The following is a 111,630-nucleotide window of genomic DNA, read 5'->3' as shown; positions in this document are numbered from 1 at the left end:
GAACCGGCCGCCGCAAGTCTTCGGTGGCACGCGTCTTCATCAAGAAGGGCACCGGCCAGATTCTCGTGAACGGCAAGACCGTCGACGAGTATTTCGGTCGCCAGACCTCCATCATGGTCGTGCGCCAGCCGCTGGTGCTGACCTCCAACGACGCCGCCTTCGATGTGAAGGTGAACGTGCGTGGTGGTGGTGAGTCGGGTCAAGCAGGTGCCGTTCGTCACGGCATCACGCGCGCCCTGATCGACTACGACGCGGCCCTGAAGTCGGTGCTCAAGCACGCCGGCTACGTGACCCGCGACGCTCGTGAAGTCGAGCGCAAGAAGGTCGGTCTGCACGGCGCTCGTCGCCGCAAGCAGTTCAGCAAGCGCTGATCGACCTCGGCACCCTGCGCCCGCCGCAGGGGCCACGCCACAAAGGCCGCCTTCGGGCGGCCTTTGTGCTTCTGGTCTCCATGTTCGGTCCTCTCCCACGGACGCCGTCACATCCGCAAGGTTTGGACACAGTGACCACGGCGTGCGCTCCTACAATCGCGCCCTTGCCCTGGGTTCCCTACCGTCAATGCGCTGGAAGTTGCTACGCCGCCGTCTCTCGATCAGCGCTCCGCGCATGATCGTGCGCAGCCACCTGCCGTGGCCGCTGCGGTGGGTGGTCCTGGCGCTCATGCTGGGCTTCTCGGCCGCCATCGGCCTCTGGGCGTTCGAGTTCGGGAAGAACATTGCGGGCCTTGACCGCAACGCCAAGGCAGAACTGGTCCGGCTGCGCGACGAGGTGGCGCAGTTGCGCTCGGAGCGCGAGGGTGCGCAGTCGATCGCCAACACCGCCCAGAGCCTGTTGCGCGCCGAACAGGTGGCGCAGGAGCGCCTCGTGCAGCAGTTCAAGCAGGTGGAGGCCGAGAACCTTCGCCTGAAGGCGGACCTCGGCTTCTTCGAGCGGCTGCTGCCGTCCACCGGCAGCCAGGGGCTCAACGTGCGCGCGTTGAAGGCGCAGACACAGTCACCCACCGAGACCCGGTACCAGGCGCTGCTGATGCAGATCGGCCGCAACGTGCCCGAATTCAGCGGCCGCTACGAGATCATCCTCGGCGGAACACTCGACGGCAAACCGTGGTCTCATCCTCAGCCAGGGGGTGCCAAGGCGTTCCAGGTACGCCAGTCGGTGCGCATCGAGGGCCACATCGAGCACCCGGAGGCCGCGGTGGTCAAGAGCCTCACGATCAAGGTCACGGACAACCAGGGCACTGTCCGCGCCAGCCAGACCACCAAGCTGTAACAACGCCCGCGCCCTCGCACAACGACCGACCGACCCACCAACCGACCGACGAACGGAGAACGAGATGTTCACAAAGAAGAAGCAACCGCCGATCCGCACCCTCATCGGCGAGGGAACGGTGATCGTCGGGGAACTCCGGTTCACCGAAGGCCTGCGCATCGATGGCGAGGTGCAGGGCGACGTGGTCGCACCCGAGGGCGGTCACAGCATCCTCGTCATCAGCGAGAAGGCGAAGGTCATCGGCCGCGTGCAGGCCGGGCACGTCATCATCAACGGCACGGTCGAGGGGCCGGTTCACTCCGACGAACTCCTCGAACTGCAGCCGAAGGCGAGCATCGTGGGCGACGTTCGCTACCAGGCGCTCGAGATGCACCAGGGCGCCACAATCAACGGCGAGCTCCGTCCGCTGAAAGCTGACGAAAAACCCCTGCTGATCAAGTTGGCGTCGTCGAACGCGTCGGCGAATCCGACGGCGGCGGTGGGATAATCTCGCATCCGACGACTGTTTGACCGAGATTTACCAGGAGACGCCATGAGCGCCGTTGCAGAGAACACTTCCCACCCCGCTGACGATGCGCCGCCGGTGCCGCTGGTCTTCACCGACAGTGCCGCCAGCAAGGTGAAGGAGTTGGTCGACGAAGAAGGCAACCCCGACCTGAAGCTGCGCGTGTTCGTGCAAGGCGGTGGGTGCTCCGGCTTCCAGTACGGCTTCACGTTCGACGAGATCGTCAACGAGGACGACACCCAGATGAGCAAGAACGGTGTCACGCTGCTCATCGACGCCATGAGCCTGCAGTACCTGGCCGGCGCCGAGATCGACTACAAGGACGACCTGCAAGGCGCCCAGTTCGTGATCAAGAACCCGAACGCCACGACCACCTGCGGCTGCGGCTCCAGCTTCTCGGCCTGACGAGCGCGTTCTGCCTCGACAAAGCCGCCCTCGGGCGGCTTTGTTGCTTCTGCGCGTCGGTGTCCGCACGCAGCGCTCGCCTCTTGTGGATGCGCGAGCAGGCTCCAGGATTTCTTCTCCGCCAATCGCTCGGCAGGCGTCGGACCAGGGTCTCCGGGAGACCGGCTCCTGGAGCTCGGCCCGGCCGAAGCCCAGCCTCTCGGTTCAGGCGGGGTAGAGCGCGCCGAGAACACGCGGCCCCGCCGCGCCGGTGACCGCCGGCAGGTTGCCGGGCAGGTTGTGCACACGGCTCCAGGCGAGCCAGGCGAAGGCCGTGGCCTCGACCTGCATTGCCGGCAGCCCTCGGGTGTCGGTGGGCTGAACCGCGACCCGCGGGAGGTGCTGCGCCAGCCGCTGCATCAAATGGCGGTTGAGGGCGCCGCCGCCGCAGACCAACAGCTTGTGCGCGGTCGGGGCGTGCGTGGTCACGGCGTTGGCACACGTCAGCGCGGTGAGCTCGCACAGCGTGGCCTGCACGTTGTCGGCTCTCAGCGCCCCTGGCATGCGGCGCAGGCGTGCGGCCAGCCAATCCGCATGGAACAGGTCGCGGCCCGTGCTCTTGGGTGGCGGCAGGGTGAAATACGGCTCGTCGAGGAGTGCCTCCAGCAGCGGCGTGATGACCTGGCCGCTCGCAGCCCACTGGCCGCCGGCATCATACGGTTGGCCGGTGTTCTGCTCACACCAGAGGTCCATCAGCACGTTGGCCGGGCCGCAGTCGAAGCCGCGCGTCTGGCCGTCGACGGAGAGGATGGTCAGGTTGCTGATGCCGCCCAGGTTGAGCACCGCCGCCGCTTCGCCGGGACGGCCGAACAGCGCGCGGTGAAAGGCGGGGACGAGCGGGGCGCCCTGACCGCCTGCGGCGACGTCGCGGCTCCGGAAGTCGGCGACGACCGCGATGCCGCTGAGCTCGGCCAGCAGGGCCGGGTTGTTGATCTGGAGCGTGTAGCCCGGCTCGCTGCCGATGCGGGGCAGGTGACGCACGGTCTGTCCGTGCGCGCCGATGGCGATGACCTGCTCGGCCGTCCAGGGGCCCGTGGCGCGCAGCTCGGCGACGACCTTGGCGTACAGCCGGGCGAGGGCGTTGCCCGCCAGCTGCCCGCGGTGGAGTTCATCGGCGCCCGGCGTGTTCAGCGCCATCAATTCGGCTCGCAGCGCTTCTGGAAACGGGTGGTGGGCATGCGCCAGCACCTTCATCGAGCCCAGTCCGGAGGGCGCGGTCGGCGCACCCGGCTGCTCTGCCGCGAAGTCGACCAGCACGCCGTCGACGCCGTCGAGCGAGGTGCCCGACATCAAACCCACGAACAATTCAGTCATCGCGGGATTGTGCCGGAGCTGCCGCTGGCAGGCCCCGGCTCGGCGGCATCACTCGGCGAGGGCGAGGTTCTGGCCGCCGACAGACACGGCCGCCTGCAACTGCTGACGGAAGTCGCGGGCGACCTCGGTGAAGCGGGCCTTGGAGGCCGGCGACAGGGTCACGGCTTCGGAGGTCTTGGCGACCAGCAGCGGATCCTGGTGCTGACCCTTGACCTTGACCTCGAAGTGCAGGTGAGGGCCCGTGGCCCAGCCGGTGGCGCCGACCGCACCGATGACGGTGCCCTGGTCCACGCGCTGGCCGCGACGCACGTTGATGCGGCTCAGGTGGGCGTAGAGGGTGGTGCGGTCGTTGGAGTGCTGGACCTGCACCACGTTGCCGTAGCCGTTCTGCCAGCCGGCGAAATCGACGACGCCCTCTCCGACGGTGCGCACCGGCGTGCCGGTGGGCGCGCCGTAGTCGACACCCAGGTGAGCCCGGCGGGTCTGCAGGATGGGGTGGATGCGCATCGCGAAACCGGAGGTGACCCGCGAGAACTCCATCGGGCTCGCCAGGAACGCCCGGCGCTTGCTCTGCCCGTCGAACCCGAAGTACCCGCCCTTCTGGGCGCCGTCCTGGAACCACACGGCGGCATGGGGGCGGCCGTTGTTCACGAATTCGGCTGCCAGCACGCGGCCGGAGGACTGGTTCCAGGTGACCGGTTCGCCGTCCGCGGTGAGCGCCTCGTAGACGACGCTGAAGGTGTCGCCACGGCGCAGTTCCCGGTGGAAGTCGATGTCGGTCGCGAACATCTCGGCCAGCTGGACCGCGACGGGGTCGGGAATGCCGGCCTCGTCGGTGGAGGCGAAGAGCGTGCTGCGGATGGTGCCGCTGCCCAGGCGAACCTGTGCGGACAGGGGCGCCGTCTCCACCATGGACACGAACCCGTCGTTGAAGCGGGTGATGCGCAGGCGGGAGAAGTGAGTGGTGGCCTGGTCGGGGTTCTCGGCCGGGTAGCGGACGGTCAGCTCCTCGAGGAGGCCGGTCTCGCCGGTGCGTGCGCGAACCATCTTGCCGGTGCGGCCCTCGAGCATCTTGCGCGCTGTCTTGTCGGTGCGAAGAAAACTGGCGGCGGCCGCATCAGCCACGCCCAGGCGGCTCAGCACGCTGTCGACGGTGTCCGCGCCGCGGGTGACGTCGCTGCGGAACAGCTCGAGTGAATGGTTGGCGAGGGCTTCCAGCTGCGCGCTGGTGTCCTCGGGAGTGACCATTTCGGTCACCAGGCGCCGGGGAAGGTCGGATGCGTCAGGAGCCATCGGCGCAATACCGAAGGCCGTGACGCCAAAACCCATCAACGCGACGACCACCGCCGACGCCAGGGCGCGCGGATGGTTGTGAACGAATTGGCGGGTGCGAGAACCGGTGAGGGCGACCGCGCGATCAAGATTTTCCAACGAGCTCAATTTGATGCGGGGCCTAGGCCCTGTCTGCAAGCGCCGGCCTGGGCAGGGCGCTCTGGTTTATCTGGCTGCGCCGGGTGTCCACTAGAATCGCGGACGCCGGGCAGATCCCGCTTGATGCTGCGGGGAACCGACGGGTGCCGCAGTATAACGACCACCCTGTTCCCCTTGCCCCGGATATCCCCTCGATTTCCTGCCCACTTCCCCAGCCCACTTCATGTCAGTGCCAGAAACTCCCGCGACCGCAGTCACAGACACGGCATCGGCCGACAAGTTCCCGGTCACTGACCGCGTTCGACACGCGCTCGAGGTCACACGGCGGGGCGTTGACGAACTGTTACCGGAATCCGAATGGCTCACCAAGCTGGCCCGATCGGAAGCAACGGGCGTGCCACTGCGCATCAAGCTGGGCCTGGACCCGACCGCGCCCGACATCCACCTCGGCCATACGGTGGTGCTCAACAAGATGCGGCAGCTGCAGGACCTGGGCCACACGGTCATCTTCCTGATCGGCGACTTCACCTCCACGATCGGTGACCCCTCGGGCCGCAACGCCACCCGCCCGCCGCTCAGCCGCGAGCAGATCGAGACCAATGCCAAGACCTATCTGGCGCAGGCGAACCTCGTGCTGGATCCGGAGCGCACGGAAGTCCGCTACAACTCCGAGTGGTGCGATGCCCTGGGCGCCCGCGGCATCATCCAGCTGGCATCCCGCTACACCGTGGCCCGCATGATGGAGCGGGACGACTTCACCAAGCGCTTCAAGGCCGGCACGCCGATCAGCGTGCATGAATTCCTCTACCCGCTGATGCAGGGCTACGACTCCGTCGCCCTGCGGGCAGACCTGGAACTGGGTGGCACCGACCAGAAGTTCAACCTCCTCGTCGGCCGGGCGCTTCAGGCCGAGTACGGGCAGGAGTCGCAGTGCGTGCTCACCATGCCGCTGCTCGAAGGCCTCGATGGCGTCGAGAAGATGTCGAAGAGCAAGAACAACTACATCGGCATCACCGAGCCGGCCAACACCATGTTTGCCAAGCTGCTGTCGATCAGCGACGTGCAGATGTGGCGCTGGTTCACCCTGCTGAGCATGCGCGGCGAGGACGAGATCGCCCAGCTGCGCGCCGAGGTGGAGGGCGGTCGCAATCCCAAGGAAGCGAAGGTCCTGCTCGCCAAGGAAATCACGGCGCGCTTCCACAGCGCCGCCGCGGCCGAGGCGGCGGAGGCCGACTTCAACAACCGCGCCAAGGGCGGCGTGCCCGAGGACATTCCGGCGCTGACGCTGGAAGGGGCGCCGCTGGGCATCGGCGCCTTGCTGCGCCAGGCGAGCCTGGCTGCATCGTCGAGCGAAGGCCTTCGCCTGATCGACGGCGGCGGCGTGCGGGTCGACGGCGTGGTGATCAGCGACAAGGGCCTCAAGCTCGGCGTCGGCACCTACGTCGTGCAGGTCGGCAAGCGCAAGTTCGCTCGCGTCACGCTCGCCTGAAGATGCTGGCGCTGGTGCAGCGCGTGGCGTCGGCCCGCGTCGACATCGCGGGCGAGACAGTCGGGGCCATCGGCCGCGGCCTGCTGGTGTTCGTCTGTGCGGAGCCCGATGACACCGATGCCCTGGCAGACCGCCTGGCCGCCAAGCTCCTGAAGCTGCGCATCTTCGCAGACGCGGCGGGCAAGATGAACCTCGATCTGGCCGGCGTGGCGGGCGGCCTGCTGGTGGTGAGCCAGTTCACCCTGGCGGCCGATACCCGCAGCGGCAACCGCCCGGGCTTTGCCGGTGCGGCCCCGCCGGAGCAGGGACGCAGGCTCTACGAGCGCCTCGTGCAGGCGGCTCAACGGTTGCACGGGTCGGTGGCCACCGGCCGCTTCGGTGCGGACATGCAGGTCCACCTGGTCAACGACGGGCCCGTCACCATCCCGATGACCCTGCGCGGCTGAAGCGCCGCGATCAGTCGCTCTGCGTGTCCGGCCACTCGTTGCCGGGCTGACTGTCTCCGGCCACCAGCGTGTTGCCCATGCCCAGCAGCTCGCGCGCTTCCTGCAGCGCCAGCAGTTGGGTGTGGCTGCGACGCGGGTGGTGACGGTGGCGTTCGATCTCCCACACGAGGCTGATGAACTGGCGCTGCGTCTGCGCGGCGAGCACGCGCGTGAGCGTGAGCGGTGAGAACAGCGCGGCCTCGGCACCCATCGTGGCCACGAGCAGACCGCGCACCTGTTGGCGCAGCGCTTCTTCAGAGGCCTGTGGTCGCGGACGCGCGTGGTCCGCGAGCTCCGTCGGGGCGTCGCGGAGGTTCAATGCATGCGGAAGCGCGGCGGCCGCACGCCGGCCGCCGGGGGGCGTGGCGGGCGCAGGGCTGGCAGCGATGACGCCGAGTGCGGGAGACGGCGCCGCCGCCGCCGCGGCGGCCGCTGCGGCCGCGGCTGCAGCCTTGGCCGCAGCGGCCGCAAAGGCGGGGCGGGCCTGGAACATGCGCGGCGGAGCCGGCGGCACAGCAGGCGGGGGCGGGGTAGCCGCGGTGGACTGGCCGGGGCCCGAGTGGTTGGGCGCTGCCAGCGTTCCGCTGGACGTCGGTACCGCGGCGGCCCGGCCGCCGGTCAGGGTGTGTTCATGCAGCAGCACCACCGGGGCACCCGAATCGGCGGTGCGAGCGGCAAGCTGCGGTTCAGCGGGCGGCAAGGTGATGTCGACCAGTTCGATGTCGATCGGCGCCTCGGTGTCCGGACCCTCGTCCGTCGCCGGCGAGCGTGCCGACCGGTCGTCGTGGCCCTGGAGGGCCTCTTCTTCCGGGACGTCGAGTTCGACGCTCGTGAGCCTCGGCATTTCGAGTGCGCCGGCCACGCTGTCCATCGGCTCGGCGGCCAGGGCATCGACCGGAATCTCCACGAGTCCCAGGCGCACGAGGTCCTCGAGGTGGACCGTGGTGGCGCCCGCCTTGTGGGCCAGGGCGAGCACTTCTCCGAGCGGTCGGCGACCGTCGACCAGAAAGAGGACCGTGCGATGGCGCTGCCCCAGGCCGCGCGTGCGGTGGCGGATCTCGTCAACACCCGATGGGGTCTTGACCGGGGCAGGGGGAAGGGACATCACCCGGGGGCACGGAGGAACAAGGACTCGATTGTCTGCCGGCGCGCGTCAGCGCAAGCGGGCAACAGTGGGCGTCATGCGGGTCTGTTTCATCCTGTCACGCCGCCCGTGGTGTGCCTGCGACGCGCCGTGACACGGGCGGGGCATGAAAAAAGCCGCCCGTGGGCGGCTTCTTCGCGATGCGACCGAGGATCAGTCGGCGTACTGCACGTTGGCGCGGATGACCGGGCCCCACTTGTTGATCTCCGCCTCGACGAACTTCTTGTGTTCGGCAGGGTTGCTGCGGGCATCGGACACCACCACGGCGGCCATGCCTTCCTCGGACTTCACGAAGTCGGCGTCCTTGAGCACCGCCTTGAGCGCGGTGTTCAGCTTCGCCGCCACGTCCTTCGGCGTGCCCTTCGGCGCGTAGAGCCCGTGCCAGATGGTCACGTTGAAGCCCTTGAGGCCGACTTCGTCCAGCGTCGGCAGCTTGGACAGCGCCGGCATGGCGAGGCGCTTGGTCGTGGTCACGGCGTAGGCCTTGACCTTGCCGCCTTCGATCTGGCCCATGGTGTTGGTGGTCTGGTCGCACATGATGTCGACCTGGCCGCCGAGCAGGTCGGTCATGGCCGGGCCGGTGCCCTTGTACGGCACGGCGACCATCTCGACCTTGAGCGTGCTCTGGTAGAGCAGGCCGCACAGGTGCGAGGCGGAGCCCACGCCGGCGTGGGCGAGGTTGATCTTGCCCTTGTTGGCCTGGATCCAGGTGTTCAGGTCGGCGTAGTTGTTGGCCTGCAGGGTCGAGCGGCCGACGAGCGTCATCGGCACTTCGTTGATGAGGCCGAGGTACTCGAAGTCCTCGAGGGTCTTGTACTGCAGGTTGCGGTACAGGGCCGGAGAGGTGGCCATGCCGATGTGCGTCAGCAGGACGGTGTAGCCATCCGGCTGGGCCTTGGCGACCTTGGTCGCGCCCAGCGTGCCGCCCGCGCCGCCGGCGTTCTCGATGATCACCGGCTTGCCCAGCTGCTTGCGAAGGCCCTCGGCGAAGTCGCGTGCGACCTTGTCGGTCGGACCGCCCGCGGCGAACGGCACGACGATCGTGATCGGCTTCTCGGGGTACTGGGCCACGGCAGCGGTGGCGGTGAGAGCGGCCACGGCAGCCAGCAACAGCTTCTTCATGTGGAAATCCTTGGTAACTGCAGAGAGGGATTTGGAAAGTTGATGCTACGAGGGCGGTCGGCATGTCACATGCCGGAAACTACGTAGCGAGCGGTCAGAGTGCCAGTTCTGCGCGAGCGACTTCGATGTGCAGGCGCTCCGTGGCGTCGAGCGGCGTGCATTGTGCCGCCTCCGCGTAAAGCTTCTCTGCGTCGCGCAGGCGCGTCTCGCCCTCCAGCATGACGAGTCCGTTGGCGTACTCGACACGGGTGATGGCCGAGCCGGGGTTGAGGCGCAGGGCCGTCCGGAACATCGAGATGCCGGCGTCCTTGCTGGCGCCTTGCGTGCGGCCGAGCAATGCGCCCAGCGTGTCGATGACCTCTGCATGGAAGGCGCCCAGCGCCGTGTGGGCGTCGGCATGGCGGGGTTCGAGGCGAATGGTCGTCTCGAGTGCGCCCTTGACCCGCTCCCCGAGGCCCTGCTGGAGCGCGCGCGCCACGCTGATGCCCTGCCCGTACCGGCCCAGCGCATAGGCCAGGAGGTAGTGGGCGTTGGCATTGCCGGGCTCCTGCTCGGCCAGCGCCTCGGCTCGCGCCGCGGCGTCCAGGAACAGAGCGAAGCGCTGCGTCTCGCTGCGTTCCAGGTAGTGGGCCTGCATGAGCTGCGCCTTGCTGGCCACCGTCAGGCCCCCTGCAGCGGAGGCGGCATCCGCCGCCAGGCCCAGCGCGACGGCCTGCTGATAGTCGCCTGCGTGATAGGCGCACCACGCGGTCTGCACCGTCTCGTCCTCGGGCCACGGTTCCGCATCGCCCACATGCAGCCGCTCCCACGCGCGACGAAGCGCGGCGGTGTCGTAGCGGTAGTCTTGCGTGTCGTAGGGAAACCGGGTCCACGGGCCCATGTCAGTCTCCTTCGCTCAGGGGGGCGGCGGAGGTGAATGGTAACGGCCGGCGAGCGCCAGCAGGTGCAACCGATCGTCGGGGGCCAGGTACGGCATCACCAGGCTCAGCACATGGAAGGCGCCGCGCAGCAACGCGGCACCGGCGGCTTCCGGCTCCAGCGCGCGCCGCGGGTCGCGCACGTACTCGTAGCTCAGCCAGTACGTGAGCACGATGACCATCGCGGTGGCCACGGGGGCGAGGTCCTGCGCGCGCGGGTGGCCGGGGGCGGTTGCGGTGAGCCCGTCCAGCACCTGGCGCACGGCCCGTGTCTTGTGGTCCAGCAGTTGCTGGAAGCGCAGCTCGATGAGGCGGTTCTTCGAGAGCAGGTCGTTCAGGTCGCGGTACAGGAACCGGTATTCCCAGAGGCGTTCGAACAGCACGTGGAAGAACAGCCAGGCGTCCTCCACGTGATGGACCCCGTCGGCGGCATCGAGCAGACGATCGAGCTCGGCGGCATAGCGCTCGAAGAGCGCATTCACCAGCACTTCCTTGGCCGGGTAGTGGTAGTACAGGTTGCCCGGACTGATGTTCAGTTCCCCGGCCAGGGCGGTGGTCGAGACGTTCGGCTCGCCGAAGCGGTTGAACTGCTCCAGCGCCACCTCGAGGATGCGTTCGGCCGTGCGGCGGGGTTTCTTGGGGGGAGCTGGCATGGCGGCAGGGGCGTTGGAACGAATCTAGCAGCGACCGGGTCGACTCGGCCCTGGCGTAAGCCCGCAGCCGGGCACGCCCACGGCAGACTCCCTACAATCCGGCGCTCCATGCCTGCCATCTCCTTTCAGAACGTCAGCAAGACGTACGCTTCCGCCGGACGCCAGGTCCGGGCCCTCGATGGCGTGACGTTCGACATCGAGCCTGGCGAGTTCTTCGGCCTGCTGGGGCCGAACGGGGCGGGCAAGACCACCCTCATCAGCGTCCTTGCCGGCCTGACCGCCGCGTCCGGTGGCCACGTGGTGGTGCAGGGGCACGATGTCGTCGCCGACTACGCCGCCGCCCGTCGCAGCCTGGGGATCGTGCCGCAGGAGCTGGTCTTCGACCCGTTCTTCACGGTGCGCGAGACGCTGGTGATCCAGAGCGGCTACTTCGGCGTGCGCAACAACGGCGCCTGGATCGACGAACTGCTGGCCGGCCTCGGCCTCGCCGACAAGGCCGATGCCAACATGCGGCAGCTGTCTGGCGGGATGAAGCGTCGGGTGCTGGTCGCGCAAGCGCTGGTGCACCGCCCGCCCGTCATCGTGCTCGACGAGCCGACGGCGGGTGTCGACGTCGAACTGCGCCAGACCTTGTGGCAGTTCGTCGCCCGCCTCAACAAGCAGGGCCACACCGTGCTGCTCACCACCCATTACCTGGAGGAGGCTGAAGCGCTCTGCGGCCGCATCGCCATGCTCAAGCAGGGCAGGGTGGTGGCGCTCGACCGCACCTCGGCCCTGCTGGCCGGTACCGCCAGCACCATGCTGCGTTTCAAGCTCGACGCGCCGCTGCCCGCATCGCTCGCGGACCATGCGCGCGTCACCGGCCGCATCGTGCAGCTCAAGGCCCACGACGCCGCGGAGGTCGAACGGGTGCTGACCATCTTGCGCACGTCGGGCCTGCAGCCCGAAGACCTGGAGATCGGTCGGGCCGACCTGGAAGACGTCTTCCTCGAGATCATGCAATCCGAACCAGGAGCCGCGTCATGAGCACCCCCGGCCTGCTCGCGGGCACCCGCACGCTGCTGTACAAGGAGATGCTGCGCTTCTGGAAGGTGTCCTTCCAGACCGTGGCCGCGCCGGTACTCACCGCCGTGCTGTACCTGCTGATCTTCGGCCATGCCATCGGCGACCACGTCACGGTCTACGACGGCGTGGGCTACACGAGCTTTCTCATCCCGGGTCTCGTGATGATGAGCGTGCTGCAGAACGCCTTTGCCAACAGCAGCAGTTCGCTCATCCAGAGCAAGATCACGGGCAACCTCGTCTTCCTGCTGGTGTCGCCGCTGTCGCACTGGGCCTGGTTTCTCGCCTACGTCGGCGCCTCCGTGGCGCGGGGCGTCGTCGTCGGTTGCGGCGTGTTGCTGGTGACCATGTGGTTCGCGCCGCTGTCCCTGGCGCAGCCGCTGTGGGTGCTGCTCTTTGCCGTGATGGGCGCGGCGATGATGGGTGCGCTCGGCTTGCTCGCCGGGCTGTGGGCGGAGAAGTTCGACCAGATCGCCGCCTTCCAGAACTTCATCATCATGCCCATGACCTTCCTGTCGGGCGTGTTCTATTCGGTCAAGTCGCTCCCGCCGTTCTGGTACGAGGTGAGCCACCTCAACCCGTTCTTCTACATGATCGACGGCTTCCGGCGCGGCTTCTTCGGCGCGAGCGACGTGTCGCCCTGGACCAGCCTGCTCATCGCCGGCACGAGCCTGGTGCTGGTCTGCGGACTGTGCCTGCACCTGCTGCGCATCGGCTACAAGATCCGGCATTGATGTCACCGCGCGCCCGAACGCGTCGGCATCGGCGATAATCTCTCCCATGGCCGATCCCACCCCCGCCGAAGTCGAGCGCTACATCGCGCAAGGGCTTAACTGCGAGCACCTCCAGGTCGAGGGCGATGGCCGCCATTTCTTCGCCACCATCGTGTCGGTCGAGTTCGAGGGCGCGAACCGCGTGGCGCGCCACCAGCGGGTCTTCCAGGCGCTGGGCGATAGAATGCGCGAGCAAATCCACGCCCTGTCCATGAAGACGCTCACCCCCGCCGAATGGGCTGCTTCGGCCCCGTCGGCCTCCAACCACCACCACTGAACACGGCCGCAGGTTCCCCTGCGGCCAGCAGGCCTGCACCTCGGCGGGCTTGATGGTCGTGTGAGCCTGGGCCCCCGAAACCCATGGACAAACTCCTCATCCGCGGCGGCCGCACCCTGTCGGGCGACGTCGCCATCTCGGGGGCCAAGAACGCTGCGTTGCCCGAGCTGTGCGCCGCGCTGCTGACCGCTGACACCGTCACCCTGCAGAACGTGCCCGTGCTCCAGGACGTCGGCACGGCGCTGAAGCTGCTGCGCAACATGGGCGTGAAGGTCGAACGCGACGACGCGACGCCGGACGTCGTCTCGCTCACGGCCGAGCCGGTCACGGCCCGCGAGGCCCCTTACGAGCTGGTCAAGACCATGCGGGCCTCCATCCTGGTGCTGGGCCCGCTGCTGGCTCGCTTCGGCGAGGCACGCGTGTCACTGCCCGGCGGGTGCGCCATCGGCTCGCGTCCGGTGGACCAGCACATCAAGGGCCTGCAGGCGATGGGCGCCGAGATCACCGTCGAGCACGGCTACATCCTCGCCAAGGCCCGGCGCCTGAAGGGCGCCCGCATCACGACCGACATGGTCACTGTCACCGGCACCGAGAACCTGCTGATGGCTGCCACCCTGGCCGAGGGCGAGACGGTGCTCGAGAACGCTGCCCAGGAACCCGAGATCCCCGACCTCGCCGAGATGCTCATCGCCATGGGCGCACGCATCGAAGGCCATGGCACGCGGCAGATCCGCATCCAGGGTGTCGAACGCCTGCACGGCACGACCCACCGCACCGTGCCCGACCGCATCGAGGCCGGCACCTTCCTGTGTGCCGTGGCCGCCACCGGCGGCGACGTGGTGCTGCGCCATGCGCGCGCCGAGCACTTGGGCGCCGTGATCGACAAGCTCCGCGAGGCCGGCGTCACGGTGGAGGCCGTCGAGGGTGGCATCCGCGTGCGCAGCAGCGGGCGCCCGCGCGCGGTCAACTTCTCGACCAGCGAGTACCCCGCCTTCCCGACCGACATGCAGGCGCAGTTCATGGCGCTCAACTGCATCGCCGACGGCCCGTCGGTGGTCACCGAGACCATCTTCGAGAACCGGTTCATGCACGTCAACGAACTCGTGCGCCTGGGCGCCCAGATCGACGTGCACGGGCACACGGCCACGATCCGTGGCGTGCCGAGCCTGTCGGGTGCGACCGTGATGGCCACCGACCTGCGCGCTTCCGCCAGCCTCGTGATCGCCGGCCTGGTGGCCGACGGCGAGACCGTCGTCGACCGCATCTACCACCTCGACCGCGGCTACGACCGGATGGAAGCCAAGCTGCGCGGCATCGGCGCCGACATCGAACGGATCAAATGACGATGATCACTCTCGCCTTGTCCAAGGGACGCATCTTCGACGAGACCCTGCCGCTGCTGAAGGCGGCCGGCATCGAGGTCACCGAAGACCCCGAGAAGTCGCGCAAGCTCATCCTCGCGACCACGCGGCCCGATGTGCGGGTGGTGCTGGTGCGTGCCACCGACGTGCCCACCTACGTGCAGTACGGCGGCGCCGACGCCGGCGTGGCCGGCAAGGACATCCTGCTCGAACACGGCGGCCAGGGCCTGTACCAGCCGCTCGACCTCAACATCGCCAAGTGCCGCCTGAGCGTGGCCGTGCGCGACGACTTCGACTACGCGGCCGCCGTGCGCCAGGGCTCGCGCATCGCCGTCGCCACCAAGTACACGAACTGTGCGCGCGAGCACTTTGCCAACAAGGGCGTGCACGTCGACCTGATCAAGCTCTACGGCTCGATGGAGCTTGCGCCGCTCACGGGGCTGGCCGACGCCATCGTCGACCTCGTCTCCACCGGCAGCACCCTCAAGGCCAACCACCTCGTCGAGGTGGAGGAAATCATGAAGATCTCGTCGCGCCTGGTGGTGAACCAGGCCGCGCTCAAGCTCAAGCGCGAACCCCTTCGCGAACTCATCGACGCGTTTGCGTCAGCCATCGTGTGACACCATGACCGTCCAGATCCGCCAGCTCGCCACTCACGACGCCAACTTCGATGCCGCCTTCCAGCAGGTGCTGCATTGGTCGGAGGCGACGGATCATGCGATCGAGCAGCGGGTGGGCGAGATCATCGCCGACGTGCGCGCGCGCGGTGACGCGGCGGTGCTCGAGTACACCGAGCGCTTCGACGGCCTGAAGGCCAGCGCCGTCTCCGAATTAGAGATTCCCCGCAGCGAACTGCAGGCCGCACTCGAGAGCCTTTCGCCCGTGCGGCGCCGGGCGCTGGAGGCGGCGGCCGAGCGGGTGCGCGACTACCACCAGCGCCAGCTCGACGTGGCCGGTCGTTCCTGGAGCTACCGCGATGCGGACGGCACCCTGCTGGGACAGAAGGTCACGCCGCTCGACCGCGTGGGCATCTACGTGCCCGGCGGCAAGGCGCAGTACCCCTCCAGTGTGCTGATGAGCGCCGTGCCGGCCAAGGTGGCCGGTGTGGGCGAGATCATCATGGTGGTGCCCACGCCGGGCGGCGAGCGCAACGCGATGGTGCTGGCCGCGGCCGCGGTGGCCGGCGTCGACCGTGCGTTCACCCTCGGCGGCGCCCAGGCCGTGGCCGCGCTGGCCTATGGCACGGCCACCGTGCCGGCCGTCGACAAGATCACCGGCCCGGGCAACGCCTACGTGGCCAGCGCCAAGCGCCGGGTGTTCGGCAAGGTCGGCATCGACATGATTGCCGGGCCGAGCGAGATCCTGGTGCTGGCCGACGGCAGCACGCCGCCCGACTGGGTGGCGATGGACCTGTTCAGCCAGGCCGAGCACGACGAACTCGCGCAGAGCATCCTGCTGTGCCCGGATGCCGCCTACATCGCCCGGGTGAAGGAAGCCATCGACCGGCTGCTGCCCGACATGCCACGGCGCGACACCATCCGCGCCTCGCTCGAAGGCCGTGGCGCGCTCATCCTCACTCGCAGCATGGAAGAGGCCTGCGAGATCAGCAACCGCATCGCGCCGGAGCACCTGGAAGTGAGCTCGAACGATCCGCACCGCTGGGAGCCGCTGCTCCGCCACGCCGGGGCCATCTTCCTCGGCGCCTTCACGAGCGAAAGCCTGGGTGACTACTGCGCCGGCCCGAACCACGTGCTGCCCACTTCCGGTACCGCGCGCTTCTCCTCACCGCTCGGTGTCTACGATTTCCAGAAGCGCAGCAGCCTGATCGAGGTCAGCGAGGCCGGCGCCCAGGTGCTGGGCACGATCGCCGCCGAGCTTGCCTACAGCGAAGGCCTGCAGGCCCACGCCCGTGCCGCCGAGATGCGGCTCAAGTCCTGATCGGAGCGACGCATGACCGCATCGACCCTCGACGCCCGCATTGCCCGCTGCATTCGCCAGGATGTGCAGTCCATGCACGGCTACGCCATCCAGCCCAGCACGGGCATGGTCAAGCTCGACGCCATGGAGAACCCCTTCCGGCTGCCCGAGCCGCTGCGCCGCGAACTCGGCGAACGCCTGGCTGAAGTGGCCCTGAACCGCTATCCCGGCTCGCGCGTCGACGACCTGCGCGCTGCCCTCGCGCGGCACGTCAACCTGCCCGACGGCTTCGACCTCGTGCTCGGCAACGGCTCGGACGAGATCATCACCATGCTGAGCATGGCCTGCGACGTGCCGGGCGCCAAGGTGCTCGCGCCGCTGCCTGCCTTCGTCATGTACGACATGTCGGCGAAGCTGCAGGGGCTGCAGTTCGTCGGCGTGCCGCTCACGGCCGACTTCGAGCTGGACGAAGGCGCGATGCTGGCCGCCATCGCGGAGCACCAGCCCGCGCTCATCTACCTCGCCTATCCGAACAATCCCACAGCGAACCTGTTCGACGACGCCGTGATGGAGCGCATCGTGCAGGCGGCGCCGGGCCTGGTGGTGATCGACGAGGCCTACCAGCCCTTCGCTGCACGCGACTGGATGGCGCGCATGGCGCGCCACCCGCACGTGGTGGTCATGCGCACCCTCAGCAAGTTCGGCCTCGCCGGCGTGCGCATCGGCTACTTGGTCGGTCGTGCGGCGCTGATTGCCGAAGTCAACAAGGTGCGCCCGCCCTACAACGTGAGCGTGCTCAATGCCGAGGCGGCGCTGTTCGCCCTCGAGCATGCGGACGAGTTCGCCCGGCAGGCCACGGTCCTGCGAAGCGAGCGCGCGCGCCTGGTGGACGCCCTGACACGGCTGCCCGGCGTCCGGCCGTTCCCGAGCGAGGCCAACATGGTGCTCGCGCGGGTGCCCGACGCCGCGGCGCTGTTCCAGGCCCTCAAGGCACGCCGCGTGCTGGTGAAGAACGTCTCCGGCCTGCACCCGCTGCTGGCCAACTGCCTGCGCCTCACGGTCGGCACGCCGGAAGAGAACACCCTCATGATCGAAGCCCTCGAAGCGAGCTTGAAATGAACGCCCCCCGCATTGCCGACGTCTCCCGCAATACCGCCGAGACCAAGATCCGTGTTCGCGTCAACCTGGACGGCACGGGCGCGGCCAAGCTGTCCACCGGGATCGGCTTCTTCGACCACATGCTCGACCAGATCGCCCGACACGGCCTGATCGACCTCGAGATCGAATGCCAGGGCGACCTGCACATCGACGGCCATCACACGGTGGAAGACGTCGGCATCACCCTCGGCCAGGCGGTGGCGAAGGCCGTGGGCGACAAGAAGGGTCTGCGCCGCTACGGGCACGCCTACGTGCCGCTGGACGAGGCCCTGTCGCGGGTGGTGATCGACTTCTCCGGCCGCCCGGGCCTGCACATGCGCGTGCCGTTCAAGAGCGGCATGGTCGGCGCGTTCGATACGCAGCTTGCCTTCGAGTTCTTCCAGGGCTTCGCCAACCACGCCCTGGTCACCCTGCACATCGACAACCTGCACGGGGACAACGCCCACCACCAGTGCGAGACGGTGTTCAAGGCGTTCGCCCGTGCCATCCGCATGGCGCTCGAGATCGACCCGCGCATGGGCGACATCATTCCTTCGACGAAGGGGTCGCTGTGAGCCGCACCGTCGCCGTCGTCGACTACGGCATGGGCAACCTGCGCTCGGTGTCGCAGGCGGTGATGCACGTCGCCGAGGGCAGCGGCCTGGAGGTGGTGGTGACCTCGCGCCCTGAAGAGGTGCTGGCCGCCGAGCGGGTGGTGCTGCCCGGCCAGGGTGCGATGCCGGATTGCATGCGGGAGCTGCGCGAATCCGGCATGGAGGCCGCCGTGCTTCACGCTGCGGCCCACAAGCCGCTGATGGGCGTGTGCGTGGGCATGCAGATGCTGCTGTCGCGCAGCGAGGAAGGCCCGACCGACGGGCTCGGGCTCATCCCGGGTGACGTGCGCCGCTTTCGCCTGGAGGGCCGGACGCAGGCCGACGGCAGCCGCTACAAGGTGCCCCAGATGGGGTGGAACCGCGTCTTCCAGGCTCGTCCGCACCCGGTCTGGGGCGAGGTGCCGGACGGCGCCTTCTTCTACTTCGTCCACAGCTTCTATGCCCATCCCGACGATCCGGCGCACAGCGTAGGCGAAACCGAGTACGGCGTGCGCTTTACCTGCGCGCTGGCGCGAGATAACATTTTCGCGACCCAGTTCCACCCGGAGAAGAGTGCCGAACATGGCCTGGCCCTGTACCGCAACTTCCTCCGCTGGACCCCCTGACCGCCTGCTTCCGGGCGCCCCTTTCTCTCACCACCCCACTCTTCGGCCATGCTGCTGATCCCCGCGATTGACCTGAAAGACGGCCACTGTGTGCGCCTCAAGCAAGGCGACATGAACGCCTCGACCACCTTCGGCGAGGACCCCGCGAAGATGGCTCGCCGCTGGGTCGATGCCGGCGCCCGGCGCCTGCACCTGGTTGACCTGAACGGCGCGTTTGCGGGCAAACCCGTCAACGAGGCCGCCATCAAGGCCATCCTGGCCGAGGTCGGCGAAGAGATCCCGGTGCAGCTCGGGGGCGGCATACGCGACCTCGACACCATCGAGCGCTACCTCGACGATGGCCTGAGCTACATCATCATCGGCACGGCCGCCGTGAAGAACCCCGGTTTCCTGCGCGACGCCTGCAGCGCCTTCGGCGGCCACATCATCGTGGGCCTGGACGCCAAGGACGGCAAGGTGGCCACCGACGGCTGGAGCAAGCTCACCGGCCACGAAGTGGTCGACCTGGCCAAGAAGTTCGAGGACTACGGCGTCGAAGGCGTGATCTACACCGACATCGGCCGCGACGGCATGTTGTCGGGCATCAACATCGATGCCACCGTCAAGCTGGCCCAGTCGCTGAGCATCCCGGTCATCGCCTCGGGCGGCCTGTCCAACCTCGCCGACATCGACAAGCTGTGCGCCGTCGAGGAGGAAGGCGTCGAGGGCGTGATCTGCGGACGCGCCATCTACAGCGGCGACCTCGACTTCGAACAGGCGCAGCGGCGCGCCGACGAACTCAACGGCGCCTGACACGCTGCTCTCCCTCACGCGTGGTTCGTTCTGGCGGCCGCGTCTTCCCCCCAGCGCCATGCTCACCAAACGCATCATTCCCTGCCTCGACGTGACCGGCGGTCGCGTCGTCAAAGGCGTCAACTTCGTCGAGTTGCGCGATGCCGGTGATCCGGTCGAGATCGCCGCCCGCTACAACGAGCAGGGCGCCGATGAACTGACCTTCCTCGACATCACGGCCACCAGCGACGGCCGCGACCTGATCCTGCCGATCATCGAGGCGGTGGCGTCGCAGGTCTTCATCCCGCTCACGGTCGGGGGCGGCGTGCGGACGGTCGCCGACGTCCGGCGCCTGCTCAATGCCGGTGCCGACAAGGTCAGCTTCAACTCGGCCGCGGTGGCCGATCCTGACGTCATCCGCGAGGCCTCTGCCAAGTACGGCGCGCAGTGCATCGTGGTGGCCATCGACGCCAAGGGCCGGGCCGACGGCTCGGGCTGGGACGTCTACACGCATGGCGGCCGCAAGAACACCGGGCTCGACGCGGTGGCCTGGGCGCGCCAGATGGCCGAGTACGGAGCCGGCGAGATTCTGCTGACCAGCATGGACCGCGACGGCACGCGCATCGGCTTCAACCTGCCGCTCACGCGGGCGGTCAGCGACGCGGTGGATGTCCCGGTCATCGCCTCCGGCGGCGTCGGCACGCTCGAACACCTCGCCGAAGGCATCCAGGAAGGGCATGCCGATGCGGTGCTGGCGGCCAGCATCTTCCACTATGGCGAGCACACCATCGCTGAGGCCAAGGCGCTCATGGCGAGCCGCGGCATCCCGGTTCGGACATGACCGGCGTCGTGCGTGGCGGGCCGCCCCGCGAAGTGAGGGTGATCGGCGGCGCCTGGAAGCGCAGCAAGCTGCCGGTGGCCAACCTGCCCGGCCTTCGGCCGACTCCCGATCGGGTCCGCGAGACCCTCTTCAACTGGCTGGGCAACAACCTGGACGGCTGGCGCTGCGCCGACCTCTTCGCCGGTAGCGGCGCGCTGGGCTTTGAGGCGGCCTCCCGTGGCGCCTCGGCGGTCACGCTCGTCGAGCGCGAGGCCCGCCTGGTGCGCAGCCTGCACGAGGTGCATGGCCGGCTGAAGGCCGGCGACGCCGTGCGGGTGGTCGGCGGCGACGCCATCGCCTGGGCGGGGCGCCAGCCGGCCGACAGTTTCGAACTGGTGTTCGTCGACCCGCCATTCGACGCGGAACTCTTCATTCCGGCCATGCAGGCCGCGAGCCGAATCGCCGTCCCCGGCGGCCTGCTGTACCTGGAGGCGGACCGTGCGTTCGGGCCGGAGGACTTCGCCGGCCCGCCCCTGCGACTGCACCGCCACGGTCGCGCCGGAACGGTGCACTACCATCTGTTTCAGAAGGCGGAGCCCGGCTACACTGCGCCCGCACCGACTGCTGACCCGAAGGAGCCCGCTTGACTTCCGTGACCCGCCTCACAGCCGTCTACCCCGGCACCTTCGACCCCATGACCCTGGGCCATGAGGACCTGATGCGACGCGCCGGCCGGCTGTTCGAGCGGCTCATCCTCGCGGTGGCCGCCGGGCACCACAAGCGCACCATGTTCTCGCTGACCGAGCGCCTGGAGATCGCCCAGGAACTGGCGGTCAAGCATCCCAACGTCGAGGTCATCTCCTTCGACGGCCTGCTCAGCGACTTCGTGAAGGCCCATGGCGGCAAGGTCGTCGTGCGGGGCCTGCGCGCGGTCAGCGACTTCGAGTACGAGTTCCAGATGGCGGGCATGAACCGCCACCTGATGTCGGATGTCGAGACGGTGTTCCTGACCCCGAGCGATCAATACCAGTTCGTCTCCGGCACTTTCGTGCGCGAGATTGCCATCCTTGGCGGTGATGTCTCCAAATTCGTGTCACCCTCGGTCCTGGCTCGCTTGCAGGCGCGCGTGAAGGCAGACAAGACGGCCGACAAGCCGGCTTGAGCGCCTGCCTCCGGGCGCTTTGCTGCGACCGTTTGACCGTGGAACCCGACCCCCGATGGCCCTGAAGATCACTGACGAGTGCATCAACTGCGATGTGTGCGAGCCCGAGTGCCCCAACCAGGCGATCTCGATGGGCGAGTCCATCTACCAGATTGACCCGAACAAGTGCACCGAGTGCGTCGGCCACTTCGATGAGCCGCAGTGCGTGCAGGTGTGCCCGGTGAGCTGCATTCCGGTGGATCCGGCGCACGTCGAGGCCAAGGAATCGCTGTGGGCGAAGTACCGGCGCCTGAAGGGCGAGGGCTGAAGTCCATTCGGCTGAGTCAGCGATCTGCCGGGCCAAGGCCGGCCCTGTGATCGGCGACCGAGGTGCAGGCTCACCGGCACCGCGTCGCTGGCGCCTTGCACTTCAGTCGGGTCAACTGCCTCGCCTGACTTGAGCGCTGTTGGGCAGCGCCGCTTCGAAGGCGTCGCGGTGCGCCTCGATGTGGGCGCGATCCGCCGCATAGAGTGCCGCGTCGCCGCGTTCCACCAATCGCTGCAACCGCTCGTCGCCCCGGGCGGCACCTGTCAGCAGGTGGTCGGCCATGACCTGGACCCGGGCTGCCAGGACATCGACGAACCCCGTGGTGTCGAAAGGCCCGTACGCGCTCACGAAGCCGTGCAGCCGTCGCGCCTGTTCCGCCACCGTGCCGCGATGTTCCGGGTTGCCGGCCGCCATCAAGGGTGCGAAGCGGTAGGCGGCATAGGCGAGGTCCCAGGCACGCGGGCCCGGATGGGCGTGGTCGAAGTCGATCACGCCGCTCAATCGATCACCGTCGAACACGCAGTTGTAGGGTGCGAAGTCGCCGTGGCAGACAACCTCCACCGGTTCGCGCAGCGGCGCCTGCCAGCCCTCGCGCCACGATGACGCCACGCTGGCCGTGGCGTCATGCAAGCGGCGCAACAGCCTTGCGGCCTGTTCGAGCACTGTGTCCTCGCGCAGGTGCTCGGGCAGCGGCGCATGGCCCACGATGCCGGGCAGGTGGCTGAGCACCTCGCGGCCGGCGTCATCCATGCCGATCACCTGGGGCACCTCCGGGATGCCCTGCTGGTGCAGGTGGCCAAGCAGGCGGTGCACCTGTGGCGTCCAGGCGCCCGCCGTGCGACGCACCGTGCTGCCCACCTTGACGACGGTGGACTGGTTGCCGCCGTCGAGGGGCTGCTCTGCCGCTTCAGTGGCGGGTTGGGTATTCATGTCGGGTGGGAAGTGCATGCGCCGATGGATTCACGGCGTCGAGAGGGCGTTGAGCCCGACGGCATGTCACTGCACGGGCGTCGCAGCCGGGGCCGATGCGAGTGTCTGCGCCTGCTTGAATCGTCTCGTGCACGGCGTGCGACGGTCCCTTTGAGCGGGTGGCGTTTTGCTGGCATCGGCCGTCGCCCGGCCGGGGGCCGCGGGCGTGGCGCAGCAAGGTGATTCATCGACAGGCGTCCGTCCGCGGCCGCTTCCGCTTGTCGCAGCGGCCGGGCCGTTCGATCTCAAGCCCCTCGAACGGGACGCGGACTCGTCCGAAGGGCCCGGACAGGCTTCCGGCCCGGGCTGGGACGCTGCCCGGCGTGCTGGCGCCGGGCGGTGTCAGGCGGGCCGCTGCCGCTTGGGCACGCGCTGCAACACCCTGCGCTTCGGCCAGCTGCTCGGCGTCGCGCCCGTCGTCCACCTCGAAGAACTGCGGGTGCTCTCCCTTGCAGGGTGTCTGCGAATACTCGCTGCCCCGTGGGCCGCACCGATAGATGCGCTCGGCGTGCGCAGCGTCGGAAATTCCGGCGCACACCAGGAGCATGGCCAGCACCGCGCCCGGTGGGGCTGCGCCCGAATTCGGGCGAGGCAGCGACGGACGGGCGCAGCGCAGGTGAGCCATCAGGCGTCCGGCGTGGCGGGACCCGCCGGCCTGGCGTTGCCCTCGGCCGCCGGCGTGGCGGCCGGCGGCCGAGGCGGCTTGGGGCGGGGCGGTTTGGCGTTTAGGCGCATCGTCGCGCGCTCCATGTCGGCTGCCAGGAGCAGGTCGAGGGCGGGCAGGGTGCGCTGGATGGCCTCGTGAATGGCCTCCCGGGCTTCCGGCTTCGGCTTGCGCAGCACGTAGTCGACCACCTCGGACTTGACGCCGGGATGCCCGATGCCGAGGCGCAGCCGCCAGTAGTCCGGGGTACCGAGCTGGGCGTGGATGTCGCGCAGGCCGTTGTGGCCGGCATGCCCGCCGCCGAACTTGAGCTTGACCTGGCCGGGGAGAAGATCGAGTTCGTCGTGGGCGACCAGCACCTCGCCGGGCGCGATCTTGAAGAAGCGGGCGAGGGCAGCGACCGACTTGCCCGAGAGGTTCATGTAGGTCTGCGGCTCGAGCAGCCACAGCGGGCCCTCGGGCCGGTTGACCCGCGCGACCAGACCGAAGTAGCTGCGCTCGGGCGTGAGCGACGCCTTGAGCTCGCGCGCCACCGCATCGATCCACCAGAACCCGGCATTGTGGTTCGTGGCTTCGTACTCTGCCCCGGGATTTCCGAGGCCCACCAGCAATCGAATCATTTGGCGATTATCCCTTCAGCGTAGTGCTCACTGCCGGCCGCGCCTGCGGTTTAGGCAGCCGCGCCGTAGTCGCTCGGCCTGCCTGGTGCCGCGCGCGTGGCCTTACCGACGTGTGCCCATGAGCGCCAGCCCGGAGGTGATCCCTTCCGGGCGAAAAAAAACCCCGCCGAGGCGGGGTTCGTCAGACGCCCGAAGGCTCTTCTTATTTCTTGTTCTGCTTTTCGGACTTCTTGGCCTTGCCAGCAGGTGCGGCCGGAGCGGTCACGACCGGCGCGATCTCGGCTTCTTCCACCGGGACCGAGGTCGACACGATCACGGGGTTCGGCTTGCCCTGGGTCACGACCTTGACGCCGGCCGGGAGCTTCAGGTCGCTGACGTGCAGGGCCTGGCCCTTGGTCAGCTCGTTCAGGTCGACCGTCAGGAACTCCGGCAGGGCCTTGGCCAGGCAGGAGATGCGCAGTTCGGTGACGACGTGGTTCACCAGGCACTTGTCGGTCTTGACGGCCGGCGAGTTCTCCTCGTTCACGAAGTGCAGGGGCACCTTCTTCGTGATCATGGTGGTGGCGTCGACGCGCTGGAAGTCGATGTGCAGCACGATCTGGCGGAACGGGTGCAGCTGGTAGTCACGCAGCAGGACCTGCTCGGTCTTGCCACCCAGTTCCATCTCGAGGATGGACGAGTGGAAGGCTTCCTTCTTCAGCGCATGGAACAGCGCGTTGTGATCGAGTTCGATCAGCGAAGGGGTGGCGCTGCCGCCGTAGACGATGCCAGGCACCTTGTCGGCCAAGCGCAGGCGGCGGCTCGCTCCGGTCCCCTGCAGCTTGCGCTCGAAAGCAACAAATTTCATGGTTTTCTCCAAACATGGAAGACGCCCGCGACCAGGCGTCAGGGTGGGCGTTGCGGCGAGGCCGCTCAGCCCGCTTGAAACAGCGCCTGTCGGCGCTGCCGTGCGGATCAGAAGTTGTTGTTCTGCTCCGCGAACAGGGAGGTCACCGACTCGCCGTCGGAGATGCGACGGATGGTTTCGGCAAACAGGAATGCGACCGACAGCTGGCGCACCTTGGCGCAGGCCTTGCCGTCCTCGCTCAACGGGATGGTGTTGGTGATGACCACTTCGTCGAGCTGCGAGCCCTTGATGCGCTCGATGGCCGGGCCCGAGAACACGGCGTGCGTGCAGTAGGCGTAGACGCTCTTGGCGCCGCGCTCCTTGAGCACCTCGGCTGCCTTCACGAGCGTGCCTGCGGTGTCGATCATGTCGTCCATGATCACGCAGTTGCGGTTCTCGATGTCGCCGATGACGTGCATCACCTCGGAGACGTTCGCCTTCGGGCGCCGCTTGTCGATGATGGCCAGGTCGCAGCCGAGCTGCTTGGCCAGCGCACGGGCGCGCACCACGCCGCCCACGTCGGGCGACACCACCACCAGATCGGGGTAGCGCTTGCTCTGCAGGTCGGACAGCAGCACGGGCGACGCGTAGATGTTGTCGACCGGGATGTTGAAGAAGCCCTGGATCTGGTCGGCGTGCAGGTCCATCGTCAACAGGCGCTCGACGCCGACGGCCTCGAGCATGTTGGCCACGACCTTCGCGCTGATGGGCACCCGGGTGGAACGGGGGCGGCGGTCCTGCCGGGCATAGCCGAAGTAGGGGATCACGGCCGTGACGCGGCGAGCGGAAGCCCGCTTCAGTGCGTCGACCATGATGCAGAGTTCCATCAGGTTCTCGTTCGTCGGCGCGCAGGTCGGCTGGACGACGAAGATGTCGCGCGCACGCACGTTCTGCTGGATCTCGATGGCGACTTCACCATCGGAGAAACGGCCGACCGAGGCCTTGCCGAGCTCGATGCCCAGGTGCGAGGCCATTTCCTGGGCGAGCGCCGGATTGGCGTTGCCGGTGAACAAGACTGTATTGAAAAGCACATTCCCTCCGTCGAGACTGGTTTGGGGCGCATCCACGGGCACAGCGCGCCCTTTCATATCAGCTCCGGTGTGCCATGGCGGCACGGGAATCAAAAGACGTTTGGCAGGGGAAGAAGGATTCGAACCTTCGCATGTCGGAATCAAAATCCGATGCCTTAACCAACTTGGCGACTCCCCTACACAGGTCGCCTGCTTGCGCAGGCCACCTCAAACCTGTTCGTCGGAAGCCCAACCCCGATGGGGATGCAGCTCCAGACTGCGGCACATTCGACCAACCCAACCCTCGGAAAGATCCGAAGGCATCGTTGCCAGGGGTTGATCACCTGTGCCCGCCCTTGCAAAGACCGCGCTGCCCGAGCCCGTCATCCGGCTGTTGCCGAACCGCGCCTGCAGCACCTCGGCGGCTTTCGCCACCTGAGGGCATTCCACTTCGGCGGGAGGCTGCATCACGTTGCTGCCGTACCCCTCCACAAGCTTCTGAATGCCTGCCTCATCAAGGAAGCCCTCAACTATATCAGGTACATGATCGCGAGCCAAGAGCGGACTCGCAAAAATTGCGCGAGTTTCGATGCTGGCTGCAGGTTTGACCACGGCGAACCACTGGCGGGGCAGGCTCAGCGGGGTCAAACGCTCACCGATGCCCTCGACGAAAGCGTTGTGCCCACCGATGAAGAAGGGGACGTCCGCGCCCAGCGACAAGCCCAGGGCCATCAGGCGGGACCGCGACCAGTTCAAGTCCCACAGGCGGTTCAGCGCAAGCAGGGTGCTGGCCGCATCCGAGCTGCCGCCGCCCATGCCGGCACCCCACGGCACCTGTTTGTCGATGGAGATGTCGGCGCCGAAGGCCGTTCCCGACGCTTGCTGCAGGGCACGGGCCGCGCGCAGGCACAGGTCGTCCGCGGGGAGTGCGGGGCCGAGGTCGTGGCGCTGAAGCAGGGCATCCGTGCGCCGTTCGAAATGAAGCGTGTCGCACCAGTCCACCAGCACGAACACCGATTGCAGCAGGTGATAGCCGTCCGACCGACGACCGACGATGTGCAGGAACAGGTTGAGCTTGGCCGGCGCCGCGACGTCGGTCAGGGTCGTGAGGCTCATGGTTCCACCTGGGCCCGCACGGTGACCTTCGGTGCCGCGGCCCGCTGTGCCGTCACCCATCCTTCAGACAACCGGCCGAGGCGCACGGCCCATCCAAGCTGGTCGAAGCCCGGTTCGGCGGGCGGCGAGGTGGGGGTGGCCGGCGCGCCAGGCCAGGGGCGTCCGCGCAGCCAGTCGAACAGGGCCGCTACCGGGAGACTTTCGCCCAGCATTTCGTTCGTCAGGCTGTCCAGGTCGGCATACCGGACCGTGCCGTCCGAGGTGGTCAGCCGCGTGTCACCCGGCGCCCAGTCGGCGCGGGCCATGAGCGTGCCGAGCGGAGATGAGAGGTTGAGACGTCCCGCGTCCGGGCTGCCCAGCAGCTCGAAGCCGGCGCTCACGGAGCGGGCCGGCTCCGTGCCATGGGCTTCCACCTTGACCGCCAGCCGTCCGGAGATCACGTCGCCCGCAGGAGCCGGGGGCGTCGTCGTGCATGCGGAGAGCCAGGCGGCAAGGCTCGCCGCCACCATGGCACGGCGCACGTTCACAGGTCGACCTTCAGGCGGGCGAGGGTGTCTCGGAGCACCTGGTTGCTGGCGTCCCGTTCGCGCACCTCGCGCAGCACGCGACGGGCCTCTTCCTGCTGGCCGGTGACCCACAGGAGCTCACCCAGGTGAACGCCGATTTCCACGTCGGGACGCAGGCGGTAGGCCTGCTTCAGCAGGCGCAGGGCCTCCGTCCGGTTGCCCAGCCGGTACTCCACCCAGCCGAGGCTGTCGGTGATGAAGGGCTCCCCCGGGGCGAGCTCGAGCGCCTTGACGATCAGTTCACGTGCTTCGGTGAGCCGCAGGTTGCGTTCGGCCAGCGAATAGCCGAGTGCGTTGTAGGCGTGGTGGTGGTCCGGCCGGATCTCGATCACCCGGCGCAGCAGGCGCTCCATGTCCTCCACCCGGTCCAGCTTCTCGGCCATCATGGCCTGCTGGTAGAGCAGCTCCGCATCGTTCGGGAAGCGCTTGCTGGCCTGGGCGAGCACGGATTCCGCGGCGGCCCACTGCTTGGCGTCGCTGTGCAATTGCGCTTCGAGCACGAGCTTGGTGCGAGCCGACTCGGGCTGCGTCTCCGGCGCCTTGCGCAGCACGTCGATCGCCTGTCGGAGCTTGCCCTGCCGGGCCAGCAGTTCAGCACGACGGGCCGCCACGTCGAGCGCCCGCTCGGGGTCGGTCACCTTGGCAAGCCAGGCCTCTGCGCCGGTGAAGTCGCGCTGCTGCTCAGCCGCTCGCGCGAGAAGGAAATAGGCTTGCGCGACGCCCTGGTCTTCCACGGGTTCGTCGCTCTCGCCGTCGCCGTCGGCATCCGCGGAGATCACGATCTGCTGGCCTGCCACGGCCGTGGGCGTGGTCGGGACGATGCTGCCGTCCTTCAGTCCCGCGAGGTAGCGGTTCACGGTGGCGGTGGCCTCGGCCGGGCGCTTGAGTTCAAGCTGCAGGGCGGCCAGGGTGAGCCACGGGGCAGCGATGCGGGGGTCGGCCTGCGTCACCGCCTCGAGCTGGGTGGCCGCTTCGCCGTAGCGCTGCATCGAGCTCAACACCCGCGCATAGAGGATGCGAATGGCCGACGCGCCCGGCTTGTGCTTGAGGTGGTCGAGCACGATGGCGTCCGCCTCCGGCCCCGAGGCCAGCAGTTCCAGCGCGAGCAGCGCCGGGCCGTCGGCGGCCGGCTCGTGGGCATGCGCCTCCCGGGCGAGCGCGATGGCCCGCTCGTTGTCACCGGCGGCCGACGCAATGCGCCCGAGCGTGACGCTCGCCGCCACGCGCGTGGCAGGCTTGTTGACCCACGGCCGCAGCACCGGCTCCAGCAACTGGAGAGTCTGCTTGCGATCCCGGTTGCGGGCGAACAGCCGGGGCAGGGAGGCGAAGGTGCCCGATTGTTCGGCCTCGGGCGTGAGTTCGAGCATCACGCGCGTGGCCGCTGCCGCGTCCGCATGGCGGTCGAGGGCGAGGAGCAACTGCACCTCGAAGCGCGTCGCCTGGACCGAATTCGGAAGCGCAGTGCGCCAGGCCTGCACGGCGGCGAGCGCTCCGGGGCCGTCGCCCATCTCGGACGCGAGGCCAACCGCGCGGCGGAAGAGGGATTCGTCGGAGGTGCGCCGGGCCGCATCCAGCATGAGCTGGTAGCCCATGCCCTTCTGGCCACCGCGCGCCTCCAGCTCGGCCATGAACAGCTGATAGAACAGCGGCCCGTTGAGTGGCGAGTTGTCGACGGCGGAGGCAGCAGGTTCGGCCGGTGTCGGAGGGGTGGCCGCCGACACGGAAAGGCTGAGGCCGGCGGCCATGGAGCACGCCAATGCGAGCGCTGCACGAGAGAAAAGGAAGTGGGCCCGCATGAGTGCTCCTGTCATCGTGAATGATTCTAGTGTCCTGTCCCGCAACGCCCCGGGCACCGTCTGCAAAGCCACCGGCCGGGCCGGGTGCTCGCCGGCTCGCCATAATCGCGGCCATGCCGGAGCTGCCTGAAGTCGAGACCACCCGCCAGAGCCTGGCGCCCCGGATTGCAGGCGCCGTGGTCACGGCCGTACGCCTGGGCAAGCCGCTGCGCTGGCCCCTGGGCTGCGAACCGGATTCCCTGGTGAACCGGACCGTCGGCGACGCCGTTCGACGTGGCAAGTACATCTGGCTGCCGCTCACCGGGGGTGGTCTGTTGATGCACCTGGGCATGTCGGGTTCCCTCGCGTTCAGCGCATCGGTGTCCGAACCGGCGGCGCACGACCACTTCGACCTCTTCACCACCCAGGGCACCCTGCGCCTGACGGACCCCCGCCGGTTCGGGGCGGTGGTCTGGTCCACCGGGCTGGGGGTGCCTCCGGCCGCCAAGCTGCTGGCCGGCCTGGGGGTGGAACCCTTCGACCCGGCTTTCACCGGCGCGTACCTGCACGCGGCGCTGCAGCGCCGGCGGATCGCGGTGAAGCTTGCCTTGCTGGGGGGCGACATCGTCGTGGGCGCCGGCAACATCTACGCGTGCGAAGCCCTGTTCGCCGCCGGGATCGACCCTCGCTTGCCCGCCCACCGCCTGAGTCGCCCGCGTTCCGAGCGGCTGGCGGAGGCCATCCGGAGCATCCTCGCCCAGGCGCTGGCGCTCGGGGGCAGCACCTTGCGCGACTTCAAGGACGCGCACGGCATGGCCGGTGCCTTCCAGAACCAGGCGCGGGTCTACGGCCGGGAAGGGGAACCCTGCCGCCAGTGCGGAGCGCCCATCCGGCGCATCGTCCAGGGCGGGCGGTCGACCTTCTTCTGTGCGGTCTGCCAACGGCGCTGAACCCGAAAAAAGCCAAAAACACACATCCGCGCGCGAACATGGGTGTCCAAGTGTTTCGGATGCCCTGGCGAGCATCGTGCTTGCGATACCATGACCGACGCTTACCTGTCGGGCTCGTGTTTCCCCATGGCTTCTTCCTTTGCTGGCAGTCTTGATGCTCTTGGCCACTGGCGCGCCGGCCTGGGGCGTCGCCTTGACGAATTCAGCCACTTCCTGGGCGAGCACGACCTGGCCGACCCCGCCGCTGCCGAGGCGCTCGACACCCTTCGCCGGGGCCTGGTCAACGAGAAGCTCATCGTCGCCTTCGTCGCCGAGTTCTCGCGCGGCAAGTCCGAACTGATCAACGCCATCTTCTTCGCCGACACCGGCCGTCGGGTGCTCCCCGCCACGCCGGGGCGCACCACGATGTGCCCGGTCGAGCTCGGCCATGATCCCGAAGAAGCGCCGGCCCTCGCGCTGCTGCCGATCGGCACCCGCCTCGAAGGCCTGTCCCTGTCGGACCTGCGCACCCAACCCCGCGCGTGGACCCACATCCCGCTCGACGTGTCCCAGCCCGAGCGCCTGTCCGAGTCGCTCCAGGAAGTGATGCGCACCCAGTGGGTGAGCGTCGACGAGGCCCGCGCACTCGGCTTCTGGCAAGACGACACCCCTGAGGACAATCCGCCGGTCGACGACGCCGGCCGGGTGGAAGTGCCGGCCTGGCGCCACGCGATGATCAACTACCCCCACGCGCTGCTCAAGCGCGGGCTGGTCGTGATCGACACCCCCGGGCTCAACGCCATCGGCGCCGAACCGGAACTGACGCTCAGCCTGCTGCCCTCGGCGCACGCGATGGTGTTCATCCTGGGCGCCGACACCGGCGTCACCAAGTCCGACCTCACCATCTGGCGCGACCACCTCGGTTCGCCGGCCACGACGAGCTTCGTGGTGTTGAACAAGATCGACGCGCTGCGCGACCCCTTGGCCAGCCCCGAAAAGATCGAGGAGCAGATCGAGGCGCAACGCGCCAGCACGGCCCGCACGCTCGGCATGTCGCCGGAGCGGGTCTTCCCGCTGTCGGCCCGTCAGGCGCTGGCTGCCCGTGTCGACGGCGAGTCGGAAGCCCTGGAAGAGAGTCGCATCCTCGACCTCGAAGCCGCGTTGGGCGCCCAGCTGCTGCCCCAGCGCCGCGAGGTTCTCGAGCAGACTGTCGTCGACACCGTCATGCGCACCGAGGCCCTGGTGACCCGCCGCCTCGGCGACCGCCGTCGTCAGCTGGCCGAGCAGCTCCTCGAGCTGCGTGGCTTGCGCGGCAAGAGTGGCGCCAAGACGCGGCTGATGATCGAGCGCGTCGACGCCGAAACGCGCGAGTTCGAACAGTGCACCGCACGGCTCCAGGCCATGCGCATGGTGCACAGCCGCATGCTCAAGAACGCGCTCGTCGACCTGACGAGCGATCGCCTGCGCGAGGAAGTCGCCGAGATGCAGGCCGCCATGCATGCGTCGCTGCTGAACCTGGGCGCCAAGAAGGCGTTCATGGGTTTGTGCAGCCGCCTGCGCGAACTGCTCGAGGCCACCCAGACGCGCGGCAACGAGATCCACACGATGCTCACCGCGTCGTTTGCCAAGCTGAATGCCGAGTTCGGCTTCTCGCTGTCGGTGAATCCCATGCCCGACATGGGTCGCTTCATCCAGGAGCTGACCCTCATCCAGCGCAACTACGTGCAGTACCTGGGTCTCACCCAGGCGTTGCGCCTGTCGCAGGGCAAGTTCATGGAGCAGTTCCGCCGCATGCTGATGTCCAAGCTGCGCGTGGTATTCGAGAACGCCAGCGGCGAGCTCGAACTCTGGAACAAGATGGCGTCGTCCCAGGTGGACTCGCAACTGCGCGAGCGCCGCCGTGGATTCCGCCGCCGCCGCGAGGCGCTGGAGCGCATCCAGGCTGCCAGCGGCGAGCTGGAGCACCGGCTTGCCGAACTCGAGGCTCAGGACGCCCAGCTGCAGCAGCAGGTGGCCAAGTGCGCTGAACTCATCGAGCGACTGAAGCAGCATGCCCAGACGGACCCCGCCCGCACCGATGGCCCGGGCGGCGCCCTGCTCGACCTCGACCTGGACCTCGACCTCCGCGTTGCCGCCCAGGCCTGACCCGTCCGGCCCTGCTTCTTGTCTGCCGCGTTGGTGGGTTCCCCGTCCGATTCCTCCGGCTTTGCCCAGCCCTTGATCGAGTGGCAGCGCACGCACGGGCGGCACGCGCTGCCTTGGCAGCAGACCACCGACCCGTACCGCGTCTGGCTGTCCGAGATCATGCTGCAGCAGACGCAGGTGGCCACGGTGCTCGGCTACTACGAGCGCTTCCTGACGCGCTTCCCCGACGTGGCGGCTCTGGCGGCCGCGCCCCAGGACGACGTGCTGGCCCTGTGGAGCGGCCTTGGCTACTACTCCAGGGCGCGCAACCTGCACGCCTGCGCGCGTGCCGTGATGAGCGAGTTCGGTGGCGAGTTTCCCCGCACGAGTGCACAGCTTCAAACCTTGCCCGGCATCGGCCGCTCGACGGCGGCAGCCATCGCCGCGTTCTGCTTTGGCGAGCGGGTGGCCATCCTCGACGGCAACGTCAAGCGCGTGCTCACCCGGTTCCTGGCCTTCGAGGCCGACCTGGCCGTGGCGGCCAACGAACGGGTGCTGTGGGCTCGCGCCACGGAGCTGTTGCCCGAGTCGGGCATCGAGTCGTACACGCAAGGCCTGATGGACCTCGGCGCCACGGTGTGCCTGGCCCGTTCGCCACAATGCCTGCTGTGTCCGGTTCAGCCGGGTTGCCAGGGGCGGCGCGAAGGGCGTCCCGAGCGCTTTCCCATCAAGACCCGCAAGCTCAAGCGGGGTGTGCGCGAGAACGCCTGGCTCTGGCTCGTCTGGGATGACATGCTGTGGTTGTGCCAGCGGCCGGAGACCGGCATCTGGGCCGGCCTGTGGAGCTTTCCCGAGTTCGAGTCGATCGAAGCGCTGTGGACCCAGGCCGACCGCTGGCCGGGCGAGGCAACGCAGCTGGAACCGTTCACCCATGTGCTCACCCATCTCGACTGGACGTTGCACCCGGTGGTGTGGCGCCTGCCTGCTCAGGTGACGGCCAAGCGGGTGGAGGCTCTGACCGGCACCTTGCCCCAAGGCCGCTGGGTGACGGTGGACGAGGCGCTGGCCATGGGCGTGCCGGCGGCGCTGCGCAAGCTCGTGTTGCGCTCGCATGCTGCCGTGTTGCCGCCGGCGGCGTGAGCCTTCGGCATGCCGTGCCGGGCTCGGCACGCTTGGCAGCCTTGATTGATTGCGGAGACGCTCGTCTTGGCTCGCCCGGTCAACTCAGGTCGGTGCGCGAAGGCCGTGATGCACCGCACCGCGAAGCGAAAGAGGTCCACTCATGAAGAACAGCGAATGCAGGATCGAGCAGTTCCGTGCCGGCAAGCTGGTGCGCACCTTCACGCCCACAGGCGACGCCGCCCTGCCGTGGCGAATGAGCGTGAACGGCAGGCAGTATGCCCGGACGCACGGCTGGGTCTTGTCGAAGGTGTTGCCGACACTGGTCGACGGCTCGCCGGTGGTGACGAAGGTGGTTCCGCTGGGCGACCGAGCCACTTGAACGGCGCTGGGCGAACGGCAGCAAACCCCGGACCGGCCGCATCGGCCGAGCGCAAAAAGCCGGTGAATTACTTGACCACGCCCTTGCTGCGCAGGAAGTCATCCACCAGTTGCAGCCGGGCCGCCGGGTCCTCTAGGGCCATCAGGCGCTGCTTGGCTGCCACCGAGATCGGCAGGATCTCGCACCACCGGTTGGCCACCCAGCCTGCGTCCTCGAACCTGAAGGGCTTGAGGAAGGGCTCCGACCCCTGCTGCTTGAGCGTGCCGATGGCGTTGGCCAGGCCGCGCACGGTGTCGATCTGTGCATCAGAGGGCGCCACGGCGGCGTCGTCCGGGATGTCCCGGTAGGTGGCCTCCCAGAGGCCTTCGGCACCGAGCGTCTGTCCGGTCAGCTCGAAGCGGTGCAGCCCGCGTGCGCGCACATGGAGGATGCCGGCCTGCGCGGCATCGACTTCGAGCAGTTCGGCGACCACGCCAATCGGCTCGAAGGCGTTGGGGTCCACCGCCTGGCCCGGCTCGGTGGCCTGGCGCAGCGCCACCACGCCGAACGGCGTTCGTTCACGCAGGCTGCTGCTGACGAGGTCGAGGTAGCGCGCCTCGAATACCTTGAGGCTCAGGAGGCCGCCAGGGAAGAGCACCGCCTGCAGGGGCAGGAGCGGCAAGGTGGGGGCGGGGCTGCGCAAGCGCATCAGGAGGCGGGTGATCAATCGCGGGCGTCGAGTTCGCGGTGGCGGATGAGCGACACGCTGCGCTGCGAGAAGCGGCGGGCGAGGTGCTCGGTGAGGTAGACCGACCGGTGCTGCCCACCGGTGCAGCCGATGGCCACGGTGAGGTAGCTCCGCTGGTCGTTCTCGAACGCCGGCAGCCAGCGGGCGATGAAGGTCTCGATCTGCTGCATCATCTCGCCGACCTCGGGCTGGCCTTCCAGGTACTGGATGACGGGCTCGTCGCGGCCCGTCAGGGCCCGAAGCTCACGGATGTAGTACGGGTTCGGCAGGATGCGCACGTCGAACACGAAATCGGCGTCGAGCGGCACACCATGCTTGAAGGCGAACGACTCGAACACCAGCGTGAGCGCCAGGCTGCCCGCCTGCACCAGGTCGCGGATCCACAGGCGCAACTGGGCCGGACGCAGCTGGCTGGTGTCGACGACCGTCGAGATTTCGCGCAGCTCGGCGAGCAGTTCGCGCTCGAGTTCGATGGCGTCGTAGAGGGCGCGGTGGCCTTGTGGGTCGAGGTCTTCCTTGCGCCGGTGCGGCGAGGCGGTGGCGACCTGCTGCGACAGCGGATGCGGACGGCGGGACTCCGAGAAGCGGCGCACCAGGGCGTCGGTGCCGGCATCCAGGAAGACCGATCGGATCACGACGCCTTCGCCGCGCAGTTCATCGATGAGCGGCAGCAGATGCGGCAGTGAGCCGGCGCTGCGGATGTCCACCGCGATCGCGACGCGCCGCCGGGACCGGCCGTGTTCCAGCCGCAGGAAATCGCGCAACAGTTCGGGCGGCAGGTTGTCGACACAGAAGAACCCGGCGTCTTCCAGCGCATGCAGGGCCACCGACTTGCCAGAGCCCGAGATGCCGGTCACCAGGACGACCTCGTTGGGCGGGTTGGGCTCCTCTGGGGCAGCGGCGGGGGCGGCGGTCATGGTCGTTTTCGTGCGCGGGGGTTGGACGGTGGGGAAACAGGGGCGGCGTCGGCGGCCTCGCTCGCCACGGACAGCAGCTCCTGGGCGTGTGCGAGGCTGGTGCTGGACAGCCGTTCACCACCCAGCATACGGGCAATTTCGGCGACGCGGGTTTCGCCCAGCACCGGCGTGATGTCGCTGCGCGTGCGCCCCTCATGGGCCGCCTTGGCCACGACGAAGTGGTGGTCCGCGCAGGCGGCGACCTGCGGCAGGTGCGTCACCGCCATCACCTGGCGGTCGCGGCCGAGTTGCTTCATCAGGCGGCCGACGGTGTCGGCCACCGCGCCGCCCACGCCGGCATCCACCTCGTCGAAGATGAGGGTGCCGGCGGCCTCGCCGGTCGCAGCCAGCTGGCTGGTCGTCACGGCAATGGCGAGGGCGATGCGCGAAAGCTCGCCGCCCGAGGCCACCTTGGCCATCGGGCGGGGCGTGCTGCCGGCGTGGCCCGCCACCAGGAATTCGGCCGACTCGAGGCCGAACGACTGCGGCAGCTCCTGCTTGACCAGTGCCACCTCGAACACGCCGCCCGCCATGCCGAGCTGCTGCATGGCCGCCGACACGGCCTGGCTGAGCTTGGGCGCTGCCGCGCGCCTGGCGGCGGAGACCCGACGCGCCTCGGCGTCGAGTGCCGACTTGGCGTCCTTGAGCGCGGCCTCCAGGCCGGCCAGGTCTGCTGCCGCGTCCAGCGCGCGCAACTCGTCTTTCCACTGCTGCAAGGTGGCCGGCAGGTCGGTCGGCGTGCGCCGGTGCCGCTTGGCAAGACTCATCCACGCGGCCAGCCGCTCATCGAGTTCCTGCAACCGCTCCGGCTCCAGTTCGGCATGGTGCAGGTAACTGCCGAGGGTGTGGGCCGCATCCTGCAGCTGCGTCTGGGCACTCTGGAGCACGCCGACGACCTCGGCCAGCCGGGTGTCATAGTTCGACACCGCCTCCAGCGCATCGACGGCACGACCGGCCAGGCCATCGGCACTGGTGTCAGCCTCGCTGATGGCGTCGAGCGCCAGGCGGGCCGCGTCCATCAGCGCCTGGGCATGCGACAGGCGCTCATGCTCGGCGTTGAGTTCGTTCCACTCGTCGGCGCCCGGTCCGAGCTTGTCCACCTCGTTGATCTGCCAGGCCAGTCGCTCGCGTTCGCGTTCGAGGTCGGCCTGTTGGGTGCGGGCTTTCTCGAGCGCTTCGGTGGCGGCTTTCCAACGGCCCCAGGCCGAGCTCAAGGGGGCGGTGTCCACGCCGGCGTAGGCGTCGAGCAGGCGCCGCACCGACGCCGGGCGGGTCAGGCTCTGCCAGGCATGCTGGCCGTGGATGTCCACCAGGTGATCGGCCGCCTCGCGCAGCTGGGCCACGGTGGCCGGGCTGCCGTTGACCCATGCCCGGCTCTTGCCTTGGGCATCGATCACACGGCGCAGGAGCAACGTGTCGCCGGGTTCGAAACCGGCCTCGTCGAGCCAGGCCTGCAGGCTGGAGGGCGCGTCGAACTCGGCGGTGATCTCGGCCCGCGGCGCGCCCTCGCGCACCACGCCCGCGTCGCCCCGGCTGCCGAGCGCGAGCTGCACCGCGTCGATCAGGATGGACTTGCCCGCCCCTGTTTCGCCGGTGAGGACGGAGAACCCGCCCGAGAGTTCGAGCTCGAGGCTGGTGACGATGACGAAGTCCCGGATGGCCAGGCGGCGGAGCATGCGGTCTAGACCCCTGTGTTCCAGTGAAGCTTGCGGCGCAGGGTGGCGTAGTAGCTCCAGCCCAGCGGATGAAGGAAGCGCACCTGATGCGACGACCGGCTCACCATGATGCGGTCTCGCGGCAGGAGGCTGGCCATGCCCTGCATGTCGAAGTTCACGCTGGCGTCGCGTCCGTGCACGAGTTCGATGCTGATCTGGCCCACGTCGGGCAGCACGATCGGCCGGTTCGACAGGTCGTGCGGAGCGATGGGTGCCATGACCCAGGCGGCGATGCCGGGGTGCAGGATCGGGCCGCCCGCCGACAGGGCATAGGCGGTGGAGCCGGTCGGCGAGGCCACGATCAGGCCGTCTGCCCGAAAGTTGCCGACGAACTCGCCGGCGATGTCCACCTTGAGCTCGATCATCGACGAGGTGGGGCCGCGGCTCACCACCACGTCGTTCACGCCGAAGCCGTCGAAGATCATGCGGCCGTCGCGCCAGACCCCGCCCTCGAGCATGGTGCGGCGCTCCTCTTCGTAGTCGCCGGCGATCATGGGCGCCAGCGCTTCGGCATAGTGACCGATGGGCACGTCGGTGATGAAGCCGAGGCGCCCCTGGTTGATGCCCACGAGCGGCAGGCCGAACTGCGCGAGTTGGCGGGCGCTGCCCAGCATGGTGCCGTCGCCGCCGACCACGATGGCCAGGTCGCATTGCTGGCCCATCTGGGCGTGGGTGAGGGCGTTGTAGTCCGTCATCCCGGTGTTGAGCGCGGTGTCGTGCTCCAGCGAGACTTCCAGGCCCTGGCGCGTCAGGAACTGGGCGACCTCTTCCAGCAGCCCCTGGATGCCGCGGGCCTGGTATTTGCCCACGAGTGCGGCGTGACGGAAGCGTGCAGACATGCACAGAATTACACCACAGCCCCATGACAGGACCACCCCACGAAAACCGGCTTCGCCCGGGCCGTCCTACAATCCCGGCATGCTGGACGAGCGCGCGAAAACCCTGTTGAAAACCCTGGTGGAGCGCTACATCGCCGACGGGCAACCCGTCGGCTCCCGCACGCTGTCGCGCGCCTCCGGGCTCGACCTGTCGCCGGCCACCATCCGCAACGTGATGGCCGACCTGGAAGACCTCGGCCTGATCGCCAGCCCCCACACCAGCGCCGGCCGCATTCCCACCGCCCGGGGGTACCGGCTCTTCGTCGACACCATGCTCACGGCCCAGCCGCTGGACCTCGGCTCGGCCGCCGCCGCCATCGAGCAGCCGCAGCTCCACCCCGACCAACCGCAGCGCGTGATCGCCAACGCGGCGCAACTGCTGTCCAGCCTGTCGAGCTTCGTCGGGGTGGTCACCGCCCCGCGCAAGGTGAGCGTGTTCCACCACATCGAGTTCCTGCGCCTGTCGGAGCGGCGGGTGCTCGTCATCCTGGTGGCGCCCGACGGCGACGTGCAGAACCGCGTCATCGTCACCGCCCAGGACTACACCCAGAGCCAGCTGCAGGAGGCGAGCAACTTCCTCACCGCCCAGTACGCCGGCCTGTCCATCGAGCAGGTGCGCGAGCGCCTGAAGACCGAGGTCGACGCGCTGCGCGGCGAGATCGCCGCCCTCATGCAGGCCGCCGTGCAGGCCGGCAGCGACGCCATGGCCGACAGCCAGGAGCAGGTCGTCATCTCCGGCGAGCGCAACCTCCTCACGGTGCAGGACTTCTCCAGCGACCTCGGCTCCCTGCGCAAGCTCTTCGACCTCTTCGAGCAGAAGACCCAGCTCATGCGCCTGCTCGAGGTCTCCAGCCGCGCCGAAGGCGTGCGCATCTACATCGGCGGCGAAAGCCGCGTCGTTCCCTTCGAGGAACTCTCCGTCGTCTCCGCCCCCTACGAGGTCAACGGCCAGATCGTTGGCACCCTCGGCGTCATCGGCCCCACCCGCATGGCCTACGACCGCATGATCCAGATCGTCGACATCACCTCGCGCCTCGTGACCAACGCGTTGAGCAACAAGTAAGTCGCTCGCCGCGGGGCTGGCCCACGTCCCTGCCTACAATGGCGCCCGTCGGGCCGTTAGCTCAGTTGGTTAGAGCGGAGGACTCATAATCCTTTGGTCGTTGGTTCAAGTCCAACACGGCCTACCAACACTTCTCCTATGAAAAGCGGCATTTGTTGCCGCTTTTTGTGGCATCAGGAAGTCGTTCCATGTGCAAATCTGTGCAGTCCTCGTGCACACGACACACGCACGAAGAGGAACGACCATGCCCATCAAGCTGCCCAACGGCAAATTCCGCGTCCAGATCCGCATCAAGGGTCACCCGCGCATCGACCAGCTCTTCGAGACGAAGAAGGCCGCCACTGACTTCGAGAAGGTTGAGCGCGGGCGCATCGAGAAGAATGCGCCGCTGTATACCTTGGAGATGACCTTCCTCGAGGCGTGGACGGCCTACCGGGGCTCGATGCTGTTTCGGGCCAAGAAGGCCACCACCCGCGCCACCGAGGAGTCACGCATCGAGCGCGCGCTCAAGGAACTCGGTGCGTACTCGCTCGCCCAGCTGGTCGACGGGCAGGTCATTGCGCGGTTCAGAGACGACCTCGGTGCCGAGAAGGTGAAGGTCATGGTGCGCAAGCCCGAGGCAGTGCCAAAGAAGGCGTCCAAGGCCAAGGCCGGCAAGACGCTTGCAGCAAGCAAGCCCAAGCTCGTGCCGGGGCATCGCCGTGACGGGAAGAAGGACGGCACGCTGTCCAACGACGGGCAGCGGCTGGTGCTCGCGGCCGTCTCCTCGGTCATGCTGTGGGCCGTGGAGAACCGCATCATGGTCTACAACCCCGTGCGCGGTCTGAAGAAGCCCAAGCCGGGACTGCGCGAGCGGCGGATGGAACGTGATGAAGAGCTGAACATCTTTCTTCTTGCCAAGAACGCCACAGAGGCACACAAGCAGCGCCACGAAGATGCGCGGTTCGTTGCCATTCAGCGCGAACTCGGTTGCAGGCCCGGAGAGCTCAGCGGGTTGCTGCGACACGACATTGACCTCGCAGCGCGAGCGCTGAGGTTCCGCGACACCAAAAACGGCGACACACGCGTCGTACACGTGATCCGCGAGGCCGAGGTCTTAATCGACCTCCAACTCATCCAGGCGGAGTTGCAGCATCCCGACTCGCCCTTCCTGTTCACGTCCCTTGCGACGAAGGGGGGTTCTCCGGTGCGGTTTCAGTACACCTCCGCCATCAAGCGTCTTCGAGAGGCCGGCGTCGTGGACGACGACTTCTATGCCCACGCAGCCCGCCGGGAGCATTGCTCGGCAGCCTTCGAGGCCGGCCTGCCCATCGAAGACCTGCGGAAGCAGACAGGCCATCGTTCGGTGAAGGCCCTTGAGGCATACAACAAGTCTGATGGCTTGCATCCGGACGCTCGCGCGCGGGTCGACGCCGCTGCAACTCTCAGAACGGCCGAGCGCTTCAGCGACCTCGCAGCTGCGCTGGGTGTGTCGGAGGAGCAACTGCGCGAGTTGCAGCGATTGAATGCCGCCGGCCCGCTGAGGCTGGTCGGCGAGACGCTCCAACAGGCCAGGGTGGCCAAGGCGATGCGCCGCCCGGTCTCTCCGATCGTGCCGAAGTCCACCGTCGCGAAGTCGACCGCACCGAAGTCCACGAGAGGGAGTTGAAGCGGCAGCGTCGGGTGCAGTCGTTTGCGGAGGAGGGGGAATTTCAGGGGCGCCTTCGAGATGTCTACACGTAGTGAGTCTGCAGATGCACGGCTCACTAAGGACATCAACACACAAGGAACTCTATGAACATTCTGGACACCCTCGAGACCGACTTCGAGTGCCCGCTGCTGGTCTACACGACCTCCCTCGAGACGATGCCGGCGATGACAGTCGGCAGCACGGCGGGCGACTTCAGGCTCCTCGAGGCACCTGTGGTCCGCGTCGCAGCCCCAATTGCGATGCTGCGCGGCGGCCGGCGTGAGGGCGGCAGCATCACGCGTCACGCTTGGATGCGCAATGGCCCCGAAATGGTTGGCGTCATGATGGCGTACATCGACCAGCACTTCGCCGCCGCCGTCTTCGACCTTGGCGAACCGATGGCACAGGAGTCGGCACGCGTGGCGCTCATCGAAGGTCGCACGCGCTTCAAGCTCTGCCACGGCAGCGACGAGGTACTCATCACGCCGTCGCTCACGATGGACTGTCAACTGGCGTTCGAAGAGGCACAGGCCACGCAGCCCGCCACCTTCATGAGCTTCATGAATGCCATGGCTTCGCTCACGAGGTCGTTCGCGCGTGCCGAGACCTTCATCGGCATGGGGCTCGACCCCGAGCGGCTGAAGTCGGTGAGCGTCTCGATGTGCACTCCGGCGGCGGCGCCGAGCGACACACGGGTGATGGAGGCCAAGCGTCAGCGAGGAGAGAGCTGCCACTGAGGGCAGGAAGGCAAATTCAGGGGCCGTGCCATGCACGGCTCCCTTTTTCTCGCCTCCGATCGGCATAAACATCTGTGTCTACACGCGGTCTCACCCACTTCATGGAAGGAAGACACGTGGACATGAACATCGACGAAGCCGCAATTCACGCGGATTGGACAGAGGACCTCGCTGAGACGGTCGACGAGCTGGCTGGCCTGCTGGAGTACCTGCTGCCAATCGTCCACCAGCAAGAGCCGGCAGAAATGGCGACGTTGCTGATGGAAGCACTGGCCGATGCCCGCGAACTGATGGGTCGTGTGGCAGACGACACCCGGCTTGAAGGAGTCACGTTCCACTGAATGTCCTGCTTGCAATGACAAAGGGGCCCGCGGAAGTGGGCCCCTTCTGTTTGGGACGTGCGACTACCCCTTGAGCACCACTTCGTAGCCGTCTGCCTGTGCAGACGCCACCGCGGGGCTGGAGCGAAACCCACGCAACAGCCGGTTGACCCGGCCGGGGTGGTGGCCGCTCATCAAGGTCGCCACATGACTCCCGCGGTTGGCCACCAGGCCCTCAAGCGGCCGATGGCGCGCCCAGTCCGGGATATGCCGGCGCGCGACGCTGAGCGTCACGGCCTCGCCTGCAGGAGGTTCCACCCAAAGTCCCGCCGTCGCGCCACGGTAGGGCAGCAGAGTGCGCGGTACGACGTAGCTGACGCCACCATCCTCGGAGAACAGCGACTCGCTGAGCACATCCGGGAAGCGCTCGCGCCACTCGTCCACTGCCACAATGAGTTCACCAAAGCGGCCCGGGTCGCAGAACTCGCCGCGCCGCGTGCCCAAGGGGTCGAACCGGCGGTCGCCGAAGCGCTCGACCAGTGACTGCTCAAGCTCATGACGGACCACGGGCGTCACAGCCAGGATGACCCAGACAAAGGTCGCGGGACGGGTCGGCTTGCGTCGCGGTCCCACGCAAGGAACTGCGACGCGCACGCGCCGCTGCACACCGCGCAGCACGTCGGCCACGTCTTTGGACTGAACCATCGACGCGCCGACCTTCAGCTGGCTGCCCGTCGCGCTGGTGGCGTACGCGATGTAGACCGCGCTCAGCCGAAAAGGTGGGGACGCGTAGTCGTGTGCGTTCATGTTTGCGTTCTTGTCGTGTAGCAGGGCCATAGAGCCTCCTTCGTTGGTGGTGGGGGAATGCGTTCAAGGACGTCGCCGAGTTTTGGTCTTGGTCCAGGCGTTGAACTTGCGGATGGAACTGGCGCGCTCGATGTGGCGGTAGGCCTTGGCCACCGTCTCCACGCGGTCGCCGAGCAAGTCGGCGACGGTCCCGTAGTCCTCGGGGTGTTCCATCAACCAGGCCGTGGCCAGCAGGTGGCGCCAACCGTGGCCACGGAACCCGGCACAGCCCGGGATGTAGCGCTCGGTGAGCAGCTGCAGACGGTCCTCGAGGTTCTCGCAGGGGCGCGTTGGATCCCAGCGCGAACGGCCGACGAAGAAGAACACGGAGGGACGTCCGGCGAGAAGGATGCTTCGGCCTTCACGCACGTAGCGGTCGAATGCAGGTGTGACGACTGCGTCCAGGTCGACTCGCAGGCCTTTGGCCATCGTGGTCTCGCCGTTCTTGTAACGCTCGTCGCTGCACTGAAGGCGCCAGCCGGACGCAACTCGTACGAGGTTCTGGTCCGTGCCCTTCCCGAACTCGAGCGCCGTGAGCTGCCCGATGCGCAGCGGGTTGGCCATCAGCAAGGTCACCAACGCGATGTCGCGCTGGTGGGTGGCCCTCAGGATGGGCTGGGTGGAAGCGGGCATGTCGGCTTCCATGCGGTCGAGCATCTGGAGCAGGGCGGCCACAGGGTTGCCGGAGTCGAGCAACGGGCGGAGCGCCTCCTCCACGTCGCGGGTCGGCTTGGCCGACTGCGCGACGGTCTTGGTGAAATCCTTCAGGCGCTCGAAGGTCCGCGCGCAATGCTCGGCCCACGTGCTGCCTTCGCGGCGCAGGTCCGGTGCCGCGTCCACCAGCCAAGGAGATTGGGTCAGCCAGCCGGCTCGCGGGTGCAGCAGCGAGTTGACGACGTGAAGGAAGGTGAGGGCACCAGTGTTCACGGAGCCGGCGCGCGCGGCGCGCCAGTGGACGAAGGCGATGACGCGCTCGGCATCGGCGAGTCGGGCCAGGGTCTGCGTCTGTGCCGCTGACAACCCGGCTCCGCCGCGGCGAGGGTCGAGTTGGAGCCAGCCCAGGTACTGGCGCAGCTGAACCCACACCGCATGCGCGCTCGGCGACACGTGGCCCTTGGGCAAGGTGCAGCACCACCCCGGCTTCAGCGGCTTGCACATGCGGGCGGGCTTGGAGCGCCACTTCGCCCGTCGCTCGCGGCGCAGGGCCGGGAGGTCGGCGGTCTTGTAGGCCAGCAGTTGTCGCCACTCCTCCTGCAGTGGCTCGCTCGCCGCGTGCAAGGCGAACGGCTGCTCTTCGAGCCGGGCTTTGACGTTGGCGCGGAAGCGGGTGTTCGCCGTGCGACGCGCGACGCCATAGCCCACGGGGATGGACGCGCGGCTCGGGAGTGCGGCGAGCAAGGTCCCGGCTCTCAAGCCAAGACTCGCCTCAAGCTGCGGCAGGTGCTTGCGGAGTCGCCCGGGCGACGCAATGCCACGACGCCATTGCCCGAGCGACAGCGCGCCGATCCCCGAGTGCTCCTCGAGCCAGGCCAGCGAGCGCCCGGACTCCGTGATGGCGCGGTCGAGCAGCGAGACGAAGGACGACGTCGCGCCGGCATGCTTCGCGGCAAGCTGCTGGATGCGCCGCAGATGCGAGCAGCGGGAGCGCACAGTCGACGCCGCTGTGCCTCGCTGCTTCTCCCATGCCTGGTACGCGCTCAGCGCGGCGACAAAGCCATCGGCCAGCTCGTCGCCCACGCGGTCGGTGTCATGCTTGTCGACGGACTGCATGAAGCTGCGCAAGGCAGTTCGCCGGTTGCGCGTGACCGGCGAGTCGACGGGCTGGTCAGAGTCCGCATGCGCGTCGATGTCTCGCAGCACGTCGAGCAGAGCGGCGTAGGTTAGAGGCGGTGGTTCCGCATCGGGCATGACGACGCTGTGCACCTCTTCGGCTGCTTCGGTCATGTCTGGGGTTCGGTCAAGCGACATGGTTTGCTCCCAAAACCACGTCTAGGCAGATTCGCGAGGCGGTTGTTATTTGCGACACCTTGCGTAACAACGCCCGGCGCGCCGGCCCCGGACAACGCCCGTAGGCGCTGTCCGGGTTGAAGATTTCCTTCTCGAAGGCGCACTACCCCGTGTTGTTACGCGCCGCCTGATTTCTCTGGAAGTGGGTGGCGTGAATGACTAGCGTTTGCCTACACGTAGCTCCTCAACTACGGAGCCACCCATGCCCCACTTAAGTATCCGATTGCCATATGGCATCGTTATCAAACGCGACTCACGCGTTTGCACGCATATCACGAGCGAGTTGCGCGCGGAGTTCGTTGACCCTTCGAAGGACTTCGACTCGCACGGGGAACTTGCTGCGCATGCAATGGAGTCGCTGCTCGTCGCGCTCGTCACCGAGGGGATTGACATCGGTACACCCGCTGCAAGCGCCGCGCTTACCGCGGCTGCGGAGGCCATTGCCGAGTACTTGGTTCGCCTCGAAGACTGACGAGCCGCTGCGTGATATCGAAGGCCTGGCATTGCGCCAGGCCTTCGCGCTTTCAAGGCATAGACTTGACCGGAGTCGGCAGAGGTCGGTTGTGGCCTCACCGTGTGTCTCCCGCCAAGTTCGGACAAAAGGGTGCCGAGAGGCGGCTCTGGCAGCGCCAGCCCGCGTTGGTGAGCCTCGCACTTGCCTCAGCCGTCGAGAGGCTCAAGTCTTTCCCTATGGACGTTTCGTAGGCATTGCGGTCCAGAACGGAATCGAAACATTCTCATACTCGGGCGCGAGCACTTTCCCAACATGCTCGGATCTTGTGGGTGCATCCAAGATCACTTCGGAGACGAACGTACCCAGAGCATCCTCAAGAAAGGAGTTCATCGTGCGAAGCAAATCGATCATCTGCGCGACAAGGGGATCAACAGCATCGCGCAAATCTTTCGCTCCGTACTGCTCGAACATCCAAGCCTGGGCAACCGCATCTGCTCCGTCGTAGTACGTGTTGCCCGACTTTTCACCGAGAAAGACGATATCGTCCACCCATGATTCGTCAGGTACTAAATGACTGCTCCAGCGCTCGAATGTCGGGAAGTGAAATCCCATGCCATTCCGAAGTGGCGATAGCCATGGTGCGCTGTTGACCGCGGCATTGAGTTCCTTCAACCTGTTCAGGCCATTTGGCATTAGGGGAAGTACAACCTCGCGGAGGGTCTGTGCAAGCGCCTTTGTCTCGCGGATCGCTTTGCTCGCTTCCCAGATCTTTCCACTTGCTAGCCGAAACAGGAACATGGCTTGGCCAAGTTCGGGTCGGACTCGTGCCGGCCGCCGGTCATCGTGTTTCGGAAGCGAAAAGCCAACGATCTTCTGTAGGCACACTAGTTCGTTGAAGATGTGTCCCAGAAGGTAATACGCAAATCGTTGCTCGTCGGTGAGCTTCTTGATCGCATCAAGCGGCACGTTCAAGGCATACATGTCCACACTACGACTCTTCATTTTCTTGTCTCCTTACCGGTGTGCCCAAGTTTCGTCACCGCCGGCCTACGTGGCGTGATCTTGAGGCGTCCCTGTCGGCGCGCATGCGAACCCTGCTTCCAGTATTTAAACTGCGCGCCAGACTTTCTCGGTCTCAATGACCTCGACAAACTGATTTGCGCTGAACCCCTGCGGATACAAAGTGGATCGACGGCGCGGCGGACCGTCACCAGGAACTTCGTCCATCTCAGTTTGACCCGACAGCAGCAGCTCATCTGGATCACCTAGCAAATCTGCATCGTCGCGCAGGGCGATCAAAAGCTCCTCGACCGAGATCTTTAGGAAACCACTGAAGCGCAGATGATCTCGCTCGATGGAGGTATCGGCGATCCAGCCGTGGCAACCAGCTAGCCGCCCATCAGGTTCTATGCCCAGGCCGGCCCGGAGTGAGACGTCCTGAGCCACCGCCTTGGTGACGACATCGACCTTTCGCGCCAACTGACGTCCAGCCTTGCGTAGCGTCGTCGAGGCATGCAGCCACGCATCGCGCTGCGATCGCCGGAGGAACGTGGACTTGACCTCCAGTACGAAGAGATGCCCATCGCGTGCTGCAATCAGATCGACTTCGCCTGCCTCACGGTGCTCAGCCGGCGGCTGCCAGTTCGGCAGCACCTTGAACCCGCGTTCGCGAAACAACTCGGCCAGATTGCTTTCAATCCTTTGGGTCTCCGCGCGGGCTTCGCCTCTCCGTGCACCCAAACGTCTTAGGTTGTTGATGGCCGCCGTGCTGTTGTTCTGCATGCCGACGATCCAAGGCAGTTGAACCAGGTGGCTGCCGAACTTCAAGACGGGGCGCTCGAACAGATGCGGCTCCAGCGCCGTCGGCTGGCTCTGCAGTCGCCTCACCATCGCGCCGAGGTCATAGGTCCAGAAATCGAGTATGGCCGCCGCCACTCGTGGACTGCCCTGGAGAGATTCCCGCGTGACGGTCCATCCTGTGATGTTGCGGATCTTCTCCTCGCGATCTGACCATGTCAGAGGCAAGCGATTCTGGTATCCGTCGCGAAGCCCATACATGGCCAGGTCGCGCAAGCCAGTGAGCCAATCCCCAGCGGCACGGCGCCGCTCGGCGAAGGCCAAGAGGAAGTCACGCAGGAAATGTGCGGACATGAGGTTCAACGCCAGCAGTGCCTGAAACAGGGGTGCGCTCTCGCCGGACTCCGTCGTCACCACCTCATCTATGCCGTAGACCTCTTGCAGCCGTAGCTTTCCCTGCGTCGCGTGTATCCAGGCAAGTCGGTTGGCATCCTGGTTCTTAGGCCGACCCATCCGCTCGCGTGAAGCATCGGACTTGAGGAAGTCGTCCAGCGCGCGATAGAACCAGTAGCCGTGCAAGCTCGCGAGCTTGCGACCCTCGCGTTGCCACGCCGATCGCCAGCTGACATCGACTTCGACGATCTCCAGCCGTTGGCCGAGGCGTTCAAACCGGATGCCGTCGTCATAGCTGAAGGCGTCTGCGGAACGACTGATGAACTCGTTCAGTTCGATCTGTGCGTCAATCAACTGGCCGACGCTGGACAACGTCTCAAGCGCCTGGCTGTACCTCAAGCCGCTTTCGTTGAACAGGATAGGCCTGAGGTTCTGCACAAGCGAAGCGCCGATGGCATCGTCGCTAAGTGCCTGTGCAGCCTCTGGCGTGGTGCGCAGTTTCCAGGTCAGAAGGTGAGCGATGGCGTCCCAGGCTGTCTGGTGTTCGGTGTCGACAGATGGACTGGCGGGACGGTGGAGATCGGTCGGTACCAGGCGTTCGAAGGCGTACAAGCTGGCATACAGAAGCAGGTCGAACGTCGACAGACCAGCCAGCGATGCCTTCAGCATCTCGACCAGCGCCACACGCTCGCAGTGCGCGCCATCGAAGGTGTCGAGGACCTTGCACAGTTCCGCCAAACCGTCATGCCCTACAGCAGCGTTGCGAAGTTCGGTGCTGCGCGGTGAATGCTGAGTCAACACCAAGCCGGAGTACCGCACGGCACGCGCCAATGTCTCCGGTGCGATGTCGGCAACCTGTGCCAAAAGACCATCGATAGCGACGGGTTCCTGACCAAGATAGCGGGCAAGGGCCAGAACCATGGGCTCGGACTGCCAGATGTTGTCCGGACACCCGTTCACCGTTGTGCTCGTCCAAAACCAACGGTCCCGTTCCTTGCGGGTCGTCTTGTGCTTTCCCACAGCCGCCGGCCGGCCATCCAGGTAGGCTTCGGCCGCTTCAAGCGTTGCGAGGTCGGGCGGCAGCCCGGCTCGGAGCAATCGGTCAAACAGACCGTCGTAGTAGTTCTGCCTGCTCGGGGGCTCCACTGCCTCGCACATGTCGTCAGCCGCGCGCGTAGGCACTCGATCCCGGCCAGCGGCCCACGCGAAGAGGCAACGCATCGTCATGCACATCAAGACAAAGCACAGTCACGACCGGTGCGTGCCCATTCACCTGCGGTAGCCGAAACTCGGCACCTGTTGCTTGGGCCAGCTCGCTTCGCCATGGGTAGATGAGCGCGAGCTCGCGGCATTGAAATGCCGAGGCGTAGGCATGCATTTGGTACATGTCGGCTTCACTCGGCATCAGCCGGCGCTTGTTGTCCCAGCCGATGAGTTTCCACTTTGTGTCCGCGATCGCAACGACCGCGTCTTCACGACGAAACACCAAGTCTGGGCGCAGTTGGAATCCCGGTTCCACACGATCCTGACTGACCATCGTCACCAGCGCCCGAGACGCATCCTGTGTCTCCACGGTCAATCCTGACTCTGCATAGACTCGCCGGCGGGCCACGGTGGCAACCGCCGACTCGAACAGCCGGTTCATGTTGAACAGCAGCGCCGGCGCATCGGTACGGCCGGCGCGTAGAGCGGGCGCCAGCAAGGCCAAGATCCAGCGCGCCCAGTCGATGGCCACGCGGTAGCGTTCGGCCTGGCGGTTGAACGCCAGGCGCTCCACGTCGGGGCCGCTCAACCGGGTGTCGTCCACGTCGTGCATCACACCCATCAGTTCAACCCATTGCCGGTTGAGTTCGACACTGCGAATCCAAGGGCGCGCACAGCGGATCGCCTTCTTGAGGACGCGATTCCATACGTTGTCGATGGTCAGCTCGTCGAACGCGCAAGCCACCAAGTCGGGCCGGTTCGCATGAACCCCGAGCTGGCGCGCAACGGCGATCCGACCGCGCACGACGGTCAGGTCGTCCTCATGCTCCAGGTATTGCTTCAGCAGGCCACCTCGCGTGAGCACACTCACTGCTTCGAAGAACGCAGCGATGAAGGCCTCAAGCAATGGCGCCCGGCGCAGGTGTTGGCCGACAGCTTGGTGCTGGAACTGCGGGAATCGCTCGGTCAGCCGAAGCAGCCGCAAGAGCACGCCGCGGCAATCGTCTGCCGACGACGCGCCATCTTGAGTCTTCGGCAAGATCTCTAGAACGCGCTCGCCCAAGCCGACCACGCCACAGAACTGCGCCAGCTTCACCTGGCGGTGACCCACCTCGCAGAAGCCTGGCCGTTGCTCCCCGATCTGCGCCAGCCGATCGGCTTCTGCCGGCGTAAGGCTCCACCCACTGCCTTCGGCGGTGACCGGTATGGGCTGGTGCTCCAGCGCAGTGAGGAAGCGAGTCGAAGCCACGCTTTGCGGTCCGGAAATCAGCCAGTCACACCCGCATCGCCGGCGCTGTCGTAGATCCCCCGAAAGCTCTCGGACGTCCAGCTGCCGGACGGCGTGATGACAAACCGGGCGCGATCGCTAGGCACGCCGTCGAGCCGCTGGCCGACAAAGAGGCGCCCAAAGTGCAGCGTCTCCTCCTGCAGAAACGGCTGCTCGGCCGTTGTGGACAACACCAGCGACACACGCGAGAAGTCGTCGAAGAAGTACTCTTGCAACAGGGGGATGATCTGCCGGGCAAAGGCCTCCTGCACGTCAGCAAGAGTTCTCGCCCGCATCAGGTATGCATGGCCGATGCGATGGTCGCGATCCAGCAGGTACTCCAGCCGGTCATTGATCCGCCGCAGCAACCGGCCGAGGTCGAGAGCGTCTACATCGGCAGCCAGCATCGTGTAGTCGGGCGCGCGCTCTTCGAAATGGAAGCGTCTCCGCAAGGCTACGTCCAACAGCGCGATTGAACGATCGGCCGTGTTCATCGTGCCGTAGATGTCCAGGTTCTTCGGAACGCCAAACGGCCGCTCGGCCACGTCGCCATCGCCGCCGCCGGGTAGCTGAACGGCCATTCCTTCGACCAAGCGCCCGTGTGCATCGAACATCGCCCGCTTGTCGGGCTCAATCAGCGTGATCAGCTCGCCGAACACCTTCGCGATGTTTGCTCGGTTGATCTCGTCAATGAAGAGGGCGTAGCGCTTGCCCGAGTTGGCATGGGCTTCGTCGCAGATCCGCTTGAATTTGCCGTCCACCAACTGGAACTGTGTCGTCCCGTCTTCGGCGGTGGCCACCGGCCTGATGCCGCGCACGAAGTCTTCGTAGCTGAATGACGGGTGGAACGTGACGACCTTATAGCGGTGCACGGCTTCGGTAGCCGCCTGCGGGCCCGCCTTCAGCAGACGCCACAGCTCTGCCGATTCATCGTCCTGCTCTTGCCAGCCAGACAGCAACTTCCAGTCGCCCGCTTCGCGCTTGTCGAACAAGAATGGCGGACGGCGCACGCTGATATTCACCGTGGTGCTGGTCTGCGGCGTGTGCTCCTGCAGGTAGCCCCACAGCGTGGCCTGAACCCCGGCCGGTGCTCGACCCCGTTGCTGCGCCTTGGCCTGCACCCAGCGATGCGCGCGAATCTCAGGCACACGCGCCGGACGGCCCATGTCCGCCAAGGCAGCAGCGATGACACTGCGCCAACCGTAGTTCGTTAGAGTCTCGTTCAGCCAAGTGGCCGCGTCGACCTGGCTGGGAGCGTCCGTGTATTCGGCAAACTTCTGCCTCAGCCAGTGTGTCTTGCCGGTGCCCGGAGGGCCGTAGAGGATAAGGTTGACTGGTGCGCTCGTGGCATCAGCTAGCGCTAGCGGCGCGGGCTCAGCCACGCTTGCTGCTTTGCTGGCGGGAAAGGGGGCGTTCAAAGTCGGTGTCTCCGCCGACTCCCCTTCGTCAACCTCCGGCTTGCGCCAGCGCGGCCCCAGCGTGCCATCGTAGAAGTCCAGCACTGCGCCTGGGCGCTGGGCCTCTTCGCGCCGGCGAAGCGTGAGCAAAGCATCGTCAAGTTGCCTGTCGCTCCATCGCTTCAACTGGGGTCGGGGCGCGACCTGGAAGCCTTCGAGCACCGAGATGCGATCGCGATTTGAAGACATGCGCTCCACCCGATCTGGGAACGCAAAGTAGCGAAGCATGTGGCGGAACTGGCGGTCGCCGTCGCGAGGCACAGCATCAATCCAGTCCATGAAACGGTCATAGTCGCTCATTAGAGCGCGCCGGGCGTCCATGGCCATCGCCTTGATCGAACGCACTAGGGCGATCAGGTAGGCGAGTTCCTTCCACCGTAGATTGTTGTATGCCGTACCAGCTGAGCCCACACCGCACAGCACTGTGTCGGCGAGCATGGGATGAGTCGAGTTCAGCGACTCTCCAGACCATGACCAGATGACCATGAGGTGACTTCGCTTCACATCCGCGCCGATCCTGGACGGGAACAGCAGCAGCACCCACATCATCTCGGCCATCAGCTGCTGCGCTGGGGCGCCTGTGTCTGAGAGCTGTCGCTCGAGCTTGGTCATGAAGTCGTCGCCACCGCTGTCGGGGCGTTCAACGAAGCCCAACTGAAGCCTGTCCGCGTTCGCCATTGTCCAGAGACCGCGGTTGTCCGCAAGCAGAGACGCATCCTCGACTAGGCAGCGGTCAATCCAAGTGCGTGCGGCCGCAAGGATCGGAGACAGGTCGCGGTCGGTGACTTTGATTGACATGACGGTGTCTGCCTCTGCTGATTGCGTCGTCTGTGCTGCTATGGCTGAGGCTGAGGCGCACCAGTCAGATCTCTGAGGATCGGCAAGAACCTTTGACAACCTCCAGCGCACCGGCGAAGCAGAAACCGAAACACTGCTGCCTTCAAGAAAGCCTTGTCCCTTAGCCCACACCCAGAGAGGTATTGTTCGTAGCGCTGCACCGCGTCTACAACATCGCCATCACCTGCGAACTGAAGTGCGATTGCCAAACAGAAGTTTCTGAAATCCCAAAGCCATTGTTGGAACGTTTGCTCATCCAATTCGTCACGCTTCCAACGTTCTCGAACCTGGAACATTTCATCCCAGGTATCGACGGCCTCGCTCACCGGCAGAAACTCAATTACCCAATCTTGAACAGCAGGGCCCGTTGATTGCTGATCAACAACACTGTTGTCAAACGAGATGCTTACGCCGCCCGTGTTGTAGGGGTCAAATGCAAGCCTTCGCTGACCACTGGCCCGCCGCAGTGGATCCTGAGTTTTTTTGTACGATGAGTTGCAGCGTCCGCCCATCGGCGCCAGGTTCCGCAAGTTTGCCGCCGCAAATGGATATTTGAAACGCGGAATATAGTGGTCGAGGTCCTCCTGAGGGGCTCCTGGCGCTCCAAGGCCCTCGCAGCCACAGAAAGGACAAACTCGAACGGGGATGGCTGCGCACAGCACTTTGTACTGGCGCTGGCGTATCTCAAATGGGGTCAGCAAATCAAAGCCAAATGTGAATAACGCCTTGGCTGGCTCACGAACGCCTTCCGGTAGATCGGCCAGTTCCACGCACTCGCATTGGAGCGCAAGCAACTCCGGGATCCTGTTCTGCGACTCCAGTGCCTCAAGCACAGCTTTTCGCTGAGCAACGCTCAACTCTTTGATGGCCTTTGCGTAGACAGCGAAGCAATCACGTAGGCCTCTCCGGCCGACCAATTTCGCGCGGTGTGCCTCGGGAATGATGGCAGGCCACTTCGGCAATTGTTTGTCCTGATCAACCACCTCGTGCGCAGTCCTCACTGCCGCAACCAAACACTCGTGCATCCAGTTTTCTGCCACAGCCGCAACGGGATAGGAAAACAGCATGCTATTGCTTGCCCTGCCGTTGCAGTTGGCGGACTCGATCGGCAAGCATGATCTTCTCTACGGAGTCGCCCAGCTCGAGCATGCCTTCCTGGATCGTTGCCGGGTCATCGGACGACTTGAGGCTCTCAATCTTTGCCATTGAGACGTCCGAGATCGGAGGTCGTATCTCGAAGCATTCGGCCAAGATGGCATCGAACGTCGTGCCGAAGGTCTCAATATCTGGGTTTCGGATCTCAATCCGACCTGTCTCATCGTTCTTGCTAAAGATGAACACTCGCTCCTTGGGCATGTCCGAAGGTACGAACGGAGAATGTGTTGTGAGGAGGCAATCCTGCATCGCGGCGGGACCATGCTCTTCGCGAACGCCGCATGCGGTGGGCAGGGCGAGGACTTTGGTCAGGAGCTTCACGCGCCATTGCGGGTTGAAGTGAGACTCGGGTTCGTCCAAGAGAAAGAGTGCGTTCGGAAATGAGACCATGCACATGGTCCCCAGAAGTTGCGCCATCTGATGCTCGCCGTCTGAGAGCGACACATAGTCGACGAGACCCTGGGCACCTGAAGCACTGAAGACGACTCGCTCGAAGCGGAAAACCTTGTCCTCGTCCTGGGGCTCAGGTAGCCGCGAGGCGAACTTCCGCTGTTGCGTTTCGCGTCGAAACCGCTCGCGCGTGGTCTTCGGTATGGCCAGGTCGTTCAGCATCGCGAGTTTGTGGAGTGCTGCATAGAGCCCCAGGGAACTGGACCAGAAGCTTGCGAATGCCTTTCGCGTCTCGCCGGTTACCAAGAAGTCGAACGTGTAGCTGTCGGTGTTCGGCTCATGGTGATAGCTCGTGGCGCACCGTCGCAGTTGGTCGAGGTATGACTCGAGCTCATCGGTCAGCTGGATTCCCTTGCGCCTGCGAGCCTCGCCTTTCGCAGCCGGTGCCTTTGGTGCTGCTGAGTGCGCCAGTTGAACCACGCATCGGAACGAATGAAAGTCCTGAACACGAGCGTCATCGAGGAGCGCGAGTCGCTGTTCCGTCGATCCAAGAAGGAGGTTGGCAGCCAGTACTTCAAGGTGAGTGCCATAGTCGATCAGCATCAAACGCGTGTCAGGCACGGCATCTTGCGCCTTGGACTCGTCCAGCGCACGACGACCGACCTCATCTGCATACCCACTGCGTGACACCAGGAAGGGCAGGCTCAGGGTCTCGTTCGCGCCCGACGTGTACCCGATCACTTTCGTGGGAAGAAGGGCAGCTGTCTTGGGGTCACTGAACTTGCAGTCGACCCACTCATCGAGGGCCTTCTTGGCAAGCGTGACAGTCGGCCGCCTGCGCCCTTCTGCAAGCCGCGCGGCCTTGACATGAACCGGATCTTGTTGTCCGTTCACGGTGATCTCATACTCAATCTCGAACTGCAGATCTGGGTTGCCCTCGGCGCGCTCCTCGCTAGGCGCCGCGGCATGCAACAACGATTGGAGCGCCTCCGCGATGACCTGAATGAACTGCGACTTTCCGGCACCGTTACGGCCAATCAGGCAAAGAGGTTCGAAAACGAACTGGTTGGCTCCCGATTCCCGAAGGCAAACTTCAATGCCGTCCAGCAAGCCGCCGCATGACTGCGCCGATACGATGTGAACTCGGAGCAGCTTCACTTGCTGACTCGTCTAAGCTTCATCAGCTTTGCATCTGCATCGAAGAACTGCTCAATACCTGAGCCTTTGTCTGCAAGCATCGCAAAGAGCTCGTCCTTGAGCGATTCGTAGTCACCGGTGACGACTTGTCGGAGGTCATCGAACGTGAAATCCGATTTTGGCATCTGGAGGATGATTGTTGACAGGCGTTGCTTGGGTGCGGGCTTCAAATTCGTGCTCCTTGATGACGGCGCGCGCTTGCGGGCGAGTGCTGCTGTTCGTCTTGCCAAAGCGATGCGCTCAAGCAGCTTTTCTGCCGGCTCGTCGTTCGGGTCCTGCGGCACCAGTTCGCCGCGGAAGGCCTTTACCAGCAGGGCTGAGGTGAGGCGATCGACCTGTGCTCGGGCGGTGGCGAGCCGGCTGTCGAGTACGTCGGCAAGGGCAAACAGAGATTCGATTCGGCGGACTATCTCGTCTTGCTCTGCTCTGGAGGGGACCGGAAGTTGGAAGGCTCGCACGTCCCCGATGTTGATGCCCCGCACGGCAACACCCTTGATCGCGCGGCGCATCCTTGACTGGGCTAGGTCAGAACGCAGATACCAGAGTACAAAAGAGCCATTCATTGCGGGCTGAATAGACAACCTTGCCGAGTCTTGGGTGATATTGGCGGCGTCTAACTCCGGTGGAATCTTGACAAGTCTGCCAACCGTACCTCGAATTGAAAGCAACAAGTCATTGGTGCGCAGTCTTGAACGCTTGAACTCCGCATCCATGCTGGCTGACGTCCGACGGATGCCGCTTAGGTCGAGGCGGTCGTTTGGGAAGTCCGCAACGCGTACGTAAGGAACCCCATCCGATAAGTCGGGACCGGGCATCAGGATGCCGTACGTGATCGGCCTATCTGGTTCTACTGCATCGCGCAGCGTTGTCAGCCCCCAACCGGTAGGAAGGCTTTCAACTGCCAAGTCGTGTACGTCCTCCGTTGGGCTTGCTGCATTGCCTGCCTTGTGGCCGCCGGACAGTTCGTGGCGGCGGGAGAGCATCGCTGTCAACTCAGTGCCGGTTTCGGCGAAGTCCTGTACGGCGCGCCAGTCCGCCGTGAGGGCTCCATTCATGGCCGAATCGAGGACCGCCTGCCGAAAGCGCTTGAGGATAATGGGCACGCAGCCCAGGCGATCTCGGCAGGTACCTGCGCCAACGAGTAGGGCGTCAAGTTTGTCGGCGATGCGCTTCTGCTCCGCGATCGGCGCAAGCACGAACGGCGCCTGTTTGCCCGATTCGGTGCCGAGCCGAGGCATGCTCAGCCCGTGACTCACTTCATTCACGTACCCTGTGAACTCTGGGTGCCGCAGCCAGTGGAATAGGTACCGTGAGTTGACTTCTGGCGGCGGTCGGAGTGGAACGATTTCCGTCGTGCAAAAGCCACCGGCGTCAGCGTGTACGACCTTGTTGAGGTAGGGCCGTAACTTGCCATACAACACGTCGCCCGCTTGGAAGCGGTTCTTGGTACTCTTTGACTGGCGCATCTGAAACGTTGCCCGTTGCAGGAGCCGCGACGTGTCCTTTTCGATGTCCTCAAGCTCCAGGATCCAGTCGCCACTCCCGAGCTCACTTGGCTCGGCCTTGTCAGTGGAACCGTAGTCGACCACATCGCCCAGTTGACACCAGGTCCAACTGGCTGGCAGGGGGAATCTGTCGGTCACACCTGCTCCTCGTCGATCGGCTCGCCAAGCCCTTCAAGAATTCCCTTTAGCTCTTCGAGCGCCGAGTCCAATTCGCTCATTGCCGCACGCGCCAATACATCAGGTTCAGGAAGTGCCTCGCCAGCCCCGCCGCTCTCGTCCTTCAACCACCCAACGTCGAGGTTGTCCCCTCGCGCTGCAATCGCGTCGCGCGTGAACCGCCGCCAGCGACCTTGCTCGCCCTGGTCCCGCCGAGCCTTCAGGCAGGCAGGCCCACCCAACGGGTCGCCGCCAAACTCCTCTTCGAACTCGGCGAAGTGTTCTCGCCCGAGCATCGTCCGCTTGCCGAAGGCTTGCATGTTCGCGCGAAGGTCATACACCCAAACCTCCTTCGTATTGCCCTTGTCTTTATCCCCCCGCGTGAAGAACAGCACGTTTGTTTGCACGCCCTGCGCGTAGAAGATTCCGGTGGGTAGGCGCAGGATGGTGTGCAGATTGCACTTGTCCATCAAGTCGCGCCGGATGTCGGTGCCCACGTTGCTCTCGAAGAGGACGTTGTCCGGCAGTACTACCGCGGCGCGGCCTCCAGGCTTCAACGTTCGATAAATGTGCTGCAGGAAGCAGAACTGCTTGTTGCTGGTCGGGAAGGTGAAGTCGTCGCGCGTTGGCAGGCCGCCACCCTTCTTGGTGCCGAACGGCGGATTGGTGAGAACCAGCGTGGCCCCCAGTTGCCCCAGCGCTTGGCCGTCCGGGCCAAGCGTGTCGCCGTAGCGGATGCCTCCCGCCTCAGGGTCGCTGTCGATGCCGTGCAGCATCAGGTTCATCAGCGCCAAGCGGTGCGTGTCCTGCACATGCTCCATGCCGTAGAAGGTGTTGCGGCGCAGCTTGCGCTGCTGTTTCTCGGTGAGCGCGTCGAAGTCATGGTGCTCGCGCAGGTAGTGGTGCGCGGCGATCAAGAAACCGCCCGTGCCGGCGGCAGGATCCTGGATCACGTCGTTCAACGTAGGCTTCATCACCGACACCATGCAGTCGATCAACGAACGTGGAGTGAAGTATTGGCCCGCGCCGCTCTTCTTCTCGTTGGCGTTCTTCTCGAGCAGGCCTTCGTACAGATCACCCAAGCCTTCCTGTCGGGCGCTGTACCAGTCGAGCTTGTCGATCTCGGTGACCAGCGTGGACAGCGTGGCCGGCTTCTTGATGAAGCTGCTGGCGTTGGCAAAGATCTCCTTAACCAGCAACGAACCATGGCTGCCCAGGTGGATGAGCGTCTTCTTATAGAACTCCAGCCGCTCAGGTGCACTCTGCGCCGTCAGGTCAGCCCAGCGGTAACTGTCGGGCAGTTGATCGTGCTGGCCGGTCTCCTCGGCCATTTTCAGGAACAGCAGGTAGGTCAGCTCGGTGACGTACTGGTGGTACGTGATGCCGTCATCTTTGAGAACGTTGCACAGGTTCCAGAGCTTGCCGACTAGGTCTTGGGTGGTCATAGGTACGGTTCTTGTTGGAGCGCAGTTCCGCCGTCACGCGGCTGGCTTCGCCCAGATTGAGTCATTGAAGGCGTCCAGCGTATGGAGCAACTGGCCGCCGAAGAGCTTGTCGAGCCGCTGAAAGCCGCCGCCTCGGGTCTTGAACATCAGATCCGGGTCGTCAAGAGCGTCGCGGTCGACCAGGGTATTCGCCTTGGTCTGGGCGGCGATCTTCTTCAACCAGTCGCGCTGCGGCGTGGTCCAGGCCTTGCCGGCGGGTGGGTGAGCCAGCAGGTGGTTGAGCGCTCGGTCCACGCGCTCGGCGTACGGTACCAGGGCGTCACCGATCGCTGCTTGGCGGATGTAGCCCACGATGCGTGCTGCGATGTCCTGGTTGGTCATCTCGCGCCAGGCTGTCGCTAGGCCTGTCTCGGTGAAGCCGGCTTTGTCCAACTCCATCACCAGCTCGCGCAGCTGTTTGCGGGTCAGTTCGCGCGGCCTTGTCAGCACCGTCACAAGGGACGGGATGGTGTTGCTGTGGCTCTGGATGAAGGCGGTGAACTCGTGGAGGTAGTCCTCGGGCTTCTTGGCCTTGCCATAGCCGCGGGTCACATCCTTGAGCTGGTCATCATGGTCCGATACGAACACGGGGTCGCGCGGCCCGTTGCCCTTGCGGTCCAGGCTCTCACCGAGGTCTGGGTTCTGAGTAAACCAAGCGGCCACGTCGGAGAGTGTCATCGTGCGCAGCTTCTGGATGAACGCGTCAGGCCGCATGCCGGCACGGGCTTCAAAGTCCTTGGCGGCGTCGTCGCCCAGGTGACGCTTCTTGCGCTGCAGCTTGGCGAGGAACTGGTCGCGAGCCAGCGCCCGAGCGTCGTCGTCACTGACGGTAGCTAGCTCCCTGGCAAGCTGGGCGAAGCTGATGCCGGGATTGACGACCACGGGTTGCATGGCCGTCATGCCCTGCAGCGCTTCGAAGATCTGCACGGCGTCGAAGACACGGAACGCTTCCTTGTCGCCGTCACCATCGATGTTCGGGCACAGGCGGGTGGCGCGGCCCAGCATCTGGTCGAACAGGATGCGGCTGTTCACCCGCCGCAGAAAGACCAGATTGCAGATCTCGGGCACGTCGACACCCGTGGTCAGCAGATCCACGGTTACCGCCACATTGGGTAGCTTCTCGTTCTTGTAGCGACGGATCAGAGACAGCGGTTTGTCGGCGGCGCCGGTAATCTTGATGACGGAGTCGTCTTCGACCGTGCCGTAGGCTTTGGTGAATGCAGCCTTCATCAGGTGCACCACCAGATCGGCATGGGCGTCATTGACGCAGAAGATCAACGTCTTTCGCCGGCTCGCTGGGTCCAACTCGCAGGCAAGGTACTCGCATACAACGCGATTGAAACTCTCGGTGATGACCTTGCGGTTGAAGGCTCCGACCTCCAGCTTGATTTCGTCCGGTGCCTTGAACAACTCGATCTGGTTGCGCTGAACGTCGTAGACCTTGAGCTCTTCGCCGGCCTTCCACTGGATGCCGCTGGCCGACAATTCCGTGATGATCTGGATCGGCGGCTCGTAGTCGACCAGGTAGCCGTCGATGACGGCCTCGCGGTAGCTGTAGGTATAGACCGGTGCGCCGAAGATCTGCGAGGTGTGGAGGGCCGGCGTTGCGGTGAGGCCGATCTTGACGGCGTCGAAGTAGTCGAGCACCCGACGGTACTTGGAGATGTAGTCCTCGTAGCCACGGAAGGTGAGTTCAGTGTCGGACAGCTCTCGGTCAAGCAGGTAGCCGCGGTGGCATTCGTCAACCACGAGGCAGTCATATTGGTCCACGCTCGGTGGGCCAGCGTCGTCCGACGGGTAGAGCACGCGCGCCACCATGCCCTGGATGGTCGCGATGTGCACCGAGGTGTCGCTGTCCGGCGAAATGTCTTCCAGTTCCTTGATGCCGAAGGTGTCGGCAAAGGTCTGGAGGTTCTCCATCCGTGTGTCCTTGAACGCGTTGGTGGCCTGCTCGCCCAGGGCGGAACGGTCCACCAGGAACAGGATGCGCCGGAAGCGCTCGGCCTTGAGCAGGCGGTAGATGAGTGCGATGCAGGTCTTGGTCTTGCCGGTGCCGGTGGCCATGGCCAGCTGCAACTCGCGCTGTCCTCCCTGGATGGCCGACTCCGCCGCCTTGATGGCGGCTTGCTGGTAGTGACGCAAGTCGAAGCCATAGTTGAAAGGTTCGTTCGCCAGCTTCTCGTGCGCCTTGGCTTCGTCACGCTTGAGCAGCGCGACCAGCCCTTCGGGCGAGTACCAGCCATCCAGGGGCTGGCTCAGGTTGTCGGTGCGTCGCTGGTCGCAGAACCACACGCCGCTCTTGGTGGCCAGCTGGCGGAGGAAGGGTCGGCCGTTGGAGGAGAAGGCGAACGGAATCTTGATCGCCTCGGCACCCTGGCCGATGACGGATGGCATTTCGAGGTCAGCGACGGCACCAAGGTCTCGGCTGTAGCGCTTGGCCTGCTGCAGGGAACCTGAAACATCAACGTTCTTGCGCTTGGCCTCCACCACTGCCACCGGCGTCAGGCCGACGAAAAGCACGTAGTCCGCCGGGCCGCTTTGCGTGGGCCACTCAGCGATGGCGAGGTTCTTGCCCTTTTGCGGTCGAGCGCCCTTCGCGTAGGTCTGCGATACTGTGTCGGCGATCCAACCGGCGGCGACCAGTTGCTCGTCGATCAGCTTGCGGGTATCGGCCTCACTAAGCTGCAGCGTTGCGGCAGCCGTGTTGGCTGCAGCGATCAGTTTTGTGACTGCCTGAGCCGGTTGGGTGAGTGCCTGCGCCTGTAGTGCCTGGACGCGGGCAGCAAGCTCCGCCTTCGCTGCCTCGGCCTCCGAAGCCATGGATTCCCAGAAGGCGCGCTCTTCTTCGGTTTGCTGGGCTTGAGCTTGGGTGGCCTGTAGTGCCTGGGCAGCGTCCTGGTGGGCGGCCCGGAATGCAGCCAGTTCGCCGCGTAGCGAATCGAGTTCGGTCTTGAGCTCATTGCCCTGGTCGGTGGGCGCGGTTGGCGGCAGGAACGGGCCCGACTTGAACTCAGGATCCTTGAAGGTGCGGTGAAACCAGACGCTCAACTGCCAAGTCAGCCGCAGCGCCAACAGCGCGACGCGGTGATTGCCGGCCAACTTGTGGTTCGCATCGTTACCAGCCTTGCGCACTTCGTGGAACAGCGAACTAACCTCGCGAGGCAGGATGCCGTGATCCTGGAGCCGGCGCAGAAGATCGGCTTGCTTCTCGTCGGCGCTCGTGAAGAGGCCGACACGGGAAGCGGCCAGTTGGGCCAGAGCCTCGGCCAGTTGTCGGAGCTTTAGCAGGCAGGTATTGGGATCTTCTGGAAAGTAGCGCTCCGCCAACAGGCCCAGGCGCACGAGCTGTTCTCCGTGCGCCTGCAAATGCCTGAAGTTGGATGCGCTGGCCTGTCTCATAGCCTCCCTGTACGTTGTCTGGGATTCGTCAAACGACCAGTGTCGTTCCGCCCAGTTCTAGGGGTGAATTCTGCCGGAAGCGGACTCGACTTCGTCGACCAGATGAGCCCTCGACAGAAGCTGTTCGTGCGTCAACCTCGTATCTCGCCCGACGGCGGGTGCACATGCACCGAGAGGCCGATTGGGCGGCTCGAGGACTTCCGTGTGCAACCACACCTCGCTGAGCCGCATGACAGCTGGGCTTGCAAAGGATTGCGGGCCTACGGCATCATGTGCACGCGAGGCGCCCTATTTGGCGCATGTGCACGATATCCTGTGTGCAAGGAGAAGCCGAAAGCCCGCATGGATACTGGGTTTCGGGAAGGATTTGACGGTCTACTTAAGGACTCATAATCCTTTGGTCATTGGTTCAAGTCCAATACGGCCTACCACCTCTTCTTCGACCATGTGCCACGCTAGCACGCGCTGATGCAGCCGTGCCACGCGCCAGGCCTGGCGGCCTCGTTCCACCTGGCTCCTACAGCAAGGTCCTCAACTGCTCCTGCGCCAGCAGCAACGGCGGCAGGCATTTCTCCACCAGTTGCTCCATCGGCATGCGGCTCGCGTGCACGCTGACGTTCATGGCGGCGACGGTGTCGCCCTGGAAGTTGCGCAGGGGCACGGCGATCGTGCGCAGGCCGAGTTCGAGTTCCTGGTCGACGACGGCGTAGCCGTTGGCGCGGGTGCGGAGGAGCTCGAGGCGCAGGCGTTCCGGATGGGTGATCGTGTGGGGCGTGAGAGGTTCCAGGCGCTGGCGGGCAAGCCAAGCGTCCATCTCGGCATCCTGCATGGCGGAGACCAGCACCCGTCCGTTGCTGGTGCAGTAGGCCGGCACTCTGATGCCCGGCTGCAGCGTTGCCGAGACCACGCGGCCCGCGCTGGCGGCCGCGATGGCCATGATGTCGTCCTGCTGGAGGATGCCGGCGGAGCTGGCTTCCTGCAGGGCGTAGGCAATCCGCTGCAACTGGGACTGGACGACGCGCGGCAAGCGTGCCGAATGCAGGTAGCTCTGGCCCAGGCGCAACACTTTGGGTGTCAGGCCGAAGCGCTTGCGGTCGGAGGCGACGTAGCCGAGGTGGGTGAGGGTGAGCAGGTAGCGACGCGCCGCCGCGCGGGTAAGGCCGGTGCGTTCGGCCACCTCGGTGATCGAGAGTCGGGGCTGTTCCTGGTGAAAGGCCTCGATGACAGCCAGCCCCTTCTCAAGGCCGGCGATGAGGTCACGCTTGTCCGGGACGTCGCCGTCCTCGGTCGGGAGACCGCCGGCTGCCGCGAGGGTCTGGGAGGAGCTGGCCATGAGTCGAATCGTCGAGTCCGCTAATCGCACAAAACGCGCGCCCAACGAGCGCCTTGCGGGTTGATCGTCTTGTGATATCTCAATGGTTCTCGATAGAGTGACCTTCAGCAAGTAGAGATTCACCTGCTTGCTCACCAATCGCACACATCCGCTGAGGTCAGCATGCGCTTTGATCCCGTCCCGCAGGGCGTCTGGCCGGACCCGCTGCACGCACCTTACAAGAGCACCGCCAAGCGCGGGGCGCGGCAAGCGCCGGTGCGCGCGGCGTGCCCGGCCCTGACGAGCCAGCCCCTGGTTTTCCCGGCGACCCTGCTCGCTCAGGGAGACGACGACCTGACGGCCAGAGGAGGTGGCGCGCCGCTTGGCGAGAGGATCGTGGTGACGGGCCGCGTGGTCGACGAGGACGGTCGCCCGGTCCGCGACTCGCTGATCGAGGTGTGGCAATGCAATTCGGCCGGACGCTACTGGCATTCGCGCGATCAGCACAATGCTCCGCTGGATCCCAACTTCTTCGGCTTCGGCAAGCTTCTCACCGATGCGGCCGGGCGCTACCGGTTCGTCACCATCAAGCCAGGGGCCTATCCCTGGGGCAACCACAGCAAGGCATGGCGGCCGGCCCACATCCATTTCTCCTTGTTCGGCAACGTGCTGGCGCAGCGGCTGGTCACGCAGATGTACTTTCCCGACGACCCGCTCCTGGCCTACGACCCGATCTTCCAGAGCGTGCCTGACGCGCCGGCACGCCGAAGCCTGGTGTCACGCTTCAGCCTCGAAGAGACCGTCGGTGACCAGATGCTGGGCTACGTTTTCGACATCGTGTTGCGTGGCCGGGACGCCACGCCGTTCGGCGTGTGAAGCCTTTGACGCCACCTCCTTGATCCTCCGACGGTCGAGACCATGAACCAGCCAACGCCACCCCTTTCGATCACCACCTCACAGACCATCGGCCCCTTTCCGCATGAGGCATGGCGGTGGGCCTTCGATCCGGGCGATCCGGCCCGACCCGTGCAGATCGAAGGACACGTGTTCGACGGGGATGGAACGCCCGTGCAGGACGCCGTGCTCGAGGCCTGGGTGCCGGGAGTGCCGGCCCCCGGGGACCGGCCCGGCCTGCCTCCCGGCTTCCATCGAACCCACACCGACGAGGGCGGCCGCTTCCGGTTCGGCCTGCCGGCCCAGGCGCAGGCGGACGAGCCGGCGTGCTATGTCGCGGTATTCGCTCGGGGGCTGGTGAAACACCAGTTCACTGCGATCCTTCCGCCGGGCTGCTCCGAGGCGCCGTTGCTCGATGCGGTGCCGGTCGAACGCCGGTCGACGCTCATCGCAAGGGGAGACGGCGCGGCGCCCTGGCGCTGGGACCTCCACCTGCAGGGGCCGTCCGAAACCGTGTTCTTCGACTTCACCTGAGCCGATGAGCCTGCCTCTGTTCGATCGATTTCTCGCACCTGCGCAGGCCGCTGCCCCCTTTGAGGACAAGGCACTGGTGCAGGGGATGTTCGACTTCGAGGCCGCGCTGGCCCAGGCGCAGGCCGCCGTCGGGCTGATTCCGGCGTCGCATGCCGCGGCCATCGCGAGCGTCTGCAAGGTGGAGCTTTACGACATCGAGGCGTTGGCGTCAGCCAGCACGCGCGCTGGCAGCCTGGCGATTCCGCTCGTGCAGGAGCTGACTCGCACAGTGGCGCTCTACAGTCCTGAGGCGGCCGCGGTGGTGCACCAGGGCAGCACGAGCCAGGACGTGCTCGACACGGCCATGGCCCTGTGCACTAGATGTTCGCTCGCGGCGCTCGACGACGTGCTGGGGCGCCTGCTCGAAGCGCTCGTCGCGCTGGCGGAGACGCACGCCGACACGCCGATGCTTGCGCGAACCCTCATGCAACCGGCGCAGGTCACGTCCTTCGGCCTGAAGGTGCTCAACTGGGCGGCACCCCTCGCCCGGAGCCGGAAGCGTCTTCGCGTGTTGGCGGCGCGCGGCCTGGCCTTGCAACTCGGCGGCGCGGTCGGCACCCAGGCGAGCTGGGGCGCGCATGCGCCTGCCGTGTCCCGGCACATGGCGTCGGCGCTGCGCCTGGCGGAGCCACCTTCGCCCTGGCACACCCAGCGCGACGAATGGCTGCGTCTGGCGATGGAGGCCGCGGTGCTGGCCGGCTCTCTGGGGAAGATCGGCACGGACCTGTCGCTCATGGCCCAGTTCGAAGTGGGTGAACTGACGGAGCCGCCGTCCACCGGTCGTGGCGGTTCGTCCGCCATGCCCCACAAACGCAATCCGGTCGGCGCGCTCGTGGCCATCGCGGTCGCGCAGCGGTCCCCGCACCGAGCGGCTGCCCTGCTGGCCGCCATGTCACAGCAGCACGAACGGGGCCTCGGGACCTGGCAGGCCGAGCTGGCCGAGTGGCCCGGCCTGTTCATCGGTGTGCATGCGTCGGCCCTGGCGCTGGCCGACGTGTTTGCCGGCCCTCGGGTCGATTCGGCGGCAATGCGCCGCAACATCGACGCGCTCAGGGGTGTGGTCTTTGCCGAGCCGGCCGCTGCACTGCTCGCGCCAGCAATCGGCAAGGCGCGCGCGCATCAGATGCTCGAGGCGCTCAGCCAGGACGCGCTGCAAGGCGGTCAGCCTCTGCTGGATCTGCTGTGCCGGGCACTCGAGGCCGAACCCGGCCTGCAAGGCCTCGACCCGCACGCGCTTGCGCAGGCCTTCGATCCACGGGCGGCGCTCGCTGCCGCGCGGCGCCAGTTCGACGTGCGCCTCGCCGCGCTCCGGTCCGATGAGGAGGAACCCCATGGAGCTCCCTGATCTCGATGTCGAACGCGGGATGGCTCGCCGTCGCGCCATCCTCGGCGACGCCTGGGTCGACCGTTCGATGGCCCAGGCAACCAACTTCAACGCCGAATTCCAGGATTTCATCACCCGTCACGCCTGGCACGGCATCTGGGATCGCCCCGGCCTCGACGACCGCACGCGTCGCATCATCGTGTTGTCGATCACCTGCGCCATGGGTCGCTGGGAAGAATTCGAGCTCCACGTGCGGGCCGCGATCCAACCGGGATCGCCGGGGCAGCTCTCGCCTGACGATCTCAAGGAGGTGCTGATGCAGTCGGCGGTGTACGCCGGCGTGCCGGCCGCCAACAGCGGATTCGCCCATGCAGCCAAGGTGATGCGCGAAGCCGGCATCGATCTCGCCGCAGTCGATGTGCAAGCGGTGGTTCATCCGGCGGATGGACGTCAGGCCCGCACCGCCACGTCGCCCTCCATTGCCTACAGCGTGCGCGAACGACGGGGCGGCGCGCACCCGAGCCACACCGTTGTGCTGAGCCACGCCCTCGGCTGCGACCGTTCGATGTGGGACGGCCTCGCGGGCAGGCTCTCCGACACGTGCCGCGTGGTCAGTCATGACCATCGCGGGCACGGACTCTCGGATGTGCCGGAGGGCCCGTGGACGGTGGAAGGCCTGGCGGACGACGCCGCAGCCTTGATCCGGGAGCTCGCGTGTGGGCCGGTGGTCTTCGTCGGCCTGTCGATGGGCGGCATGGTGGCGCAGGCGCTTGCGCTGCGACATCCCGAACTGGTGAAGGCCCTCGTGATCGCCAACAGCACATCGGGGTATGACGAGGCGGGTCGCGCGGCGTGGGGCGCGCGAATCGGGCTGGTGCGCAGCGGGGGGATGGCGGCCGTTGCCGATATGGCCATGCCGCGCTGGTTCAGCGAAACGTTCCGCGACGCCAATGCAGCGGTCGTCGAGCGTTGGCGCCGGCGCGTCGCGGCATGCCACCCTGAGGGCTACATCGCGAGCTGCGAAGCCCTGCAGCGGCTGGACACATCGCCCTACCTGGGCAACATCCGCGTGCCCGTGCTGGTGCTGGCGAGCGAACTCGATCCCGGCACGCCACCGGCGATGAGCGAGGTGCTGGCGCGGGGCATCCCGGACGCCGATCTCGTCGTCCTGCCCGGCGCCTCCCACCTGTCGGTGATCGAGCGGCCGACGGCATTCGCGGACCACGTCGTCCGCTTTCTCGATCGGCTGTCGGCATGATCAACAAGCTGGTACAGAACGTGGCCGATGCAGTGGCCGACATCCGCGACGGGTCGACCGTGATGATCGGCGGCTTCGGCACGGCAGGCTTGCCGAACGAACTCGTGGAGGCCCTCGTCGCGCAAGGGGCCCGCGACCTCACCGTCGTGAACAACAATGCCGGCAACGGGGAGAGCGGCCTCGCAGCACTTCTGGCCGCGGGGCGGGTGCGCAGGATCATCTGCAGCTTTCCGCGCCAGGCCGACTCGCATCATTTCGACCGGCGATACCGCGAAGGCCAGCTGGAACTCGAGCTCGTGCCGCAGGGGAACCTGGCCGAGCGCATCCGGGCGGCCGGCGCCGGCATCGGCGCCTTCTTCACCCCGACCGGATTCGGCACGGAGCTGGCACGCGGCAAGGAGACCCGTCACATCCACGGGCGGGACTATGTGCTGGAGTACCCCATCCATGCCGACGTTGCACTCATCAAGGCGGAGACGGGTGACCGCCTGGGCAATCTCACCTATCGGATGACGGCGCGCAACTTCGGCCCGATCATGGCCGCTGCGGCGAAGCTCACCATCGCGACGGTTCACCGGGTGGTGGAGCCCGGCGGAATCGACCCCGAGGCCGTGGTCACCCCCGGCCTGTACGTTCACCGGGTGGTGCGCATCGATCGTGCCGCCACGGTGGGCGGCGGCATGAAGTCGTGAGGCAGAACATGACGGCACGATGGACGCGCGACCAGATGGCGGCCCGGGCGGCTCGCGACATTGCCGACGGCATGGTCGTCAACCTCGGCATCGGCCTGCCGACGCTGGTGGCGAACCACCTGCCGGTCGACCGCGAGGTGCTGCTGCACAGCGAGAACGGGGTGCTCGGCATGGGACCTGCGGCCGCCGTGGGCCAGGAAGACTACGACCTCATCAACGCCGGGAAGCAGCCTGTCACCCTTCGCCCGGGCGGCTGCTTCTTCCATCATGCCGACAGCTTTGCGATGATGCGTGGCGGCCATCTGGACCTGTGCGTCCTCGGCGCGTTCCAAGTGGCGGCCAACGGCGACCTCGCGAACTGGCATACCGGCGCGCCGGATGCGATCCCGGCCGTGGGCGGCGCGATGGACCTGGCAATCGGCGCCAAGCGGACCTGGGTGATGATGGAACACCTCACCAAGGCCGGCGAAAGCAAGCTCGTGCCTCGGCTGACCTACCCCGTCACCGGTCTCGCGTGCGTCAGCCGCGTGATCACCGACCTGGCCGTGATCGACCTGCGCGACGGCCACGCGATCGTCACGGACCTGGTCGAGGGCTTCTCCTTCGAGGCCCTGCAGGCCTGCACCGCCATCAACTTGACCCGTCGCGACGCATCGAACTGAAGGCACGTGGTGACCGTCGTCACGCAATGACGCGTTCGAGAGGCGCCCGCCTGTGTGCGACCCTGCATGACTGCCGCCCTTACACTGCCGGAATGAACGGACCAGTACATCGCGCGCGTCCCGCCCGGAGTGCCGCGCCGGCCCGCAAGGAGCCCACCCGTACGAATGACCCGGAGCGCACCAAGGCCAACATCCTCGAGGTGGCCGAGGGCGAGTTCGGTGAGAAGGGATTGGCTGGCGCACGCATCGATGCGATCGCGGCGGCAACCAATACCAGCAAGCGGATGATCTACTACTACTTCGGCAGCAAGGAGGGCCTGTACCTCGCCGTGCTGGAGGAGTCGTACCGTCGAGTGCGGGACGTGGAAGCCGAACTGCACCTGCAGGACCTGGAACCCGAGGAGGCGCTGCGCCGCCTGGTGGCCTTCACGTTCGATCATCACCTCCACCATGAGAGCTACATTCGCCTCGTGATGTCGGAGAACATCAACCGCGGCGAGTACCTGGCGCAAAGTCCGCGGATCCAGGAACTCAACGTTCCGGCCATCGCTGCCATCCGGAACCTCTACGAACGCGGCGTCAAGGCCGGTGTTTTCCGGCGGGGGCTCAATCCGATTGACATCCACGCGTCGATCTCCGCGCTGAGCTTCTTCAACGTGTCGAACCGGCATACCTTCAGCCTGATCTTCAAGCTCGACATGACGTCGCCCGCCTACATCGCCGAACGGCGCGAGAACGTGGTGGAGATGGTCGTGCGCTTCATGCGAAAGAACTGATCCGCATCACCGCATCGAAGTGCTGAGCGCGCCCCTGCCTCAGTGTTTTCACCGAGCGCAAAACTAACCAGTTCGTACAAAACTGGCGTCCGGAGATTCACGATGCTCGACAGATCAATCGACGGAATGTGCCGCCTGTTCGGCGTGCTGATGGTGACCTGCCTCGCGCTGATGGTGCTGATGGTGTTTGGCAACGTCGTGCTGCGCTACGGCTTCAATTCCGGCATCACCGCGTCGGAGGAGTTGTCACGCTGGCTCTTCGTGTGGATGACCTTTCTCGGCGCGGTGGTGGCGGTGCGCCGCCATGCCCACCTGGGCACCGATGTACTTGTCTCGCGCCTGCCTCGGGCCGGCAAGAAGGTCTGCTTCGCGCTGGCCCACGTCCTCATGCTCGTCATCTGCTGGCTGATGGGCCGAGGCGCCTGGCAGCAGGCCGTGATCAACCTCGACACGACGAGCGCGGTGATGGAAATTCCGATGGCAGGCCTCTACGCCAGTGGGGTGTTGTTCGCGGCGCTCGCCGGCGTGATCCTCGCGCTCGAGTTGCTGCGGCTCGCCACCGGCCGCTTGAGCGACGCCGAACTGGTCGGTGTGGTCGATTCCGACGACATGCCTCATGGCAATCCCGCGGCAGCCGACGTCGGCGCCGACCGCATTCACCGCGAGAAACGGCCGCCCGCATGACCATCGCGATCTTTCTCGGCGCACTCCTCGGCGCCATGGCGCTCGGCGTGCCGATCGCGTTCTCGCTGCTCGTGTGCGGGGCGGCGCTGATGTACCACCTCGACATGTTCGACGCGCAGATCCTCGCGCAGAACACGATCGAGGGAGCCAACAGCTTTCCGTTGCTCGCCGTGCCCTTCTTCATGCTGGCCGGCGAGATCATGAATGCCGGTGGGCTGTCGCGCCGCATCGTCAACTTCGCGATGACGCTCGTGGGCCACGTGCGGGGCGGCCTGGGCTACGTCGGCATCATGGCGGCGGTCATCATGGCGGCACTGTCGGGGTCGGCCGTGGCCGATGCCGCCGCCCTGGCGGCACTGCTGCTGCCCATGATGAACCGCGCCGGCTACGACACGGCGCGTTCGGCGGGCCTGCTGGCATCCGCCAGCGTCATCGCACCCGTCATCCCGCCGAGCATTGCCTTCGTCGTGTTCGGCGTCGCTGCCAACGTGTCGATCTCCAAGTTGTTCATGGCCGGCATCGCCCCCGGCCTGATGCTCGGTGCTGCCCTGTGGATCACCTGGTGGTTGCTGGTGCGCCAAAAGAACATCGCGCCTTCGCCCCGGGCAAGCCGCAGAGAGGTGCTGGCCGCACTGCGTGACGCGACGTTCGCGCTGGTGCTGCCCGCGATCGTGGTCGTAGGTCTGAAGTTCGGCGTGTTCACGCCAACCGAAGCCGCGGTGGTCGCAGCGGTGTATGCCCTCTTCGTGTCGACGGTCGTGTACAGGGAGCTGAAGCTCAAGCAACTGTACGGGCTCTTCCTTGCTGCTGCACAGACCACGGCCGTGATCATGTTCCTCGTCGCGGCCGCCATGGTATCGGCCTGGATGATCACCGTGGCCAATCTGCCCGCCGAACTCGCCGCGCTGCTCCAGCCGTTGCTCGATCAGCCAACCTTGCTGCTGGTCATGCTCATGGTTGTCACCATGCTCGTGGGCACGGCGATGGACATGACGCCGACCATCCTGATCCTCACGCCGGTGTTCATGCCCCTGGTCAAGGCGGCCGGAATCGACCCCGTCTACTTCGGCGTGCTCTTCATCATCAACAACGCCATCGGTCTCATCACGCCGCCAGTCGGGACCGTGCTCAGCACGGTGGCCGGCGTCGGCAAGGTGAGCATGGACGCCGTCACGCGGGGCGTATGGCCCTTCATGCTGGCCCAGTTCGTCGTCATGTTCCTGCTGGTCCTCTTCCCGGCCCTCGTCACCGTGCCAGCGCGCTGGTTCTATGGCTGATGGCTTCCTCCCATCCCATCCCGGAGCCCACCCCATGAAACGCTTCTTCATCAAAAGCCTGCTCGCCTTCACGACCCTGGCAGTCCTGGGCGGCGCTCATGCCCAGGTCCGCACGATCAAGTTTGCCAACCAGAACGCGAAAGGCCATCCGATCGTGCTCGGCATGGAGAAGTTCGCTGAACTCGTCGAGGCCAAGTCGGGCGGGAAGCTGAAGGTGAACGTGTTCCCTGGCGGCGCCTTGGGCAGCGACCAGGCCAACCTCTCGGCGCTGCAAGGTGGAACGCTCGAGATGGCGTCGATGAACTCCGGCATCTTCGCCAGCATCGTGAAGGACTTTGCCGTCTACGACTTTCCGTTCCTGTTCTCAAACACAAGCGAAGTCGCTGCCGTCGTCGACGGACCGGTGGGTCGGCAATTGCACGCCAAGCTCGAGGAGAAGGGCCTGGTCGGCCTGGCGTACTACGAGCTGGGATTCCGCCAGATCACCAACAGCAAGCGTCCCATCACGAAGGCCGACGAGATCGCGGGCCTCAAGCTGCGGGTGATTCCGAACCCGATCAACATCGACTGGGTGAGCGCCCTCGGTGCCAACCCGACGCCATTGCCGTTCCCGGAGCTCTACGCCGCGCTGGAACAGAAGGCGGTCGATGGCCAGGAGAACCCCGTCGCGACCATCCAGGGCGCGAAACTGTTCGAAGTGCAGAAGTACATGACGCTCACCAATCATCAGTACAACCCGCAGTCGGTGGTGATGAGCAAGAAGTTCTGGGATTCCCTGTCCGCGGGTGATCGCAAGATCGTCCAGGAGGCGGCCGTGGAGTCGGCGAAGTTCCAGCGCGAGCAGTCGCACGCCGCAGCCTCCGGCATTCTCGAAAGCCTGAAGAAGTCCGGCATGCAGGTGAACGAACTGCCACCGGCAGAGTTGGCCCGCCTGCGCGAGAAGATCAAGCCCGTGATCGCCAAGCACACCGCAAGTGTGGGTGAGGCCACGGTCAAGGCGGTCCTGGCTGACATCGAGGCAGCACGCAAGTAAACCGCGTCCGGAGCAGATCATCGTGATCAATGGCAGCACCGAGGTCATCGCCCACCTCGGCTTCCCTACGCACGCCTTCAAGGCGCCGCTGGTCTACAACCCGTACTTTGCCGCCGCGGGCATCAATGCCGTGGTGGTGCCCATGGGTTGCAGGGCCGAGCACTTCCCGAAGGTGCTCCGAAACCTGTTCCACCTCGAGAACGTGCGCGGCGCCTTGATCACCATGCCGCACAAGGTGAGCGTCGTCGAGCTGCTCGACGAGGCCAGCGCCGGCGTCCGTGTCGCCGGCGCGTGCAACGCCGTCCGGCGCACGCCAGACGGTCGACTGGTGGGGGATCAGTTCGATGGTGCCGGGTTCGTGCGGGGCATCGAGCGCAAGGGCCTGCAACTGGCTGGTGCGAGCGCCTTGGTGGTGGGTTGCGGGGGAGTCGGGTCTGCCATCGCCGCCTCGCTGGCCGCCGCAGGGGTTGCCCGCATCCAGCTGCACGACGTCAGTGAGCGATCAGCGCAAACGCTGGCCGAGCGGCTTCAGGTCCACTACCCGGCCGTGCAGGTCAGTCTCGCCGTCCCGGATCCCGTCGGGCACGACCTGGTGGTCAATGCCACGCCGCTCGGCATGAATGCGGGCGATCCCCTCCCGATCGACGTCACCCGCCTGGCGCCCGGCACGTTCGTCGGCGAGGTGGTGATGAAGACCGAGATGACCGCGTTCCTTCAGGCCGCCAAGGCGCGCGGTTGCACGGTGCAGGTGGGCAGCGACATGTTGTTCGAGATGATTCCGCCTTACCTCGAATTCTTCGGTCTTCCGTCCACGACACCGGACCGCCTGCGCGCGCTTGCGCGGCTGAACGACTGACCTTCAGGAGGTGCCCATGAGCGATCTTCTCCTCGATCCCGTGCGTGCGCGGGAGCCGCTCCAGCCCTCGTTCAGCGACGGGCAGAACCCGCTTGCGCTGAACGGCATCGAGTTCGTCGAGTACGCCACGTCCGCCCCGCAAGCGTTGGGACAGGTGTTGGAGATGATGGGGTTCCGGCCCGTGGCGCGGCATCGATCGCGCGAGGTGCTGCTGTACCGGCAGGGCGCCCTGAACATCGTGGTGAATGCCCATCCACCCGCGGGCGATGACGCGCCCGAGACGGTGCCCGCCGTCCCGACGATCAGCGGCATCGCCCTGCGCGTCCGCAACGCGCGCGAGGTGCATCGCCACGTCCTGGAGCGAGGGGCCTGGGACGCTCCGGCCCACCCCCTGCCCATGGAGCTCAACATTCCGGCGATCCACGGCGTGGGCGGCAGCCGGATCCATTTCGTCGATCGCCATCGGGAGCTCTCGATCTACGACGTCGACTTCACCCCGATCCCGGCCGTGGATCCACACCCCGCAGGCATCGAGGGCCTGCACTTCTTCGGCATCGTGCAGTACGTCGGCTTCGATCGCAGCAACGACTGGATCGCGTTCTATGAAGAGCTGCTGGGGACCGCACAGATTCCCGATCACCAGCGATTCGGGATCATGCCCGCGGGCCACCTGCTTCGGGCCCCCGCCACGGAACCGGGCAATGGGTTCATGCTGCAGCTCGTCGAGCCTCACCCCGACGCCGTCTCGCCCACCGAGCAGTTCCAACGCATCGGCCTCGGTGTGCCGGACGTGCTGTCCGCGGTCCGCACGCTGCGCAGCCAGGGCATGGAGTTCGTCGAGTCCGACGCGACGCACACCGAGCGCCGAGGCGCGCTCACCAAGACCTACCTTGGGGGCGTTGCCTTCGAGCTGGTGCAAAGCGAGGTGGCGCCATGAGCGCCAGCCGGTTGCTCGGCCCTGCGGCGGCCGGATTCGGCATGGACACCATCAGCCTGGCGGGCAACCTCGAAGCCAAGCTATCAGCCATCCGGGGCGCAGGTTTCGCCCAGGTCATGCTCAAGGCCAATGACCTTGTCGGCCACCCTGGGGGCTGGCGCGCGGCCGTGGCCGCCGTGAAGGACAGTGGCCTGCGGGGCACCGGCTTCCAGGTGCTGCGGGACTTCGAAGGCCTGTCGGGTCACTTGCATCACTACAAGCTCGACATCGCGAAGGCCATGCTGGAGATGTGCGCAGCCCTCGGTTGCGACGTGTTGCTGGCCTGTTCATCGACGTCGACCCACGCGAGCGCCGACCTCGACCACATCGCCCGAGACCTCCGAAAGCTCGCCATGCTGGCCATTCCTCATGGCATCCGCATTGCCTATGAGGGCTTGTCGTGGGGCCGCACCGTCAACGAGTACACGACGGCCTGGGACGTGGTGTGTCGAGCCGACTGCCCGAACCTGGGCCTGTGTTTCGACTCCTTTCACGCACTGGCGGCGCGAACGCCGCTGGAGAGCATCGATGAGTTGGATCCGAACAAGATCTTCCTCGTGCAGCTCTCGGACTTCATGTGGCAGGAGACGCGCACGTTCGAGGAGCGCATGGCCACCGCCCGCACCTTCCGGGTCTTTCCCGGCGAAGGGGTCCACACCGCCCAGGTGGTGGAGATGGTCAGGAGGCTCGATGCGCTCGGCTACGAGGGTGACTACAGTTTCGAGGTCTTCAACGACGACTATGTGCAGATGCCCTTGCCGATGGTCTGCGCCCGCGCTGCACGGTCAGCCGACTGGCTTGCCGGTGATGTGCTGAGCCGCGCCACGCCAGCCCCGGGCCAGCTCCGACTGCAACGCCGGTGAGCGGCAGTGTCCCTTGTCTGCCGTCGCGGACGGCAGACGGATGGGGCGTTGTCGCGTATGGCCGCTGCCGTTGCCGTTGCCGCTGCCGTCTCGATCGGAGGGCCAGGGCGGCGCCAGCGTTCAGGGACGTGGCGCGGACGCCGCGGCGTCGGCCCGCGCCAGCTTGTCGGCATGGATACCCTCGATCAGCGACAGAATCGGCCCCGCCTGGGTCTGCAGCCCGCTCCACTGCTGGTTCACACCGCCCGTGCAGCCATAGGTGATGAGCGTCCCGGTGTTGCCGGACAGGTTGCCGCCGTTCAGGTCGAGGCAGCGGCCGGCGCGACGGATGCCGCGTCCCGCATCGACCTCCCACACCTGCAGGTCATTCGCCAGGTCGCACGGCTGGAGTGCGACTGACTTTCCGCCGCCCTGATCGGTGAGACACAGGCCGAGCTCGGCTCGGCTGCGGATGCTGTTGTTTGCATCGAGGATCCACCGTTCCGTGGCAGCGCCGGTGCACAGCGAGCGCCCGGCCACGCGCACGGAAGCCGAGGCCACCTGGATGCAATTGCCGTTCGGCATCGTGATCGGTTGGCCGGCTGGTACGTGCGGCGTGGATCCGAGGCCGAGGCTGCTGATGAACGCGAGCAGTGCGGCTTGTGCCTCCGGCACGCCGTCGTTCAACGCGGTCGCGTGGAAGCTCATCCAGCGGTTCAGGCGGTCCGCCTGTTGCCGTTGCATGTCGTACCGAGCGGACTGCTGCTGTGCGGCCGGGCTCATTTCCTTCGCGTGCGCCGCATGGCTTTCGTACAACAGCCGATCGGCTGCGGACAGCCGGAGCACGGTCTTGTCGGCCAGCGCCTCCAGGGCGGCCTGCAGGCGAGGCAATTCCACCTGGCGCAGGGCGCTGTAGCCGGCTTCCTTGCCGACGACGACGGGCGCAGGCATTGGAGGCAATCCCTGCGGGATGTCCAGCGTGTAAAGCGTGTCGATCGCCTGCGAGGGCGTCTGGCAGAGGAGCTTCACGTTCGACGGGCTCTCACTCTGGGCGAGGTTCACGTGCAGCTTGTTGACCAAGTTGGCTTGCATGCGCTTGCCGGCCAAGGCGATGCGCTGCCGGGCGCCTCTCGCGAAGCTGACGTCCAGCCAGCACTGGCGAGGCTCCTGTGTGTCGACCGCCTGAGTCGGCAGTGGGAAGACGTTGCCCCAGTTGCTGCGTTGCGCCGGATAGATCAGCGCCTTGTTGGTCTCCGGGTCGTAGCCGCCGAGCAGCGTCACGACGGGAACCCCGTGCAGGCGGGGCGCAAGGAACTTGCCGTTGGCGCTGTTGAACCAGACGGTGTCCTGCTTGGGCACTGTCGGGGCATGGGCTTCCATGGCCCGGGTGGCGGCGTTCCACTTGGTGTAGCCCGTGGGCGATGCGGCCGACGGTACGGGCTTGTCCAGGCTGGGCTGGATCGCTTTCTGGGTGCTGCGGCCGGTGTAGTGGGTGTAGGACGACAGGGCGCTGGTGAAGTCGCCGCCGGACATCGCGTCGGGGGCGAAGCGGTACTGCCCGTCGAAGACCGGCACGCCTTGCAGGCCGCCGGTGATGGCCCGGTTCCACAGCAGGTTCGCCCGCATGCGCTTGCGGTGACCGATGTAGCCCCAGCCGCTGTCGTGGTGGTGGGCGGCGAGGAAGTAGTCCTCGCCGACCTGGCCGGGGTAGTGGCCGAGGCCGAAGTGGTGCCCGATCTCGTGGCTGAACTCGTTGCCGCGGCTGGTCCAGAGAGTGAGGATGCTGTTGCCCCCGCTCAAGCCGTGGCTCTGCGTCCCGTTCGTGTAGACGCCACGCGCGTGATGTGCCACCACGCTCTGGAACACCTGGGGCTGCTGCTGTGACTGCATGCCTGAACTGGTGACGCCATAGTTGGCGAGGTTGATGCCCACGCTGAAGGTGGACTTCGCCACGTCGGCGCGCATGTCGCCGCTGTACACGTCGCCCGTGGTCGCGCTGGCGGTGTCGTAGATGACGCCGGACGAGACCATGACCCGGCGCAGCGTCGCGTCTTCGTAGTGGGCGGCCGTGAGGCGCGCGACGGGGATGGTCTGGAAGTAGTCGGTGGCCGCGTCGGCCGGATGGCTGCGGAACCAGTGCGCCGCCTCGTTGTCTTCCGGCTCTACCAGCATGCCGAGCCTGATGCTGTGCACGACGAGTTCTGCGGCCGCGGCGAAATCGATCTTGGCGGCCGCGAGTCTGCCTTCGCGTTGCCGGTCGTCGGTGACTCGAAGCGCCAGTCCCGGCGTCACCCAGTCCCAGGGCAGCACCACGCTCCACGACCGGGCCGAATACACGAAGTCAGGACGCCCGTCGGTGTTGGCTTGGTCGGAACGCGGCATCTCGCCGGGAGGCCGCATGGCGAGGGCCGCCTGCGGCACGCCGTTCACGGTCACCTGCACGTTGAGTGCGTCGACCGGACCGAGCGACGGGTCGGGCGTGATCAACAACAAGGCCTCGCGCTCCATCGTGAGGGTGGGCATCTCCTTGGCCTTGTTGCCCGACGGATCGATCGTGTGGCTCTGGGCGAACTGCACCATCGCAGGCAAGTTGCCGTCGAGGTCGCTGCGCACCGAGCGCGGCTGGCCGGACTTGTCCTTGTCGTAGTAGCCGGCCGGTCCGGGCGGAAGGTGCTGGGATCCCACGGGTTCCGCATACGCACTGCCGGGCCCCGCGGTCGCCGGGCCCGACGAGTCGGCCCCTCCGCCGCAACCGACCAATGCGGCCATGCCGAACACCCAGGCGGGCGCGTGTTTCAAGCGGGAGAACGTAGGGGACGGCGATGGCAAGGGGGTACTCCGTGGTGCTGGCTGCTGAAGGATTGCGTTGATGGGCTCCCGGACCGGTACGGCCGCTCAGGGCGGCTCACCGATCCGAAGTGGAGTCCGTCAGGTCTCGCGCTGGTCAACGCATCGAGGATTGTTGTCGTGCGCCCGGCGCGGAAGCTCGATCGGTTGCCAAGCTTTACCAACGATTGGCAGCGTTGCGGCAGCGTTTCGACCATGGATGCTGGTGCCGTCCGAGGGCTGACCCTTTGCATCGCTTCTTGTCGCAACGGGGGGCAGCGAAACGGTGGCGTACGCTTGTCCGGCGCACGGCCGGTTCGGCGTTTCAGGGGCGGATGCCCTGAAGGGCCGAGCCACCGCGGGACGAAGGAGTGGCCGCGAGAAGGCGTTCGGCCGCGGCGTCGCCCCGCCCCCGCGCGGGCTGACGCCCCGCGACGAGCCGGCGCCGCTCCCGCGGCGCGCGGCTCGCGAACTCAGCCGATCACGCGGAACTGCTCGGCCTTGGCCGCGCCTTCCATCGCCGGATCGCTGATGGAGGCCTGGCCGGTCTCGACGTGTCCCGCCAAGCGGCGAAGCCAGTCCGCCTGCCCCATCACCTTGACCGACACGTCGTACCAATGGGCCGACTGGGCCACCGGCAAGCGCACGGTTGACTGGCTGCGGGCCGGCACGGTCACCGTCTGCACCGGCACCGCGAGGTACTTGTTGTGCGTGACGGTGAAGGTGACGGCAACGGGTCCGCTGTTGGTCAGGGTCAGCGAGAGTTCGCCGTGCTGGGCCTGGGCCTTGGCGACAACGTCCGGGTTGGGCTGGCCCGCCGCGGCCACGCGCCGCGCATTGCCAGCGAAGTGCCGGTGAAAACCGTTGGGGCCAAGCACCCAGAGGTCGTAGGCACCGCTGAGCGCAGGTGTCCAACGCCCTTGCAGCTGCTTGCCGGCCTCGACCGTGTAGCGCCGGGGGACGGCGGACAGGTTGAGGCGGTCATACACATGGAACACCGCCGCCGCACGGCCGGTGTTCTCGAACAGCACCTCGACGCGGCTGCCGTTCAGGACCGGCCCGGGCACGACCCGGGCGGTTGCCTGCAGGTCATAGGGCAGGGGGCGGGCGGGCCGCACGCCGGGCTGCTGCACGGGCAACGACACCGCGGCGGGCGCGGCGGGGGTGGTGCGGGCGGGCAGGGCGCGGGCGCGGTTGGCGAGGGCGACGGTGTCCGGGAGACGGTCGAAGAAGGCGCTGTCTTCGGGGTCGGCGAAGTTGAAGCAGGAGGTGAGGTCACCCGCGACGGCACGTCGCCAAGCGCTGATGTTCGGCTCCATCACGCCGAAGCGGGCTTCGATGAATCGGATCACCGACGTGTGGTCGGCAACCTGCGAATTGACGAACCCGCCCTTGCTCCACGGCGACAGAACGTACATCGGAACGCGCGGGCCCATCCCGTAGTTGCGGTGCAGGTACAGCGGCGAGGCACCGTTGAGGATCTCGCAGTACTCGCCGGTGGTGTCGACGGTCGAGGCGCCCGCGAAGGTGACGCCGTCCGTCGTCGACGGTGCGGCCGGTGGCGGCATGTGGTCGAAGAAGCCGTCGTTCTCGTCGAAGTTGATGAACAGCACCGTCTTGCTCCAGACGGCCGGGTTGGCCGTCAGCGCATCCAGCACCCGGGCGGTGTAGTCGGCGCCTTGTGCGGGGCTCGACGGGCCGGGGTGCTCGGAGCCTTCGGCGGTGGCCACGATCCATGAGACCTGCGGCAGCTTGTCGCCGAGAACGTCTTCCTTGAGCTTGTCGAGGTCACGGGTGGAGATGCCGCGGTCCTTCAATTGCTGGGAGTAGCCCGGCCGGTTGAACCAGCCGTCGCGGAACACCTTGAAGCCGGCCAGCGAGTTGTCGGTGAAGTTGTCCGCCATGTTCTGGTAGACCTGCCACGAGACGCCTGCCTGCTGCAGGCGCTCCGGGTAGGTGGTCCAGGTGTAGTCGTCCGCAGGGTTCTCGTTGAACCAGTCGTGGCTGTTGTCCGTGGACGGGCCGTTGCCGCGACGCAGCGGGTCGTTGGTGCCGGTCCACAGGAAGAGGCGGTTGGTGTTGGTGCCGGTCTGCGAGGCGCAGTAGTACGCGTCGCACACGGTGAAGGCGTTCGCCATTGCGAACTGGAAAGGAATGTCCCGCTCCTGGTAGTACCCCATGGAGTGGTTCTCCTTGGCCGCCGGCCAGTGGTCCATGCGGCCATGGTCCCAGGCGGCCTGCGCGTCCGTCCACGAGTGCGGCGTACCGCCCACGCGCATGACGCCGAAGTTCTGCACGGTGTTCAGGTGGAACGGGGCGATGGTGAGCGGCAGGGTGCCCGGCTGCGTCGGCTGCATCCAGACCGACTTCGCCTTCAAGACAGGCGTGTCGGCGCGCGGCACGGGGAACGGGTCGGCGAAGCCGCGCACGCCGTTGAGCGTGCCGAAGTAGTGGTCGAAGGAGCGGTTTTCCTGCGTGAGGATGACGATGTGCTCGACGTCCTTGAGGGTACCGGTGCGCCGGTTGGCGGGAATCGCGAGCGCACGGGCGATGGCAGGCGGAAAGGTGGTCAGTGCGGCCGCGGCACCGGATGCCGTGGCCACGGTGCGCAGGAACTGGCGGCGTTCAGGAGTGGGGTGGGTCATCGTGGTCTCCTCAGGCGCGGCGGCGGCGAGCGGCAACGCCGACGAGGCCGAGCCCGGCCAGCAGCAGGGCGGTGGTGGCAGGCTCCGGCACGGGGCTGCCGAAGGTGAAGTCGTCCATCACGAAGTTGGCGGGGTCGTTGCTGCGCACGAGGACACGGTCAACGAGGCCGGCGTACCCGCTCGACAGGAAGCTGGAGTTTCCGTTCAGCGCCAGCGCGGCGGAGGAGGCCACCTGGGCTCCCTGGAAGTACAGGTCGAAGGTGACCGATACACCTTCGAATCCGGCGAACCATGCGCCGGCGAAGGTGTCGGGCTTGGCGAAGCCGATCGCGCTGGTCTCCGTGCTGCCGTCCCAGCCGAGCGTGGCGCGGTAGCTTCCCGAATGAGCCGAGAAGGGCGCCTGGTCTCCGCCGAAGTTGAACCAGGTGCTTGTCGACCAGTCCAGGCCCCCGTAGCTGGACGGCACGAGACCGTCGGCGCCGAGGTCATCGAAAGTCAGTACGGTGGCCGATGCGAATGGCGCGCCAAGCGCGAGTGCGGCCGCAATGACGACGCGGCGCAGGATGAACTTGCCCATGGAAACTCCTGTGATGTTGTGGTTCGCGTCTCGCCGGCACAGGAGGACGCGCCCCCGGCGCCGGGGCGCATGGGCATCATGGGAAGCGGGAGTGACAGGGCAGTGAAGGGAACGTGTCAGCGTAGCTGACCCCGCCGCGCGGGTTCGCGAGGCGGCCGGGGAGCCGGCATGCCGTGTGGCACGAGCGCGCTTGGTGCACGGCGACGGACGGAACCGGGTCGGGCGCGATGCCGTGCTCGGGGGCCCTGCGTGCCTCGGCTTGGGTCAGGGCGCTGGCTCGTCGCTCGATGAGCGGTGGTCGGCGGGCAGTGCGGCCCGACAACCTGGAATGCGTACAGGCCGCGCGGGGCCATGGCCCGGTTCCTGTGTGCCCCTGCTGAGCGTGCGCTCAGTCGGCGGGCCTACTTGGAAAAGCGCCGGGTCAGGCGCGTGCTTGGCGCAGCAACTGGGCCAGGCGGGGGTCATTGGCTTGCCAGCGGCCGATTTCCAGGCTGGTCCAGACGCGGGCTGCAACGACGACGGCGACAAGTGCGGCAAAGACGATGAATTGCATGATGGTCTTTCTTGGGTTGGTGAAAGAAGTATAGGGTTTACCCTGTGAGTCATGCAATGACTTTTTCACGTTATGGCCGTGTGTTGCGTATTATGGGATTCGAGATGTTTGACCTCTTCAGCTGCGATGCGTCGATGCAACCCGTGACCCGGCGATGTTCCCGCCGTGGCAGCTCGGCCCGGCGGGTCCCCGCGTCGGGCGAGCATGGTCATCGAGGTCCCTCGCGTCACGACGCGTCGACGACCTTCAACCGGCCCTCCGGGTTCAGCCGAGGACTTCCTTCAGTGCCGCGTCATAGAGGCCGGTGAGCTTGTCCATCACCTCCAGCAGCCGTTCGCTGGTGGTGGCGACGGCTTCGAGGCCGCGGACGTCGGGCTTGCGCTGCAAAGCGGTATCGAAGAACAGCCACTGCGCTTCTCCGAGTGCCAGTTCGCTGCGGATGGCCGCGGTCGACACCGGTGCAGCGGCCAGCGTGGCGAGCGCCTGCTTGAACTCGGCGGCGTCCGCCTGCATGCTCTCCTGGGCGCCCTTGCTGCCCAAGCCGGCGGCCAGCAACCCGTAGTTCTTGGCAAGGCGCTGCGACAGCATGCGCTGGCGACCCGCCGTGTTGACGAGGCGGGCGGTTCCGGCCTTGCCCAGCTTCTCGAATGCCAGCGTTGCGGCGTCAGCGGCGGCCAGCATGCGGTCGGACTGCTGCGCAACGGCAGCGACCGACTCCTTCGTCGGCGGCAGGTCCGCGAGGCCGTCGAGGGTCTGCGCGTGCTTGCGCACCTCCGTCAACAGCCGCGCCACGTCGGCGGGCCACTGCCCTTTGTCGAGGTCGGCGAAGCCTGCCTGCATCTGCTGGCGGGCCGATGCCAGCGCCGCACGCGAGGGTCCCGGAAGCACGTCGAGGTGGATCTGGCAGTAGGCCTTGGCCACGCGCTGCGACAGGGCACGGAAGCGTGCCACCCGGTTGATCGCAGTCGACACCGCCATCTGCGCATGGGCAGGAAGCGCGGGCAACAGCATCGCGGCGGCGAGCATCTGGACCACGGCGCGGCGGTCGCGCTGAGCGGCATGGCGATTCTTGAGGGTTTTCATCGGTGGACAAAAGATGGCTGCCCGGATAGGGCGTCGGCGATTCTGGTCGCCTCATCCCGGGGCGCTTCTGACAAGCATCAACAAAGGTCTCGGCCTGCGTTCGATGACGGGAAGGCGAGGGAATTTGTGTGCAGGAAGGCTGATGCGGGTGCGGCACGGGGCAGCTCGCGGCGCCCCGTACCATGGGGGCCACGCGAACCACAACAACGGGCTTGCCACAGGCGCCCAAGGGAGAGACATGAAGGCCGTCCGCACGCTTGCGTTCTGTGCATTCGCCATCGTCGGCACGGTGGCGGGCGCGATCGTCCTCGGCACGGCCGAGGCGCCGGCCCCGATGCGAAGCGTCGTGGATGTCGCCAAGGCGGTCGACCGCACCGGCATGCCCGAGCTGTCGCACTATCCGGCGCGAGACGGAACCTTGCTCGCATACCGCGCCTATCCCGTCCCCGGGAGCACACAGGTGGCCCTGCTCTTTCACGGCTCGTCGGACAGCAGCATGGGCATGCATGCCGTCGCGAAGGCGCTGCAGCAGGGTGGTGTCTCCGCCTACGCACTCGACATCCGGGGCCACGGGGGCTCGGGCGTCCGTGGTGACATCCACCATGTCGGTCAGCTGGAAGAAGACGTGGTCGACGGGGTCACGCAACTTCGGCGGAGCCATGCCGACGCGCGGTTCTTCGCGGTGGGGCATTCGTCCGGCGGAGGGTTTGCGCTGCGCCTTGCCGGCACCCCGGCGACGGCTGAACTATTCGATGGCTTCGTGGCCACGGCGCCGTACCTTCACTACCGTGCCGCGACCAGTCGGGGGGCAGAGGGCGGCGGGTGGGCTCGGCCCTTCAAGCCGCGCATCGTCGCGCTCACCGCGCTGGAAGCCGTGGGGCTCGATGCCCTCGGCGGCCTGCCCGTCATCGCATTCGCGCTGCCGCCCGAGGCGCCGGGCACGCACACCTATTCGTACCGCCTCTTTCGCAACTACGGTCCGCACACCGATTTCGTGGACGACGTTCGACGCGGGGATCGCCCGTGGGTGGTGATCGCCGGCACGGCCGACGAAGTGTTTCGGGCCGAGCACTACGCCCAGGCCTTCGAGGCGGTGAAGCCGCTCGTTGCGGTGCAACTGATCGAGGGACTGGGCCACATGGCCGTCGTGTCGCACCCGACCGCGCTGCAAGCCATTGTCGGCGCCGTTCAAGCGCTGGGCGCCAAGGCAGCAGCCGGCCGGTGATCCCGGCGGCCGCAGTGGGGCGTCACGCCCTGTTCGGCAGGCTCGCCTCAGGCCGCGCCCTGAGTCTCCACATGCAGCGCGTAGAGCGAGTGGCAACTGGCCATGAACAGTCGGTTCTTCTTCGGGCCGCCGAACACCAGGTTCGCACAGCGCTCCGGCAGGCGGATGAAGCCGATCGGGGTGCCGGCTGGGTTGAACACCATCACGCCGTCCAGCTCTTCCGATCGGGCGCCGGCAGAGCCATTGCTGCCCCAGCCGCACCAGAGATTGCCATCGACGTCCACCTTGATTCCATCGATGGCCGCCGGACCATTGGCGTCGATGAACTTCGTGCGGTGGGACGCCCGGCCGTCCGGGGTCACCTCGTAGCGCCAGACGATGCGGTTCGGCTGGGCCCTCGACTCCACCACGTACAGGAACTTCTCGTCGGGCGAGAACGCGAGGCCGTTGGGGCCCTGCAGTTCCGTGATGACCGGCGCCAGCCGCCCGTCGGTGGCGATGCGGTACACCGAATGAGGCAGCTCGGGCGTCGCCTTCTCGCCCTCCCAATGCCCGCCGATGCCGAACGGCGGATCGGTGAACCAGAGCGAACCGTCGCTGCGACAGACGATGTCGTTGGGCGAGTTCAGCCGCTTGCCCGCATGGCCGTCGGCCAGCACGGTGATGCGACCGTCATGCTCCGTGCGCGTGACACGGCGGCCCAGGTGCTCGCACACGACGAGCCGCCCCTGTCGGTCGCGCACCATGCCGTTCGAGTGATTTGCGGGCTGGCGGAAGACGCCGAAGCTCCCGGTCGCCTCATCGAACCGCATGATGCGGTTGTTGGGGATGTCGCTCACCAGCAGGTAGCGCCCGTCGCCGAACCACACCGGCCCTTCGGCCCAGCGCATGCCGCTCCCCACCTGCTCGAGCGAGCTGCTGTAGATGCGGTATTTGGCAAAGGACGGGTCCAGGATCTGCACCGCCGGGTCCGGGTAACGGGCGCTCGGCCTGAACTCCACGTCATGAGCGGTTGCCGTGCCGGCGACGGCCGCTGCGCCGGTGCTGGCAGCAGCGCGCAAGAAGGCGCGGCGTGATTCGTTCGAAGACATGGGTTCTCCTTTGAGGGCGCGGGTCGAGGCGATCGACGGGCGGCTCGGCGAGCCGCCCGCTCCCTCATTCGAGCTTCAGGCCGGTGCGCGTGACCAGGGCCGCCCAGTTCTTGCGCTCTGTCTCGAAGAACTTGCCGGCGTCCGGCGCGGACATGGTCGACACCTCTGCGCCTTGGGCCACCAGCATCTCGCGCACCGCGGGCAGGCGGATCACGCGCAGCAGTTCGGTGGAGATCTTCTGGACGACCGGTGCAGGGGTCGACGCGGGGGCGACCACCCCTTGCCAGGTGCCCGACTCGAAGTTCGGGAGCGTCTCGGCGATGGTGGGGACCTGTGGAAGCAGGGGCACGCGGGTGGGCTTGGAGACGGCCAGCACCTTGAGTCGCTTCGACTGCACGAAAGGCAGCGTGGCCAGCATGCCGTTGATGAGGATGTCGGTCTGGCCCGCGATCGTGTCGTTGATCGCCTGCGATCCGCCCTTGTAAGGCACGTAGACCCATTGCCCGCCGGTGGCCTCCTCGATCATCTTGCCGGCCAGGTGCGGCGCGCTCCCCATCGCCGTGACGGCGAAGGTGAGGGGCTTCTTCTTCGACAGCGCGATCAGTTCGGGCAGGGTGTTGGCCGGCACGGAAGGGTGCACGACCAGCAAGTGAGGTGAGTAGGCGAGCGTCGCGACGCTGCGCAAGTCCCGCGACGGGTCGAAGGGCAGCTTGTAGAGCGCCGGGCTGATGGCCAGGGCACGCACATCGCAGAGCAGCAGGGTGTGCCCGTCGCCCGGGGCCTTGGCCACCAGGTCCGCGCCGATGTTGCCGTTCGCCCCGGCCTTGTTCTCGACGATGACGTTGGTGCCCAGCGCCTCACCCAGCGGCGTGGCGATGCTGCGCGCAATGATGTCTGACGAACCGCCCGCGGTGTAGGGGACGACGATGCGGATGGGCGCACCGGCCAGCGACGGGCCCGGGGCCGGCGATGGCGCCGCCGCGGCGTTGCGGCTGGCGCCGAGGGCGGCAAAGGCGGTGAGGCCGAGGACCGTCTGGCGACGGTTGAGGAGGGAAGAGCGGTTCATGGCATGTCCTCTTTGGTTGTACGACAACGTACGTCCACCGCAGGTTAGCGCGGAGTGGCTCGTGTGGACCCTCGGGTAAACACTGTGCGGTTTCACACGTTACCGGGGGGGTCGCCGGTTCGATGGGATTGCCGAGGTGCTCGAGTTGTCTGATGACGTGACATGGGCAACGCGCCGGCCCAGGTAGACGGCGCCGACCTCGATGTCGATGTGAAGTCATCCGGACAGCGAGCCGGTCGTCTCGTCCTTGCGATGCGAATAGACCCCTGCCCGACTTGGAAATGATCACAAGGATGACCAGAAGATGGACCGCTACCAGGCCAGCGGCTGCACCTGAACAGGCCTCCGCTCGATGCAGTGGCGCTGCAACGGCGTCCGGAGGTGCTGCGCTCCTCGGCCCGTGACGCTCAACGCTGCCGTTCGCGATCGTGCCGGAGCAGGCGCTTCGCGAGCACGAGGCCGCCACCCACAGCGCCGGCGGCGAGGCTGGTGTGTCCGGCGTAGGTGACCAGGCCGAAGGCCCATCCTCCACTGCCGACGGCTACCCAAAGTGCCGTGGCGAGCGTCGCCCACCCTGACACCCGGGCGACGCGGGCCAGCCTGCCGGGCCACACGCCGCCGGTGAGTTCCTCCTGCTGCCGCTGCGAGGCCAGCGCAAGGCCGGTGAACCCGGCCAGGCTGAGAAGGGCTATGGAGAGGTGACTCACGCCGGCTTCCCGTCCATGGTTGATGCAACGCTCTGTGCCGCCCCTTGACGGCCGCGCTCGGCGCCGGAGGAAACCGGACGGGCGGCGCGCATCGCGAACGCCGCGTGCAGCGCGGCGAGGGCCAGGCAGGTGAGTTCCATGCCGACGAACACCCAGTCGCCTTGGATCACGCTGTGCCACAGAGCGCGCTCTGTTGTCAGCGCGCTCACCACGGGCAGCAGCGCGAGCAAGAGGGCGGCAAGGCCCATCTGTTCGACCCAGGCTTGACGTGCCGGACGCAAGGTGGCGTGCAGACCCATCAACGCCCACGCTGCAAAGAACAGGTGGATCTCCCAGGCGGCGCGGTCCGCGAAGGATGTCGGCAGCAGGCGGTTGCCCCAGAGGAAGGCCGTCATGGCGACGGACAGGCCTGCCAAGGTGGCAATGTTGAGCCGTTCGACGACCCGGAAGCCAAGGTGGGGTCGGGCCGGGTCAGCCAAGCGGGCACGGCGCTTCACGGTCCACAAGACCAGGCCGGTACCTACCATGGCGGTGCCGGCGAGGCTCACGAGAAAATACAGCCAGCGCGTCACCGTGTCGGCGAATCGGCCCAGGTGCAATGCATACAGCACACCGCGCGTTTCCGCTGCGACACCGACGCGGTCCTTAGTCTCCAGCAGCCGACCGTCCTTGCCGTCGAACAGCATGTACTGCGGGCTCTGCGAGACGCGGCCGTGGTCGCCTCGAACCACGACGATGCGCGCCGCTGCATCACCCGGATGGTTGACGATGACGCGTCCGACGCTGCCCGCTCCCCAGCGCGCCTGTGCCTCGAGCACCACGGGCGCCAGGGGCGTGAGTGGCGCGGTGATGCCGCTCGGCTTGCCGGCGGGGATGAACGCGGTTGTTTCAGCCGCCACGCCTTCGCGGGCCGGCCGCTTGAAGGCGGCATCGCCGCCCCAGGGCATGTACATGATCATCATCGTCACCAGGCCGGAGTAGGTGATCATCAGATGGAAGGGCAGCCCGAACACCGACAGCATGTTGTGCGCATCCAGCCAGGACCGCTGTCCCTTGCCGCCCCGAAAGGTGAAGAAGTCGATGAAGATCTTCTTGTGGGTGATGACGCCGCTCACGATCGCCACCAGCATGAACATGGCGCACAGACCTGCGATCCACCGTCCCCACAACGGCGGCATGTAGTGCAGGTTGAAGTGGAACGCGTAGAAGAAGTCGCCCCCGCGCGTCTCGCGAACGGTCAGGCGGTCGCCTGTTGCGGGATCGAACGTGCCGTTCTCGAAAGCACGCCGACCCGGTCCCGGCTTGCGCCAGAACGCGTGGGCCACATTGCTTCTTGCGTCCGGTGGCGTGATGCTCCATTGCGGGCTGCCGGCGGCGGCCGTGGCCAGGTGCGCCGCGACGCGCTGCACCACCTGCGCGCTCTCGGGGACGACCTTCTGCGCGGGCAGTTCAGGGCGCATCCACTGGGACATCTCATCGCGGAAGTAGGCCGCGGTTCCGGTGAGGAACATCGCGTACAGGACCCACGCGGCCAGCAAGCCCGACCAACTGTGAAGGTCGGACATGGTTTGCCGGATGCCCCGCGGCCGGAGGACGCGATGACCAGCGTTGACCACGCCATGTTTGGCCGTCATGCCGCACTCCCTTGCCAAACCGGCCAGGCGGCCAGCAACAGCGGCATGGCGGCAACGGCCAGTCCGGTCCATGCCCGCCTCGCCGAGCGAACGGCGAACACCCAGACCACCGCGCCGGCGTAGATCGCAAAGCTGGCCAGCATGCCGACCAGGACCGCCTCCGTTCGGGGCAGCGGAAGCGAGACGGCGGCCACCGAGGCCGCCGCAGCAAGCCCGTACCCACCGAAGACGGCCGCGATGATGCGCGAGGCAAGCGGAAGACAGGCCGCGATGACGCTCAGGCGATGGTCCACGAGCGCCTCACTTGCCCGACGTTGCGGCTGGTGTCGGAGGGAGTGCAGCCAGGCCACCCGCCTTGAGCACGCTGAGCGTGGTCACGTGGTGCACTCGATCGAAGCGCTGGGCCATGGCCCCCTCACTCGGAGACGAGGCTGCCAAGGGACGCTCGCCGGCGGTCCGGTCGATGTGGCTCGTCTCGAGGACGTACAACCCTTGCCATGGCAATGCAAAGCTGACCCGTCCTTCCGCGTCCGACTGCGCCTCCTGCGTCCATCCCGATCGCTCGGCAATCGTCACCTTGGTCTTGGACAGGGGCTGGCCGTTGTGCGTGACTTGGAACTCGCCGTCGCGGCCGGTCGGAACGATGTCGAGCGCGAGGCGCGGCACTTGCGCCGCAAAGCTCGTCGCGTATCGGGCGGCGGGGCGATACCAGGTGTGGACCTCGACGTCGCCTTGTCGGGACTTGTAGAACGGGTACCGGAGGTCTTGCACCACGAGGTTCTCGGCGGCGCCCAACGTGAACCGCTGGCCTTCCGCGACGCTGAGGCGAAATCCTGTGGCCTCCTTGATGACCCGGAGAGGCGTTTCTCCCTCGCTTCCGAGGAGCACGCCCGTAGGCGCCCCGAAGCGGTCGAGCAGGCCGGGAGACGCTTCCCGGAGGTTGTGCGCGTACTCGCCGAACCGGGCGATCGCCGCCTGGCCCGGCACCGATTCGATCCAGAGTTGGTGGGCAAAGGCGGTCGTTGCAGTGGCTGCCGTGGCGGCCAGTGTGAGCAATGTCTTGAACATGGTTCGGGCTCCGGAGCTGTGTATGAGCGGGCTCAGAACTTCACCCGCAGCGTCGCCATCGCATTGCGGGGGTCGCCGTAGTAGGTGCTGATCCCGGTGGGCGAGTACTTCTTGTAGTAAACCTTGTCGAACACGTTGTTCACGTTCAGCTGAAGGGCGTAGTGGTCGTTGATCTGATAGCCCAGCATCGCGTTGTAGATGGCATAGCCGGGGTGGCGGGCGGTCAGCCCCCCTGCGGTGGCGCTCGTCTCGCTCCGGATGTCGGCGCCGCCGCCCACCTTCCAGCCCTGGGCGACGCCGGGCAGGCGATAGGTCGTGAACAGGCGCAACTGTTGGCGTGGATCCTGGCTGCGCAAGGGTTTGCCGATGTTCGATGCGGACGCGTCGGCGATGTAGCGCGTTCGGGTATTGGTGTATCCGGCCATCACGTCCCACCCCGGCGTCACTTCGCCGCCCACTTCCATTTCCCAGCCCTGGCTGCGCGTTCTTCCACCTGCGACGTTGCAGTAGCCGTCCGGGTTGGTGGCCGATGGGACGCAGGCGTTCGGCGTCGCTGTATCGAGGAGTGCCTTGCCGACGTTGTCGATTCGGAACAGTGAGAGCGAGGCCGTCAACCGTCCCTGGAGAAACTCTCCCTTGATGCCAGCTTCGTAGTCCTCGCCCCGGATCGGTTCCAGGACGGCGCCATTCGCGCCTTGCGTGCTTTGCGGCGTGAAGATCTCCGTGTAGCTCCCGTATGCGCTCAGCTGCGGATTGATGTCGTAGACGAGGCCCACGTACGGCGTAACTTCACGCCCGATGTCGTAGTTGCCGGCGGGTCCGCTCGCCGCTTCGTACTCCCACCAGCTCAGACGGCCGCCGATCAACGCTGCCAGCGAATCCGTGAGCGAGACGCGGGCGGTGGCGAATGCGCCCTGCTGACGCGTGTAGCTCGGGCGGGTCGGCACACCGGTGTTCACGTAAGACACCTCCGGGTAGCTCGTGTAGGGGTCCCAGTCGCGAATGTCCACACCGTTCAGCGGACTCAGGTTGAAGATGCCCCAGCTTTCAGTGACCTTCGAGCGCACGTTCTCGACGCCCAGCACCAACTGGTGCTTGCGCCCGAAGAGTTCGACCGGACCGTCCGCGGTGGCGACCAGGGCACGCTGGTCGCTCGCGTTGCCCGTGTACACCGAGGTGGTGACGTTCATCAGGTACGGATTGGTGGCCCCGCTCGGGCGAGTGAAGTAGCTCTGTTTGAAACCACCCTCCTTGAGGCGGAGCTGGGTGTAGGCGCCGCTGAGCTTGGCCGTCCAGCCGTTGTCGAATCGGTGAGCGAGTTCCGTGAAGGCCTGGCGGTTGTAGCGATTCCATTGGTTCCAGGCGGCGCCGAGATAGGTTTCCCTCGGCAGATTGAGCGGTGACCCGTCGAAGTTGGCGGGCATGTTGCCCCAGGCGCCGGTGGCGTCGAGGTCGGTGTGCTGCAGGCTGGCCGTGAGCTGCGTACGGCTCGTGAGGTCCGCCTCGAACACGCCGTACAGCACCTTGCGGTCTTCGGAGCGTGCCTTCTGGAAAAACTCCTTCTCATCGGAGACGGCAACCAGGCGTCCGCGCAGGGTTCCTTCCGGATTCATGGGTCCGGAGACATCGCCTTCGATGCGGCGACGTTGCCATGAGCCGATGCCTGCGGATGCCGAGGTCTGCAGCTCGCGCGTCGGACGCTTACGCACCATGTTGACCGTAGCCGACGGCTGACCCGCTCCACGCAGCATGCCCGAGGCCCCGCGAAGCACCTCGACGCGGTCGAGCACGGCCGTGTCAGGCTGGATGAAGCTGGACCCGCTCTGGTTGATCGACAAGCCGTCGATCTGCAAGGAGTCGATCTGGTGGCCCCGCGAGAAGTAGGTGACGCGCTCGCTGTCGACATAGTCGACGGCCACGCCCGGGGTGTTCTGCAGCACGTCGTGCAGATCAGGCAGGGCGCGGTCTTCCAGAAACTGGCGCGTCAGCACCGTGACGGGCTGAGGAATGTCCTTGAGCGACTCGAGACCCCTGAAGACCGTGGCCTTGCGGGCGGCGAAGGCACCGGTGTTTTCCGTCTCCGCCGTGGCGCGCGTTCTGGAGGTGACCCGTACCGGGGGCAGGGTCGCTGCTGAATCGGTTAATTCCGCAGGCGCCGGCGCGAGCCTGTAGTTGCCGTCACCGTCCCTCAGCACTTGATACCCCGAACCGGCGAGCAGCGTGGCGAAACCGGTGTCGATGGTGTACGTGCCTTGCAATCCGGCCGATTGCCGCCCCCGGAGGGCCGTGGCGTCGAAGGACAGAACGACCCCGGCTGACCGGGCGAACTCCGTGAGCACGACGGCGAGCGGCGCGCCCGAGAGCGCGTAGTGGCGCGCGACCTGCCCGTCCTGCGCATGGGCGAGATTGGGAGCGAGAGGGCCGGTCAGCGCAAGGGCCGTACAGGCGAGGGCGGCGCGTGCCAGACGGGTTAGCGCAGCGGGACGGAGCGCGTGAACGGTGCGGCGGGCGGAGCGGGATGACATGGATGTTCCTCTGGACGACAGGCTGGATGAACGGCTTCAAGCGCTATGTCGAATGAGGAGGAGTCATCCTGCAAACGCGGTTCAAACTTTCTTCTTGCAAGGCATGACGCGGCCCTGGAAGAAGGCCTCAACGTGGCCCCACGGAGACCCACAGTCGCGTCCGGTAGGTCACCGTGACGGGAAAGCTCTTGGCAAGCGCGGTGAGTGCTCGATCGGTATCGTCGAGCGGAAAGGTGCCGGACACGCGGATTCCGGAGACGGCCGCTTCGCAGACGAGTCGGCCTGGCCGATAACGGGCGAGTTCCGACACCAGCGCGCCGAGCGGAGCGTCCACGACGGCCAGTGTTCCATCGGCCCAGCTTCCGGCGAACGCATCCAGAGGCATTGGCGCAGAGACCTCGTGTTCGGACAACTGCGCCTGCTCGCCGTGCCTCAACTCCCGAGGCCCGCCGGAGCGCGGTTGGAGTCTGACGGCCTTCTCATGTACGGCCACACGGGTGAGGCCCGGCACTGCCTGCACCGAGAATCGCGTGCCCAAGGCCAGAACTTGGCCTTCGCGTGTTTGCACACTGAAGGGACGCCCGTGCGGGTCAGGCTGTGTCGTCACGAGGATGCGGCCCGAATGAAGTCGCAAGGATCGGCCTTGCAAATCGAAAGCTTCGTCCAGGGCGGTGTCGGTGTCCATCGCGACGGAGGAGCCGTCCGGCAGCTGAAACTCGCGTCGCTCTCCGGCGCGCGTGCGGTGCTTCGCCTGCAGCGCCTGCCAGGGAACGGTTCGCCAGCTGGCCCAGCCCACCAAGCCTGACACGGCGAGCGGCACCAACGCGCGCAGCACCTGCCGGCGACGAGGCCGTGGGCCCAATGCCTGAAGGGCCAGCGGTGCAGGGAGGCGACTCAGTTGCGCGCTGACGGCAAGCACCTTGTCCCAGGCCCGCTGGTGGGCCGGGTCGGCAGCCCGCCAGGCGGACCAGGCGCGCTGGTCGGCGTCAGAAGCTGCGACGTCTCGCAAGCGGGTATGCCATGCGGCGGCTTCACTCAGTGCCCGCCGGTCGGGGTCGAGCGAAATGCTCATGCCGAACCGAGGCAGCAGTGCTCGAGTGCACGGGTGAGGTAGTTGCTCACCGTGCGAACCGAGATGCCCAGCTGCCCTGCGATTTCCGGGTAGTTCATGTCGCCGAACTGGGCCAGCAGGAACGCCTGCCTGACCTTGTCGGGCAAGCCGAGCAGCATGCGGTCCACGGCAACCAGCGTCTGTTGAACGATGACCTGGGCCTCGGCCGAGGGGGCAAGATCGCCGGGCTGGGCGGCGAGGTATTCCATATAGGCCTGCTCGAGCGAGCGCCGGCGAAAGAAGTCGGCCACCATCCCGCGCGCCATCGTGGCAAGGTAGCGCTGGGGCTCGCGGATCTCGTCGGCTCGCAGCGCCGAACCCATGATGCGGACGAAGACGTCGTGCGCCAGGTCGGCTGCATCGTCGCGGTTGCCGACCCGCTTGCGCAGCAGACCTTGCAGCCAAGGGTGGTGATCACGGTAGAGGGAATGAGCGTGCACAGCGGCATGACCCCGGTTGACGATGGCTAATGCGAATCGTTCCCATTCTCTCACAGTGAAGTCCGGATGGCGACCCTCGGACCTTGATGTATGGGAACCATCGCGGTCACACCCGTTAAGGAATGCGTCGCGCGATGGACCGGCGAAGGGAAAGCACCGCGTTGACGCCCTCGACCGATTGCGCGAGGCTGACAGCGCAACGCATGGACAAGCTCGGAGACACATCCGGGCGCGCTGCACATCCACAACACAGACAGGAGACAACCCATGACTGCGACCCCCTGGCGCCGCCGGCGCGCGCGTGCCGTTTACCTGCACACCCTCGCACATTCGCTTCTCACGTCGGCCGCGCTCGTTGCACCGGCCTTTGCGCAAGGCGGGGGCGTGGAACCCCCACCCACGGATCGCCTCATCGTCAAATACCGCGCGGTCGAGACCGGCGCGCAGGCGGGCGCTGCGACTCCGGACCGCCAGCGTCTGCATGCGCGGGCGCAGGAGGTGGCCCTCCGTTTGGGCCAGCGGCTTGAACACGTGCGGGTTGCAGCATTCGATGCCCACGTCCTGCGCCTCGAGCGCCGCCTGCCGCACAGCGAGGTGGCGCGGCTCGCCCGCGAGATCGCCGCGGCGGACCCCAGCGTCGAGTACGCCGAGCCGGACCGGATCCTCACGACACAAATGACGCCCAACGACACCCAGTACGGTCAGCAGTGGCAGTACTTCGAGGCCACGGGCGGCTTGAACCTGCCGCCGGCGTGGGACCTTGCCACGGGTGCGGGCGTGGTTGTCGCCGTCATCGACACCGGCTTCCGGCCGCACGCGGATCTCGCCGCGAACGTGCTGCCGGGCTACGACTTCATTCGCGACACCGCGATGGCCAACGATGGCAATGCCCGTGACAGCGACGCCCGCGATCCGGGCGACTGGTCGTCGTTCGGCGAATGCGGCTTCTTCTCGCCCTCCCGCAACAGCAGCTGGCACGGCACGCACGTGGCCGGGTCCATCGCCGCCGTGACGAACAACCGAAGTGGCGTGGCCGGCGTGGCGTTCGGCGCCAAGGTGCTGCCGGTGCGCGTGCTCGGTCAATGCGGTGGCTACACCTCGGACATTGCCGACGGCATCGTGTGGGCCGCGGGCGCCCCCGTGTCCGGCATGCCCGCCAACCCCACGCCGGCCAAGGTGCTCAACCTGTCGCTCGGCGGCGCAGGGGCCTGCGACACCACGTCGCAGAACGCGGTGAACGCGGCGCGCGGACGCGGCGCCGTGGTGGTCGTCGCCGCGGGCAACAGCAACACCAACGCATCGGGTTTCTCACCGGCCAGCTGTGCCGGCGTGATTGCCGTGGCGGCCACGAACCGCAATGGCGGTCGGGCGTCCTATTCCAACTTCGGCGCGGCGGTTTCGGTGGCCGCCCCCGGAGGCGACACGGCCTCGGGCGCGGCGAACGGCATCCTGTCCACCCTCAACGCCGGGAGCCGCGGGCCCGCGGGGGACAGCTTCGCGTACTACCAGGGCACGTCGATGGCAGCACCGCACGTCGCGGGCGTCGTCGCGCTGATGCTGTCGCGCAATCCGGCGCTCACGCCCGACGAGGTGGCGTCGCGGCTGAGGAGCACGGCGAGGCCGTTCCCGTCGAGCTGCAGCCAGTGCGGCGCCGGCATCGTGAATGCCGCTGCGGCCGTCAATGCGGCGGGCGGGGGCAGCACCGGGGAGCCGGCCGGAAACGAGATGGAGCCGAACGACGGCACGGCCTCCGCACGGGCCACCCGTGAAGGCGAAACCATCACCGGCACGATGGCCAGCCTGGGTGACAACGACTACTTCCGCGTGCCGATCAACCCCGGCAGCACGCTGGGCGCGAGGTTGACGCCCAACAGCACGTCCAACTACGACCTCCAGGTGTACAGCAGCGGCGGCGCGCTGCTGGCGAGCAGCACCAATGGCACCGGGCAGCTCGACAGCCTGGCCGTTCGCAACAGCGGCACCACGCAGGCGACGTACCTCATCCGCGTGCACTTCGTGAGCGGCGGGACCGGGAGCACGGGCGGAGGCTACAGCCTGGTGGTGGACTGATCCGTCGTCGGCCGGATGGCCCGACGATTCGGGCCGTCCGGTTCAGGGAAGTCCCTGTCGGTGTTTTCCCCTCGGCTCCTTCCGACCCGTGAGCGACCCGCCGGGCCGCTCGCACCGGGCGTCACGGAGGCTCCGGCGCTTTTCGCCTGCAACAAGCTTGCGCCGGTCGTCGCAAGAACGTGAAAGACCGGAGGCGGCCGGGTTCCTAGAGTCGCCGTGCGTCCGGTGGAGAGACACGGACCGCAGCCACCCTGGAGAACAACATGACGAAGCAATCCCTGGCCATGGCCGTGTCATTGGCGCTGGCCACCCTGATGGGCGGCTGTGGCGGAGACGACGACGCCACCGCCCCACCGGCTGCCGCGCCGACGGCGAGCACCCAACTCGGCGTGGTGGAGGGCAGCCTGTCGGCCTCCGGCACCATGAAGCAGTTCCTCGGCATTCCGTATGCGGCGCCTCCTGTCGGTGCTTTTCGCTGGAAAGCGCCGCAGCCGCCGGCCGCATGGACCGGCACCCGCGCCGCCAAGTCGTTCGGGCCCCATTGCCCGCAGCGCGATACCTCTCCGATGTCGGCCTACGGCGCCGCGGGCGGGCAGGAAGACTGCCTCTACCTCAATGTCTTCACGCCCACCTCGCCCGGACCGCACCCGGTGCTCGTGTGGATCCACGGCGGCGCCTTCCAGTACGGGCAAGGCAACGGCTACCTTCCCGCGCGCCTTGCCGCTCAAGGCGTGACCGTGGTGACGGTGAACTATCGCCTGGGCGCGCTGGGCTTTCTCTCGCACCCCGCCCTGGCCGACGAAGCGGGTCGCGCCGGCAACTACGGCGTCATGGACCAGACGCAGGCCCTCCGCTGGGTGAAAGCCAACATTGCCGCCTTCGGCGGCGACCCGGACCAGGTCACCATCGCGGGCCAGTCCGCTGGTGCGGCCAGCGTGCTCACGCAACTGAACACCTCCCATGCAGCCGGCCTGTTCCACAAGGCGATCCTCCAGAGCGGGCCGGTGACCGACCAGCCGACCGGCGCGGCGGCACAGGCCGGCGGCGCGGCGCTTGCGGAGACCGCATTCGCCTGCCCGAACGATGCCAACGCGGCCGCCTGCCTGCGGGCGCTGCCGCTTGCCAGCATCATCGACAAGCAGAGCGCCGCCACGTTCTCGGCCACCAATGCGCCGAACGTCGACGGCGAGTATCTGGTCCGGGGAAACCAGGCGGCTGTTGCGGAGGGGCGCATCGCGCAGGTCCCTGTCCTCATCGGCAACACCACCGACGAGTACACGTCCTTGCTTGCGGGCGAGGAGACGGCCATGAACAACGTCGGCGTGGCGCCCGGTTCTCCGGCGAGCGCACTCAGGCTGCCAGGCAGCGCGGGCTACATCAACCTGCTGGCCACCGATGCGGATCTGGCCGCCCGGTTCACGGCCACCTTCGGCGCGGCCGGGGCGAGCGTGGCGGCTCTCTATCCCGCAGCCGCCTACGGTGGACAGCGCCCGCTGGCGCTGTCGGCGGCGGTCACGGATTCGCTCTTTGCGTGCGGCACCCGCAAGGCCGCCCGGCAGATCGCCGCCACCGGCGTGCCGACCTACGTCTACGAGTTCAACGATCCGGACGCACCGATGGCGCTCCAGGCGCCCGTGAGCTTTCCGTTCCGGTCCTACCACGCGGCCGAGATCCAGTACCTGTTCGACCTGCCCAGCACGGCTCGCCTGAACGATGCCCAGAAGGCCCTGGCCGAGGACATGGTCGGCTACTGGTCGCGCTTCGTGAAGAGCCGGGTTGGCGATCCCAACGCCGCAGGAAGCAGCAACTGGCCCCGCTATGACGTCACGACCGAGCCGGTGCTGCAGTTGCGTCCCGCGGGCAGCACGGTGGTGAACGACTTCAAGGCGGCGCACAAGTGTGCCGTGTGGACCCCGGGGGTCTGACCCACGTCGGCCGGGCCCTCCCGCACCCTCCGCTGGCGACGAGGGTGCGCTGCGCCGTTCGCGGCGGTTTTCGCCATCGACCAAGCAAAAGGAGACTCGGCATGACTTTCATCTCGATGCGCAACAGCGCGCTCGGTGCGGCGCTGGTGCTGCTGGCCGCCGCGGCCAGCGCCCAGACCGTCGTGTTCCAGGAACGGTTCGACGGCGGCCTCGGCCAGTTCTCGGGCAGTGGCAGTGTGTACGTGAGCGACGCCAGCGCGCGGCTGGCGGGAGCTTTCGGCTCTGGCAAGGGCGCGATCACCTCCGCCCCGATCGACACGACGGGTGTGTCGCGCCTGTCGCTCACATTCTCCCGCAGCACCAGCGGCCTGGACCTCGGCGAGGCCGGTGTCGCGTCCGTGTCGATCAACGGCGGCGCGTTCACCACGCTCGAGTCCACGCGGTCGGCCTTCGGGCCCACCACCATCGCGCTCCCCGAGGCAGCGGCCAACCAGGCACAGATCCGCCTGCGCTTCGCCGTGTCCGGCAGCAGCGGCCTCGAGAGCTACACGGTCGACGACATCGTGCTGAGCGGGCAACGCGGCGACGAGCCGCCTCCGACCGGCGGCGGTACGCTGCCGCCCGTGAGCAGCGTGGACGCCGACGGGCCGTTTGCCACCAACGCGGCCACGAACACCGGTCCCGCGCGGGCGGGTTGGGTCGTGCACCCCGCCACGCTCGGCGCGAACGGCCTCAAGCACCCCGTCTTCATCTGGGGGCCTGGTGCAGGCACCGGACCGAGCAACTACGATTTCCACCTGCGGCGCATCGCGTCCCACGGCTTCATCGTCTACTCGGAAACCTCGACCAGCAGCGGCAGCGAGATGAAGGCCGCCATCGACTGGTTGATCGCCGAGAACGGCCGTCCGGCCAGTCCGTACTACCAGAAGATCGACACCGCTCGGATCGCGGCGGGCGGTCACTCGAGGGGTTCTGTGGGGACCTTCGCCATCGCGAGCGACCCACGCCTGAAGACCACCATCCATGTGGCGGGCGGCTCGTTCGACGGCCAAGGTTCGCGCAACCTGCGCAAGCCGGCGGCATACATCTGTGGCTCCGAGGACACCACCGCCACGCCGAACTGCCGCAACGACTACACCGCGACGACCACGCCCGTCTTCTTCACGGTGATCACCGGCGCGACTCACATCAACGCTGCGCGAGAAGGCCTGCCGGCCATCGTGGCCTGGCTGCGTTGGCATCTGGCCGACGAGACCGACCGTCGCGCCAGCTTCCTGGCGCCAGGCGGCGCGTTCACGACGGGCAAGTGGGTCTCGCAGCAGAAGAACTGGTGATCGGTCGAGGCGACGCGCGGACGTCGCCTGCCGGCCCGGTCAGGCCGGGCCGGCCTGACCGCGCAGCCATTCGCGCGGAGACGCGCCTTCGCGCAACGCGAAGGCGCGCGACAGTGCGGATGCGCTCTGGTAGCCCACATCACCGGCCACCTGCTTGAGCGGGTGGCCGGCCGCCAGGCGCTGGCGGGCGATCGACAGCCGCCACTGCGACAGGTACGCGGCAGGTGGCTCACCAACGGTCCGCTTGAACGCCAGAGCGAAGGCGCTTCGCGACATGGCGGCCTCACGGGCCAGTGCCGCAATCGTCCACGCTTGCGCCGGCTGCTCGTGCATGGCCGTCAGCGCCCGCGCAAGGCCAGGATGGGCGAGTCCCGCCAACAGGCCGTGATGAGGTCGGCGCGAGATGTCGCTGTCCAGCAGCCAGCGCAGCACCTGCACCAACACGACTTCGACCAGCCGGTCGGCCAGCAGCTGCTGGCCGGCGCGCACCGCGTCCGCCTCGTCGAAGAGCAGCTGCAAGCTCAGGTGCGCATTCCCGAAGGCCTGGAGCGGAACGCTCAGCAAGGGCGGAAGGCCCTGCACCAGCGGGTGCTGCGCGCCGCCTTCGAAGGCGATGGACGCACAGACGAGGTCCGCGGGGGCCGTTGCCGAGCAGATGAACTGGTGAGGCACCGGACGCGCGTAGAGCAGCAGCGTCGGCTCGGTGAGGTGCAGCCGCGCTGGCAGCCCATGCTCGCCGGCCGGGTGCACGATCTCCAGCGTGCCGGCGCGCAATACGTGGAGAAAGCCGACACCGGCGCCGGCACCGTAGTGGGGGCTGCCGCACAGCGGGCCTGCGTGGAACAGTCGTGCCCGCACCTTGAAGTGATCGAGGAGGGGAGCGAGGTGATCCAGGGTCATGGCGCCAAGTGCGACGGGTGAGCGCAAAGCCGGCCGCGGGCTTCGAGCAGGTCGAGAGCGTCGTCTTGCCAGTAGTTCGCCGCGGCATAGAAGCCTTCCCAGACGCACCCGTTGCAGCCCCGGCCGCAGCAGTTGTCCGGCTCGGGCGGAGCAGGGCGGAATGCTTGGCCGGCCGCACGCAATCGCGCGGCCACGTCGGCGAATACGTCGCGCGCCTGCGGCAGGCTGCAGATGAGCATGCGGGCGGCTGTCATGTCGCGGCGCGTTGGGGGCAGGCCGGCGAGGCAGCGGGGCAACGAGGCATCGGGCAACATCGGGATCAGTTCGGCCCCACGACTCTACAGGCAAGCGGCCCTGTCCCGGGAAGACGCCGCGGTTTCATGCCGCTCGAGTGCGTGCGGGTCGTGTCAGGCAGATTCGGACACGCGCCATGGCGCGGCCCTGACTGCCGAACCCGCGGGTGAACCCGTAGAGTGCAGGCGCTGGTCCTTCGACCGCCTCGCGAACCACCATGTCCCACGCCGCCGCGCAACTCATTCCAACGCCGCTCGCCACGCTTTACCGCCACGTCTGGGCGCATGCGCGTGGGGCGAGGCTTCGCTTCGTGGCGGCCCTCGGTCTGCTGGGCAGTTCGCAATTGCTCAAGCTGGGCTCGCCGTGGATTGCGGCGCAGGCCATCAACAGCATCCAGGTGGGTGGGCGCAAAGGCCTGCCGGCGGCGGGCGGCTGGATCGCCGCCATCGTCGCGCTCCAGGTGGGCATGTGGCTGCTGCATGGTCCCGCCCGGGTGATGGAGCGGTCCGTTGCGCTGCGCGTGCGCCGCGGCGTCGCCGATGCGCTGTACCAGCGACTGTGCCACGCGCCGCTCACCTGGCACGAACGCCACCATTCCGGGGACCTGCAGCATCGCGTTCACCAGGCCAGCACGGCGCTGGGCAGCTTCACGCAAAGCCAGTTCATCTACCTGCAGAACTTCATCAACATCGCCGGGCCCTTGGTGGCGTTGATGCTGCTGTCTCACATGACCGGCGCGCTGGCCCTGTGCGGCTTCGTCTTCACGGCCGTGATGATCGTCCGTTTCGACCGCGCACTGATGCGCCTGGCCGCACGCGAGAACCAGGCCGACCGGCGCTACGCCGCCCGGCTGCTCGACTTCGTCGGCAACATCTCGGCCGTGGCGAGCCTGCGCCTGCAGGAAGCCACTCGCCGCTTGCTGGACCACCGCATGCTGGCGATCTTCGAGCCGCTGCGCCGCTCCATCGTGCTGAACGAATGGAAGTGGTGCGCCGTCGACCTGATGATGCTCGGCCTCACCTGGGGGCTCGTGGTCGTCTACGCGATGTCGTCCACGCCGTCGGCCGCCGCTGCGGCGGGCGGCACGCTGATGATCGGCAGCCTCTTCATGGTCTACCAGTACGCCCAGCAGGCCTCAGGGGTGCTGGGCGCCATGGCGTCGAACTACCAGAACCTCGCGCGCACGCAGACCGACTTCGCCAGCGCGGATGTCATCCGCGACGCGCCCGAACCGCTCGAGCGCGGCCCGGCCTTGCCTCCGGACTGGAAGCGCATCGAACTGCATGGCCTCGGCTTCAGCCATGGACAAGCGGAGCGCGGCGGCATCCAGGGCATCCAGTTGCGCCTGGAGCGTGGTGAGCGGATCGCGCTGGTCGGGCCGAGCGGCTCCGGCAAGAGCACCTTGCTGCGTGTCATGGCGGGGCTATACGACGCCGACCGCGGTCACGTGGAAGTCGATGGGGTCGCGCAACTCGGCAGGCGCCACCTGGCGGATGTCGCGACGCTCATTCCGCAGGAAGCCGAGGTGTTCGAGGCCACCATGCGGGAGAACCTCGCCTTCGACGAAGAGGTGGCCGAAGCCGACCTGTCGCGCGCCATTCACATCAGCGCGCTCGATGGCGTGCTGGCCGACCTGCCTCGCGGCCTGGACACCCCGATGTCCGAGCGAGGATTCAACCTCTCGGGCGGACAACGCCAGCGGCTGGCGCTGGCCCGGGGCGTGCTGGCGGCCCGAGGCAGCTCGCTGCTGTTGCTGGACGAGCCGACCAGCGCACTGGACGCGCTGACCGAGCAACTCGTTCATGAGCGACTGGATGCCGCCTGCCCGGATGCGTGCATCGTCTCCGCCGTGCACCGCATGGCGTTGTTGCCGCACTTCGATCGCGTGGTTTTCATGGTCGAAGGCCGCATCGTCGACATCGGCACGCCGAACGAACTGGCTGCTCGCCAGCCGCTCTTTGCTGCCATGCGGCAGGGCGCCGCCACGGCGACGCCGGCTGACGGTGAACCGTTGACGGTCATCGCGGCCTGACGCGCGAGCGCCGATGGTTGCGATCCGTTCGCGGATCCCCATCTGCGCGGGATGGACGGACAGCGGAATCTCTTCGATGAGGACGACGACGGCGGGGGATGGCCGCTTGGCTGGCACTACGAGCCGGCATTCATCGACGAAACGGAAGAGGCCGCGCTGATCGCCGCGGTCGGGCAGCTGCCGCTGGCGCCCGCGCAGTACAAGGGCTACACCGCCCGTCGCGAGGTGCTGTCCTTCGGCAGCCGCTTCGACTTCGACACCAACACCCTGCTGCCCGGCGACCCGCTTCCCGACTTCCTCATCCCGCTGAGGTCGCGCATCGCCGGCTTGGCGGGCGTGGAGGCGCGCTTGTTCGAGGACGCACTGGTGTCCCGCTACGCCGCCGGCACGCCCCTGGGGTGGCACCGCGACGTCCCGGACTTCGAGCTGGTCGCCGGCGTCTCGCTCGGCGGCTGGGCACGCCTGCGGTTCCGGCCCTGGCCTCCCGGGACGAAGAGCCGGCGCCAGGTACTGACGGCCCACGTGGCACCGCGGTCTGCCTATCTGATCGGCGGGCCCGCGCGTTGGCAGTGGCAACACAGCGTGGCACCGACCGACGAGCTGCGGTGGTCCATCACGCTTCGCACGCGCCGTCAGACAACGCCGCGTTGAAAGTCGGGCAGCGGTTTTCGGCACGCGGGTTGCCGCATGGGCAGACCCATTCGAAGGAGTCACCATGCCCATTCAAATCCTGAGCGGCCCGATCGAATAGCCCGCTTTCCTCGTGCGCCCGGCGTTCGCCGATGCAGCGCCGATCGGGCTGCCACTGCGCCCGGAAGCACATCCCGGCAACCGTCCTCGTCGGACGGCGGGACCGGCCGAACCCGGTCGCCCGCGGCACACCGCTTGCCGCGCGGCGTGTCAGTCCAGCCGCCCGCCGCCACCCAGCCCCACACAAGGAGTACCCATGGCACTGAACATTCTCGACAACCGCGGCACGCCGCTCGATCGACAGCGCTTCACCTGGCGCGACATGGTGCAAAAGCCCATCAGCAAGCTCGACGACGATGCCTACACCCGCGTGCACATCATCCTCAACAATGGCCTGGAGATGGAAGCCTTGCGCTTTTCCCACGCTTGCGCGCGGATGAACAAGGCGCTGCAACCCGTGCTGGCTCAACTGCGGCGCGTGGAGCAGCACCAGGCCACCACGATCAACTGGCTGATCGGCGCCGACCACTCACCCCTCGAGACCACCATCGCCTATGAGCAGGTGGCAATCGATGTCACGGCCGGCGTGGCCTTGCGTGAGCCGGACCCGTACCTGGCGCAGGTGTACCGCTTCGGCCTGCTCGAGGACTTCGACCACATGCACCGCTATTCCGCGCTGCTCGACCGCCTCGAGGGCAAGGACGCCAACAACATCCTGCAGAGCTACACCGACATCCTGCCGGGACGCCCGACGGTCGACGAGCACCGCGACCCGCTCGACGACCTGCGCGAACACTATGACCGCACAACGGCGGCGCCCCTGTCCAAGCTGCATGCGCTCACCATCATGGCGGCGGAGCAGCAGACGCACAACTACTACATGAACGTCGGACCGCTGTTCTCCGACCCGATGGCGCGGCTGCTGTACGCCGAGATCGCTTCAATCGAAGAGCAGCACACCACCCAGTACGAGTCGATCATCGACCCGCACGAGTCGTGGCTGGAGAAGTGGGTGTTGCACGAAGCAACCGAGGTCTACAACTACCACGGCTGCGCCATGCAGGAAACCAACCCGCGCATCAAGGCGCTGTGGGAGCGCTTCCTCGACTACGAGCTGGGGCAGCTGCACGTGGCCATCGAGCACTTCCAGAACATCGAGAAGCGGGACGTGGCGGAGATCCTGCCGGCTGTTCTTCCCGACCCGATTCCGATCACCTCGCAGCGCGAGTTCGTGCGCCAGGTGCTGGCCGCGGAGGTGGACTTGCGGGCCGACGGCACGCAGTTCGTCGACAAGGCCCTGGAGAACCCGCGGTCGATCGAGTACCGACGCCACCTCAATTCGGAGGGCTCGCCCACCGAGCTCGTGGCTGGCGGCTACCGCTGGCGACCGGGTACCGAACTCAACGTCGCCAAGGCCGCCTGAGCGCGAACCCCCTACAGATCGAAGGACACACAGATGGAAAACTCTACACAACTGGGCGGCAACAAGACGGGCATTCACATGTCGCCCAAGGACACGGCGGAGATGGAAGCGGGGCTCGAGGCCTTCGGGGCCGTCGACACCAGCGCCCGTGGCGACGTGCAGGTGCGGGCGGACTATGCCGACGAAGCCGACGCCCTCGGTTCCGTTCCGCCACCCGGCACGGTCAAGGGCGTGCTCAAGTCGGGCGTCGACATGATCACCGGCAAACGTCCGCAAGTCCTCATCGACAAGCTGGGCGAACGCCTGGCCTTCGAGCGCGGCGGCGTGCGCCTCTACGAGACGCTGCTGGCCAAGTGCAGCGTGGCCGACGAGCCGCTAGACGCGGCGGACCTGGCGGCGCTGACGCAGTTCCACGACGAGGAAGCGCAGCACATGATGATGGTGGTGGATGCCATTCGGCAGCTGGGGGCGGACCCGACCGCTCAGACACCGTGCGCCGACCTGGTCGGGGTTGAAAGCATGGGACTCGTGCAGGCCATGAACGACCCGCGCACGTCGCTCGTGCAGTCACTCCACGTGATGCTCGATGCCGAATTGCTGGACAACGCCGGCTGGGAGATGCTCATCGACCTGGCCGACCGCTCCGGCCATGCCGACATCGCCAAGCAGTTCGCCGTTGCCTTGCAACAGGAGGCCCGCCACCTGGCTCATGTGCGCGCCCTGGTCGAACGCCTGACGGCCGAGGAGGCCAGCCTGATGTCCGCCATGGCGTGATCGCGGCGGTATCGCGGTGAGACGAGGTGCCTGATGGCACCTCGTCGCCTGTTACGCCGGTCGGCCGAAGCGTCAGGTCGGCAGCCAGTCGGCGCCGACCTCCACCTGCTCGCCGGTGGCCATCGTCTTGACCTGATGCGGTGCGCCATCGACACCGGGGAAGAGCACGTAAGGGATGCCCTTGCGCGAGGCGTAGCGCAGCTGGTTCGGCGTCTTCTTGTCCTCGTGGTACATCTCCACGTTCACGCCGCGCGCGCGGTATTCCGCAGCGACACGCCGCACCATGTCCCGCTCCGCGCCTTGAGGAAACGCCACCAGCAGCTGCGTCGGTGACTTGGGCCCCACCGGCAGTTTGCCTTCCTTCAGCAGCTTCGAGAAGATGCGGGTGAGGCCGATCGACATGCCGACACCAGGCAGCTTCTTGCGAAGGTAGGCCCCTACCAGGTTTTCATAGCGCCCGCCGGAGCACACGCTCGGATAGCCGGGGTAGTCGAGCAGCTTGCCTTCGTAGACCGTGCCGGTGTAGTAGTCGAGGCCCCGTGCGATGGACAGGTCGGCCCAGATGTGGCCGGGCGGAATGTCCTTCATGTGGTCGATGACAAAGCGCAGTTCCTCGATGCCTTCGTCGAGCAACGCCGACTGAACGCCCAGGGCACGCACCTGCTCGACGAAGCCGAGATCGCTGGTGCGGATCTGCGCCAGCGCGACGCACTTGGCAGCGACGTCGTCTGCCATGCCGAGCTGCTCGACCAACGAGCGCTTCACGCCGTCCGCACCGATCTTGTCGAACTTGTCGGCGATGCGGATCGCCTCGGTGATCTGCTCGATGCCCAGGCCCTGGTAGAAGCCCTGCAGGATCTTGCGGTTGTTGACGTTGATCGAAAACGGGCCCACGCCCAGGCCCTGCAGCACTTCGTACACGATGATCGGCAATTCGGCGTCGAAGCTCTTCGACACCTCTTCGTTGTCGATCACGTCGATGTCGCACTGATAGAACTCGCGGAAGCGGCCTTCCTGCGGACGCTCTCCCCGCCAGGCCCGCTGCATCTGGTAGCGCTTGAACGGGAAGACGAGGTCGTTGTAATGCTGGGCCACATAGCGAGCCATCGGCACGGTCAGGTCGTAGTGCAACGCCACCCGAGGCTCGGCATCCTGCGGCGCGTCGTAGAGGCGGCGCAGCGCATAGATTTCCTTTTCGGTATCGCCGCCCTTGGCAGACAGCACCTCGATCTCCTCGACAGCCGGCGTCTCGATGGAGCAGAAGCCGTAGCTCTCGAACACCTTGCGGATGTGATCCATCCACTGCTGTTCGACGAGGCGCGCCTCCGGGAGCCATTCGGTGTACCCGCTGATGGGTTCGGGCTTGTACGGGGCAGGAGAGGTCGACGGCTTGGACATGGAGCGGGCACTTTCGAAGAGGCCCGGGATGTTATCAGCACCGCCCGCCGCCCGGCCGAAGCAGCCAGGGCAGCGGGCCGGCCGATCAGGCGGCCTGCACGGGGATTCGCCGTGGCTGGGCGTGCGCCTGCTTCGGAATGCGCAGGGTGAGCACGCCGTCCTTCATGCTGGCGCTGATCTGCGCGACGTCGAGTTCCCGGCTGAGCGTGAACGCCCGACGGTAGCGCGGCACCCGGACCTCGGCATACACGGGTTCGAGCTGGCCGGGCGTGAGTGGCGCGATGGCCCCCTCGAAGGTCAGTGTGTCGCCCTCGATCTTCAGCTCGAGCTGGTCCTTCGGCACGCCCGGGACATCTGCCAGCAGAGTGATGCCGGCGTCGTCCTCGATCACGTCGACGCGAGGCAGCAGCACCCGCGAATCAGTGCGGTCGGCTGGCGTGGAACCCGTCGTCGCGGATGGCGCGTGACGGGTGTCGTTGCGGGTTTGAACGGTGTTCATGGTGTTCGGCTCCTTTGTCAGCGAGTGAGAGATGAGCGGTTCACTGGATGGCGATGCGCTGCGGCTGCGCTTCCGCGCGCCGTGCCACCGAGACGCGAAGCACGCCATCCTGGTATTTCGCCTCGACGCGGGACGGGTCGATGTCGTCCGGCAGCGTGATGGCACGGCGGAACCGGCCGAATGGCCGCTCGCGGCTGTAAGCGAAGCGGTGTTCAGCCGAACCGGTGTCCGGTGCCGTGCGCTCGCCTGCGACGATCAGCACCCCGCGGTCCAGCGTCAGCTCGAGCGCCGCCGCATCGACCCCCGGGGCGAAGGCATAGATCTCCACGCTCGTCGGCGTGTTGCCCACGTTGATGGCCGGGAAGGCGCCAGGCGCCGCCGGCCGGATGCTGGCGGCCCGACCGCTGCCCATGGTGTCTTCCAGCTGCCGCTGAAGACGTTCCAGTTCGCCGAAAAGCGTGCCCGGGAAGTTCAACATCGTGTCGTTCATGACATCCTCCTTTCAGTGATCAGGGACGGCCGCGGCGGGACGCCGGGCCCGTCGGACACCGAATTGGTGGCAGGCCTGCCGGAATCAAGAGGGGGGCGGCGGCGATGCCGGCATGGTTTGCGCTAGGCTGTGGGCGGTGCCTGGCGGCTGCACAGGCACCAGGTTTCATGCCCCACCCCGTCGCCCACCTGACCACCGCCTTCCATGCTGACCCTCTTCATTTCGGCCTTCCTGTTGGGGCTTGTTTTCAACGCTGCACCCGGTGCGGTGTTCGCCGAAACGGTGCGCCAGGGCGCGCGCGGCGGGTTTCGCCCGGCATTTGCCGTGCAGGTCGGATCGCTGACGGGCGACGCGCTCTGGGCGGTGCTCGGTCTGCTCGGGGTGGGCCTCGTGCTCAAGTTGCGCTGGCTCCAGCTGCCGATCGGCCTGGCGGGTGCGGCCTACCTCGTGTGGCTGGCGGTCGACGCTTGGCGGCAAGCCGGCCGCGAGTTCGTGGTTGCGCCGGCAGCAGGAGGCAGCTCGCGTCGGGCGCTCAAGGCCGGTGTCACCCTGTCGGTGACCAATCCGCAGAACCTGGCCTATTGGGCGGCGGTGGGCAGCGCCATGGGCGCCGTGGGCGTGAGCGATCCGACGCCCCAGGACTACACCACCTTCTTCTGCGGTTTCATGCTCTCATCTCTGGTGTGGGCGTTCTTCTGCGCGTATGCCGTGGGCGCCTTGTTCGCGCGCCTCGGGGATGGCTGGGCTCGGCTCACCTACCGGCTGTGCGCAGCGGCGTTCCTCGCTCTGGCCCTGGGTTCCATGAGGGACCTCGCCGCCCATTGGAGGGCGGAAGCCAGCGCCCCGCCCGCAGCCGTCAGCACCGACCGGTAGCCTGCAACGGGCGGTCGTGGCTTGTTGTGCCGCCATGCCGGCGCAGCCCGCTCCCTGGACGATTCCCGGTGCTGGTACGGGGCTTAAAGCCTGCGCCCGCAGACTGGGCTTGTCCTACAGCACCGTCCGCCGCCTACCGACGGACGTCCACAGTCGTCGCTTCTAAAGTGGTCCTCAGCCGGTTCGAAAGGCCGGTCATCTGTCCCACCCGCTGTGCCTTACGGCACTGAATCAGGAGAAACGACATGAATGCATCCAAGACCCTCAGCTCGATCGCTGCCGCCACCGCCCTCGTGGGCGCCATCAGCTTCGCCTACGCGCAAAGCTCGACCGACAGCTCGTCCACGCCGGCCGCCGACGGCGCCACGCAGTCGCAGCCGATGGACTCCACCTCCACGACGCCTTCGACCACGCCGTCCACCTCGGCTCCGGTCTCGGGCGACACCGGCACCTCGTCGACCACCGGCGCTGGCACCGGCAGCACGTCGACCACCGGCGACACCGGCACGATGTCGAGCACCGGCGACACCGGTACGCTCTCCAGCACGCCTGACAACTCGTCCAACATGGACAGCGAGCGTGCTCCGCAAGCCGACCGCAACTGATGTCGGCTGGTCGCGTGAGCGGCCTCCGGCACTTTGACATGAGCTCCAAGAGTTCATCCCCGCAAGCGATCCTGGACGGCCTCAAACAAGGGGTCGTCTGGGGAGCTGCTGCCCTTGCCGTGCTGCTGCCCCCCGTGGGCGGCGCTCGCACGGCACTCACGCCACCGAGCGCAACGGCCCCCCTGGCCGCTGCACCGCGAATGCCCCGATTCGCCGACTTCGGCATGGAAGTGCCATCGGAAGCGGCACGACACGTCGCCGACTGGGTGGCCGACTCCGGCGACAACCAGCGCATGTCGTTCGTCATCGTCGACAAGCGGGACGCGCGCGTCTACTTGTTCGAGCCCGACGGTCGGCTCCAGGCCGCGACCCCCGTGCTGCTCGGTGCTGCCGCGGGCGACCATTCCGTCGCAGGGATCGGACAACGCCCCATCTCCGAGGTGCGGCCCGAAGAGCGCACCACGCCCGCCGGACGGTTCATTGCCGAGCCGGGACGCAACGCCCAGGGCGAGGACATCGTGTGGATCGACTACGAAGCCGCGGTCTCGATGCACCGGCTCCGCGCGTTGGAGCCGAAGGAGCGGCGGCATGAGCGGCTGGCCTCCCCGACGCCCGAGGACAACCGCATCTCGTACGGCTGCATCAACGTGCCGCCCTCGTTCTACGACGCCTATGTGAAGCCCAGCTTCGACCGGCGACGGGGGGTGGTCTATGTCCTGCCCGAGACCTTGCCGCTGAACGAGGTGTTCGCTGCTTCCTACGACGTGAAATCCAAATATCGCCAGTCCAACGTCACCGCTCGGGCACCCAGTTGAATTCCTCTGAATAGGCGGCAATTTGCCCCGCCTTTCCTGTCGCTGATCAGCGACAGGGTTGATAGCATTTGCACTTCCGAAGCCGGGTCTCGCCCGGTTTTTGTTTGTGCAATGCAGTGGGGCAGGCGATGCGGGTGGGTGCAGTACGGTGGTGGATGGGTTTGACGCTGGCGGTGCAGGCGGTGCTGGGCCATGCGGCTGACACCGAACGCGTCGTCGCTCCAGCACCGGTCCAGGCCTCGGCCGAGACGCGCGCCACCTTGTCGTGGGTGCTGGATGCCGTCGACCACGGTGCCCTGCCATTTGCGATCGTCGACAAGAAGAACGCTCGCTTGTTCGTGTTCCACGGCGACGGCCGCCTGATCGGCGCGTCGCCGGCCCTCCTCGGTTTGGCCCCCGGCGACCACTCCGTCCCTGGCGCCGGGCAGCGCGTCTCGCAACTGGCGCCGGATGAACGCACGACGCCGGCAGGGCGCTTCCGTTCCGAGCCTGGCCGCAATCTCGATGGCGAGGACATCGTCTGGGTCGACTACAACGCTGCCATTGCCATCCACCGCGTCCGACCCGGCGCGGCCCAGGAACGCCGGGAGCAGCGTCTCGCCACGCCGAGCCCGACCGACAACCGCGTTTCGCTCGGGTGCATCGTGGTGCCCGTCGCCTTCTACGACACCGTGGTGAAGCCCGTGCTGGGCCGCCAACGCGGCGTCGTGTATGTCCTGCCCGAAACGCAACCGGCCCAGGCGATGCTGAACGCCCTTCGAGCCGGCGTGCTCAAGGGATCCTGAGCTTCGTTTCGGCGGCTTGCCGAGCCGGCGGGAGCCCGGCACACTGACGTCATGGACCGACGTATCACCTTTCCGAGCATGGGATGGCCCTTGACCCGCCTGGTGCTGCGCACTGCAGCTGGCGCGGCTGCCCTCATGTTCGCCAACGCTGCCTCGGCGGAGTCACTGCGCTGCAACGGAGAAATCGCCAGCACGGGAGATTCGAAGATCTCGGTCATGCAGAAGTGCGGCGAGCCCATGCTGAAGGACACCTTCTGCAAGCCCGTCATGGCCGCCGTGCCGTGGTCGCCGTATCCTGTCGTCCTCCCGCCTCACATCGCACCTTGCGAGCTGGTGGACGAGTGGATGTACGACCGGGGCCCGGGCAACCTCCTCGCCACGGTCCGCTTCCAGCGCGGGGTCGTCGACTCCATTCGCTACGACGGCCGTTCGCGCTGAACCCGGGGTTCCGGTTCCGGGGGCAAGCGGTCGAATCAGCGCCGGCAAGGCGGCGCTATATTCGCCTGCATGCTCCGCTTCGCCGCCAACCTCAGCTTTCTCTATCCGGACCGGCCTTTCCTCGATCGCTTCGAGGCCGCTGCGATCGACGGATTCGATGCGGTCGAGTTCCTCTTTCCGTACGAGTTCCCGGCCGACGAAGTGACTCGCCGCCTGAAGGACAACGGACTGCGCCAGGTCCTCTTCAATGTCTCACCTGGTGATTGGGCAGCCGGTGAGCGGGGCCTGGCTGCGCGACCGGGGCACGTGCTTCGCTTTCGCAGCGCGTTCGAGCAGGCCCTGGCATACGCCCAGGCGCTGTCGTGCCCGCGCCTTCATGTGATGAGCGGTCTGCACGATGGCATTGACCCCGCCGCCCAGCGGGCCCTCTACATCGACAACCTGGCCTGGGCGGCGGAACGCGCCGCGCCGCACGGCATCGACCTACTCGTGGAGGCCATCAATCCGCGCGACATGCCGGGCTACCTCGTGAGTCGCCAACGGGAAGCGCACGACATCGCTCGGGCCACGGGCGCAGGCAACGTGAAGGTGCAGCTGGATCTTTACCACTGCCAGATCGTGGAAGGCGACCTGACGATGCGCCTTCGCAGCGACCTCCCGGGCGGTCGCGTCGGGCATGTGCAACTTGCCGGGGTCCCCTCGCGCCAGGAGCCTGATGCAGGCGAGCTGAATCTCACCCACTTGCTGGACGAGATCGCAGCATCCGGCTACGACGGCCACATCGGTTGCGAGTACCGCCCGCGGGGCGACACGAGTGTCGGGCTCGAATGGCTCAGGCAGTATCGGGCACGGTCGGCAGCGGCGGCACGGCCAGCATCGCCTTCAGGTTCGTGACGCCCGAGGCCACGTGTCCGGACGGCACGTGGGCCGACGCATTCTCGATGTGACCGGTCTGGTCGTCGAAGAAGAAGTCCGGCTCGAACTCGCGCAGGAACGCGCCCTTGGGAAGTCCCCCGAGGAACATCGCCTCGTCGATCTCGATGTCCCACTCCATCAGCGTGCGGATGGCCCGCTCGTGCGCCGGTGCGCTGCGCGCGGTCACCAGGGCGGTGCGGATGCGCATGCCGGACGATGCCTTCTCCTGGAGCAGTTTCAACGCGTCCAGCAGCGGCTTGAAAGGACCTGCGGCCAGCGGGATGCCCGCGCGATCCACCTCGTGCGCCT

At 66.8% G+C, this 111,630-nt stretch carries 106 protein-coding genes, 3 tRNA genes and 1 pseudogene (2 of these 110 running past the window's edge); 58 read left to right on the top strand and 52 right to left on the bottom strand.

Translation table 11 applies throughout. The features are described from left to right. The 4 genes from rpsI to erpA form a co-directional block, all read left to right on the top strand. A protein-coding gene (gene rpsI / locus ACSQ2F_RS16415; RefSeq protein ID WP_436024709.1) for a 30S ribosomal protein S9 crosses the window boundary here: on the top strand, positions 1-371 show its 3' portion. Its footprint begins 22 nt before the window's first position; the window shows 371 of its 393 coding nt (coding positions 23-393); its start codon lies off the left edge, out of view; its stop codon occupies positions 369-371. 235 nt (positions 372-606) lie between these two features. Further along, positions 607-1,269 carry a DUF6776 family protein gene (locus ACSQ2F_RS16410; RefSeq protein ID WP_436024707.1) on the top strand — a complete coding sequence of 221 codons (663 nt, stop codon included), beginning with the start codon at positions 607-609 and terminating at the stop codon, positions 1,267-1,269. Positions 1,270-1,333: 64 nt separating this feature from the next. After that, on the top strand, positions 1,334-1,756 hold the full coding sequence (locus ACSQ2F_RS16405; RefSeq protein WP_331067282.1) for a bactofilin family protein: 423 nt from the start codon (positions 1,334-1,336) through the stop codon (positions 1,754-1,756). Between the two features lie 45 nt (positions 1,757-1,801). Next, the gene (erpA, locus tag ACSQ2F_RS16400; RefSeq protein ID WP_436024704.1) at positions 1,802-2,179 is read left to right on the top strand and encodes an iron-sulfur cluster insertion protein ErpA; all 378 of its coding nucleotides are present in this window, start codon (positions 1,802-1,804) and stop codon (positions 2,177-2,179) included. Between the two features lie 204 nt (positions 2,180-2,383). Here erpA and ACSQ2F_RS16395 read toward each other — a convergent pair whose 3' ends face one another. Together ACSQ2F_RS16395 and ACSQ2F_RS16390 are read right to left on the bottom strand one after the other, a co-directional pair. Continuing rightward, the gene (locus ACSQ2F_RS16395) at positions 2,384-3,532 is read right to left on the bottom strand and encodes an anhydro-N-acetylmuramic acid kinase (RefSeq protein ID WP_436024702.1); all 1,149 of its coding nucleotides are present in this window, start codon (positions 3,530-3,532) and stop codon (positions 2,384-2,386) included. A 48-nt stretch (positions 3,533-3,580) separates the two neighbouring features. Further along, on the bottom strand, positions 3,581-4,963 hold the full coding sequence (locus ACSQ2F_RS16390) for a peptidoglycan DD-metalloendopeptidase family protein (RefSeq protein WP_436024700.1): 1,383 nt from the start codon (positions 4,961-4,963) through the stop codon (positions 3,581-3,583). A 223-nt stretch (positions 4,964-5,186) separates the two neighbouring features. Between ACSQ2F_RS16390 and tyrS the strand changes: the two genes are divergently transcribed. Together tyrS and dtd are read left to right on the top strand one after the other, a co-directional pair. Further along, complete coding sequence (gene tyrS, locus ACSQ2F_RS16385; protein WP_436024698.1) at positions 5,187-6,452, top strand: tyrosine--tRNA ligase; 1,266 nt, start codon at positions 5,187-5,189, stop codon at positions 6,450-6,452. Between the two features lie 2 nt (positions 6,453-6,454). Beyond that, on the top strand, positions 6,455-6,898 hold the full coding sequence (gene dtd / locus ACSQ2F_RS16380) for a D-aminoacyl-tRNA deacylase (protein WP_436024696.1): 444 nt from the start codon (positions 6,455-6,457) through the stop codon (positions 6,896-6,898). A gap of 10 nt (positions 6,899-6,908) precedes the next feature. On the opposite strand, the gene ACSQ2F_RS16375 is transcribed toward dtd, so the two are convergent. The 4 genes from ACSQ2F_RS16375 to ACSQ2F_RS16360 form a co-directional block, all read right to left on the bottom strand. Then, positions 6,909-8,042: a hypothetical protein gene (locus ACSQ2F_RS16375; protein ID WP_436024694.1), complete on the bottom strand. Its 1,134-nt coding sequence runs from the start codon at positions 8,040-8,042 to the stop codon at positions 6,909-6,911. Between the two features lie 192 nt (positions 8,043-8,234). Continuing rightward, positions 8,235-9,203, bottom strand: coding sequence for a tripartite tricarboxylate transporter substrate-binding protein (locus ACSQ2F_RS16370; RefSeq protein WP_436024692.1), 969 nt, complete (start codon positions 9,201-9,203; stop codon positions 8,235-8,237). Between the two features lie 94 nt (positions 9,204-9,297). Then, the gene (locus ACSQ2F_RS16365; RefSeq protein ID WP_436024690.1) at positions 9,298-10,083 is read right to left on the bottom strand and encodes a hypothetical protein; all 786 of its coding nucleotides are present in this window, start codon (positions 10,081-10,083) and stop codon (positions 9,298-9,300) included. A 15-nt stretch (positions 10,084-10,098) separates the two neighbouring features. After that, complete coding sequence (locus ACSQ2F_RS16360) at positions 10,099-10,773, bottom strand: TetR/AcrR family transcriptional regulator (protein WP_436024688.1); 675 nt, start codon at positions 10,771-10,773, stop codon at positions 10,099-10,101. A 108-nt stretch (positions 10,774-10,881) separates the two neighbouring features. Between ACSQ2F_RS16360 and ACSQ2F_RS16355 the strand changes: the two genes are divergently transcribed. The 14 genes from ACSQ2F_RS16355 (at position 10,882) to ACSQ2F_RS16290 (ending at position 21,579) form a co-directional block, all read left to right on the top strand. After that, positions 10,882-11,799: an ABC transporter ATP-binding protein gene (locus ACSQ2F_RS16355; protein ID WP_436024682.1), complete on the top strand. Its 918-nt coding sequence runs from the start codon at positions 10,882-10,884 to the stop codon at positions 11,797-11,799. Then, a complete protein-coding gene (locus tag ACSQ2F_RS16350; RefSeq protein WP_436024680.1) occupies positions 11,796-12,569 on the top strand; it encodes an ABC transporter permease in 774 nt (257 codons plus the stop codon). Before ACSQ2F_RS16355 ends, ACSQ2F_RS16350 begins: the two co-directional genes overlap by 4 nt. A 46-nt stretch (positions 12,570-12,615) precedes the next feature. After that, entirely contained in the window at positions 12,616-12,885 is a 270-nt protein-coding gene (locus ACSQ2F_RS16345; RefSeq protein ID WP_436024678.1) for a BolA family protein, read from the top strand. Between the two features lie 83 nt (positions 12,886-12,968). After that, entirely contained in the window at positions 12,969-14,228 is a 1,260-nt protein-coding gene (gene murA, locus ACSQ2F_RS16340) for a UDP-N-acetylglucosamine 1-carboxyvinyltransferase (RefSeq protein ID WP_436024676.1), read from the top strand. A gap of 2 nt (positions 14,229-14,230) precedes the next feature. Next, positions 14,231-14,866, top strand: a complete 636-nt coding sequence (gene hisG, locus ACSQ2F_RS16335; protein ID WP_436026849.1) for an ATP phosphoribosyltransferase — start codon at positions 14,231-14,233, stop codon at positions 14,864-14,866. Positions 14,867-14,870: 4 nt separating this feature from the next. Beyond that, on the top strand, positions 14,871-16,184 hold the full coding sequence (gene hisD / locus ACSQ2F_RS16330; RefSeq protein ID WP_436024674.1) for a histidinol dehydrogenase: 1,314 nt from the start codon (positions 14,871-14,873) through the stop codon (positions 16,182-16,184). Between the two features lie 12 nt (positions 16,185-16,196). Next, on the top strand, positions 16,197-17,282 hold the full coding sequence (hisC, locus tag ACSQ2F_RS16325) for a histidinol-phosphate transaminase (protein WP_436024672.1): 1,086 nt from the start codon (positions 16,197-16,199) through the stop codon (positions 17,280-17,282). Further along, a complete protein-coding gene (gene hisB, locus ACSQ2F_RS16320; protein ID WP_436024670.1) occupies positions 17,279-17,875 on the top strand; it encodes an imidazoleglycerol-phosphate dehydratase HisB in 597 nt (198 codons plus the stop codon). The genes hisC and hisB overlap by 4 nt, the downstream gene beginning before the upstream one ends. Continuing rightward, positions 17,872-18,519 carry an imidazole glycerol phosphate synthase subunit HisH gene (hisH, locus tag ACSQ2F_RS16315; RefSeq protein WP_436024668.1) on the top strand — a complete coding sequence of 216 codons (648 nt, stop codon included), beginning with the start codon at positions 17,872-17,874 and terminating at the stop codon, positions 18,517-18,519. Before hisB ends, hisH begins: the two co-directional genes overlap by 4 nt. A gap of 48 nt (positions 18,520-18,567) precedes the next feature. Beyond that, positions 18,568-19,311 (top strand): 1-(5-phosphoribosyl)-5-[(5-phosphoribosylamino)methylideneamino]imidazole-4-carboxamide isomerase, encoded by a 744-nt coding sequence (gene hisA, locus ACSQ2F_RS16310; protein WP_436024666.1) that lies wholly within the window; start codon positions 18,568-18,570, stop codon positions 19,309-19,311. Positions 19,312-19,369: 58 nt separating this feature from the next. After that, on the top strand, positions 19,370-20,131 hold the full coding sequence (gene hisF, locus ACSQ2F_RS16305; protein ID WP_436024664.1) for an imidazole glycerol phosphate synthase subunit HisF: 762 nt from the start codon (positions 19,370-19,372) through the stop codon (positions 20,129-20,131). Then, positions 20,128-20,757 carry a 16S rRNA (guanine(966)-N(2))-methyltransferase RsmD gene (gene rsmD, locus ACSQ2F_RS16300; RefSeq protein WP_436024662.1) on the top strand — a complete coding sequence of 210 codons (630 nt, stop codon included), beginning with the start codon at positions 20,128-20,130 and terminating at the stop codon, positions 20,755-20,757. Before hisF ends, rsmD begins: the two co-directional genes overlap by 4 nt. Next, positions 20,754-21,272, top strand: a complete 519-nt coding sequence (gene coaD, locus ACSQ2F_RS16295) for a pantetheine-phosphate adenylyltransferase (RefSeq protein WP_436024660.1) — start codon at positions 20,754-20,756, stop codon at positions 21,270-21,272. The genes rsmD and coaD overlap by 4 nt, the downstream gene beginning before the upstream one ends. Positions 21,273-21,327: 55 nt before the next feature. After that, a complete protein-coding gene (locus tag ACSQ2F_RS16290; protein WP_436024658.1) occupies positions 21,328-21,579 on the top strand; it encodes a YfhL family 4Fe-4S dicluster ferredoxin in 252 nt (83 codons plus the stop codon). A 111-nt stretch (positions 21,580-21,690) separates the two neighbouring features. Here ACSQ2F_RS16290 and ACSQ2F_RS16285 read toward each other — a convergent pair whose 3' ends face one another. The 9 genes from ACSQ2F_RS16285 to ACSQ2F_RS16245 form a co-directional block, all read right to left on the bottom strand. Continuing rightward, positions 21,691-22,509: an aminoglycoside phosphotransferase family protein gene (locus ACSQ2F_RS16285; protein WP_436024656.1), complete on the bottom strand. Its 819-nt coding sequence runs from the start codon at positions 22,507-22,509 to the stop codon at positions 21,691-21,693. A 223-nt stretch (positions 22,510-22,732) separates the two neighbouring features. Next, positions 22,733-23,173, bottom strand: coding sequence for a hypothetical protein (locus ACSQ2F_RS16280; protein WP_436024654.1), 441 nt, complete (start codon positions 23,171-23,173; stop codon positions 22,733-22,735). Next, positions 23,173-23,832: an aminoacyl-tRNA hydrolase gene (pth, locus tag ACSQ2F_RS16275; RefSeq protein WP_436024652.1), complete on the bottom strand. Its 660-nt coding sequence runs from the start codon at positions 23,830-23,832 to the stop codon at positions 23,173-23,175. Before pth ends, ACSQ2F_RS16280 begins: the two co-directional genes overlap by 1 nt. Positions 23,833-24,034: 202 nt before the next feature. Further along, positions 24,035-24,679 (bottom strand): 50S ribosomal protein L25/general stress protein Ctc, encoded by a 645-nt coding sequence (locus ACSQ2F_RS16270; protein ID WP_436024650.1) that lies wholly within the window; start codon positions 24,677-24,679, stop codon positions 24,035-24,037. A 107-nt stretch (positions 24,680-24,786) separates the two neighbouring features. After that, on the bottom strand, positions 24,787-25,749 hold the full coding sequence (locus tag ACSQ2F_RS16265) for a ribose-phosphate pyrophosphokinase (protein WP_436024648.1): 963 nt from the start codon (positions 25,747-25,749) through the stop codon (positions 24,787-24,789). 101 nt (positions 25,750-25,850) lie between these two features. Further along, positions 25,851-25,927: transfer RNA gene (locus tag ACSQ2F_RS16260), tRNA-Gln, on the bottom strand. A gap of 29 nt (positions 25,928-25,956) precedes the next feature. Continuing rightward, positions 25,957-26,844, bottom strand: a complete 888-nt coding sequence (gene ispE / locus ACSQ2F_RS16255) for a 4-(cytidine 5'-diphospho)-2-C-methyl-D-erythritol kinase (RefSeq protein WP_436024646.1) — start codon at positions 26,842-26,844, stop codon at positions 25,957-25,959. Further along, complete coding sequence (locus ACSQ2F_RS16250; RefSeq protein WP_436024644.1) at positions 26,841-27,371, bottom strand: outer membrane lipoprotein LolB; 531 nt, start codon at positions 27,369-27,371, stop codon at positions 26,841-26,843. Before ACSQ2F_RS16250 ends, ispE begins: the two co-directional genes overlap by 4 nt. Beyond that, positions 27,368-29,206: a tetratricopeptide repeat protein gene (locus tag ACSQ2F_RS16245; protein WP_436024642.1), complete on the bottom strand. Its 1,839-nt coding sequence runs from the start codon at positions 29,204-29,206 to the stop codon at positions 27,368-27,370. Before ACSQ2F_RS16245 ends, ACSQ2F_RS16250 begins: the two co-directional genes overlap by 4 nt. A 113-nt stretch (positions 29,207-29,319) precedes the next feature. Here ACSQ2F_RS16245 and mutM point away from each other — a divergent pair, with 113 nt between their 5' ends. The 4 genes from mutM (at position 29,320) to ACSQ2F_RS16225 (ending at position 33,739) form a co-directional block, all read left to right on the top strand. Next, a complete protein-coding gene (gene mutM, locus ACSQ2F_RS16240) occupies positions 29,320-30,135 on the top strand; it encodes a bifunctional DNA-formamidopyrimidine glycosylase/DNA-(apurinic or apyrimidinic site) lyase (protein ID WP_436024640.1) in 816 nt (271 codons plus the stop codon). Between the two features lie 90 nt (positions 30,136-30,225). Then, a complete protein-coding gene (locus ACSQ2F_RS16235) occupies positions 30,226-32,259 on the top strand; it encodes a dynamin family protein (protein ID WP_436024638.1) in 2,034 nt (677 codons plus the stop codon). An 18-nt stretch (positions 32,260-32,277) separates the two neighbouring features. Beyond that, positions 32,278-33,378: an A/G-specific adenine glycosylase gene (mutY, locus tag ACSQ2F_RS16230; protein WP_436024636.1), complete on the top strand. Its 1,101-nt coding sequence runs from the start codon at positions 32,278-32,280 to the stop codon at positions 33,376-33,378. A gap of 142 nt (positions 33,379-33,520) precedes the next feature. Beyond that, positions 33,521-33,739 (top strand): hypothetical protein, encoded by a 219-nt coding sequence (locus ACSQ2F_RS16225; RefSeq protein WP_436024634.1) that lies wholly within the window; start codon positions 33,521-33,523, stop codon positions 33,737-33,739. A gap of 67 nt (positions 33,740-33,806) precedes the next feature. Here ACSQ2F_RS16225 and ACSQ2F_RS16220 read toward each other — a convergent pair whose 3' ends face one another. Genes ACSQ2F_RS16220 through ACSQ2F_RS16205 form a run of 4 tightly spaced genes read right to left on the bottom strand, consistent with a single transcriptional unit; the run spans position 33,807 to position 37,976 of the window. After that, the gene (locus ACSQ2F_RS16220; protein WP_436024632.1) at positions 33,807-34,445 is read right to left on the bottom strand and encodes an LON peptidase substrate-binding domain-containing protein; all 639 of its coding nucleotides are present in this window, start codon (positions 34,443-34,445) and stop codon (positions 33,807-33,809) included. After that, entirely contained in the window at positions 34,442-35,383 is a 942-nt protein-coding gene (gene rapZ / locus ACSQ2F_RS16215) for an RNase adapter RapZ (protein WP_436024630.1), read from the bottom strand. Before rapZ ends, ACSQ2F_RS16220 begins: the two co-directional genes overlap by 4 nt. After that, a complete protein-coding gene (gene recN / locus ACSQ2F_RS16210; RefSeq protein ID WP_436024628.1) occupies positions 35,380-37,098 on the bottom strand; it encodes a DNA repair protein RecN in 1,719 nt (572 codons plus the stop codon). The genes rapZ and recN overlap by 4 nt, the downstream gene beginning before the upstream one ends. Positions 37,099-37,103: 5 nt before the next feature. Then, positions 37,104-37,976, bottom strand: coding sequence for an NAD kinase (locus ACSQ2F_RS16205; RefSeq protein ID WP_436024626.1), 873 nt, complete (start codon positions 37,974-37,976; stop codon positions 37,104-37,106). Between the two features lie 79 nt (positions 37,977-38,055). Here ACSQ2F_RS16205 and hrcA point away from each other — a divergent pair, with 79 nt between their 5' ends. The 5 genes from hrcA to ACSQ2F_RS16180 all read left to right on the top strand — a co-directional run bounded on the left by hrcA (position 38,056) and on the right by ACSQ2F_RS16180 (position 41,825). Continuing rightward, complete coding sequence (hrcA, locus tag ACSQ2F_RS16200) at positions 38,056-39,078, top strand: heat-inducible transcriptional repressor HrcA (RefSeq protein WP_436024624.1); 1,023 nt, start codon at positions 38,056-38,058, stop codon at positions 39,076-39,078. Between the two features lie 50 nt (positions 39,079-39,128). Then, positions 39,129-39,205, top strand: a tRNA-Ile gene (locus ACSQ2F_RS16195). 117 nt (positions 39,206-39,322) lie between these two features. Then, a complete protein-coding gene (locus tag ACSQ2F_RS16190) occupies positions 39,323-40,726 on the top strand; it encodes a tyrosine-type recombinase/integrase (RefSeq protein ID WP_436024622.1) in 1,404 nt (467 codons plus the stop codon). A 125-nt stretch (positions 40,727-40,851) separates the two neighbouring features. Then, positions 40,852-41,484: a hypothetical protein gene (locus ACSQ2F_RS16185; protein ID WP_436024620.1), complete on the top strand. Its 633-nt coding sequence runs from the start codon at positions 40,852-40,854 to the stop codon at positions 41,482-41,484. Between the two features lie 122 nt (positions 41,485-41,606). Further along, positions 41,607-41,825 carry a hypothetical protein gene (locus ACSQ2F_RS16180; RefSeq protein WP_436024618.1) on the top strand — a complete coding sequence of 73 codons (219 nt, stop codon included), beginning with the start codon at positions 41,607-41,609 and terminating at the stop codon, positions 41,823-41,825. Positions 41,826-41,888: 63 nt separating this feature from the next. On the opposite strand, the gene ACSQ2F_RS16175 is transcribed toward ACSQ2F_RS16180, so the two are convergent. Then, positions 41,889-42,641: a hypothetical protein gene (locus ACSQ2F_RS16175; protein ID WP_436024616.1), complete on the bottom strand. Its 753-nt coding sequence runs from the start codon at positions 42,639-42,641 to the stop codon at positions 41,889-41,891. 33 nt (positions 42,642-42,674) lie between these two features. After that, positions 42,675-44,594: a hypothetical protein gene (locus tag ACSQ2F_RS16170; protein ID WP_436024614.1), complete on the bottom strand. Its 1,920-nt coding sequence runs from the start codon at positions 44,592-44,594 to the stop codon at positions 42,675-42,677. Positions 44,595-44,859: 265 nt separating this feature from the next. Between ACSQ2F_RS16170 and ACSQ2F_RS16165 the strand changes: the two genes are divergently transcribed. Beyond that, a complete protein-coding gene (locus ACSQ2F_RS16165) occupies positions 44,860-45,129 on the top strand; it encodes a hypothetical protein (protein ID WP_436024612.1) in 270 nt (89 codons plus the stop codon). A 216-nt stretch (positions 45,130-45,345) separates the two neighbouring features. Here the strand turns inward: ACSQ2F_RS16165 and ACSQ2F_RS16160 are convergent, their stop codons facing one another. The 9 genes from ACSQ2F_RS16160 to hsdR form a co-directional block, all read right to left on the bottom strand. Continuing rightward, positions 45,346-46,113 (bottom strand): hypothetical protein, encoded by a 768-nt coding sequence (locus tag ACSQ2F_RS16160; RefSeq protein WP_436024610.1) that lies wholly within the window; start codon positions 46,111-46,113, stop codon positions 45,346-45,348. Positions 46,114-46,218: 105 nt separating this feature from the next. Beyond that, positions 46,219-48,459 (bottom strand): hypothetical protein, encoded by a 2,241-nt coding sequence (locus ACSQ2F_RS16155; RefSeq protein ID WP_436024608.1) that lies wholly within the window; start codon positions 48,457-48,459, stop codon positions 46,219-46,221. A gap of 4 nt (positions 48,460-48,463) precedes the next feature. Next, positions 48,464-49,753: an McrC family protein gene (locus ACSQ2F_RS16150; protein ID WP_436024606.1), complete on the bottom strand. Its 1,290-nt coding sequence runs from the start codon at positions 49,751-49,753 to the stop codon at positions 48,464-48,466. A gap of 17 nt (positions 49,754-49,770) precedes the next feature. Further along, positions 49,771-52,026, bottom strand: coding sequence for an AAA family ATPase (locus ACSQ2F_RS16145; protein ID WP_436024604.1), 2,256 nt, complete (start codon positions 52,024-52,026; stop codon positions 49,771-49,773). Between the two features lie 38 nt (positions 52,027-52,064). Next, on the bottom strand, positions 52,065-53,132 hold the full coding sequence (locus ACSQ2F_RS16140) for a hypothetical protein (protein WP_436024602.1): 1,068 nt from the start codon (positions 53,130-53,132) through the stop codon (positions 52,065-52,067). 1 nt (position 53,133) lies between these two features. After that, positions 53,134-54,768, bottom strand: coding sequence for a restriction system-associated AAA family ATPase (locus ACSQ2F_RS16135; RefSeq protein WP_436024600.1), 1,635 nt, complete (start codon positions 54,766-54,768; stop codon positions 53,134-53,136). Continuing rightward, positions 54,765-56,450, bottom strand: a complete 1,686-nt coding sequence (locus ACSQ2F_RS16130) for a hypothetical protein (protein ID WP_436024598.1) — start codon at positions 56,448-56,450, stop codon at positions 54,765-54,767. Before ACSQ2F_RS16130 ends, ACSQ2F_RS16135 begins: the two co-directional genes overlap by 4 nt. After that, a complete protein-coding gene (locus ACSQ2F_RS16125) occupies positions 56,447-57,913 on the bottom strand; it encodes an N-6 DNA methylase (RefSeq protein ID WP_436024596.1) in 1,467 nt (488 codons plus the stop codon). Before ACSQ2F_RS16125 ends, ACSQ2F_RS16130 begins: the two co-directional genes overlap by 4 nt. A gap of 33 nt (positions 57,914-57,946) precedes the next feature. Further along, entirely contained in the window at positions 57,947-61,351 is a 3,405-nt protein-coding gene (gene hsdR / locus ACSQ2F_RS16120) for a type I restriction-modification system endonuclease (protein WP_436024594.1), read from the bottom strand. Between the two features lie 357 nt (positions 61,352-61,708). Here hsdR and ACSQ2F_RS16115 point away from each other — a divergent pair. Continuing rightward, positions 61,709-61,782 (top strand) — tRNA-Ile (locus tag ACSQ2F_RS16115). 86 nt (positions 61,783-61,868) lie between these two features. Here ACSQ2F_RS16115 and ACSQ2F_RS16110 read toward each other — a convergent pair. Beyond that, positions 61,869-62,684, bottom strand: a complete 816-nt coding sequence (locus tag ACSQ2F_RS16110; protein WP_436024592.1) for an IclR family transcriptional regulator domain-containing protein — start codon at positions 62,682-62,684, stop codon at positions 61,869-61,871. 162 nt (positions 62,685-62,846) lie between these two features. On the opposite strand from ACSQ2F_RS16110, the gene pcaH reads away from it, so the two are divergent. The 13 genes from pcaH to ACSQ2F_RS16045 all read left to right on the top strand — a co-directional run bounded on the left by pcaH (position 62,847) and on the right by ACSQ2F_RS16045 (position 74,531). Beyond that, entirely contained in the window at positions 62,847-63,539 is a 693-nt protein-coding gene (gene pcaH, locus ACSQ2F_RS16105; RefSeq protein WP_436024590.1) for a protocatechuate 3,4-dioxygenase subunit beta, read from the top strand. Positions 63,540-63,581: 42 nt separating this feature from the next. Further along, positions 63,582-64,091: a protocatechuate 3,4-dioxygenase gene (locus ACSQ2F_RS16100; RefSeq protein WP_436024588.1), complete on the top strand. Its 510-nt coding sequence runs from the start codon at positions 63,582-63,584 to the stop codon at positions 64,089-64,091. A 4-nt stretch (positions 64,092-64,095) separates the two neighbouring features. Beyond that, positions 64,096-65,475 carry a lyase family protein gene (locus ACSQ2F_RS16095; protein WP_436024586.1) on the top strand — a complete coding sequence of 460 codons (1,380 nt, stop codon included), beginning with the start codon at positions 64,096-64,098 and terminating at the stop codon, positions 65,473-65,475. Then, positions 65,462-66,712, top strand: a complete 1,251-nt coding sequence (gene pcaCD, locus ACSQ2F_RS16090; RefSeq protein ID WP_436024584.1) for a bifunctional 4-carboxymuconolactone decarboxylase/3-oxoadipate enol-lactonase PcaCD — start codon at positions 65,462-65,464, stop codon at positions 66,710-66,712. Before ACSQ2F_RS16095 ends, pcaCD begins: the two co-directional genes overlap by 14 nt. After that, positions 66,709-67,404 (top strand): 3-oxoacid CoA-transferase subunit A, encoded by a 696-nt coding sequence (locus tag ACSQ2F_RS16085; protein WP_436024582.1) that lies wholly within the window; start codon positions 66,709-66,711, stop codon positions 67,402-67,404. Before pcaCD ends, ACSQ2F_RS16085 begins: the two co-directional genes overlap by 4 nt. Before the next feature lie 8 nt (positions 67,405-67,412). Beyond that, positions 67,413-68,066 carry a 3-oxoacid CoA-transferase subunit B gene (locus tag ACSQ2F_RS16080; RefSeq protein WP_436024580.1) on the top strand — a complete coding sequence of 218 codons (654 nt, stop codon included), beginning with the start codon at positions 67,413-67,415 and terminating at the stop codon, positions 68,064-68,066. 92 nt (positions 68,067-68,158) lie between these two features. Continuing rightward, entirely contained in the window at positions 68,159-68,842 is a 684-nt protein-coding gene (locus tag ACSQ2F_RS16075; RefSeq protein WP_436024578.1) for a TetR/AcrR family transcriptional regulator, read from the top strand. Between the two features lie 102 nt (positions 68,843-68,944). Then, a complete protein-coding gene (locus ACSQ2F_RS16070; protein ID WP_436024576.1) occupies positions 68,945-69,526 on the top strand; it encodes a TRAP transporter small permease in 582 nt (193 codons plus the stop codon). Next, positions 69,523-70,803 carry a TRAP transporter large permease subunit gene (locus ACSQ2F_RS16065; RefSeq protein WP_436024574.1) on the top strand — a complete coding sequence of 427 codons (1,281 nt, stop codon included), beginning with the start codon at positions 69,523-69,525 and terminating at the stop codon, positions 70,801-70,803. The genes ACSQ2F_RS16070 and ACSQ2F_RS16065 overlap by 4 nt, the downstream gene beginning before the upstream one ends. A 34-nt stretch (positions 70,804-70,837) precedes the next feature. Continuing rightward, entirely contained in the window at positions 70,838-71,836 is a 999-nt protein-coding gene (locus tag ACSQ2F_RS16060) for a TRAP transporter substrate-binding protein (RefSeq protein ID WP_436024572.1), read from the top strand. Positions 71,837-71,858: 22 nt separating this feature from the next. Then, positions 71,859-72,692, top strand: a complete 834-nt coding sequence (locus tag ACSQ2F_RS16055; protein WP_436024570.1) for a shikimate dehydrogenase family protein — start codon at positions 71,859-71,861, stop codon at positions 72,690-72,692. 16 nt (positions 72,693-72,708) lie between these two features. Further along, positions 72,709-73,629 (top strand): 4-hydroxyphenylpyruvate dioxygenase, encoded by a 921-nt coding sequence (locus ACSQ2F_RS16050; RefSeq protein ID WP_436024568.1) that lies wholly within the window; start codon positions 72,709-72,711, stop codon positions 73,627-73,629. After that, positions 73,626-74,531 carry a sugar phosphate isomerase/epimerase family protein gene (locus ACSQ2F_RS16045; RefSeq protein ID WP_436024566.1) on the top strand — a complete coding sequence of 302 codons (906 nt, stop codon included), beginning with the start codon at positions 73,626-73,628 and terminating at the stop codon, positions 74,529-74,531. Before ACSQ2F_RS16050 ends, ACSQ2F_RS16045 begins: the two co-directional genes overlap by 4 nt. A gap of 120 nt (positions 74,532-74,651) precedes the next feature. Here ACSQ2F_RS16045 and ACSQ2F_RS16040 read toward each other — a convergent pair whose 3' ends face one another. The 5 genes from ACSQ2F_RS16040 to ACSQ2F_RS16020 all read right to left on the bottom strand — a co-directional run bounded on the left by ACSQ2F_RS16040 (position 74,652) and on the right by ACSQ2F_RS16020 (position 82,194). Then, positions 74,652-77,309 (bottom strand): M66 family metalloprotease, encoded by a 2,658-nt coding sequence (locus ACSQ2F_RS16040; RefSeq protein ID WP_436024564.1) that lies wholly within the window; start codon positions 77,307-77,309, stop codon positions 74,652-74,654. 500 nt (positions 77,310-77,809) lie between these two features. Next, positions 77,810-79,981 carry a phosphocholine-specific phospholipase C gene (locus tag ACSQ2F_RS16035; protein WP_436024562.1) on the bottom strand — a complete coding sequence of 724 codons (2,172 nt, stop codon included), beginning with the start codon at positions 79,979-79,981 and terminating at the stop codon, positions 77,810-77,812. Positions 79,982-79,991: 10 nt separating this feature from the next. Then, positions 79,992-80,558 carry a PEPxxWA-CTERM sorting domain-containing protein gene (locus ACSQ2F_RS16030; protein WP_436024560.1) on the bottom strand — a complete coding sequence of 189 codons (567 nt, stop codon included), beginning with the start codon at positions 80,556-80,558 and terminating at the stop codon, positions 79,992-79,994. Between the two features lie 421 nt (positions 80,559-80,979). Beyond that, entirely contained in the window at positions 80,980-81,111 is a 132-nt protein-coding gene (locus ACSQ2F_RS16025; protein WP_436024558.1) for a hypothetical protein, read from the bottom strand. Positions 81,112-81,375: 264 nt separating this feature from the next. Continuing rightward, the gene (locus ACSQ2F_RS16020) at positions 81,376-82,194 is read right to left on the bottom strand and encodes a type IV pili methyl-accepting chemotaxis transducer N-terminal domain-containing protein (protein ID WP_436024556.1); all 819 of its coding nucleotides are present in this window, start codon (positions 82,192-82,194) and stop codon (positions 81,376-81,378) included. A gap of 238 nt (positions 82,195-82,432) precedes the next feature. Between ACSQ2F_RS16020 and ACSQ2F_RS16015 the strand changes: the two genes are divergently transcribed. Then, a complete protein-coding gene (locus ACSQ2F_RS16015) occupies positions 82,433-83,419 on the top strand; it encodes an alpha/beta hydrolase (protein WP_436024554.1) in 987 nt (328 codons plus the stop codon). Between the two features lie 47 nt (positions 83,420-83,466). Here ACSQ2F_RS16015 and ACSQ2F_RS16010 read toward each other — a convergent pair whose 3' ends face one another. From ACSQ2F_RS16010 to ACSQ2F_RS15965, 10 genes and pseudogenes are all read right to left on the bottom strand, one after another. Beyond that, on the bottom strand, positions 83,467-84,510 hold the full coding sequence (locus ACSQ2F_RS16010; RefSeq protein WP_436024552.1) for an SMP-30/gluconolactonase/LRE family protein: 1,044 nt from the start codon (positions 84,508-84,510) through the stop codon (positions 83,467-83,469). Positions 84,511-84,574: 64 nt separating this feature from the next. Next, the gene (locus tag ACSQ2F_RS16005) at positions 84,575-85,576 is read right to left on the bottom strand and encodes a Bug family tripartite tricarboxylate transporter substrate binding protein (RefSeq protein ID WP_436024550.1); all 1,002 of its coding nucleotides are present in this window, start codon (positions 85,574-85,576) and stop codon (positions 84,575-84,577) included. Positions 85,577-85,983: 407 nt separating this feature from the next. Beyond that, entirely contained in the window at positions 85,984-86,283 is a 300-nt protein-coding gene (locus tag ACSQ2F_RS16000; protein ID WP_436024548.1) for a DUF3325 domain-containing protein, read from the bottom strand. Further along, the gene (locus tag ACSQ2F_RS15995) at positions 86,280-87,848 is read right to left on the bottom strand and encodes a PepSY-associated TM helix domain-containing protein (protein WP_436024546.1); all 1,569 of its coding nucleotides are present in this window, start codon (positions 87,846-87,848) and stop codon (positions 86,280-86,282) included. Before ACSQ2F_RS15995 ends, ACSQ2F_RS16000 begins: the two co-directional genes overlap by 4 nt. A gap of 65 nt (positions 87,849-87,913) precedes the next feature. Next, a complete protein-coding gene (locus ACSQ2F_RS15990) occupies positions 87,914-88,210 on the bottom strand; it encodes a DUF3649 domain-containing protein (protein WP_436024544.1) in 297 nt (98 codons plus the stop codon). A 7-nt stretch (positions 88,211-88,217) separates the two neighbouring features. Beyond that, entirely contained in the window at positions 88,218-88,985 is a 768-nt protein-coding gene (locus ACSQ2F_RS15985) for a DUF4198 domain-containing protein (RefSeq protein WP_436024542.1), read from the bottom strand. 32 nt (positions 88,986-89,017) lie between these two features. Beyond that, the gene (locus tag ACSQ2F_RS15980) at positions 89,018-91,510 is read right to left on the bottom strand and encodes a TonB-dependent siderophore receptor (RefSeq protein WP_436024540.1); all 2,493 of its coding nucleotides are present in this window, start codon (positions 91,508-91,510) and stop codon (positions 89,018-89,020) included. Positions 91,511-91,637: 127 nt separating this feature from the next. Beyond that, positions 91,638-92,330, bottom strand: coding sequence for a FecR domain-containing protein (locus tag ACSQ2F_RS15975; protein ID WP_436026847.1), 693 nt, complete (start codon positions 92,328-92,330; stop codon positions 91,638-91,640). 102 nt (positions 92,331-92,432) lie between these two features. Continuing rightward, positions 92,433-92,582, bottom strand: a pseudogene (locus ACSQ2F_RS15970) (DUF4880 domain-containing protein); the annotation flags it as partial. Then, a complete protein-coding gene (locus tag ACSQ2F_RS15965; RefSeq protein WP_436024538.1) occupies positions 92,579-93,061 on the bottom strand; it encodes a sigma-70 family RNA polymerase sigma factor in 483 nt (160 codons plus the stop codon). The gene ACSQ2F_RS15965 and the pseudogene ACSQ2F_RS15970, both read right to left, overlap by 4 nt. A 267-nt stretch (positions 93,062-93,328) precedes the next feature. On the opposite strand from ACSQ2F_RS15965, the gene ACSQ2F_RS15960 reads away from it, so the two are divergent. The 3 genes from ACSQ2F_RS15960 (at position 93,329) to ACSQ2F_RS15950 (ending at position 98,390) form a co-directional block, all read left to right on the top strand. Next, entirely contained in the window at positions 93,329-95,131 is a 1,803-nt protein-coding gene (locus tag ACSQ2F_RS15960; protein ID WP_436024536.1) for a S8 family peptidase, read from the top strand. Positions 95,132-95,394: 263 nt separating this feature from the next. Continuing rightward, positions 95,395-97,056 carry a carboxylesterase/lipase family protein gene (locus tag ACSQ2F_RS15955; protein WP_436024534.1) on the top strand — a complete coding sequence of 554 codons (1,662 nt, stop codon included), beginning with the start codon at positions 95,395-95,397 and terminating at the stop codon, positions 97,054-97,056. Positions 97,057-97,157: 101 nt separating this feature from the next. Then, complete coding sequence (locus ACSQ2F_RS15950) at positions 97,158-98,390, top strand: poly(ethylene terephthalate) hydrolase family protein (protein WP_436024532.1); 1,233 nt, start codon at positions 97,158-97,160, stop codon at positions 98,388-98,390. 39 nt (positions 98,391-98,429) lie between these two features. On the opposite strand, the gene ACSQ2F_RS15945 is transcribed toward ACSQ2F_RS15950, so the two are convergent. Further along, on the bottom strand, positions 98,430-99,290 hold the full coding sequence (locus tag ACSQ2F_RS15945) for an AraC family transcriptional regulator (protein WP_436024530.1): 861 nt from the start codon (positions 99,288-99,290) through the stop codon (positions 98,430-98,432). Next, positions 99,287-99,544, bottom strand: coding sequence for an oxidoreductase-like domain-containing protein (locus ACSQ2F_RS15940; RefSeq protein WP_436024528.1), 258 nt, complete (start codon positions 99,542-99,544; stop codon positions 99,287-99,289). The genes ACSQ2F_RS15945 and ACSQ2F_RS15940 overlap by 4 nt, the downstream gene beginning before the upstream one ends. A gap of 257 nt (positions 99,545-99,801) precedes the next feature. Here ACSQ2F_RS15940 and ACSQ2F_RS15935 point away from each other — a divergent pair, with 257 nt between their 5' ends. The 4 genes from ACSQ2F_RS15935 (at position 99,802) to ACSQ2F_RS15920 (ending at position 104,503) form a co-directional block, all read left to right on the top strand. Beyond that, the gene (locus ACSQ2F_RS15935) at positions 99,802-101,616 is read left to right on the top strand and encodes an ABC transporter ATP-binding protein (RefSeq protein WP_436024526.1); all 1,815 of its coding nucleotides are present in this window, start codon (positions 99,802-99,804) and stop codon (positions 101,614-101,616) included. Positions 101,617-101,667: 51 nt separating this feature from the next. Continuing rightward, the gene (locus tag ACSQ2F_RS15930) at positions 101,668-102,267 is read left to right on the top strand and encodes an alpha-ketoglutarate-dependent dioxygenase AlkB (RefSeq protein ID WP_436024524.1); all 600 of its coding nucleotides are present in this window, start codon (positions 101,668-101,670) and stop codon (positions 102,265-102,267) included. A gap of 295 nt (positions 102,268-102,562) precedes the next feature. Further along, on the top strand, positions 102,563-103,729 hold the full coding sequence (locus tag ACSQ2F_RS15925) for a hypothetical protein (RefSeq protein ID WP_436024522.1): 1,167 nt from the start codon (positions 102,563-102,565) through the stop codon (positions 103,727-103,729). Between the two features lie 33 nt (positions 103,730-103,762). Continuing rightward, positions 103,763-104,503, top strand: coding sequence for a ferritin-like domain-containing protein (locus ACSQ2F_RS15920; RefSeq protein ID WP_436024520.1), 741 nt, complete (start codon positions 103,763-103,765; stop codon positions 104,501-104,503). Between the two features lie 72 nt (positions 104,504-104,575). Here ACSQ2F_RS15920 and hisS read toward each other — a convergent pair whose 3' ends face one another. From hisS to ACSQ2F_RS15905, 3 genes are all read right to left on the bottom strand, one after another. After that, positions 104,576-105,901, bottom strand: coding sequence for a histidine--tRNA ligase (gene hisS / locus ACSQ2F_RS15915; protein ID WP_436024518.1), 1,326 nt, complete (start codon positions 105,899-105,901; stop codon positions 104,576-104,578). Positions 105,902-105,986: 85 nt separating this feature from the next. Continuing rightward, entirely contained in the window at positions 105,987-106,400 is a 414-nt protein-coding gene (locus ACSQ2F_RS15910; protein ID WP_436024516.1) for an Hsp20/alpha crystallin family protein, read from the bottom strand. Positions 106,401-106,440: 40 nt separating this feature from the next. Next, complete coding sequence (locus ACSQ2F_RS15905) at positions 106,441-106,890, bottom strand: Hsp20/alpha crystallin family protein (protein WP_436024514.1); 450 nt, start codon at positions 106,888-106,890, stop codon at positions 106,441-106,443. A 204-nt stretch (positions 106,891-107,094) separates the two neighbouring features. Here ACSQ2F_RS15905 and ACSQ2F_RS15900 point away from each other — a divergent pair, with 204 nt between their 5' ends. From ACSQ2F_RS15900 to otnI, 6 genes are all read left to right on the top strand, one after another. Next, positions 107,095-107,763 (top strand): LysE family translocator, encoded by a 669-nt coding sequence (locus ACSQ2F_RS15900; RefSeq protein ID WP_436024512.1) that lies wholly within the window; start codon positions 107,095-107,097, stop codon positions 107,761-107,763. 245 nt (positions 107,764-108,008) lie between these two features. Further along, positions 108,009-108,368, top strand: a complete 360-nt coding sequence (locus tag ACSQ2F_RS15895) for a hypothetical protein (RefSeq protein ID WP_436024510.1) — start codon at positions 108,009-108,011, stop codon at positions 108,366-108,368. 38 nt (positions 108,369-108,406) lie between these two features. Beyond that, positions 108,407-109,183 carry a L,D-transpeptidase gene (locus ACSQ2F_RS15890; RefSeq protein WP_436024508.1) on the top strand — a complete coding sequence of 259 codons (777 nt, stop codon included), beginning with the start codon at positions 108,407-108,409 and terminating at the stop codon, positions 109,181-109,183. Between the two features lie 155 nt (positions 109,184-109,338). Then, positions 109,339-109,968 carry a L,D-transpeptidase gene (locus ACSQ2F_RS15885; RefSeq protein ID WP_436024506.1) on the top strand — a complete coding sequence of 210 codons (630 nt, stop codon included), beginning with the start codon at positions 109,339-109,341 and terminating at the stop codon, positions 109,966-109,968. A 51-nt stretch (positions 109,969-110,019) separates the two neighbouring features. Continuing rightward, complete coding sequence (locus ACSQ2F_RS15880; protein WP_436024504.1) at positions 110,020-110,406, top strand: DUF2845 domain-containing protein; 387 nt, start codon at positions 110,020-110,022, stop codon at positions 110,404-110,406. 69 nt (positions 110,407-110,475) lie between these two features. Then, on the top strand, positions 110,476-111,300 hold the full coding sequence (otnI, locus tag ACSQ2F_RS15875; RefSeq protein WP_436024502.1) for a 2-oxo-tetronate isomerase: 825 nt from the start codon (positions 110,476-110,478) through the stop codon (positions 111,298-111,300). Here the strand turns inward: otnI and ACSQ2F_RS15870 are convergent. After that, positions 111,239-111,630, bottom strand: partial view of a 5'-nucleotidase gene (locus ACSQ2F_RS15870; RefSeq protein WP_436024500.1) — the 3' end only. 556 nt of this gene lie beyond the right edge of the window; only the last 392 of its 948 coding nucleotides appear in the window; its start codon lies beyond the right edge, outside the window; it ends in the stop codon at positions 111,239-111,241. The two genes, otnI and ACSQ2F_RS15870, sit on opposite strands and share 62 nt — an antisense overlap.

The organism is Rhizobacter sp. LjRoot28 (assembly GCF_964253025.1).
In the GTDB taxonomy this organism is placed as follows: Bacteria; Pseudomonadota; Gammaproteobacteria; order Burkholderiales; family Burkholderiaceae_C; genus Rhizobacter.
Note: the sequence above shows the minus strand (reverse complement) of the source record. Positions and strands in the feature narration are given on the sequence as shown.

What these genes read in the sequence shown, in the direction of transcription:
- ACSQ2F_RS16410 (WP_436024707.1), top strand. Translation starts at nt 607, where the DNA reads ATGATCGTGCGCAGCCACCTGCCGTGGCCGCTGCGGTGGGTGGTCCTG.
- ACSQ2F_RS16405 (WP_331067282.1), top strand. Translation starts at nt 1,334, where the DNA reads ATGTTCACAAAGAAGAAGCAACCGCCGATCCGCACCCTCATCGGCGAG.
- erpA (WP_436024704.1), top strand. Translation starts at nt 1,802, where the DNA reads ATGAGCGCCGTTGCAGAGAACACTTCCCACCCCGCTGACGATGCGCCG.
- ACSQ2F_RS16395 (WP_436024702.1), bottom strand. Translation starts at nt 3,532, where the DNA reads ATGACTGAATTGTTCGTGGGTTTGATGTCGGGCACCTCGCTCGACGGC.
- tyrS (WP_436024698.1), top strand. Translation starts at nt 5,187, where the DNA reads ATGTCAGTGCCAGAAACTCCCGCGACCGCAGTCACAGACACGGCATCG.
- dtd (WP_436024696.1), top strand. Translation starts at nt 6,455, where the DNA reads ATGCTGGCGCTGGTGCAGCGCGTGGCGTCGGCCCGCGTCGACATCGCG.
- ACSQ2F_RS16375 (WP_436024694.1), bottom strand. Translation starts at nt 8,042, where the DNA reads ATGTCCCTTCCCCCTGCCCCGGTCAAGACCCCATCGGGTGTTGACGAG.
- ACSQ2F_RS16370 (WP_436024692.1), bottom strand. Translation starts at nt 9,203, where the DNA reads ATGAAGAAGCTGTTGCTGGCTGCCGTGGCCGCTCTCACCGCCACCGCT.
- ACSQ2F_RS16365 (WP_436024690.1), bottom strand. Translation starts at nt 10,083, where the DNA reads ATGGGCCCGTGGACCCGGTTTCCCTACGACACGCAAGACTACCGCTAC.
- ACSQ2F_RS16360 (WP_436024688.1), bottom strand. Translation starts at nt 10,773, where the DNA reads ATGCCAGCTCCCCCCAAGAAACCCCGCCGCACGGCCGAACGCATCCTC.
- ACSQ2F_RS16355 (WP_436024682.1), top strand. Translation starts at nt 10,882, where the DNA reads ATGCCTGCCATCTCCTTTCAGAACGTCAGCAAGACGTACGCTTCCGCC.
- ACSQ2F_RS16350 (WP_436024680.1), top strand. Translation starts at nt 11,796, where the DNA reads ATGAGCACCCCCGGCCTGCTCGCGGGCACCCGCACGCTGCTGTACAAG.
- ACSQ2F_RS16345 (WP_436024678.1), top strand. Translation starts at nt 12,616, where the DNA reads ATGGCCGATCCCACCCCCGCCGAAGTCGAGCGCTACATCGCGCAAGGG.
- murA (WP_436024676.1), top strand. Translation starts at nt 12,969, where the DNA reads ATGGACAAACTCCTCATCCGCGGCGGCCGCACCCTGTCGGGCGACGTC.
- hisG (WP_436026849.1), top strand. Translation starts at nt 14,231, where the DNA reads ATGATCACTCTCGCCTTGTCCAAGGGACGCATCTTCGACGAGACCCTG.
- hisD (WP_436024674.1), top strand. Translation starts at nt 14,871, where the DNA reads ATGACCGTCCAGATCCGCCAGCTCGCCACTCACGACGCCAACTTCGAT.
- hisC (WP_436024672.1), top strand. Translation starts at nt 16,197, where the DNA reads ATGACCGCATCGACCCTCGACGCCCGCATTGCCCGCTGCATTCGCCAG.
- hisB (WP_436024670.1), top strand. Translation starts at nt 17,279, where the DNA reads ATGAACGCCCCCCGCATTGCCGACGTCTCCCGCAATACCGCCGAGACC.
- hisA (WP_436024666.1), top strand. Translation starts at nt 18,568, where the DNA reads ATGCTGCTGATCCCCGCGATTGACCTGAAAGACGGCCACTGTGTGCGC.
- hisF (WP_436024664.1), top strand. Translation starts at nt 19,370, where the DNA reads ATGCTCACCAAACGCATCATTCCCTGCCTCGACGTGACCGGCGGTCGC.
- rsmD (WP_436024662.1), top strand. Translation starts at nt 20,128, where the DNA reads ATGACCGGCGTCGTGCGTGGCGGGCCGCCCCGCGAAGTGAGGGTGATC.
- ACSQ2F_RS16290 (WP_436024658.1), top strand. Translation starts at nt 21,328, where the DNA reads ATGGCCCTGAAGATCACTGACGAGTGCATCAACTGCGATGTGTGCGAG.
- ACSQ2F_RS16285 (WP_436024656.1), bottom strand. Translation starts at nt 22,509, where the DNA reads ATGAATACCCAACCCGCCACTGAAGCGGCAGAGCAGCCCCTCGACGGC.
- ACSQ2F_RS16280 (WP_436024654.1), bottom strand. Translation starts at nt 23,173, where the DNA reads ATGGCTCACCTGCGCTGCGCCCGTCCGTCGCTGCCTCGCCCGAATTCG.
- pth (WP_436024652.1), bottom strand. Translation starts at nt 23,832, where the DNA reads ATGATTCGATTGCTGGTGGGCCTCGGAAATCCCGGGGCAGAGTACGAA.
- ACSQ2F_RS16270 (WP_436024650.1), bottom strand. Translation starts at nt 24,679, where the DNA reads ATGAAATTTGTTGCTTTCGAGCGCAAGCTGCAGGGGACCGGAGCGAGC.
- ispE (WP_436024646.1), bottom strand. Translation starts at nt 26,844, where the DNA reads ATGAGCCTCACGACCCTGACCGACGTCGCGGCGCCGGCCAAGCTCAAC.
- ACSQ2F_RS16245 (WP_436024642.1), bottom strand. Translation starts at nt 29,206, where the DNA reads ATGCGGGCCCACTTCCTTTTCTCTCGTGCAGCGCTCGCATTGGCGTGC.
- mutM (WP_436024640.1), top strand. Translation starts at nt 29,320, where the DNA reads ATGCCGGAGCTGCCTGAAGTCGAGACCACCCGCCAGAGCCTGGCGCCC.
- ACSQ2F_RS16235 (WP_436024638.1), top strand. Translation starts at nt 30,226, where the DNA reads ATGACCGACGCTTACCTGTCGGGCTCGTGTTTCCCCATGGCTTCTTCC.
- ACSQ2F_RS16225 (WP_436024634.1), top strand. Translation starts at nt 33,521, where the DNA reads ATGAAGAACAGCGAATGCAGGATCGAGCAGTTCCGTGCCGGCAAGCTG.
- rapZ (WP_436024630.1), bottom strand. Translation starts at nt 35,383, where the DNA reads ATGACCGCCGCCCCCGCCGCTGCCCCAGAGGAGCCCAACCCGCCCAAC.
- recN (WP_436024628.1), bottom strand. Translation starts at nt 37,098, where the DNA reads ATGCTCCGCCGCCTGGCCATCCGGGACTTCGTCATCGTCACCAGCCTC.
- ACSQ2F_RS16205 (WP_436024626.1), bottom strand. Translation starts at nt 37,976, where the DNA reads ATGTCTGCACGCTTCCGTCACGCCGCACTCGTGGGCAAATACCAGGCC.
- hrcA (WP_436024624.1), top strand. Translation starts at nt 38,056, where the DNA reads ATGCTGGACGAGCGCGCGAAAACCCTGTTGAAAACCCTGGTGGAGCGC.
- ACSQ2F_RS16190 (WP_436024622.1), top strand. Translation starts at nt 39,323, where the DNA reads ATGCCCATCAAGCTGCCCAACGGCAAATTCCGCGTCCAGATCCGCATC.
- ACSQ2F_RS16185 (WP_436024620.1), top strand. Translation starts at nt 40,852, where the DNA reads ATGAACATTCTGGACACCCTCGAGACCGACTTCGAGTGCCCGCTGCTG.
- ACSQ2F_RS16180 (WP_436024618.1), top strand. Translation starts at nt 41,607, where the DNA reads ATGAACATCGACGAAGCCGCAATTCACGCGGATTGGACAGAGGACCTC.
- ACSQ2F_RS16175 (WP_436024616.1), bottom strand. Translation starts at nt 42,641, where the DNA reads ATGGCCCTGCTACACGACAAGAACGCAAACATGAACGCACACGACTAC.
- ACSQ2F_RS16170 (WP_436024614.1), bottom strand. Translation starts at nt 44,594, where the DNA reads ATGACCGAAGCAGCCGAAGAGGTGCACAGCGTCGTCATGCCCGATGCG.
- ACSQ2F_RS16165 (WP_436024612.1), top strand. Translation starts at nt 44,860, where the DNA reads ATGCCCCACTTAAGTATCCGATTGCCATATGGCATCGTTATCAAACGC.
- ACSQ2F_RS16160 (WP_436024610.1), bottom strand. Translation starts at nt 46,113, where the DNA reads ATGAAGAGTCGTAGTGTGGACATGTATGCCTTGAACGTGCCGCTTGAT.
- ACSQ2F_RS16155 (WP_436024608.1), bottom strand. Translation starts at nt 48,459, where the DNA reads ATGTGCGAGGCAGTGGAGCCCCCGAGCAGGCAGAACTACTACGACGGT.
- ACSQ2F_RS16145 (WP_436024604.1), bottom strand. Translation starts at nt 52,026, where the DNA reads ATGTCAATCAAAGTCACCGACCGCGACCTGTCTCCGATCCTTGCGGCC.
- ACSQ2F_RS16140 (WP_436024602.1), bottom strand. Translation starts at nt 53,132, where the DNA reads ATGCTGTTTTCCTATCCCGTTGCGGCTGTGGCAGAAAACTGGATGCAC.
- ACSQ2F_RS16125 (WP_436024596.1), bottom strand. Translation starts at nt 57,913, where the DNA reads ATGACCACCCAAGACCTAGTCGGCAAGCTCTGGAACCTGTGCAACGTT.
- hsdR (WP_436024594.1), bottom strand. Translation starts at nt 61,351, where the DNA reads ATGAGACAGGCCAGCGCATCCAACTTCAGGCATTTGCAGGCGCACGGA.
- ACSQ2F_RS16110 (WP_436024592.1), bottom strand. Translation starts at nt 62,684, where the DNA reads ATGGCCAGCTCCTCCCAGACCCTCGCGGCAGCCGGCGGTCTCCCGACC.
- pcaH (WP_436024590.1), top strand. Translation starts at nt 62,847, where the DNA reads ATGCGCTTTGATCCCGTCCCGCAGGGCGTCTGGCCGGACCCGCTGCAC.
- ACSQ2F_RS16100 (WP_436024588.1), top strand. Translation starts at nt 63,582, where the DNA reads ATGAACCAGCCAACGCCACCCCTTTCGATCACCACCTCACAGACCATC.
- ACSQ2F_RS16095 (WP_436024586.1), top strand. Translation starts at nt 64,096, where the DNA reads ATGAGCCTGCCTCTGTTCGATCGATTTCTCGCACCTGCGCAGGCCGCT.
- pcaCD (WP_436024584.1), top strand. Translation starts at nt 65,462, where the DNA reads ATGGAGCTCCCTGATCTCGATGTCGAACGCGGGATGGCTCGCCGTCGC.
- ACSQ2F_RS16085 (WP_436024582.1), top strand. Translation starts at nt 66,709, where the DNA reads ATGATCAACAAGCTGGTACAGAACGTGGCCGATGCAGTGGCCGACATC.
- ACSQ2F_RS16080 (WP_436024580.1), top strand. Translation starts at nt 67,413, where the DNA reads ATGACGGCACGATGGACGCGCGACCAGATGGCGGCCCGGGCGGCTCGC.
- ACSQ2F_RS16075 (WP_436024578.1), top strand. Translation starts at nt 68,159, where the DNA reads ATGAACGGACCAGTACATCGCGCGCGTCCCGCCCGGAGTGCCGCGCCG.
- ACSQ2F_RS16070 (WP_436024576.1), top strand. Translation starts at nt 68,945, where the DNA reads ATGCTCGACAGATCAATCGACGGAATGTGCCGCCTGTTCGGCGTGCTG.
- ACSQ2F_RS16065 (WP_436024574.1), top strand. Translation starts at nt 69,523, where the DNA reads ATGACCATCGCGATCTTTCTCGGCGCACTCCTCGGCGCCATGGCGCTC.
- ACSQ2F_RS16060 (WP_436024572.1), top strand. Translation starts at nt 70,838, where the DNA reads ATGAAACGCTTCTTCATCAAAAGCCTGCTCGCCTTCACGACCCTGGCA.
- ACSQ2F_RS16050 (WP_436024568.1), top strand. Translation starts at nt 72,709, where the DNA reads ATGAGCGATCTTCTCCTCGATCCCGTGCGTGCGCGGGAGCCGCTCCAG.
- ACSQ2F_RS16045 (WP_436024566.1), top strand. Translation starts at nt 73,626, where the DNA reads ATGAGCGCCAGCCGGTTGCTCGGCCCTGCGGCGGCCGGATTCGGCATG.
- ACSQ2F_RS16035 (WP_436024562.1), bottom strand. Translation starts at nt 79,981, where the DNA reads ATGACCCACCCCACTCCTGAACGCCGCCAGTTCCTGCGCACCGTGGCC.
- ACSQ2F_RS16030 (WP_436024560.1), bottom strand. Translation starts at nt 80,558, where the DNA reads ATGGGCAAGTTCATCCTGCGCCGCGTCGTCATTGCGGCCGCACTCGCG.
- ACSQ2F_RS16025 (WP_436024558.1), bottom strand. Translation starts at nt 81,111, where the DNA reads ATGCAATTCATCGTCTTTGCCGCACTTGTCGCCGTCGTCGTTGCAGCC.
- ACSQ2F_RS16020 (WP_436024556.1), bottom strand. Translation starts at nt 82,194, where the DNA reads ATGAAAACCCTCAAGAATCGCCATGCCGCTCAGCGCGACCGCCGCGCC.
- ACSQ2F_RS16015 (WP_436024554.1), top strand. Translation starts at nt 82,433, where the DNA reads ATGAAGGCCGTCCGCACGCTTGCGTTCTGTGCATTCGCCATCGTCGGC.
- ACSQ2F_RS16010 (WP_436024552.1), bottom strand. Translation starts at nt 84,510, where the DNA reads ATGTCTTCGAACGAATCACGCCGCGCCTTCTTGCGCGCTGCTGCCAGC.
- ACSQ2F_RS16005 (WP_436024550.1), bottom strand. Translation starts at nt 85,576, where the DNA reads ATGAACCGCTCTTCCCTCCTCAACCGTCGCCAGACGGTCCTCGGCCTC.
- ACSQ2F_RS15995 (WP_436024546.1), bottom strand. Translation starts at nt 87,848, where the DNA reads ATGTCCGACCTTCACAGTTGGTCGGGCTTGCTGGCCGCGTGGGTCCTG.
- ACSQ2F_RS15985 (WP_436024542.1), bottom strand. Translation starts at nt 88,985, where the DNA reads ATGTTCAAGACATTGCTCACACTGGCCGCCACGGCAGCCACTGCAACG.
- ACSQ2F_RS15980 (WP_436024540.1), bottom strand. Translation starts at nt 91,510, where the DNA reads ATGTCATCCCGCTCCGCCCGCCGCACCGTTCACGCGCTCCGTCCCGCT.
- ACSQ2F_RS15960 (WP_436024536.1), top strand. Translation starts at nt 93,329, where the DNA reads ATGACTGCGACCCCCTGGCGCCGCCGGCGCGCGCGTGCCGTTTACCTG.
- ACSQ2F_RS15955 (WP_436024534.1), top strand. Translation starts at nt 95,395, where the DNA reads ATGACGAAGCAATCCCTGGCCATGGCCGTGTCATTGGCGCTGGCCACC.
- ACSQ2F_RS15950 (WP_436024532.1), top strand. Translation starts at nt 97,158, where the DNA reads ATGACTTTCATCTCGATGCGCAACAGCGCGCTCGGTGCGGCGCTGGTG.
- ACSQ2F_RS15945 (WP_436024530.1), bottom strand. Translation starts at nt 99,290, where the DNA reads ATGACCCTGGATCACCTCGCTCCCCTCCTCGATCACTTCAAGGTGCGG.
- ACSQ2F_RS15940 (WP_436024528.1), bottom strand. Translation starts at nt 99,544, where the DNA reads ATGACAGCCGCCCGCATGCTCATCTGCAGCCTGCCGCAGGCGCGCGAC.
- ACSQ2F_RS15935 (WP_436024526.1), top strand. Translation starts at nt 99,802, where the DNA reads ATGTCCCACGCCGCCGCGCAACTCATTCCAACGCCGCTCGCCACGCTT.
- ACSQ2F_RS15930 (WP_436024524.1), top strand. Translation starts at nt 101,668, where the DNA reads ATGGACGGACAGCGGAATCTCTTCGATGAGGACGACGACGGCGGGGGA.
- ACSQ2F_RS15925 (WP_436024522.1), top strand. Translation starts at nt 102,563, where the DNA reads ATGGCACTGAACATTCTCGACAACCGCGGCACGCCGCTCGATCGACAG.
- ACSQ2F_RS15920 (WP_436024520.1), top strand. Translation starts at nt 103,763, where the DNA reads ATGGAAAACTCTACACAACTGGGCGGCAACAAGACGGGCATTCACATG.
- hisS (WP_436024518.1), bottom strand. Translation starts at nt 105,901, where the DNA reads ATGTCCAAGCCGTCGACCTCTCCTGCCCCGTACAAGCCCGAACCCATC.
- ACSQ2F_RS15910 (WP_436024516.1), bottom strand. Translation starts at nt 106,400, where the DNA reads ATGAACACCGTTCAAACCCGCAACGACACCCGTCACGCGCCATCCGCG.
- ACSQ2F_RS15905 (WP_436024514.1), bottom strand. Translation starts at nt 106,890, where the DNA reads ATGAACGACACGATGTTGAACTTCCCGGGCACGCTTTTCGGCGAACTG.
- ACSQ2F_RS15900 (WP_436024512.1), top strand. Translation starts at nt 107,095, where the DNA reads ATGCTGACCCTCTTCATTTCGGCCTTCCTGTTGGGGCTTGTTTTCAAC.
- ACSQ2F_RS15895 (WP_436024510.1), top strand. Translation starts at nt 108,009, where the DNA reads ATGAATGCATCCAAGACCCTCAGCTCGATCGCTGCCGCCACCGCCCTC.
- ACSQ2F_RS15890 (WP_436024508.1), top strand. Translation starts at nt 108,407, where the DNA reads ATGAGCTCCAAGAGTTCATCCCCGCAAGCGATCCTGGACGGCCTCAAA.
- ACSQ2F_RS15885 (WP_436024506.1), top strand. Translation starts at nt 109,339, where the DNA reads ATGGGTTTGACGCTGGCGGTGCAGGCGGTGCTGGGCCATGCGGCTGAC.
- ACSQ2F_RS15880 (WP_436024504.1), top strand. Translation starts at nt 110,020, where the DNA reads ATGGACCGACGTATCACCTTTCCGAGCATGGGATGGCCCTTGACCCGC.
- otnI (WP_436024502.1), top strand. Translation starts at nt 110,476, where the DNA reads ATGCTCCGCTTCGCCGCCAACCTCAGCTTTCTCTATCCGGACCGGCCT.